At 48.4% G+C, this 113,196-nt stretch carries 117 protein-coding genes, 1 tRNA gene and 1 riboswitch (1 of these 119 cut by a window edge); of the genes, 60 read left to right on the top strand and 58 right to left on the bottom strand.

Annotation, left to right across the window (positions count from 1 at the left end; all coding sequences use genetic code 11):
* The 5 genes in view from XMD530_RS01200 to tsaD are tightly spaced (at most 43 nt apart) and all read right to left on the bottom strand, a layout consistent with a single transcriptional unit that may run on beyond the window.
* A protein-coding gene (locus tag XMD530_RS01200) for a Na+/H+ antiporter subunit C (protein WP_173482856.1) crosses the window boundary here: on the bottom strand, positions 1 to 224 show its 5' portion. Its footprint begins 121 nt before the window's first position; the window shows 224 of its 345 coding nt (coding positions 1-224); the start codon lies at positions 222 to 224; its stop codon lies beyond the left edge, outside the window.
* The gene (locus XMD530_RS01195; RefSeq protein ID WP_173506593.1) at positions 224 to 3,016 is read right to left on the bottom strand and encodes a monovalent cation/H+ antiporter subunit A; all 2,793 of its coding nucleotides are present in this window, start codon (positions 3,014 to 3,016) and stop codon (positions 224 to 226) included. The genes XMD530_RS01200 and XMD530_RS01195 overlap by 1 nt, the downstream gene beginning before the upstream one ends.
* 43 nt (positions 3,017 to 3,059) lie before the next feature.
* A complete protein-coding gene (gene folK, locus XMD530_RS01190; protein WP_173506592.1) occupies positions 3,060 to 3,539 on the bottom strand; it encodes a 2-amino-4-hydroxy-6-hydroxymethyldihydropteridine diphosphokinase in 480 nt (159 codons plus the stop codon).
* On the bottom strand, positions 3,539 to 3,895 hold the full coding sequence (gene folB, locus XMD530_RS01185) for a dihydroneopterin aldolase (RefSeq protein WP_217364138.1): 357 nt from the start codon (positions 3,893 to 3,895) through the stop codon (positions 3,539 to 3,541). The genes folK and folB overlap by 1 nt, the downstream gene beginning before the upstream one ends.
* Entirely contained in the window at positions 3,895 to 4,944 is a 1,050-nt protein-coding gene (tsaD, locus tag XMD530_RS01180; protein ID WP_173506591.1) for a tRNA (adenosine(37)-N6)-threonylcarbamoyltransferase complex transferase subunit TsaD, read from the bottom strand. Before tsaD ends, folB begins: the two co-directional genes overlap by 1 nt.
* Positions 4,945 to 5,119: 175 nt before the next feature.
* Between tsaD and rpsU the strand changes: the two genes are divergently transcribed.
* The 5 genes from rpsU (at position 5,120) to XMD530_RS01155 (ending at position 9,914) form a co-directional block, all read left to right on the top strand.
* On the top strand, positions 5,120 to 5,335 hold the full coding sequence (gene rpsU / locus XMD530_RS01175) for a 30S ribosomal protein S21 (RefSeq protein ID WP_169451420.1): 216 nt from the start codon (positions 5,120 to 5,122) through the stop codon (positions 5,333 to 5,335).
* 70 nt (positions 5,336 to 5,405) lie between these two features.
* Positions 5,406 to 5,849: a GatB/YqeY domain-containing protein gene (locus XMD530_RS01170; RefSeq protein WP_173480408.1), complete on the top strand. Its 444-nt coding sequence runs from the start codon at positions 5,406 to 5,408 to the stop codon at positions 5,847 to 5,849.
* A 35-nt stretch (positions 5,850 to 5,884) separates the two neighbouring features.
* On the top strand, positions 5,885 to 7,801 hold the full coding sequence (gene dnaG / locus XMD530_RS01165; protein ID WP_173506590.1) for a DNA primase: 1,917 nt from the start codon (positions 5,885 to 5,887) through the stop codon (positions 7,799 to 7,801).
* Positions 7,802 to 7,942: 141 nt separating this feature from the next.
* Positions 7,943 to 9,775 carry an RNA polymerase sigma factor RpoD gene (gene rpoD, locus XMD530_RS01160; RefSeq protein ID WP_173506589.1) on the top strand — a complete coding sequence of 611 codons (1,833 nt, stop codon included), beginning with the start codon at positions 7,943 to 7,945 and terminating at the stop codon, positions 9,773 to 9,775.
* Positions 9,776 to 9,837: 62 nt separating this feature from the next.
* Positions 9,838 to 9,914 (top strand) — tRNA-Ile (locus XMD530_RS01155).
* A 637-nt stretch (positions 9,915 to 10,551) separates the two neighbouring features.
* Here XMD530_RS01155 and XMD530_RS01150 read toward each other — a convergent pair.
* The gene (locus XMD530_RS01150) at positions 10,552 to 10,905 is read right to left on the bottom strand and encodes a hypothetical protein (RefSeq protein WP_173506588.1); all 354 of its coding nucleotides are present in this window, start codon (positions 10,903 to 10,905) and stop codon (positions 10,552 to 10,554) included.
* A gap of 109 nt (positions 10,906 to 11,014) precedes the next feature.
* On the bottom strand, positions 11,015 to 11,380 hold the full coding sequence (locus XMD530_RS11475) for a type IV pilin protein (protein WP_371731651.1): 366 nt from the start codon (positions 11,378 to 11,380) through the stop codon (positions 11,015 to 11,017).
* A 270-nt stretch (positions 11,381 to 11,650) separates the two neighbouring features.
* Here XMD530_RS11475 and pilB point away from each other — a divergent pair, with 270 nt between their 5' ends.
* From pilB to yacG, 6 genes are all read left to right on the top strand, one after another.
* The gene (gene pilB / locus XMD530_RS01140; protein ID WP_173506587.1) at positions 11,651 to 13,366 is read left to right on the top strand and encodes a type IV-A pilus assembly ATPase PilB; all 1,716 of its coding nucleotides are present in this window, start codon (positions 11,651 to 11,653) and stop codon (positions 13,364 to 13,366) included.
* A 36-nt stretch (positions 13,367 to 13,402) separates the two neighbouring features.
* Positions 13,403 to 14,650, top strand: coding sequence for a type II secretion system F family protein (locus tag XMD530_RS01135; protein WP_173488528.1), 1,248 nt, complete (start codon positions 13,403 to 13,405; stop codon positions 14,648 to 14,650).
* A gap of 631 nt (positions 14,651 to 15,281) precedes the next feature.
* On the top strand, positions 15,282 to 16,496 hold the full coding sequence (gene argJ / locus XMD530_RS01130; protein WP_173506586.1) for a bifunctional glutamate N-acetyltransferase/amino-acid acetyltransferase ArgJ: 1,215 nt from the start codon (positions 15,282 to 15,284) through the stop codon (positions 16,494 to 16,496).
* A gap of 21 nt (positions 16,497 to 16,517) precedes the next feature.
* The gene (mutT, locus tag XMD530_RS01125; protein WP_173506585.1) at positions 16,518 to 16,916 is read left to right on the top strand and encodes an 8-oxo-dGTP diphosphatase MutT; all 399 of its coding nucleotides are present in this window, start codon (positions 16,518 to 16,520) and stop codon (positions 16,914 to 16,916) included.
* Entirely contained in the window at positions 16,916 to 17,518 is a 603-nt protein-coding gene (gene coaE, locus XMD530_RS01120; RefSeq protein ID WP_173506584.1) for a dephospho-CoA kinase, read from the top strand. The genes mutT and coaE overlap by 1 nt, the downstream gene beginning before the upstream one ends.
* A 16-nt stretch (positions 17,519 to 17,534) precedes the next feature.
* Positions 17,535 to 17,741: a DNA gyrase inhibitor YacG gene (gene yacG, locus XMD530_RS01115; RefSeq protein ID WP_173480423.1), complete on the top strand. Its 207-nt coding sequence runs from the start codon at positions 17,535 to 17,537 to the stop codon at positions 17,739 to 17,741.
* 241 nt (positions 17,742 to 17,982) lie between these two features.
* On the opposite strand, the gene nadC is transcribed toward yacG, so the two are convergent.
* Entirely contained in the window at positions 17,983 to 18,822 is an 840-nt protein-coding gene (gene nadC, locus XMD530_RS01110; RefSeq protein ID WP_173506583.1) for a carboxylating nicotinate-nucleotide diphosphorylase, read from the bottom strand.
* Between the two features lie 101 nt (positions 18,823 to 18,923).
* Between nadC and ampD the strand changes: the two genes are divergently transcribed.
* The gene (gene ampD, locus XMD530_RS01105; protein WP_173483373.1) at positions 18,924 to 19,460 is read left to right on the top strand and encodes a 1,6-anhydro-N-acetylmuramyl-L-alanine amidase AmpD; all 537 of its coding nucleotides are present in this window, start codon (positions 18,924 to 18,926) and stop codon (positions 19,458 to 19,460) included.
* Between the two features lie 10 nt (positions 19,461 to 19,470).
* Here the strand turns inward: ampD and XMD530_RS01100 are convergent, their stop codons facing one another.
* On the bottom strand, positions 19,471 to 20,187 hold the full coding sequence (locus XMD530_RS01100; RefSeq protein WP_173480426.1) for a 16S rRNA (uracil(1498)-N(3))-methyltransferase: 717 nt from the start codon (positions 20,185 to 20,187) through the stop codon (positions 19,471 to 19,473).
* Between the two features lie 75 nt (positions 20,188 to 20,262).
* Here XMD530_RS01100 and XMD530_RS01095 point away from each other — a divergent pair, with 75 nt between their 5' ends.
* The gene (locus XMD530_RS01095) at positions 20,263 to 21,597 is read left to right on the top strand and encodes an MATE family efflux transporter (protein WP_254443091.1); all 1,335 of its coding nucleotides are present in this window, start codon (positions 20,263 to 20,265) and stop codon (positions 21,595 to 21,597) included.
* A 255-nt stretch (positions 21,598 to 21,852) separates the two neighbouring features.
* Positions 21,853 to 22,602 carry an acetoacetyl-CoA reductase gene (gene phbB / locus XMD530_RS01090; protein ID WP_173480427.1) on the top strand — a complete coding sequence of 250 codons (750 nt, stop codon included), beginning with the start codon at positions 21,853 to 21,855 and terminating at the stop codon, positions 22,600 to 22,602.
* 98 nt (positions 22,603 to 22,700) lie between these two features.
* Here the strand turns inward: phbB and XMD530_RS01085 are convergent, their stop codons facing one another.
* A complete protein-coding gene (locus XMD530_RS01085) occupies positions 22,701 to 23,120 on the bottom strand; it encodes a YchJ family protein (RefSeq protein WP_173483879.1) in 420 nt (139 codons plus the stop codon).
* A gap of 81 nt (positions 23,121 to 23,201) precedes the next feature.
* Here XMD530_RS01085 and sbcB point away from each other — a divergent pair, with 81 nt between their 5' ends.
* A complete protein-coding gene (gene sbcB, locus XMD530_RS01080) occupies positions 23,202 to 24,647 on the top strand; it encodes an exodeoxyribonuclease I (protein WP_173506582.1) in 1,446 nt (481 codons plus the stop codon).
* 9 nt (positions 24,648 to 24,656) lie between these two features.
* Here the strand turns inward: sbcB and XMD530_RS01075 are convergent, their stop codons facing one another.
* Positions 24,657 to 27,398: an insulinase family protein gene (locus tag XMD530_RS01075; RefSeq protein ID WP_173506581.1), complete on the bottom strand. Its 2,742-nt coding sequence runs from the start codon at positions 27,396 to 27,398 to the stop codon at positions 24,657 to 24,659.
* Positions 27,399 to 27,539: 141 nt separating this feature from the next.
* Between XMD530_RS01075 and XMD530_RS01070 the strand changes: the two genes are divergently transcribed.
* The 8 genes from XMD530_RS01070 to nadA all read left to right on the top strand — a co-directional run bounded on the left by XMD530_RS01070 (position 27,540) and on the right by nadA (position 34,654).
* Positions 27,540 to 27,923, top strand: coding sequence for a DUF6394 family protein (locus XMD530_RS01070; protein WP_173480431.1), 384 nt, complete (start codon positions 27,540 to 27,542; stop codon positions 27,921 to 27,923).
* Complete coding sequence (locus XMD530_RS01065) at positions 27,920 to 29,614, top strand: TrkA family potassium uptake protein (protein ID WP_173506580.1); 1,695 nt, start codon at positions 27,920 to 27,922, stop codon at positions 29,612 to 29,614. The genes XMD530_RS01070 and XMD530_RS01065 overlap by 4 nt, the downstream gene beginning before the upstream one ends.
* Entirely contained in the window at positions 29,611 to 30,525 is a 915-nt protein-coding gene (locus tag XMD530_RS01060; protein ID WP_217364137.1) for a DMT family transporter, read from the top strand. The genes XMD530_RS01065 and XMD530_RS01060 overlap by 4 nt, the downstream gene beginning before the upstream one ends.
* Before the next feature lie 18 nt (positions 30,526 to 30,543).
* Positions 30,544 to 31,407 carry a Tim44 domain-containing protein gene (locus XMD530_RS01055; RefSeq protein ID WP_173483883.1) on the top strand — a complete coding sequence of 288 codons (864 nt, stop codon included), beginning with the start codon at positions 30,544 to 30,546 and terminating at the stop codon, positions 31,405 to 31,407.
* 96 nt (positions 31,408 to 31,503) lie between these two features.
* Positions 31,504 to 32,022, top strand: a complete 519-nt coding sequence (gene pal / locus XMD530_RS01050; RefSeq protein ID WP_173506579.1) for a peptidoglycan-associated lipoprotein Pal — start codon at positions 31,504 to 31,506, stop codon at positions 32,020 to 32,022.
* A complete protein-coding gene (gene ybgF, locus XMD530_RS01045) occupies positions 32,022 to 32,864 on the top strand; it encodes a tol-pal system protein YbgF (protein WP_173506578.1) in 843 nt (280 codons plus the stop codon). Before pal ends, ybgF begins: the two co-directional genes overlap by 1 nt.
* 2 nt (positions 32,865 to 32,866) lie before the next feature.
* Positions 32,867 to 33,553, top strand: a complete 687-nt coding sequence (gene queC / locus XMD530_RS01040) for a 7-cyano-7-deazaguanine synthase QueC (RefSeq protein ID WP_173488535.1) — start codon at positions 32,867 to 32,869, stop codon at positions 33,551 to 33,553.
* A 57-nt stretch (positions 33,554 to 33,610) separates the two neighbouring features.
* Complete coding sequence (gene nadA / locus XMD530_RS01035) at positions 33,611 to 34,654, top strand: quinolinate synthase NadA (protein ID WP_173506577.1); 1,044 nt, start codon at positions 33,611 to 33,613, stop codon at positions 34,652 to 34,654.
* A 44-nt stretch (positions 34,655 to 34,698) separates the two neighbouring features.
* Here the strand turns inward: nadA and XMD530_RS01030 are convergent, their stop codons facing one another.
* Entirely contained in the window at positions 34,699 to 36,108 is a 1,410-nt protein-coding gene (locus XMD530_RS01030; RefSeq protein ID WP_173506576.1) for a M48 family metalloprotease, read from the bottom strand.
* Between the two features lie 75 nt (positions 36,109 to 36,183).
* On the opposite strand from XMD530_RS01030, the gene XMD530_RS01025 reads away from it, so the two are divergent.
* Both XMD530_RS01025 and XMD530_RS01020 read left to right on the top strand, forming a co-directional pair.
* The gene (locus XMD530_RS01025) at positions 36,184 to 36,420 is read left to right on the top strand and encodes a sulfurtransferase TusA family protein (RefSeq protein ID WP_173506575.1); all 237 of its coding nucleotides are present in this window, start codon (positions 36,184 to 36,186) and stop codon (positions 36,418 to 36,420) included.
* A gap of 7 nt (positions 36,421 to 36,427) precedes the next feature.
* Positions 36,428 to 37,501 carry an AI-2E family transporter gene (locus XMD530_RS01020; protein WP_173480440.1) on the top strand — a complete coding sequence of 358 codons (1,074 nt, stop codon included), beginning with the start codon at positions 36,428 to 36,430 and terminating at the stop codon, positions 37,499 to 37,501.
* A gap of 55 nt (positions 37,502 to 37,556) precedes the next feature.
* Here the strand turns inward: XMD530_RS01020 and bcp are convergent, their stop codons facing one another.
* On the bottom strand, positions 37,557 to 38,006 hold the full coding sequence (bcp, locus tag XMD530_RS01015; RefSeq protein WP_173480441.1) for a thioredoxin-dependent thiol peroxidase: 450 nt from the start codon (positions 38,004 to 38,006) through the stop codon (positions 37,557 to 37,559).
* Positions 38,007 to 38,159: 153 nt separating this feature from the next.
* On the opposite strand from bcp, the gene dapA reads away from it, so the two are divergent.
* The 3 genes from dapA to purC are packed head-to-tail and all read left to right on the top strand — an operon-like array spanning position 38,160 to position 41,153.
* Positions 38,160 to 39,035, top strand: coding sequence for a 4-hydroxy-tetrahydrodipicolinate synthase (gene dapA, locus XMD530_RS01010; RefSeq protein WP_173483887.1), 876 nt, complete (start codon positions 38,160 to 38,162; stop codon positions 39,033 to 39,035).
* Positions 39,036 to 39,045: 10 nt separating this feature from the next.
* A complete protein-coding gene (bamC, locus tag XMD530_RS01005) occupies positions 39,046 to 40,401 on the top strand; it encodes an outer membrane protein assembly factor BamC (protein WP_173494711.1) in 1,356 nt (451 codons plus the stop codon).
* 41 nt (positions 40,402 to 40,442) lie between these two features.
* Positions 40,443 to 41,153, top strand: a complete 711-nt coding sequence (purC, locus tag XMD530_RS01000; protein ID WP_173480444.1) for a phosphoribosylaminoimidazolesuccinocarboxamide synthase — start codon at positions 40,443 to 40,445, stop codon at positions 41,151 to 41,153.
* A 52-nt stretch (positions 41,154 to 41,205) separates the two neighbouring features.
* Here purC and XMD530_RS00995 read toward each other — a convergent pair whose 3' ends face one another.
* Genes XMD530_RS00995 through XMD530_RS00985 form a run of 3 tightly spaced genes read right to left on the bottom strand, consistent with a single transcriptional unit; the run spans position 41,206 to position 44,389 of the window.
* On the bottom strand, positions 41,206 to 41,808 hold the full coding sequence (locus XMD530_RS00995) for an RluA family pseudouridine synthase (protein ID WP_254446080.1): 603 nt from the start codon (positions 41,806 to 41,808) through the stop codon (positions 41,206 to 41,208).
* Between the two features lie 26 nt (positions 41,809 to 41,834).
* Positions 41,835 to 43,184 carry a 23S rRNA (uracil(1939)-C(5))-methyltransferase RlmD gene (rlmD, locus tag XMD530_RS00990; protein ID WP_173506574.1) on the bottom strand — a complete coding sequence of 450 codons (1,350 nt, stop codon included), beginning with the start codon at positions 43,182 to 43,184 and terminating at the stop codon, positions 41,835 to 41,837.
* A 38-nt stretch (positions 43,185 to 43,222) separates the two neighbouring features.
* On the bottom strand, positions 43,223 to 44,389 hold the full coding sequence (locus XMD530_RS00985; RefSeq protein ID WP_173488540.1) for a cation:proton antiporter: 1,167 nt from the start codon (positions 44,387 to 44,389) through the stop codon (positions 43,223 to 43,225).
* A 137-nt stretch (positions 44,390 to 44,526) separates the two neighbouring features.
* On the opposite strand from XMD530_RS00985, the gene nfuA reads away from it, so the two are divergent.
* From nfuA to rlmB, 5 genes are all read left to right on the top strand, one after another.
* Entirely contained in the window at positions 44,527 to 45,123 is a 597-nt protein-coding gene (gene nfuA, locus XMD530_RS00980; RefSeq protein WP_173480448.1) for a Fe-S biogenesis protein NfuA, read from the top strand.
* A gap of 419 nt (positions 45,124 to 45,542) precedes the next feature.
* On the top strand, positions 45,543 to 47,963 hold the full coding sequence (gene lon / locus XMD530_RS00975) for an endopeptidase La (RefSeq protein WP_173506573.1): 2,421 nt from the start codon (positions 45,543 to 45,545) through the stop codon (positions 47,961 to 47,963).
* A 151-nt stretch (positions 47,964 to 48,114) separates the two neighbouring features.
* A complete protein-coding gene (locus tag XMD530_RS00970; RefSeq protein ID WP_173480450.1) occupies positions 48,115 to 48,390 on the top strand; it encodes an HU family DNA-binding protein in 276 nt (91 codons plus the stop codon).
* A 137-nt stretch (positions 48,391 to 48,527) separates the two neighbouring features.
* Positions 48,528 to 50,384 (top strand): SurA N-terminal domain-containing protein, encoded by a 1,857-nt coding sequence (locus tag XMD530_RS00965; RefSeq protein WP_173498886.1) that lies wholly within the window; start codon positions 48,528 to 48,530, stop codon positions 50,382 to 50,384.
* Positions 50,385 to 50,469: 85 nt separating this feature from the next.
* Complete coding sequence (gene rlmB / locus XMD530_RS00960; protein WP_173483341.1) at positions 50,470 to 51,207, top strand: 23S rRNA (guanosine(2251)-2'-O)-methyltransferase RlmB; 738 nt, start codon at positions 50,470 to 50,472, stop codon at positions 51,205 to 51,207.
* On the opposite strand, the gene XMD530_RS00955 is transcribed toward rlmB, so the two are convergent.
* The 13 genes from XMD530_RS00955 to accB form a co-directional block, all read right to left on the bottom strand.
* The gene (locus XMD530_RS00955; RefSeq protein WP_173506572.1) at positions 51,199 to 52,347 is read right to left on the bottom strand and encodes an acetate/propionate family kinase; all 1,149 of its coding nucleotides are present in this window, start codon (positions 52,345 to 52,347) and stop codon (positions 51,199 to 51,201) included. The genes rlmB and XMD530_RS00955 overlap by 9 nt on opposite strands.
* 2 nt (positions 52,348 to 52,349) lie before the next feature.
* Positions 52,350 to 53,288: a bifunctional enoyl-CoA hydratase/phosphate acetyltransferase gene (locus XMD530_RS00950; RefSeq protein ID WP_173483339.1), complete on the bottom strand. Its 939-nt coding sequence runs from the start codon at positions 53,286 to 53,288 to the stop codon at positions 52,350 to 52,352.
* A gap of 8 nt (positions 53,289 to 53,296) precedes the next feature.
* Positions 53,297 to 53,662 (bottom strand): histidine triad nucleotide-binding protein, encoded by a 366-nt coding sequence (locus XMD530_RS00945; RefSeq protein ID WP_173483338.1) that lies wholly within the window; start codon positions 53,660 to 53,662, stop codon positions 53,297 to 53,299.
* Positions 53,663 to 53,675: 13 nt separating this feature from the next.
* A complete protein-coding gene (locus tag XMD530_RS00940) occupies positions 53,676 to 54,290 on the bottom strand; it encodes a LysE family transporter (protein WP_173498203.1) in 615 nt (204 codons plus the stop codon).
* Between the two features lie 30 nt (positions 54,291 to 54,320).
* Positions 54,321 to 55,364 (bottom strand): YeeE/YedE family protein, encoded by a 1,044-nt coding sequence (locus tag XMD530_RS00935; RefSeq protein ID WP_173506571.1) that lies wholly within the window; start codon positions 55,362 to 55,364, stop codon positions 54,321 to 54,323.
* 149 nt (positions 55,365 to 55,513) lie between these two features.
* Positions 55,514 to 56,797, bottom strand: a complete 1,284-nt coding sequence (gene purD, locus XMD530_RS00930) for a phosphoribosylamine--glycine ligase (protein ID WP_173506570.1) — start codon at positions 56,795 to 56,797, stop codon at positions 55,514 to 55,516.
* A gap of 21 nt (positions 56,798 to 56,818) precedes the next feature.
* Positions 56,819 to 58,396: a bifunctional phosphoribosylaminoimidazolecarboxamide formyltransferase/IMP cyclohydrolase gene (purH, locus tag XMD530_RS00925; protein WP_173506569.1), complete on the bottom strand. Its 1,578-nt coding sequence runs from the start codon at positions 58,394 to 58,396 to the stop codon at positions 56,819 to 56,821.
* A gap of 23 nt (positions 58,397 to 58,419) precedes the next feature.
* Positions 58,420 to 58,689, bottom strand: a complete 270-nt coding sequence (gene fis, locus XMD530_RS00920; protein ID WP_173480755.1) for a DNA-binding transcriptional regulator Fis — start codon at positions 58,687 to 58,689, stop codon at positions 58,420 to 58,422.
* A gap of 37 nt (positions 58,690 to 58,726) precedes the next feature.
* Complete coding sequence (gene dusB, locus XMD530_RS00915; RefSeq protein WP_173506568.1) at positions 58,727 to 59,701, bottom strand: tRNA dihydrouridine synthase DusB; 975 nt, start codon at positions 59,699 to 59,701, stop codon at positions 58,727 to 58,729.
* Positions 59,702 to 60,114: 413 nt separating this feature from the next.
* On the bottom strand, positions 60,115 to 60,849 hold the full coding sequence (locus XMD530_RS00910; protein WP_173480756.1) for a DUF3426 domain-containing protein: 735 nt from the start codon (positions 60,847 to 60,849) through the stop codon (positions 60,115 to 60,117).
* A gap of 16 nt (positions 60,850 to 60,865) precedes the next feature.
* Entirely contained in the window at positions 60,866 to 61,756 is an 891-nt protein-coding gene (prmA, locus tag XMD530_RS00905; protein WP_173498198.1) for a 50S ribosomal protein L11 methyltransferase, read from the bottom strand.
* Between the two features lie 71 nt (positions 61,757 to 61,827).
* Positions 61,828 to 63,171 (bottom strand): acetyl-CoA carboxylase biotin carboxylase subunit, encoded by a 1,344-nt coding sequence (gene accC / locus XMD530_RS00900; RefSeq protein WP_173506567.1) that lies wholly within the window; start codon positions 63,169 to 63,171, stop codon positions 61,828 to 61,830.
* A 28-nt stretch (positions 63,172 to 63,199) separates the two neighbouring features.
* On the bottom strand, positions 63,200 to 63,658 hold the full coding sequence (gene accB / locus XMD530_RS00895; protein ID WP_173494696.1) for an acetyl-CoA carboxylase biotin carboxyl carrier protein: 459 nt from the start codon (positions 63,656 to 63,658) through the stop codon (positions 63,200 to 63,202).
* 336 nt (positions 63,659 to 63,994) lie between these two features.
* Between accB and XMD530_RS00890 the strand changes: the two genes are divergently transcribed.
* Together XMD530_RS00890 and XMD530_RS00885 are read left to right on the top strand one after the other, a co-directional pair.
* On the top strand, positions 63,995 to 65,038 hold the full coding sequence (locus XMD530_RS00890; protein ID WP_173480486.1) for a DUF2333 family protein: 1,044 nt from the start codon (positions 63,995 to 63,997) through the stop codon (positions 65,036 to 65,038).
* Between the two features lie 3 nt (positions 65,039 to 65,041).
* Positions 65,042 to 65,809, top strand: a complete 768-nt coding sequence (locus tag XMD530_RS00885; RefSeq protein WP_173480487.1) for a ParA family protein — start codon at positions 65,042 to 65,044, stop codon at positions 65,807 to 65,809.
* A 4-nt stretch (positions 65,810 to 65,813) separates the two neighbouring features.
* On the opposite strand, the gene XMD530_RS00880 is transcribed toward XMD530_RS00885, so the two are convergent.
* The 3 genes from XMD530_RS00880 to XMD530_RS00870 all read right to left on the bottom strand — a co-directional run bounded on the left by XMD530_RS00880 (position 65,814) and on the right by XMD530_RS00870 (position 68,071).
* Positions 65,814 to 66,374 (bottom strand): hypoxanthine-guanine phosphoribosyltransferase, encoded by a 561-nt coding sequence (locus XMD530_RS00880; protein ID WP_173480488.1) that lies wholly within the window; start codon positions 66,372 to 66,374, stop codon positions 65,814 to 65,816.
* A 102-nt stretch (positions 66,375 to 66,476) separates the two neighbouring features.
* Positions 66,477 to 67,010: an inorganic diphosphatase gene (gene ppa, locus XMD530_RS00875; RefSeq protein WP_173480489.1), complete on the bottom strand. Its 534-nt coding sequence runs from the start codon at positions 67,008 to 67,010 to the stop codon at positions 66,477 to 66,479.
* Between the two features lie 80 nt (positions 67,011 to 67,090).
* Entirely contained in the window at positions 67,091 to 68,071 is a 981-nt protein-coding gene (locus tag XMD530_RS00870; protein ID WP_173480490.1) for a class 1 fructose-bisphosphatase, read from the bottom strand.
* 129 nt (positions 68,072 to 68,200) lie between these two features.
* On the opposite strand from XMD530_RS00870, the gene mpl reads away from it, so the two are divergent.
* The 5 genes from mpl to XMD530_RS00845 are packed head-to-tail and all read left to right on the top strand — an operon-like array spanning position 68,201 to position 72,482.
* Positions 68,201 to 69,568, top strand: a complete 1,368-nt coding sequence (gene mpl, locus XMD530_RS00865) for a UDP-N-acetylmuramate:L-alanyl-gamma-D-glutamyl-meso-diaminopimelate ligase (protein WP_173494694.1) — start codon at positions 68,201 to 68,203, stop codon at positions 69,566 to 69,568.
* Between the two features lie 8 nt (positions 69,569 to 69,576).
* Positions 69,577 to 70,197, top strand: coding sequence for a flavin prenyltransferase UbiX (locus XMD530_RS00860; protein ID WP_173480492.1), 621 nt, complete (start codon positions 69,577 to 69,579; stop codon positions 70,195 to 70,197).
* Positions 70,198 to 70,207: 10 nt separating this feature from the next.
* Complete coding sequence (gene tsaB, locus XMD530_RS00855) at positions 70,208 to 70,897, top strand: tRNA (adenosine(37)-N6)-threonylcarbamoyltransferase complex dimerization subunit type 1 TsaB (protein ID WP_173506566.1); 690 nt, start codon at positions 70,208 to 70,210, stop codon at positions 70,895 to 70,897.
* Positions 70,894 to 71,706, top strand: coding sequence for an undecaprenyl-diphosphate phosphatase (locus XMD530_RS00850; RefSeq protein WP_173480494.1), 813 nt, complete (start codon positions 70,894 to 70,896; stop codon positions 71,704 to 71,706). The genes tsaB and XMD530_RS00850 overlap by 4 nt, the downstream gene beginning before the upstream one ends.
* Positions 71,706 to 72,482, top strand: a complete 777-nt coding sequence (locus XMD530_RS00845; protein WP_173480495.1) for a class I SAM-dependent methyltransferase — start codon at positions 71,706 to 71,708, stop codon at positions 72,480 to 72,482. The genes XMD530_RS00850 and XMD530_RS00845 overlap by 1 nt, the downstream gene beginning before the upstream one ends.
* 24 nt (positions 72,483 to 72,506) lie before the next feature.
* Here the strand turns inward: XMD530_RS00845 and XMD530_RS00840 are convergent, their stop codons facing one another.
* Positions 72,507 to 72,716 (bottom strand): SlyX family protein, encoded by a 210-nt coding sequence (locus tag XMD530_RS00840; protein WP_173480496.1) that lies wholly within the window; start codon positions 72,714 to 72,716, stop codon positions 72,507 to 72,509.
* Between the two features lie 176 nt (positions 72,717 to 72,892).
* Here XMD530_RS00840 and XMD530_RS11465 point away from each other — a divergent pair, with 176 nt between their 5' ends.
* Together XMD530_RS11465 and XMD530_RS00830 are read left to right on the top strand one after the other, a co-directional pair.
* A complete protein-coding gene (locus tag XMD530_RS11465) occupies positions 72,893 to 73,315 on the top strand; it encodes a cold-shock protein (protein WP_371731415.1) in 423 nt (140 codons plus the stop codon).
* 149 nt (positions 73,316 to 73,464) lie between these two features.
* Positions 73,465 to 74,208 (top strand): DUF3108 domain-containing protein, encoded by a 744-nt coding sequence (locus XMD530_RS00830; protein ID WP_371731648.1) that lies wholly within the window; start codon positions 73,465 to 73,467, stop codon positions 74,206 to 74,208.
* On the opposite strand, the gene XMD530_RS00825 is transcribed toward XMD530_RS00830, so the two are convergent.
* The 5 genes from XMD530_RS00825 to gatC are packed head-to-tail and all read right to left on the bottom strand — an operon-like array spanning position 74,177 to position 78,959.
* Positions 74,177 to 74,356, bottom strand: coding sequence for an oxidoreductase-like domain-containing protein (locus tag XMD530_RS00825; protein ID WP_173506564.1), 180 nt, complete (start codon positions 74,354 to 74,356; stop codon positions 74,177 to 74,179). The genes XMD530_RS00830 and XMD530_RS00825 overlap by 32 nt on opposite strands.
* On the bottom strand, positions 74,356 to 75,726 hold the full coding sequence (locus XMD530_RS00820; protein ID WP_173506563.1) for an FAD-binding oxidoreductase: 1,371 nt from the start codon (positions 75,724 to 75,726) through the stop codon (positions 74,356 to 74,358). Before XMD530_RS00820 ends, XMD530_RS00825 begins: the two co-directional genes overlap by 1 nt.
* Positions 75,727 to 75,738: 12 nt before the next feature.
* The gene (gene gatB / locus XMD530_RS00815; RefSeq protein ID WP_173483327.1) at positions 75,739 to 77,190 is read right to left on the bottom strand and encodes an Asp-tRNA(Asn)/Glu-tRNA(Gln) amidotransferase subunit GatB; all 1,452 of its coding nucleotides are present in this window, start codon (positions 77,188 to 77,190) and stop codon (positions 75,739 to 75,741) included.
* 10 nt (positions 77,191 to 77,200) lie between these two features.
* The gene (gene gatA / locus XMD530_RS00810) at positions 77,201 to 78,652 is read right to left on the bottom strand and encodes an Asp-tRNA(Asn)/Glu-tRNA(Gln) amidotransferase subunit GatA (RefSeq protein WP_173506562.1); all 1,452 of its coding nucleotides are present in this window, start codon (positions 78,650 to 78,652) and stop codon (positions 77,201 to 77,203) included.
* Positions 78,653 to 78,671: 19 nt separating this feature from the next.
* Positions 78,672 to 78,959 (bottom strand): Asp-tRNA(Asn)/Glu-tRNA(Gln) amidotransferase subunit GatC, encoded by a 288-nt coding sequence (gene gatC / locus XMD530_RS00805; RefSeq protein WP_173488563.1) that lies wholly within the window; start codon positions 78,957 to 78,959, stop codon positions 78,672 to 78,674.
* Between the two features lie 195 nt (positions 78,960 to 79,154).
* Between gatC and XMD530_RS00800 the strand changes: the two genes are divergently transcribed.
* The 6 genes from XMD530_RS00800 to XMD530_RS00775 are packed head-to-tail and all read left to right on the top strand — an operon-like array spanning position 79,155 to position 87,390.
* Positions 79,155 to 80,192: a rod shape-determining protein gene (locus XMD530_RS00800; protein WP_173506561.1), complete on the top strand. Its 1,038-nt coding sequence runs from the start codon at positions 79,155 to 79,157 to the stop codon at positions 80,190 to 80,192.
* Between the two features lie 34 nt (positions 80,193 to 80,226).
* Positions 80,227 to 81,063, top strand: a complete 837-nt coding sequence (mreC, locus tag XMD530_RS00795; RefSeq protein WP_173506560.1) for a rod shape-determining protein MreC — start codon at positions 80,227 to 80,229, stop codon at positions 81,061 to 81,063.
* Positions 81,056 to 81,547 carry a rod shape-determining protein MreD gene (gene mreD, locus XMD530_RS00790; RefSeq protein ID WP_173483326.1) on the top strand — a complete coding sequence of 164 codons (492 nt, stop codon included), beginning with the start codon at positions 81,056 to 81,058 and terminating at the stop codon, positions 81,545 to 81,547. Before mreC ends, mreD begins: the two co-directional genes overlap by 8 nt.
* A complete protein-coding gene (locus XMD530_RS00785) occupies positions 81,547 to 82,131 on the top strand; it encodes a nucleoside triphosphate pyrophosphatase (protein ID WP_173488566.1) in 585 nt (194 codons plus the stop codon). Before mreD ends, XMD530_RS00785 begins: the two co-directional genes overlap by 1 nt.
* 11 nt (positions 82,132 to 82,142) lie before the next feature.
* Positions 82,143 to 83,621, top strand: a complete 1,479-nt coding sequence (gene rng / locus XMD530_RS00780; protein ID WP_173483910.1) for a ribonuclease G — start codon at positions 82,143 to 82,145, stop codon at positions 83,619 to 83,621.
* Positions 83,622 to 83,670: 49 nt separating this feature from the next.
* On the top strand, positions 83,671 to 87,390 hold the full coding sequence (locus XMD530_RS00775; RefSeq protein WP_173506559.1) for a YhdP family protein: 3,720 nt from the start codon (positions 83,671 to 83,673) through the stop codon (positions 87,388 to 87,390).
* Between the two features lie 9 nt (positions 87,391 to 87,399).
* Here XMD530_RS00775 and yjgA read toward each other — a convergent pair whose 3' ends face one another.
* The 12 genes from yjgA to XMD530_RS00715 are packed head-to-tail and all read right to left on the bottom strand — an operon-like array spanning position 87,400 to position 96,115.
* The gene (yjgA, locus tag XMD530_RS00770) at positions 87,400 to 87,921 is read right to left on the bottom strand and encodes a ribosome biogenesis factor YjgA (RefSeq protein ID WP_173498192.1); all 522 of its coding nucleotides are present in this window, start codon (positions 87,919 to 87,921) and stop codon (positions 87,400 to 87,402) included.
* Positions 87,922 to 87,923: 2 nt separating this feature from the next.
* The gene (mgtE, locus tag XMD530_RS00765) at positions 87,924 to 89,279 is read right to left on the bottom strand and encodes a magnesium transporter (RefSeq protein ID WP_173480510.1); all 1,356 of its coding nucleotides are present in this window, start codon (positions 89,277 to 89,279) and stop codon (positions 87,924 to 87,926) included.
* A gap of 29 nt (positions 89,280 to 89,308) precedes the next feature.
* Entirely contained in the window at positions 89,309 to 89,578 is a 270-nt protein-coding gene (locus XMD530_RS00760; RefSeq protein ID WP_173483320.1) for an HPr family phosphocarrier protein, read from the bottom strand.
* Positions 89,579 to 89,586: 8 nt separating this feature from the next.
* The gene (gene rapZ / locus XMD530_RS00755; RefSeq protein WP_173483915.1) at positions 89,587 to 90,447 is read right to left on the bottom strand and encodes an RNase adapter RapZ; all 861 of its coding nucleotides are present in this window, start codon (positions 90,445 to 90,447) and stop codon (positions 89,587 to 89,589) included.
* Positions 90,448 to 90,449: 2 nt separating this feature from the next.
* Complete coding sequence (locus XMD530_RS00750) at positions 90,450 to 90,908, bottom strand: PTS sugar transporter subunit IIA (RefSeq protein ID WP_173483916.1); 459 nt, start codon at positions 90,906 to 90,908, stop codon at positions 90,450 to 90,452.
* 12 nt (positions 90,909 to 90,920) lie between these two features.
* Positions 90,921 to 91,211, bottom strand: a complete 291-nt coding sequence (gene hpf, locus XMD530_RS00745) for a ribosome hibernation-promoting factor, HPF/YfiA family (RefSeq protein WP_173483917.1) — start codon at positions 91,209 to 91,211, stop codon at positions 90,921 to 90,923.
* A gap of 52 nt (positions 91,212 to 91,263) precedes the next feature.
* Entirely contained in the window at positions 91,264 to 92,763 is a 1,500-nt protein-coding gene (locus XMD530_RS00740; RefSeq protein ID WP_173506558.1) for an RNA polymerase factor sigma-54, read from the bottom strand.
* A gap of 30 nt (positions 92,764 to 92,793) precedes the next feature.
* A complete protein-coding gene (lptB, locus tag XMD530_RS00735; RefSeq protein WP_173480516.1) occupies positions 92,794 to 93,519 on the bottom strand; it encodes an LPS export ABC transporter ATP-binding protein in 726 nt (241 codons plus the stop codon).
* A 2-nt stretch (positions 93,520 to 93,521) separates the two neighbouring features.
* Positions 93,522 to 94,031, bottom strand: a complete 510-nt coding sequence (gene lptA, locus XMD530_RS00730; protein WP_173483318.1) for a lipopolysaccharide transport periplasmic protein LptA — start codon at positions 94,029 to 94,031, stop codon at positions 93,522 to 93,524.
* Positions 94,006 to 94,596 carry an LPS export ABC transporter periplasmic protein LptC gene (gene lptC / locus XMD530_RS00725; RefSeq protein WP_173480518.1) on the bottom strand — a complete coding sequence of 197 codons (591 nt, stop codon included), beginning with the start codon at positions 94,594 to 94,596 and terminating at the stop codon, positions 94,006 to 94,008. Before lptC ends, lptA begins: the two co-directional genes overlap by 26 nt.
* Entirely contained in the window at positions 94,593 to 95,129 is a 537-nt protein-coding gene (locus tag XMD530_RS00720; protein WP_173480519.1) for an HAD family hydrolase, read from the bottom strand. Before XMD530_RS00720 ends, lptC begins: the two co-directional genes overlap by 4 nt.
* Positions 95,129 to 96,115 (bottom strand): KpsF/GutQ family sugar-phosphate isomerase, encoded by a 987-nt coding sequence (locus XMD530_RS00715; protein ID WP_173480520.1) that lies wholly within the window; start codon positions 96,113 to 96,115, stop codon positions 95,129 to 95,131. Before XMD530_RS00715 ends, XMD530_RS00720 begins: the two co-directional genes overlap by 1 nt.
* 181 nt (positions 96,116 to 96,296) lie before the next feature.
* Between XMD530_RS00715 and XMD530_RS00710 the strand changes: the two genes are divergently transcribed.
* The 9 genes from XMD530_RS00710 to hisD all read left to right on the top strand — a co-directional run bounded on the left by XMD530_RS00710 (position 96,297) and on the right by hisD (position 102,814).
* The gene (locus XMD530_RS00710) at positions 96,297 to 97,109 is read left to right on the top strand and encodes an ATP-binding cassette domain-containing protein (RefSeq protein ID WP_173506557.1); all 813 of its coding nucleotides are present in this window, start codon (positions 96,297 to 96,299) and stop codon (positions 97,107 to 97,109) included.
* The gene (gene mlaE, locus XMD530_RS00705; RefSeq protein ID WP_173506556.1) at positions 97,106 to 97,888 is read left to right on the top strand and encodes a lipid asymmetry maintenance ABC transporter permease subunit MlaE; all 783 of its coding nucleotides are present in this window, start codon (positions 97,106 to 97,108) and stop codon (positions 97,886 to 97,888) included. Before XMD530_RS00710 ends, mlaE begins: the two co-directional genes overlap by 4 nt.
* The gene (gene mlaD / locus XMD530_RS00700; RefSeq protein ID WP_173506555.1) at positions 97,888 to 98,346 is read left to right on the top strand and encodes an outer membrane lipid asymmetry maintenance protein MlaD; all 459 of its coding nucleotides are present in this window, start codon (positions 97,888 to 97,890) and stop codon (positions 98,344 to 98,346) included. Before mlaE ends, mlaD begins: the two co-directional genes overlap by 1 nt.
* A 1-nt stretch (position 98,347) precedes the next feature.
* Positions 98,348 to 98,968 (top strand): phospholipid-binding protein MlaC, encoded by a 621-nt coding sequence (locus XMD530_RS00695; RefSeq protein ID WP_173506554.1) that lies wholly within the window; start codon positions 98,348 to 98,350, stop codon positions 98,966 to 98,968.
* Positions 98,968 to 99,213 (top strand): lipid asymmetry maintenance protein MlaB, encoded by a 246-nt coding sequence (locus tag XMD530_RS00690; protein WP_173506553.1) that lies wholly within the window; start codon positions 98,968 to 98,970, stop codon positions 99,211 to 99,213. The genes XMD530_RS00695 and XMD530_RS00690 overlap by 1 nt, the downstream gene beginning before the upstream one ends.
* 106 nt (positions 99,214 to 99,319) lie before the next feature.
* Positions 99,320 to 99,559 (top strand): BolA family protein, encoded by a 240-nt coding sequence (locus XMD530_RS00685; RefSeq protein WP_173480526.1) that lies wholly within the window; start codon positions 99,320 to 99,322, stop codon positions 99,557 to 99,559.
* A gap of 21 nt (positions 99,560 to 99,580) precedes the next feature.
* Positions 99,581 to 100,843 carry a UDP-N-acetylglucosamine 1-carboxyvinyltransferase gene (murA, locus tag XMD530_RS00680; RefSeq protein WP_173506552.1) on the top strand — a complete coding sequence of 421 codons (1,263 nt, stop codon included), beginning with the start codon at positions 99,581 to 99,583 and terminating at the stop codon, positions 100,841 to 100,843.
* Positions 100,844 to 100,857: 14 nt separating this feature from the next.
* Positions 100,858 to 101,502 (top strand): ATP phosphoribosyltransferase, encoded by a 645-nt coding sequence (gene hisG, locus XMD530_RS00675; RefSeq protein WP_173480528.1) that lies wholly within the window; start codon positions 100,858 to 100,860, stop codon positions 101,500 to 101,502.
* 1 nt (position 101,503) lies between these two features.
* Complete coding sequence (gene hisD / locus XMD530_RS00670) at positions 101,504 to 102,814, top strand: histidinol dehydrogenase (RefSeq protein ID WP_173506551.1); 1,311 nt, start codon at positions 101,504 to 101,506, stop codon at positions 102,812 to 102,814.
* Positions 102,815 to 102,835: 21 nt separating this feature from the next.
* Here hisD and XMD530_RS00665 read toward each other — a convergent pair whose 3' ends face one another.
* Positions 102,836 to 103,924 (bottom strand): S1C family serine protease, encoded by a 1,089-nt coding sequence (locus tag XMD530_RS00665; protein ID WP_173506550.1) that lies wholly within the window; start codon positions 103,922 to 103,924, stop codon positions 102,836 to 102,838.
* 95 nt (positions 103,925 to 104,019) lie between these two features.
* Between XMD530_RS00665 and XMD530_RS00660 the strand changes: the two genes are divergently transcribed.
* A complete protein-coding gene (locus tag XMD530_RS00660; RefSeq protein WP_173498188.1) occupies positions 104,020 to 104,781 on the top strand; it encodes a Nif3-like dinuclear metal center hexameric protein in 762 nt (253 codons plus the stop codon).
* Positions 104,782 to 104,816: 35 nt separating this feature from the next.
* Here the strand turns inward: XMD530_RS00660 and XMD530_RS00655 are convergent, their stop codons facing one another.
* Complete coding sequence (locus tag XMD530_RS00655) at positions 104,817 to 105,317, bottom strand: ZapG family protein (protein WP_173498187.1); 501 nt, start codon at positions 105,315 to 105,317, stop codon at positions 104,817 to 104,819.
* 124 nt (positions 105,318 to 105,441) lie between these two features.
* Between XMD530_RS00655 and XMD530_RS00650 the strand changes: the two genes are divergently transcribed.
* The gene (locus tag XMD530_RS00650) at positions 105,442 to 106,239 is read left to right on the top strand and encodes a helical backbone metal receptor (protein ID WP_173506549.1); all 798 of its coding nucleotides are present in this window, start codon (positions 105,442 to 105,444) and stop codon (positions 106,237 to 106,239) included.
* A gap of 3 nt (positions 106,240 to 106,242) precedes the next feature.
* Here the strand turns inward: XMD530_RS00650 and XMD530_RS00645 are convergent, their stop codons facing one another.
* The 4 genes from XMD530_RS00645 to XMD530_RS00630 all read right to left on the bottom strand — a co-directional run bounded on the left by XMD530_RS00645 (position 106,243) and on the right by XMD530_RS00630 (position 110,240).
* Complete coding sequence (locus XMD530_RS00645; protein ID WP_173506548.1) at positions 106,243 to 106,593, bottom strand: hypothetical protein; 351 nt, start codon at positions 106,591 to 106,593, stop codon at positions 106,243 to 106,245.
* 18 nt (positions 106,594 to 106,611) lie between these two features.
* A complete protein-coding gene (locus XMD530_RS00640) occupies positions 106,612 to 107,175 on the bottom strand; it encodes a cob(I)yrinic acid a,c-diamide adenosyltransferase (RefSeq protein ID WP_173506547.1) in 564 nt (187 codons plus the stop codon).
* 34 nt (positions 107,176 to 107,209) lie between these two features.
* Positions 107,210 to 109,057, bottom strand: coding sequence for a TonB-dependent siderophore receptor (locus XMD530_RS00635; protein WP_173506546.1), 1,848 nt, complete (start codon positions 109,055 to 109,057; stop codon positions 107,210 to 107,212).
* 31 nt (positions 109,058 to 109,088) lie between these two features.
* A riboswitch (cobalamin riboswitch) is annotated at positions 109,089 to 109,269 on the bottom strand.
* Between the two features lie 62 nt (positions 109,270 to 109,331).
* Complete coding sequence (locus tag XMD530_RS00630) at positions 109,332 to 110,240, bottom strand: ketopantoate reductase family protein (RefSeq protein WP_173506545.1); 909 nt, start codon at positions 110,238 to 110,240, stop codon at positions 109,332 to 109,334.
* A 67-nt stretch (positions 110,241 to 110,307) separates the two neighbouring features.
* Here XMD530_RS00630 and XMD530_RS00625 point away from each other — a divergent pair, with 67 nt between their 5' ends.
* Positions 110,308 to 110,790, top strand: coding sequence for a YajQ family cyclic di-GMP-binding protein (locus tag XMD530_RS00625; protein WP_173506544.1), 483 nt, complete (start codon positions 110,308 to 110,310; stop codon positions 110,788 to 110,790).
* A 66-nt stretch (positions 110,791 to 110,856) separates the two neighbouring features.
* On the opposite strand, the gene XMD530_RS00620 is transcribed toward XMD530_RS00625, so the two are convergent.
* Together XMD530_RS00620 and XMD530_RS00615 are read right to left on the bottom strand one after the other, a co-directional pair.
* Positions 110,857 to 112,263, bottom strand: a complete 1,407-nt coding sequence (locus tag XMD530_RS00620) for an MFS transporter (protein ID WP_217364136.1) — start codon at positions 112,261 to 112,263, stop codon at positions 110,857 to 110,859.
* 111 nt (positions 112,264 to 112,374) lie between these two features.
* Positions 112,375 to 113,136: an SDR family oxidoreductase gene (locus XMD530_RS00615; RefSeq protein ID WP_173506542.1), complete on the bottom strand. Its 762-nt coding sequence runs from the start codon at positions 113,134 to 113,136 to the stop codon at positions 112,375 to 112,377.
* Between the last annotated feature and the right edge of the window lie 60 nt (positions 113,137 to 113,196).

The raw sequence follows: 113,196 nt of genomic DNA, 5'->3' as shown, positions 1-113,196 counted from the left end.
GCAGTCAGTACCAGCGCCTGCGGAACAGGGTCCGGTGTTGCTAGGCCAGATTTCAATACCGCGGCACCATCAATGACGAGTCGACCGGCGGAAAAGATAAACAGGTTCACAGCGTAAGAGAGCACTGTTAAGCCAAGTACCACTGGGAAAGTACGACCACGAAGTACCAGAAACACCCCCACAGCGGTGAGTAGGCCAATAATTAAACTGATCAGTAACTCCATTATTTAGACTCCTCTGGACGTGCATGAGTCGTCAGTGCACCAAGGTTCCCGAGTATAAGTAGGGTGGATCCAATGACGGTTAGGTAGACCCCTAGATCAAACAACATGGCACTGGCCAACTCGAACTTACCGATACCTGGCAGGTAGAAGTAATCAAACCAAGAACTCAAGAAGGGGTAGCCAAATAGCCAGCTGCCCATTCCCGTCGCGCCTGCGATGATCAAACCGACAGAGATCAGCCACTGGTAGTTCAGTTTCGAGCGTTCGCGCATGAAATCGACACCGTTAGCGATGTACTGCAGGATCAGAGCCACGGCAGTCACTAGACCGGCAATAAAGCCACCGCCGGGTAGGTTGTGACCACGTAAGAAGATGTAAGCCGACACCAAGAGAGCTAGTGGAAGCAGTGCTCTTGAGACGGTCGCAAGCATCATCGGGTGGTGATCGTTGCTCCATGGTATGCCGTTAAGATCAGCTGATGGCATGAAGAGTTTCATACGTGCGATCAGTTTGTAGATACCTAAACCGGCAATACCCAGTACGGTGATCTCGCCAAAGGTATCAAAGCCCCTGAAGTCGACCAGAATCACGTTGACCACATTGGTACCACCGCCACCTGTTTTTGAGTTGGCGATAAAGAAGTCGGCGATCGAGGTTTGCGGATGGGTCATCATGGCGTAACTAATGGTTGCCATCACGCCACCAATCAGAGTTGCCAAACCAAGGTCACGTACCACCGATGAGGGGCTAGCCGCTTTTGCAGTGACCTGTGGTAAGAAGAAGAGTGCGAGCATCAGCAGTATGACCGTGACCACCTCAACTGAGAGTTGAGTCAGTGCTAAGTCAGGTGCTGAGAAACGGGCAAAGATTAGAGAGACGATTAAGCCGACGACCGAGACGGCAATCAGTGCGATCATTCGTTTGCGGTGCCAGATCAGCGTCACCAGTGTGGAGACGACCAAAATAATGGTAGCGACGATGCTAATGCCATCGACCGGCAGCAGTGGGCGAGCACCCTCTAAATTGATCAGCTTCGTCATTGGAACCGTCGTAAAGAGCGCAACACTCAAGATGAACAGCATGGTATAGCGCTGCAGCGATCCGTTCTCAAGTGTGCCGTAAATTCGTGTGGCAGCATCCACAATGCGCTTGATGTTTTGATCAAAGATCGCTTTAGCGTCTCGTTCAGGGAATTGCGCCTGAAACTCAAACAACTGCTTACGGGTCGCGTAGACGACAATGCCACCCAACAGTGCAATGAAACTCATCAGCAGTGGGAAGTTAAATCCGTGCCATATGGCCAAGCTGTAGTAGGGCGTCTCGCCTTGTAGCAGAGAGGTTGCAGCGCTGTGCAGAATCTCTGCAACTACCAGACCAGGGGCAATACCCACGACAAAACAGAGTGCGACCAGTATCTCGACAGGAATCTTCATGTAGCGTGGAGGCTCATGCGGTGTCTTAGGAAGATTGATCGGTTCACCGTTAAAGAAGACGTCATGAATGAAGCGCAACGAGTAGGCAACCGAAAAGATACCGGCAACAGTCGCTAGAACAGGCAGAATCCATGAGAGCGCACCGAGTGACCCCTGCTGAAGGGTCTCTGCAAAGAACATCTCTTTCGATAGGAAACCGTTCAGTAGCGGAACCCCTGCCATGGCCAGTGCCGCGACCATCGCTAGCATTGCTGTGTGAGGCATGTATCGCCACAAGCCGTTCAGCTTGCGCATATCCCGTGAACCCGTCTCATGATCGATGATGCCTGCGGCCATGAACAGTGAAGCCTTAAAGGTCGCGTGGTTAATGATGTGGAAGGTGGCAGCGACCGCCGCAAGCTTCGAGTTTAAACCGAGCAGTAGCGTGATTAGACCTAAGTGACTGATAGTGGAGTAAGCCAGAAGCCCTTTAAGGTCGTGCTTAAACAGCGCCATGTATGCGCCGACCAGCAAGGTGGCAAGACCGGTCAAGGTGACGATCAAGAACCACATGTCGGTACCCGCAAGCGCCGGGTAGAGTCGAGCCATCAAAAAGATGCCCGCTTTCACCATGGTTGCTGAGTGAAGATAAGCAGAGACCGGCGTTGGCGCCGCCATGGCGTGGGGAAGCCAGAAGTGGAATGGGAACTGTGCCGACTTAGTAAAAGCACCCAGAAGCACTAGGACTAGAATATAGGGGTAGAGCTCAGAGCCGCGGATTAGATCCCCTTGAGCCAATACATCCGTCAGGTTGAAGCTGCCGACCACCTGGCCGATCAGCAAAATGCCTGCAAACAACGCCAAACCACCCATTCCAGTAATGGTCAGTGCCATGCGAGCACCTTTGCGCGCTTCGCTCTTGTGATTCCAGAAGCTGATCAACAAGAAGGAGCTGATGCTGGTCAGTTCCCAAAATAGCCAGAGTTGAATCAGGTTCTCTGACAGCACAATACCCAACATGGCGGTCATGAATAGGATTAACATCGCATAGAAGCGCGGCATGTTGTCCTGCTCAGATAAGTAGTAGCGGGCATAGAGTATAACGAGAAGACCGATGCCTAAGATCAACAGGGCAAACAGCAGTGCAAACCCATCGAGTCGGAACGCGAGTTCTAATCCGACTGCTGGAATCCATTCGAATTGCTCAACAAAATGCTCACCATCGAGTACCGAGGGTGCGTATGAGATAACGATAGCCAAAGCCGCCGCGGGCAGTGCGGCCGTCGCATACGCGCAAGCCGTTCTCGACACTCTGTTAGCAGAAAGAGAAACGAACACCCCAATGAGTGTCAGTAGGGGGATCCAGAACAGGTTTAGCACCGAAGTAGACCTCTGAAATGTAAGGTTTTATCTTGTTTCTGTTCTATAAAGAGTGCGGGTAAAGGGATTGATTTTCAAGCAACTGATCCCTTTTTTTATTCCATAATTCAATAAAGGTATAACCAAGCGTTGGGTGTTGCTGGTTTGGGCATAGATCGGCGGCTGGCAGTAACACGTGTGCGTAGTTTTCCAGGTCCTTATGTGGCAGATTGAACTGTTCAGATTCGACGATCTCTTGATCAAAGCAGAGCAGGTCAATGTCGAGAGCGCAGTAGCGACCACTCATTCGTCCCTGTTGAATCTCGATCGACTTCAGTGCATCAATCAACGACGCCTGGTCTAGCTCGGTTTCGGCTTTAGTGACTAGGTTGAGGTAGTCGGGTTGGGATGGGTCGATGGCAGAGCTGCGATAGCAGGGTGAGTGTTCGATGCTGCTGCAGAAGTGAGTGAGCTGCTCTAGGCCGGCACGAATGTTGGATTCGGCATGATGGTTGCTGCCGACGCCGAGCAGAATGTGGTGCACTAGAAACTTACTCCACGAGCAATTCGAACGCCGACCAGTTCCGCTTCAGCTACGGCGATCGGTTTGCCAATCTCAAGACGCAGTCCAGGAATATTGAATTGAGTCATTAAGAACTCTGATAGGTTTTCAGCGAGCGTCTCTAGCAGCTCCGCTTTGGCCTCTTGGCAGAACTGAATAACCGCTTCACTGACGGCGGCGTAATTGATAGAGGCTTCTAGATCGTTGTTCTTGGCCGCGTCACGAATGTCGTTGGCCATCTCTAAATTGATCACCATAGGCTGAAGTTCTGTCCGCTCATGCGGATAGATGCCAATGATTGCTTCGAATCTAAGATTTTTTATAAAAATAGTGTCCATTATTGCACCTCTCCAGCTTTGCCGAGGGCAGGTAGTGTCTCCATTGGCCAGCGTGGCTGGGCTGTAATGGCGAGTGGTGAGCGCTCCCCGGCCATCAAACGCTGAGTGCCTGCATAGGCAATCATCGCGCCGTTATCGGTACAGAACTTGGGGCGGGCGTAGAAAAGTTTAGCACCCTCTTTTTTGGCCATATCACCCAATTTTTTACGCAGTTTTTTGTTGGCGCTAACACCACCTGCGATCACGAGCTCTTTAAACCCGGTCTGCTGAATTGCACGTCGACACTTAATCGCCAATGTATCGACCACGGCATCTTCAAAACAGGCAGCAATATCAGCCGAGGTTTGTTGATCCAGCTCGCCCATTTCGCGCTTTGCAGCTTCAACCGTGTTCAAGGTGAAGGTCTTCAAACCTGAGAAACTGAAATCTAGCCCAGGACGATCGGTCATCGGTCTTGGGAAAGTATAGCGATCGCTGTTGCCACTTTCGGCCAGTTTGGCGATCAACGGGCCACCAGGGTAGTCCAGCCCCATCATTTTCGCCGCTTTATCAAAGGCTTCGCCGGCAGCATCATCCAATGATTCGCCAAGTAGAGAGTATTCGCCGATCCCTTTTACGCTGACAAGCTGGGTGTGGCCACCTGAAACTAATAGAGCGACAAAAGGAAAACTTGGTGGTGTCTCCTCTAGCATCGGTGCTAGTAGGTGCCCCTCCATGTGGTGGACGCCCACCGCAGGGATGCCCAGAGCTAGAGCCAATGCTCGACCAGTAGAGGCGCCGACCATCAGGGCGCCAATCAGTCCAGGTCCAGCTGTGTAAGCAATGGCATCAATAGAGTGCAGCGTACACTCGGCCTCTTTGCATACTTCTCTAATCAATGGAATCAGCTTGCGGACGTGATCTCGCGAGGCTAATTCGGGTACGACGCCACCATATTCAGCATGCATCTCTACTTGCGAGTAGAGCGCGTCACCTAAAAGGCCGCGTTCGCTGTCATAGAGCGCTACGCCGGTTTCATCACAGGAGGTTTCAATACCGAGTACAAGCATTCAGAGCTGGCCTTAATCATAGCTATTAATGGTGCCACATATTATTCAGAAATCTGGCTAGTTAGTGAAGCGTTAAATTGCTTTACATAAGGTGTGGTGCTCTGTATTATTTGGCGCCCTCGGAAAATTACGTCCGAGGTTAATTTAAACCAAACTTGAAAGGTAATTGGAAAACATGCCAGCCGTTAAAGTTAAAGATAACGAGCCATTTGACGTTGCACTACGTCGTTTCAAACGTTCTTGCGAAAAAGCAGGTATCCTAGCTGAAGTTCGTAAACGTGAAGCGTACGAAAAGCCAACAACTGCTCGTAAGCGTGCAGCTGCAGCAGCAGTTAAGCGTCACGCTAAAAAGCTTCAGCGTGAAAACGCTCGTCGCGTTCGCCTTTACTAATTAAGTAAAGACGCAGACTAGATTCCTTGTGGTCGAGTCTTTGTAGTAAACGATAGATTAGGTTATTAAGATGTCTTCATTGAAGAGTCAGATTACTGATGAAATGAAGGTTGCAATGCGCGCTAAAGATAAAGTGCGTCTTGGAACGATCCGATTGATGCTGGCTGAGATAAAGCGCATCGAAGTGGATGAGCGCATCGAACTTGATGATGATCGCGTGCTCGCGGTGCTAGACAAAATGGTCAAGCAGCGCAAAGACTCGATTGCCCAGTATCAGGCGGCTGAGCGTCCTGAACTGGCGGAAAAGGAGCAGCAAGAGACGGAGGTGATTAAAACTTTCTTGCCGCAGCCTCTCAGTGATGTAGAGATCGATGCAATTATCGATGCAGCAATTGCTGCAACCGATGCTTCCGGCATGCAGGCGATGGGCCAAGTAATGGCCATCATCAAGCCGCAACTTCAAGGTCGTGCCGACATGGGAGCCGTTTCAGGTAAGGTCAAAGCGAAACTCTGATAGAGTGTTCGCTGGAACAGACAGCGAGCAGTTGAATGTCAGGAAGAATTCCGCAGCACTTCATAGATGACCTTTTAGCGCGAGTGAACATCGTCGATGTGATCGATTCGCGTATCAAGCTTAAGCGCGCCGGTAAAAACTACTCCGCACTCTGCCCATTTCATAAAGAGAAATCCCCGTCGTTTTCAGTCAGTCCTGATAAGCAGTTCTACTACTGTTTTGGTTGTGGTGCTGGCGGCAATGCGCTCGGTTTTGTTATGGAGTATGAGAAGCTCAACTTTCCTGAAGCGATCGAAGAGTTGGCGCGTACCGTCGGTGTGGATGTGCCGCGTGAGCATGATCGTCAGCGCGATGTGGCTTATGAGAAACAGGTCAAGAAACAGTTTGATCTCCTCGAGAGCGCTAACGCCTTTTACCAACAGCAGTTGCGCAATCATAGCGACAAAGCTAAAGCAGTAGCCTATCTGAAAGAGCGTGGTCTGAGCGGTCAGATCGCCGCGCGTTTTCAATTGGGTTATGCCCCGCCGGGTTGGGATAACCTGCAGAAACACATAGCCAAAGAGACTGAGGATGCTGATCCGCTGCTACTCAAGTCCGGCATGATGGTCGAAAACGAAGAGCGCGGCCGTCGTTACGACCGTTTTCGCGATCGTATTATGTTCCCTATCCGTGATATGCGTGGTCGTACCATCGGTTTTGGTGGACGTGTATTAACGGACGAAAAACCGAAATACCTTAACTCCCCAGAGACCGATACCTTCCATAAGGGTAAAGAGCTTTATGGCCTCTATGAGGCGCGTCAGCATACCGGCTCATTAGAGCGTCTGCTGATCGTGGAAGGCTACATGGATGTGGTGAGTTTGGCGCAGCACGGTTTAACCTGGTCGGTGGCTACCTTGGGTACAGCAACCACTGAAGCGCACCTCGAGCGTATCTTTAAGATAGTGACTGAAGTGATCTTCTGTTTTGATGGGGATGCTGCAGGGCGTCAAGCGGCCAAGCGTGCGTTGGATACCTGTGTGCCGGTCATGAAAGATGGCCTAACAGCCCGTTTTCTATTCCTACCAGATGGTGAAGACCCTGACACACTGGTGCGCAGTGAAGGTCTGGATGCCTTTACGGCACGAGTGGATGAGTCTTTGCCGTTCAGTGAGTATTTCTTTAAAGCGTTGAGTGACAATATCGATCTCACCTCGATGGATGGTCGAGCTCGCTTTTCGACCCAAGCGCTTCCTAAAATTCGTAGCATGCAGACCTCAGTGCTGCAGCAGATGATGTTGGATCGGGTTGCCGAGATGACCGGTTTGACGATAGAACAGTTGGATACCATCACTAACCTGCACTCCAAAGTGGAGACGATCGCGCCTGAGTCTGCAGCTCGACCCAAATCGTCGTATCAGCCAGAGTCGATGCCGGATTATGACTCGGGTGAGTATCAGCATCCGCGCTATTTCGAATCGGAGTCGAGCTACTCAGATTCTTACTCCTCTCAGACTCCACAAGCTTCAGGGCCAGTGCGATCGGGTATCAGTACTAAGATCAACCTGGTTAACTCTGCAATCTCGATACTGCTGCACCGTCCTGACTTAGCGCATCAGGTGGTTCAGGCGACTGAATTGGAAGGGCTCTACGTTGAGAATATATCGCTGCTTAGGCAGTTGCTCAGCTACCTGCAGACCACTCCCGATGCGAGTCTGGGTACGCTGCTGTTGGATTGGCAGCGTGACCCAGAAATGGTGCCCAACCTGCTGATGCTTAATGAGATCTCACAGGTCGATCCGGTGCTCGATAATGTCGATGCCAAGGTGTTGCTGGATGATGCTATGGGGCGCTTATTATCACGTAAATACGAGCACGAATTGGCTGAACTGACGCGTCTCTCGCGTGAGCGACCACTGACTAACGAAGAGAAACAGCAGCTGGCGCAACTCTTGGCGCGTAAGGCCTTGTAAACCCTTCCTTCTGTCCCCACTTATAAACTATTAATAACCCTGTCGTTAATCCGTCTTTAACTGGCAGAGGTTGAACTTTTTAGCTATACTTCGGCGCTTGCAATTTTTGCGCGCCCAACGTGGCTAGACACAGGATTTTAAATGTCTGACAACACTGAACAGCAGCAATCACGCCTTAAGGAACTTATCGCTAAAGGTAAGGAACAGGGCTATTTGACCTACGCTGAGGTGAACGATCACCTCCCTGAAGATATCGCCGATCCCGATCAGGTAGAAGATATCATTCGCATGATCAATGACATGGGCATCTCTGTGTCTGAAGTTGCGCCGGATGCTGAAACGCTTCTTATGACCGACGGTGATGCAGGTGACGATACTGACGAAGAGGCGGTTGCCGCTCTTGCTGCAGTGGAGTCGGATGCCGGTCGTACTACCGATCCCGTGCGCATGTACATGCGTGAGATGGGTACCGTTGAGCTGCTGACTCGTGAAGGCGAGATCGAAATTGCGAAACGTATTGAAGAGGGTATCCGTGGTGTCATGGGTGCGCTTGCTCAGTTCCCAGGCAGTGTTGCCTTGGTGCTTGATGCCTACAAAACGACCGTTGAAGAGGAGGGTCGTTTAAGCGATTTGTTCAGCGGTTACATCGATCCTGATGCTGAAATCGCCAATAACAATCCTATTCCTGAAGAGGAGGAGGTTGAAGACGCAGACGATGATTCGGATGACGACGACAGCAACGATGATGATTCAGAAAAGGATCGTGGTCCAGACCCAGAAGAGGCGGCTGAACGTTTCGGTGCCATCGAAGAGGCTCTGGCTAAACTGATTAAAGCAGAGAGCAAAGGTCGTGATTCATCAGCATTTGGTGCAGCCCTTGAAGAGCTAGCACTGGTGTTTGCTCCCGTTAAACTGTCTCCACGCTACTACGATATGTTGGTTAGCCGTGTTCGTGGCTACATCGATCGTATCCGTACACAAGAGCGCAACATCATGCGTATGTGTACTCAGAAGTGCCGTATGCCGCGTGATCAGTTCATTAAAACCTTCCCAGGTAATGAAACTAATCCTGATTACTTCGATGATCTCGTTAAAGCGGGTAAGCCATACTCTGATGCGATCTCAGCAAGCCTAGATGATCTTAAACGTGCACAGCGTCGTCTGGTTGCCGTTGAAGAGGAGCTAAACATTGATCTAACCGAGATCAAAGAGGTTAACCGTCAGTTATCGATCGGCGAAGCGCGTTCACGTCGCGCGAAGAAAGAGATGGTTGAAGCCAACTTACGTCTGGTTATCTCGATCGCTAAGAAGTACACCAACCGTGGTCTGCAGTTCTTGGATCTGATCCAAGAGGGTAATATCGGCTTGATGAAGGCGGTTGATAAGTTTGAATACCGTCGTGGTTACAAGTTCTCGACCTACGCGACCTGGTGGATCCGTCAGGCGATCACTCGTTCGATTGCCGACCAAGCACGTACTATCCGTATTCCAGTTCACATGATCGAGACGATCAACAAACTGAACCGTATCTCGCGTCAAATGCTGCAAGAGATGGGTCGCGAAGCGACACCGGAAGAGCTGGCAGAGCGTATGGAGATGCCGGAAGATAAGATCCGTAAAGTATTGAAGATCGCGAAAGAGCCGATCTCGATGGAGACTCCAATCGGTGACGACGAAGATTCGAGCCTAGGTGACTTTATCGAAGATACAACGATGGACTCACCGATCGATTCAGCAACGGGTGAAGGCCTACGTGAATCGACTCGTGCTGTCTTGGCGGGTCTCACTGCTCGTGAAGCAAAAGTACTTCGTATGCGCTTTGGTATCGATATGAACACTGACCACACTCTAGAAGAGGTGGGTAAGCAGTTCGACGTAACGCGTGAGCGTATTCGTCAGATCGAAGCGAAAGCACTGCGCAAGCTTCGTCACCCAAGTCGTTCTGATCACCTACGTGGTTTCATCGACGAATAAATCTTTGATTTATAAGTTATTGCGCCCATATTACCAGCTAGGTATTATGGGCGCGCTTCTTAGGGCCCATAGCTCAGTTGGTTAGAGCGCTCGACTCATAATCGATCGGTCGCAGGTTCAAGTCCTGCTGGGCCCACCACTTCCTCTAGCTCCAACGGCGATCCTCCAATCTCGATAGTGCCGGTGACTGGCTTCAGCCTGTCATCCGCAGGCAGAATTTAATGCCTATCTGGAAAACACCGGTATAGCAGATGTCAGGCTAAAGCCAGACACCGGTGCTAATAGCTAGATTCATACAAAAAATAATCGCGGCCTTTTCAAGACCGCTCCAACAGTGCCTGTTTCTAATCTCGTGCCAATTTGTCCACGTCCGATCGAGAGTGAGTACGATGGTTTTTCACGGTTAAGAGTTCAATCGGCTGAGGCCCGGATGGCCGAAGTCTGCAACGGAGGCAGGAGCCGACTTATTGCCATGGAAGGCATGTATTCCGTTAATGCAGGAGCAATTAACGGTTTGCAGTGTCCTATTGGACTTCAGTGAAAAATCATTGAACGGAGCGTGCCGCAGGCCGAGTGAGCGTGGTCAGTTTTTGCTTACTTTTTTCTGACAAAAAAGTAAGGCTGGTCGCCTTTAGGCGAGTAGAAAGCTTTTGATCTAGCTTTTAGCTCTGGTGACTGGCTTTAGCCTGTCATCTGCGATATCGGTGTTTTCCAGATTGGTAGTAAAGTCTACCAGCGGATGACAGGCTGAAGGCCTGTCACCGATGATGCTTTATCTACCGGCTACAAATCGCCCCACCAATCTGTACCCACTCATCATCATTCTGAATCTGCAGTACATCAAATACCTGCACTTCGGCGGGTTTAATGTCGAAGCGGGTCAGTAGTTGGCAGGCGCGTTCGGCGTCGCTGTTGCGGTTTTGGCCGTTGGGTAGTACGCCTACCCCTAAAATATGCCCCTTATCCCACCAGACAGGGCGAGCAGGGAAAGTGGGGTCTTTGGCGAGTTCCGTCTCAACTTGTGCACGAGTCTGCAGCGACACTTCCGGCTTGCCACTCTCAATGTAGTAGGTAACTGCAGCAGCTAAGATAATCAGAATCAGCAGGGTAAGACGCTTGTAGCTTTTCAAGGGGAGACCTCATTAATCAATTGAGGCGCAGTGTAGTATGAGGGGAGAGTAAGAACAACTCGACTAAAGAAAAAGGCCGCAGATGCGGCCTCTGAAAATTTATAAACTATTATTGAATAGAACAATTTCCAGATGATATGCCACCTACAAAACACGAAGCTGAGCTAGATGTTCCATTTACCTCAACTTTCAGTTCAGTAGTTGTATTAACTGCAGAGCTAGCCCACGTGCTTGTAGTCGAACCTGACCAGTCACACGCAAGTGCGCCTGTTGGTGCAGTATATTCATCACCTCTAGCTGTATCAATCAATAGTTTATTAGCTTGACCTTTAGCTTCAGCAAGACATGCATTGTTTCGAGAATCGGTTACATATTCATTATAAGCCGGCAATGCGATCGCAGCTAAAATACCGATGATTGCGACTACGATCATCAATTCGATTAGGGTGAAGCCCTTTTGTGTTTTCTTCATCATAAGAAACTCTCCAGTGAGTTAACTATTAAATACATTAAGCGGTACATCCTTTGTGCCACTTGAACCCTCCCTGAGGGCTTCTCAATCCGTTACCTTTAAAGTAGACCAGATTTGGGAAGTTCCAAGTAAAAAAGTAAAAAAAATGCCAAAAAATTTTAAAAATACTGATTTAACTCACTTTTTTATCTTTAAACGTGCAGGTTTTCGATATCTTTGCCATAGTTAAGATAGTTAATAGAGAATTTTTGACCCATTATTTAGGAATCTTCTGTGCAGGCATCGAGTAACTTAAGCGGTTTAGCGAAGCGGTTGGTTAGTGACGGTGTGTTTACAGCCGAGACTGCGCAACAGGCTCTGCTTAAAGCGCGTGCCGAGCAACGCTCGTTTATCTCTTACCTGATTGCCAATCGTGTTATCAGTGCCCGTCGTGCCGCCAGTGCTGCATCTGAAGAGTTTGGTCTGCCGGTATTGGATCTAGATGCGATCCCATTAGATGTAATCCCTAAAGATGTGGTCGATTCTAAGGTGATTGTTCGCCACCACGCACTGCCGCTGATGAAGCGTAATTCTCGTCTCTATGTGGCGATCTCGGATCCGACCAATATCAAAGCTCTTGATGAGATGCGCTTTACTAGCGGTTTTCCGACCGAAGCGATATTGGTGGAAGAGGATAAGCTGACTCGTAAGATCGAGATGGTACTCGATTCCGAGGACAGTTCTGCCTCCCTTGGCGATCTGGGTGATAGTGACTTAGATAACCTCGAAGTGAGCGATACGGAGCTGCCGAAAGAGGAGAGCAGTGCCGAGGATGCCGCATCCGATGCGCCAATTGTTCGCTTTATCAATAAGATTCTGTTGGATGCCATTAATGGTGGTGCGTCCGATATTCACTTTGAGCCCTACGAGAAGAGCTACCGTGTCCGTTCGCGCATCGATGGTATTTTACAAGAGGTCAGCTCGCCGCCTAGAAACCTGGCAGCGCGCCTCTCTGCCCGTCTTAAGGTGATGTCTAATATGGATATTGCTGAGCGCCGTGTGCCGCAAGATGGTCGTATCAAGTTAAAGATCTCGGCTAAACGCTCGATCGATTTTCGTGTGAATAGCCTTCCGACTTTATGGGGCGAGAAGATCGTACTGCGTATCCTGGATCCCTCCAGTGCCAAGATGGGCGTTGACGCACTGGGTTTTGAGCCAGGTCAGCGTGAGCTCTACCTAGATACTCTGGCTCGTCCTCAAGGTATGGTGCTGGTGACCGGTCCAACTGGCTCGGGTAAAACAGTGACGCTCTATACCGGTTTGAACATCCTCAATGAAGAGGAGCGAAATATCTCCACCGCGGAGGATCCGGTCGAGATCAACATGGATGGGATCAATCAGGTCCATGTGAACCCGAAAGTGGGTTTAACCTTTGCCGAAGCGCTGCGCGCCTTCCTGCGTCAGGACCCTGATGTCGTCATGGTCGGTGAGATTCGTGATTTGGAGACGGCCGAGATCGCGATTAAAGCGGCTCAGACCGGCCACATGGTGTTATCAACCCTGCACACCAACTCGGCACCAGAGACACTGACGCGTCTACGTAACATGGGGGTCGCATCGTTCAATATCGCCACCTCAGCTACTTTGATTATTGCGCAGCGTCTGGCACGTCGACTCTGCACCGGCTGTAAAAAGCAGACCGATATCCCACATGAGACTCTATTAGAGCAGGGCTTTGAGGAGTCGCAACTGGCTGATTTGCATCTGTTTGAGCATAACCCAGAGGGTTGTTCGCGCTGTAACCGTGGTTACCGGGGGCGTGTCGGTATCTATGAGATGCTCGAAGTGACGCCGGCGGTGGCTGAGTGCATTATGGAGAATGGCTCGTCGCTCGACATCCTTGAGGTGGCGAAACGTGAAGGCTTTGCTACGCTTAGGACAGCAGGACTTAAAAAGGTTGCTGAGGGACTGACCAGTCTCGAAGAGATGAACCGCGTTATTAAGAACTGATCATTAATGCTTAATTATTTGATAGAAGTACTCTGAATGGCGAAGACCGCAACGCGAAAAAAATACAAAGAGCCAAAAATTCTGACCTTTGCTTGGACCGGTAAAGATAAAGCTGGTAACAAAAGTAAAGGGACCGTTGATGCGTTGACGCTCTCTGAAGCGAAGATCCAGTTGCGTAAGCAGGGGATCAACTACGACAAGGTCAAAAAACAGAGCGTTTCGATCTTCTCCAACAAAGATAAACCGATTAAACCGATCGATATTGCCTTTTTCACACGTCAAATGGCCACTATGATGCGCTCGGGCGTTCCGCTGTTACAGGGTTTGGATATCGTCGGTCAGGGTGCTGAGAAGGCGAAACTGAAGAAACTGATTTACGATATTCGTGCGGATGTGAATGGTGGCTCGGACCTGTCCACTGCCTTGTCTCGTTTCCCGCAATATTTTGATGATCTCTACGTCTCCTTGGTCGCTGCTGGTGAGCAGTCGGGTTCCCTAGAGGCGATGCTGGATCGCTTGGCACTCTACAAAGAGAAGAGTGAAGCGCTTAAAGCCAAGATCAAAAAAGCACTGACCTACCCAACCGCGGTTATTGTGGTCGGTCTTCTAGTAACCGCGATTCTGTTGGTTAAAGTGGTGCCGGTGTTTGAGGATGTCTTCGGCAGCTTCGGTGCCGACTTGCCCGCCTTTACTAAGTTCGTTGTTAATCTCTCTGAGATCGCGCAAAGTTATTGGCTCTATGTGCTGGGCCTGCTGTTTGTCGGTGGCTACTTCTTCCGGCGCGGCATGATCCATTCGAAGAAGTTCAGAGACTCCGTCGAACGAGCCAGTCTTAAAATCCCAGTGATTGGTGGCATACTCTATAACGCAGCGGTTGCTCGATTTGCCCGGACACTGGCGACGACGTTCTCGGCGGGTGTGCCGTTGGTGCAGGCTCTTGAGTCCTGTGCGGGTGCCGCCGGTAACGTGGTGTTCCACGATGCCATCATGCAGATCCGCAATGGTATTGCTGCCGGACAATCCTTGAAAAATGCGATCAATATGACCGGTGTATTCCCCGTGATGACCGTTCAGATGGTCGCCATCGGTGAAGAGGCCGGTTCACTTGACTCCATGCTCGATAAAGTCGCCGAGTTCTTCGAAGCGTCCGTCGATAACGCCGTCGATAACCTATCCAGCCTGTTAGAACCGCTGATCATGGTGGTGCTAGGTACCTTGGTTGGTGGTTTGGTTGTTGCTATGTACCTACCGATCTTCCAGCTTGGGCAGGTTGTAGGAGGATAGTTTTCTATCCTCCAGTGACAGGCTTCAGTCTGTCATCTGCTGGTAGATTTTAACCGGCGATCTGGAAAACGTTGAAAGAGTGGATGTCAGGCTAAAGCCAGACACCGCTGCTGTTGGCTAGATCCCCATTAATACCCATCGCGGCCTTTTCAAGACCGCTCCAACAGTGCCTGATTCGAATCTTGTGCCGATTTATCCCCGTCCGACTGAGAACGAGCACGGTGTTCTTTTTCGTTAAGACGTTGAAAGGATCGAGCCCCGGATGGGCGAGAGTTTCAGCGCCTGCACGGAGCAGGCTTAGAAACACGACGTTTTGTATGCAGATGATGCAGGTGCAAATCATCTGTCTGAAATGTGCCTTTCGATGTTAGAAAAAGAGTATCGCGCGCAGTGTGCCGAAGGCCGAAGGAGCGGGGTGTGTTTGATCCACAGGATGTGGTGAATGCCGAAAGTGCAGGAGCACACTTTCGGCCCTGCTTCTTCTTTGCTCACACAAAGAAGAAGGCTAGCCGACGCTAGTCGGATAGATTGCCCTTGATCTTCCCAAAACAACAACACAAAAATAGTTAGCTGGCACAGATCAAACCCATTAAAATAATGGCCTATTATTTTTAACTCCGAGGAACTCTCCATGGCTGTTGGTCCTGACACTCTTCCTACGCTTCACCCTGTTGCAGGTTTCAAAATTGGTATTGCCAGTGCGGGCATTAAGAAGCCTGGACGTCGCGATTTTGTTGTGATGGAGTTTCCGGAGAGTGCGTCAGTAGCGGGTGTTTTTACTAAGAACGCTTTCTGTGCGGCCCCTGTTCATTTAGCGAAAGCCAATATGGCGACGGGTCAGGTGCGTTACTTGGTCACTAACACGGGTAATGCGAATGCCGGTACTGGTGAGCAGGGGATGATGGATGCTAAAGCGGTCTGTGCAGAGCTTGCACAGCGCGCGGGTGTTGCTGACTCTCAGGTAATGCCTTACTCAACCGGCGTCATTGGTGAGCCTCTGCCAGTCGATAAGATCGTTGGTGCGTTAGATGCTGCATTGGCTGATCTTAAAGAGGACAACTGGTTGGATGCCGCTTGGGGCATTATGACGACTGATACTCGTGCTAAAGCGGCGTCTGAGCAGATCGAAGTGGATGGTAAAACCATTACGATTACCGGCATCTCCAAAGGTGCAGGGATGATCATGCCAAACATGGCGACAATGCTGGGATATGTGGCGACTGATGCCGAGATTGATCAGGTCTTGTTGCAGTCGTGGATGAGTGCTGCGACGGAACGATCCTTTAACCGCATCACTGTCGATGGCGACACCTCGACCAATGATAGCTGTACTCTGGTTGCGACGGGTGCTTCTGGGGTTCGAATAGAGGCGGACAGTGCTGCTGCAACGGCCTTTGTTGAAGCCTTTAACCGTATTATGTTGCAACTCGCTCAGTTGATTGTGCGTGATGGCGAGGGCGCAACGAAGTTTGTTGAGATCCGTGTCGACTCGGCTGAAACGTCAAAAGAGGCGTTGGATGTTGCTTACACCATTGCTCATTCGCCACTGGTGAAAACCGCTCTATTCGCCAGTGACCCTAACTGGGGTCGTATCTTGGCCTGTGTGGGTCGTGCCGGCATTGAAAACCTTGATCTGGATGCGCTACAAATCTATTTAGGCGATGTCTGTATTGTCGAGAAGGGTGGCCGAGCGGCCAGCTACACCGAAGAGCAGGGACAGGCGGTGATGAATGAGGAGGATATCCTGATTCACGTGGTACTTAATCGTGGTACTGCCAGCGAGACGGTCTGGACGACTGACCTATCGAAAGAGTACGTGTCGATCAATGCCGACTACCGTTCATAAGAGACTATTCAAATAATCGCTATGAAACAGATACTGGTTGCCGCCGCCGCAATACTGAATCCACTAGGTCAACTGCTGATTGCGAAGCGCCCCGATGATAAACATCAAGGCGGGCTTTGGGAGTTTCCGGGCGGTAAGGTAGAGGCTGATGAGTCGGTTGAGACAGCGCTAAAGCGTGAACTGCTTGAAGAGATCGGTATTGAGGTTCAGCAGTGCGAACCTCTGGTCCGCATTGAACACGACTACAGCGATAAATCGGTGGTCTTAGATGTCTGGGTGGTCAGCTCATTCAGTGGCGAAGCGTCCGGTTTAGAAGGCCAGCCCATTGAGTGGATCAACCCTGTTGAGATGGATTCCTACCAATTTCCAGAAGCGAATCTGCCGATTATCGCCGCACTGAAAACGAGATTGGGCCTCTAATGCCTCCGTTTATTTTGGGGCTAACTGGCGGCATAGCCAGCGGTAAAACGGCCGCCGCTGATCGTTTAGAGTCCCTCGGTGCAACACTGGTGGATACCGATCTCATTTCGCGCGAAGTGGTAGAGCCTGGTCAGCCGGCGCTGACTCAGATTGAACAGCATTTTGGGCCTGAAGTGATTCAAGATGATGGCCAGTTGAATCGTGCGGCACTGCGTGAGAGGGTCTTTAAAGATCCTAATGAGCGTCAGTGGTTAGAGGCTTTGTTGCACCCGCTGATTCGTCAAAGGACCCTCGAACGCGCTTTAAACGCCGAGACCCCAATCGCGGTGGTGGTTGTGCCCTTGCTGTTTGAGAGCGGGCAATACCAAGAGATCGATGCGTCGCTAGTGATCGATGTGCCGGTCGAGGTACAACGACAGCGAACCTTGAGTCGTGACGGTGTAAGTGAAGCGCAGGTCGATTCGATTCTTGCCGCCCAGATGGATCGTCAGTCACGAATTGATCGGGCCGATTATGTGATCAGCAATACCGGCACCCTGGATGAGCTTTATTCTCAGGTGGATGCGCTCTATCATCAGCTGACCACTCAACAAACGACATAATCCGACAGGAGCCCTTGTGAAAGTTAAATGCCCCACCTGCGAAAAAAAGGTCGAGTACTCCACCGAAAACAAGTACCGCCCATTCTGTTCAGAGCGCTGTAAGTTGATTGACCTAGGCGAGTGGGCAAGCGAGGGATACAAGGTCGCGACTCAGCCGGATATTGAGGATTTCAGTTCGGGTATGAGTCCTGAAGAGTTTGAACATACACCGACTCGGCATTGAGTTTGTTGGCAAACTTTACCCGACGATCTGGAAGATGCTGATAAAGTTGGGTCAGACCAGAGGTCAGCCCCGCGACTGCGTATCGAGTTTAATTCACTAGTGACTGGCTTCAGCCTGTCATCTGCTTTATCGGTGTTTTCCAGATAGGTAATAAATTCTACCTGCGGATGACAGGCTGAAGCCAGTCACCGGCACTATCGCGACCTCTGCGAGATCGCTCCTACGATATTACTTATCTGAACTAGACCAACCGCATTGATAGATCAATCGCGCGGCAGTGCTTGGTGAGCGCGCCAATCGAAATGTAGTCGACTCCGGTTTCGGCGTAACTCACCAGGGTGTCGTCGGTGATGTTGCCGGACGCTTCCAGTTTGGCTCTGCCATCAACCAAGGCAACCGCTTCGCGCATCTGATCGGGAGTGAAGTTATCGAGCATGATGATGTCTGCACCCGCTTCTAGGGCTTGGTTTAACTCGTCAAAGCTTTCGACTTCGACTTCCACCGGTTTGCCTGGGTGGTTGGACTTGGCTTGTGAGATGGCGGATTCAATGCCGCCGGCCGCTAGAATGTGATTCTCTTTGATTAGAAACGCATCAAACAGACCGATGCGGTGGTTGTAGCAACCGCCGCAGGTGACGGCGTACTTCTGTGCCAAACGCAGCCCCGGAAGTGTCTTGCGCGTATCTAAGAGTTTAACTGGGGTGTTGGCGACCTTGTCTGAGTACTGTTTGGCGAGGGTGGCAGTGCCTGATAGTGTTTGAAGGAAGTTGAGTGCTGCGCGTTCACCGGTCAATAGGCTTCTCGCAGAGCCTTTTAGAGTGAAGAGCAGGGTGTTCGGCGCGACGGTGTCCCCATCTGCTACTTTCCAATCTACCTCGACGGTCGGGTCGACCTGTTTAAAAACCTCATTGACCCAAGCGCTGCCGGCAATCACCGCTTGATCGCGTGAGATGATCTCGGCTTTTGCCTGCTGGCTCTCTGGAATCAGCTCCGCCGTGATGTCACCTGTACTGACGTCCTCTTCAATCGCAAGACGGACATTCGCTTCAATGGTGGGCTGCAGGGTTTCTAGCGTTAGCATCGACAGGGACTCTTCGGGTAATATGATCTGAACAGGTATTGTACGTGATCTTACCTGCATCGCCACTGTTAGCGGGGTTCAATTTGTCAGTTAGTTTCAGTATCGATCAGCCTTCAGGCCGGCTCATAGGCGCCGACTGGATCGCCTCGCCCAATTGTAATGAGCGACCTAGTGATGAGATCTCACTGTTGGTGATTCACAACATCAGCTTGCCGCCAGGACAGTTTAATACTCAGGCGGTAGAGCGCTTCTTTTGTAATGAGTTGGACTGCAGCGAGCACCCCTACTACCAACAGATAGAGGGGTTAGAGGTCTCTGCCCATCTGCTTATAGAGCGGACGGGGCGTGTGGTTCAGTTTGTACCATTTAACAAGCGTGCATGGCATGCCGGGCAGTCCAGTTTTGATGGACGCGAACAGTGTAATGATTTCTCGATTGGCATTGAATTGGAAGGGAGCGATGATCAACCCTTTACCGATCAGCAGTACGACCAATTGGTTCAGATCACTGAGCAACTGCTGACCCACTACCCGCTGATTACCCCACACCGAATCACCGGTCATAGTGATATTGCACCGGGACGTAAAACCGATCCGGGACCCTGTTTCGATTGGGGTCGTTATTTAAACGCCCTTTGATCACTGTCAGCTAACTAATGGGAAAAAGTCGCGACAGTAACACGGGTACAGCGGTCTCGACCCGTAAAATCCGCTCCCCAAGGTGAATGGCCTCTAGCCCCTGTTGCTGCATCAGATCGACTTCGTAAGGGATAAATCCGCCTTCAGGACCGACTGCTATCAATGTCTCTTCATCTGATGGTTCAGGGCAGAGTGAAGCGTTGTAGGGATGGGCGATCAGTGCGCGTTTCCCATTAACCAGCGCTGGCAGTTCATCCTCAACAAAGGGTTTAAATCGTTTACGGATATGCACTTTGGGCAGTTGTGTGTCGCCAGCTTGCTCTAGACCCAGAATCAGATGTTCGCGGATCGAGTCTTCTGACAGGACAGGCGTTGACCAGTAGCTCTTATCGACGCGATAGGCGTTGATCAGGTAGATCTCTTTTACCCCCATGGCGGCTAGGGTTTGAAAGGTCCGTTTCAACATTTTTGGACGGGGTAGGGCCAGTAGTAGAGTCGCTGGCAGTGGTTTGGGGGGCTCTTTTTGAAGGTCAACCTTAAGGGATACCGACTCAGAATCGATCTGATCCACTCTGGCTGAGCCAATCAGTCCATTCAGTTCGCCCGCTCTTAGGGTGTCGCCGACCTCTAGTTTTTGTACTTCAAGCATGTGGCGGTGACGACGGTCACTGATGCGCACCTCAGTTGAGGAGGTGAAATCCTCTTTTTCTAGAATCAGTAAATTCACATTAAGCCCTGACAAATTTTGTAATAGTGTACTGCAAAGCTGGGTGTGCGTGGGAACCTAGGTTATAGTGCCCGCATGTCTAAAGCTGCAGATCTGACTAATGACCCGATAAGACCGACACTGGTGCGCATGACCGTGCCGATGATGTTCGGCATGATCAGTCTGATGCTGTTTAACTTGGCAGACGCTTGGTTTGTCGGTCGCTTAGGCACTTGGCCGCTGGCGGCACTGTCCTTTACCTTTCCGATTAGCTTCTCGCTGACCAGTCTGGCCATCGGTCTTGGTGTGGGGACTTCTGCAACTCTAGCTCGCCTGATCGGTCGCGGTGAGAAACAGCGAGTGGCACGTTTAGCGACTGATAACCTACTGATGGCAGTTTTGATTACTGCTGTGGTGGGCTTTATCGGGCAGTTTCTTTTGATTCCTATCGTAGAGTTGATGGGGGCTGCTGAGTATCTGATCCCTTATATAGACGCATACATGTCGGTCTGGTTCTTTGCGGCCATCTTTATGGTTCTGAACATGGTCTGTAACAGCACCTTCCGCTCGATGGGTGATACTCGCACCTCAGCCGCGCTGATGTTGGGCTCTTCAATTCTCAACTTTATCCTGGATCCCATCCTGATTTTTGGTTGGGGCGCTATTCCTGCGATGGGCATACAGGGTGCTGCCATTGCTAGCTTAATCGCTTGGGCGATCACCTCTGTGTTAGCGATTTGGGTGCTGTTCGTTCGTAAAAAGATGATCCTGCTGGGAGTACTAGACCCCAGTGTGTTGTTTAAAAATTGGCGTTCAGTCCTAAAGATCAGTCTGCCCGCGGCTCTGTCAAATATGATGACGCCGCTGGCTAACGGGATTTTGACAGCGATTGTTGCGCAGCATGGTGCAGCTGCGGTTGCAGCGTTTGGGGTAGGCAGTCGTATCGAATCTCTGGCCCTACTGGTCTGTTTGGCCTTGTCGATGACGCTGCCACCTTTCATAAGTCAGAACTTAGGTGCGAAACAGATCGCGCGTGTTAAGTCTGCCTACAGTGATGCGGTGTTCTTTGCATTGAGTTGGCAGTTGTTGATCTACCTGCTGTTAGCCCTTGGTGCAGGGCTTTTAGTGCCACTGTTTACTAACGACTCTGAGGTTGGTCGCTGGTTGGTTCTCTGGATGTTGATTGTACCGCTGGGCTTTGGATTTCAGGCGACTACTTTCCTCAGCTCGTCCAGCTTTAATGCTCTGCATCTCCCCTATCATGCGATGCGTGTCAGCATCGTTCGACTCTTTCTCTTCTACATTCCACTCGGCTGGCTAGGTAGCACCCTGTTCGACCTTAAAGGGCTCTTTATCGGCCTAGTGGTAGCGAATGCGCTGACGGCGCTGTTCGCTTGGTTCTGGATGATCCGGACCCTAAAAAGGGTCTAATCAGACGTCATACCACTGTCATCTCTCTGGTTTAAATTGATCCACTACTTTGGTTCATTGTCTGACATTAAAACTTGTCAGGTTCTAAAAAGTAGAGTAATTACTTATTTAACGTAGGGTTTTTAAAGCCTCCATGGCCTATGTTTTTCCATTTCTTGCTTGCTGAGAGTGGAGCGCAGAAAGCAATAAGAGTGGCCAATTCCCTGCATATCAATCGCCTCATTGAGAGTCGATCACAACACAAGGGTGAATAATATGAGTCAAAAAGTCGCACTCGTTACTGGTGGTACCGGTGGCTTGGGTGTCAGCATCTGTCGCAAATTGGCTGATGCTGGTTTTAAAGTCGTTGCTGGCTACAACTCAGGTGGTAATCACGAGAAAGCCAAAGCTTGGCAAGAGGAGCAACGCAAAGATGGCTACGAGATCGAAGTCGCTTACGGTGATGTCACTAATGCTGAGTCTTGTGCTGAGTGTATTGCGACGGTTGAAAGGCTAACTGGTGGTTCAGTTGATGTCCTAGTCAACAATGCGGGTATTACTCGCGATGGTCAGTTCAAGAAGATGAGCTGGGAACAGTGGGACGAAGTACTTAGCGCCAACCTCGACAGTATGTTCCACATGACACGCCTAGTGATTAACCCAATGCTTGAGAAAGGCTTTGGTCGTATCATCAATATCTCCTCTGTGAATGCGCAGAAAGGTCAGTTCGGTCAGGCAAACTACTCTGCAGCTAAAGCGGGTATCCACGGCTTTACCAAGGCGCTGGCGCAAGAGGTGGCTGCTAAAGGGATTACCGTCAATACGGTGTCACCAGGTTATATCCTAACCCCAATGGTGGCTAAGATTGATCAGGCAATTCAGGATAAGATTACTTCAACGATTCCGGTTAAACGTTTCGGTACACCGGATGAGATCGGTCGCACGGTAGCCTTTATTGCTGACGAAGAGTCGGGTTACATGACCGGTGCGGACTTCTCAGTGAACGGTGGTCTACACATGTTCTAATCCCTCTCTAATAGAGTTAGGGATTAATCGATGTCAGACGCAATTTTTTCAAAAGGCGTATTTAAAGGCCTAGTCAGTGCGTCTGACATCACTTTCCTTCAATTGACTTCAACGTCGCCATCCACATAGATCCATTTGTCAGCGTCACGGCGAAAATTGGATCGTTCGTGCAGTACCCCAGCTCTTCCATCGGCCGCTTTAAAGTGAGCATTGAACTCGACCTGTCCTTTTTGGTGCAGAGGTCCACCCTCATGCGTATCCAGTATCTCCAGTTTCACCCACTCGGTTGAGCGAAGCTCTTGTGCCAGCATGTTCGCTTCACCTGGTGAGCGTCGCTCTGGCGCTAAAGTATCGATCAGATAGTCCACAGCACCGACAGAGAAAGCTGTGTAGCGTGAGCGCATCAGCTTTTCAGCAGTGGGTGCGACTGCGATGCCGGCTAGATAGGGTTGGCAGCACTCTGAAAAGGGGGCGCCACTGCCGCAGGGGCAGTTTGATTCAGTAGGATTGTTTAGCATTTTTAGAACTCTCTTAGCCAGAATGGAAAGGGCCTGTTACTCTTAACGCTATTATCAGCAATTTTCATCAAGGATGCGAAGATGAGTGCGCAAAGCGAGACGTTTTTTTGGCACGACTACGAGACCAGCGGAACCGATCCACAACGAGATCGTCCCATGCAATTTGCTGGTATTCGGACCGATGCCGACCTCAATATCATTGAGGATCCTGTGATGATCTACGCTCGTCCTGCCGATGATATGTTGCCGCACCCGATGGCTTGTTTGATTACCGGGATTACGCCACAAATTGCCTTAGAGAAAGGGGTCAGTGAAGCCGAGTTTATCGCTAGGATTCATGCAGAGTTGGCTCGACCAGGTACCTGCGGTGTCGGTTACAACTCAATCCGCTTTGATGATGAGGTGACGCGAAATACCCTCTATCGCAATTTCTACGATCCCTATGCGCGTGAGTGGCAAAATGGCTGCTCTCGTTGGGATATCATCGACATGTTACGTCTCACTCGCGCACTTCGTCCCGATGGAATCGTTTGGCCTAGCTACGAAGATGGCACGCCGAGTTTGCGTCTGGAAGATCTGACCAAGGCTAACGGCATTGAGCATGGTAGTGCCCACGATGCGTTATCTGATGTCTATGCCACCATTGCGATGGCCAAGCTGGTTAAAGAGAGACAACCCAAGCTGTTTGATTATGTGATTCGTCATCGCTCCAAATTGGCGATTCAAAAACTGATCGATCCGCAAAGCATGAAGCCGGTGTTACACGTCTCATCACGTTACCCGGTAGAGCAAGGCAATATGGCGGTTGTTGCCCCGATTGCGGTGCACCCAACCAACAAGAATGCCAGCATTGTTTGGGATCTACGACACAACCCAGCCCCGCTTTTTGAACTGACTGCCGAGCAGATTAAACAGAATCTCTATCTCCCGCGCGATCAGCGTGATGAGAATACCCCTAAATTAGCTCTGAAGTTGCTGCATGCCAATCGTTGCCCGATTGTGGCACCGGCCAACATGCTGCGTGGTGATGAACCGGCAAAGTTTGCCATTGATGGCGATCAATGTCGGGCGCATTTGGCGCTATTGCGCAATGAACCCAATCTCCGAGAGAAACTGATGGCGGTTTACCAAGAGGATCGCGATGCGATTGCTGACCCTGATCTGCAGATCTACTCTGGTGGCTTCTTCTCCAATGATGACAAAAAACTGATCGATCGCGTGCGTGAGGCGGATGAAGAGAGCTTGTACGAATTACAGCTGCCGTTTCAGGATCCCCGTCTAGAGGAGATGTTGCTGCGTTATAAAGCTCGAAATTTCCCAGAAACCCTAACCGATGAGGAACAGTTGAGTTGGGAGGAGTTTCGAGCGCAAAAGCTACTGAAAGGCACCGGTGGTTACCTCACCTTTGAAGCACTCTATGCAGAGCTGAATCGCATTGCTGAACTACCGGAGACTACGGCTGAGCAAAGGGCGATATTGGAAGATATCGCCCTCTATGCGGAGTCGATCTACCCCTTTGAACCTTAGAGAGTATGACTAAGATTGCTCAGGGTTAGCCTCTATCCAAAGTTTACGTTCAAGCAGCTGATCTGCGCGTTTGAGTATCTGCTCAGACGTCAGATTGTCTAACGCGGTTAGAAGCTGCTCTCTGGTATCAAAGTTTAGGTTGTCACGATCAATCTCTCGCCAGAGTCTTTCAGTCTCATCCGCCAACCGCTTGGAGGGTGACGCAATCCGCGAGCGCAGACTTGCTCGATACTGTTCGATGTTTTGCTCTAGCTCTGCTGCTAACCCTGCACGCCAACCCGATAAGAAATCACTATAAGCCTGTTTCAGCGCTTGCGAATCAGCCGTCGGAGATTGCACGGTCAAACCGACTCCGGGTGTTTCACCTATAGGTAGAAGGTTTGAAAAGACCACATAGCCCAGTTGCTGCTCTGTTCTCAGCTGAGTGTAAAACGGTGTCGAGAGAAGCTCGTTGATCAGAGCGGTTTCAACGCGTGCTTGAGCGGTGTCACTGTCCGCCTGAAGGTAGAGCAGTAGTGCGGAGTCGGTATGCGCCACCGAGATCGATTTGGTTGTCTCTCCCTCAGCTAGGCTCTTCGCTTTGATTGGGCTGACTTTAACGGATTTCATTTCAGAGAGTGCTGAGTGAACGGTTGAGCTGATCAACTTAGCTTGTTCACGACTGATATTGCCGTGGATAAACAGTTTTAACTGACCCTCTGCGAGCAGACTCTCCCTCTGCTTGGAAAGATCAGCCAGTGTCATCGAATCAATGACAGCCAGTTTCTCTTCACTGCTCCAACTGTTCAACAACTCTTGGTAGAGCAGGGCAAAGGTTCGGTTGTAGGGCTTCTCTTTAAGGCTGTTGGCAAGATCCTCTTTAAGGCTCTGCTTTAGTCGAGCAAATAACGCCTCATCCTGTAATGGCATTCTCAGTGGCCTGAGCAGTGTTTCTAACAACCGATCCAGACGCTGGTTGTAGCCACTCACTTTAATGGATAGGCCTCGCAGGTGAGGGTAGAGCTCTGCATTCAGTCCAGCCAGTGCAGCATCGTAGAGCGCTTCGTTGAGCTGCTCATTGATCATGTCGGTCAACAGTGAATTGGCGACGGATGCGGCAGCATCAGGCTGAGCCTTATTTGACAGAATTGCCAGATTGATTGCCCCTCTGGGCTGCTTGTAGCTGACATCAACCTTGTGCAGGGCTGTGAGATTGCCCTTTTGAAAAATAGTCTCAGGTAACTCTGCTTGCGACTCTTCGAGAAGATCGAACTGATCGGCAATGTAGGGGTTCAAGGGTTTTATGCTAAGAGCAGGAATGGATTTAGGGCTCCTCCAACGCTCTAGAAGGGCGGAGTCGATTGTTTTAATGCTGTAGTCGATCTCATATCGAGGTTCTTGCTGATCCGTCTCAACCTCTTGTGAATAGAGGCCTAGCACTAGGTTGTCCGGCGTCATGTACGAGAGGTAGTCGTTAATCAACGCGGCATCAAACTGATCAAAGGCGTAGGAGGCCCTGATCAATTCAGCCTCAGGGTAGTCCACCATCATCTGAGAAAGACGCATCACGTTGTGGATCGGTTCTGAACTCTGCTGGAATCGGAACTCATTCATCGCAAGAAGAGCTTGTTCATCAAAGAGTGACTGTTGAACACCGGCCTGTTTAATAAGCTCAAATTTGCTAAACACTGCCTCAATCACACGCTCTTTCTGCTCCAGACCTTTTAGGGTTAGATCGATATGGATATCAAAGGTCGATTGTTCGGGTTGATCGATGCCAGTCCAAGCCCCGACGCTGTCGGCTAGACCTTCATCCTTAAGGTAAGAGAGGAGTGACCCTTTGCCCTCATAGCCGATTTGGTTTGCAATAAAGTAGAGCGGTTTTTTCTTCCAGTAACCTTCTCTGGGGGGAACAGGAAAAGTGAGCGTTAGTTGGCGGCTCTCTTTGAGGGTTTTGATGCGAATCTCACGACCTATCTCGTTCTCTGTGAACAGCGGCACCGCATCGCTGTAGGGCGTGGCGTTGCTGTTTTTAACCTTAGAGAAACGCTGAGTTACTAGCGTCTCTAGTTCGTCTAAAGAGAGCGGTGCGCTGACCACTAGTGTCATCAAATTGGCCGAGTAGTAACGGTTGTAAAAGTCGATCAAATCGGGGCGAATGGGGTTCTCTGGCGTGTTTTCCAGAGTATCGAGGTTGCCGACCGAAAACTGGGTCCAGTTGTGCTCTGGGTTCATCGCCTCTTTTTTAGCCACGTAGATGCGACGTCCATCATCCAGCCGTTTTGACTCGTACTCAGAGTGGACGGCATTTCGTTCACGATCCACGTAAGCCTCAGTGAAGAGTGGTGCTATGAAAAATTGAGCGAAACGATCGAGCGCTTCTGGGAACGCCTCTGCTCGGACATCAAAAAAGTAGTTCGTATCATCGTAGGCGGTGAAGGCGTTGTGGCTGCCGCCATTAGAGTTAATGAACGCTTGATAGGCGTCCGCCTCTGGGTATTTTTCGGTGCCTAAAAAGAGCATGTGCTCTAGGAAATGGGCCAGTCCTGCACGCTCCGGTGGGTTGGCGCTACTACCTACTTGTACATTCAAGGAGGCGGCTCCTTTGTCGCTCTGCATATCCGAGATCAGCAATGCTCTTAACTGATTGTCCAGTTCAAGAATTCGATACTCACGAGTGTCGTTGAGGCTTTTGATTATGTCGGCACCAACGATCGACGACAGTGATAAAAAAACGAGAAATAGAAGAGAAACGATCGATTTCTTGATCACGATGTGAAATACCCCCTAGATAAACAGTCACGATAAGTGTTAGCTTCAGTCATTAATATTAAGCCTAACTTAAACGTCGTTAAGATGTTGAACAGAAATACGTTTTAAGCTGACTAACTGGATTATTGGGAGCGCTTGTTGATGAACCGTGAAAAGGTTGTATTTGGATTCTTTATCATCTTAGCCCTGACGCTGAATGTCGGCTTTGTTCTTGGGGATATCGATAACCCTGCACATCATGAAGTGTTTGAGCTCTTTTTGGCCCTGGTGGTTAGTTTAATTTGTACGGTGTTGAAGTTTGGTGACCGCAGCCACCTTGGAGCACTGCTGCTGGCGACTAGCTTGGTTGCCGATTTGCAATTGATTGCCGCTGCTGTGGTCTGGGCCTATGCCGAGCAGATCTCGTCACTGGGAATGACGGATGGGACGATGGCCAGTATTGTGTCGCTTGCAGCTGGCGCACTGGTGGCGAATGTTGTGTCGGTGGTTCTGCTAGTGGTTGAGAGTGCGTCGATTCGTCGATGAATACACTGCTCTATATTCTACTTAGGCGGCTAAGACTGCCCCTGAGCGTTCTAATCGGCGTTTACGCCGTCTCTGTGCTTGGGTTTGTTTTAATACCTGGGCTTGATGATCAGGGTCAGCCTTGGCGTATGGATTTCTTCCACGCCTTCTACTTTGTCTCGTTTATGGGTTCCACCATCGGTTTTGGTGAGATTCCTTACCCATTCACCAGTGCTCAGCGGATGTGGACCCTGGTCTGCATCTACGCAACCGTCATTGCTTGGCTCTATGCCATCGGTGCCATGTTGAGTGTGCTGCAAGATCAAGGATTCTCGCGTCTGTTGCGCACTCGCCGTTTTGCTCATCAAGTTCGATCGATTCGAGAGCCCTTCTATCTAATTTGTGGCTTTGGCACAACGGGCCGAGATGTGGTGGCTGGACTAGAGCAACAGGGTATCAAGTCAGTGGTCATCGATATCGATCAGAGCCGAATTGATGCTTTAGAACTTGAACAGTATTCACTGCCGGTGGTGGGTCTATGTGCCGATGCTTCACTGCCAGAAAATCTCGATCTGGCCGGTTTGCAGAACTCAAGTTGTCTGGGTGTGTTGGCCCTGACCAATGATGATAACGTCAATCTGTCGGTCTCGATTGCCAGCAAGCTGCTCTATCCGAAACGCATTGTGGTGAGCCGCAGCGAAAATGATACGACCACTGCCAACCTCTACTCCTTTGGCACCGATCTGGTAGTCGACCCCTTTAAGCAGTTTGCCGAGTATCTTGGCCTAGCGGCCCACAGTCCGCAAAAGCATCTGATCGTTGATTGGCTGATTTACTCTGAGCACCGCTCAATCGCATCAACCTATAAGCATCAATCGGGTCGCTGGATTTTATGTGGCTATGGTCGCTTTGGTCGCGCGTTAGCCGGCTCCATGCGTGCTGAGGGGACAGAGATCACTTTAGTGGATCCTCATATGGATAGCTTCAGAGGTGATGAGCCCACATCGATTGTCGGTATAGGTACCGAGGCATCTACCCTGATTCAAGCGGGTGTTGAAGAAGCGGTGGGTATTATTGCTGGTACAGGTAATGATGCGGATAATCTGTCGATCATCATGACGGCTCGCGAATTAAATCCTAGGTTGCAGACGGTTGTTCGCCAAAACTTGGACTCTAATGAGTTAATTTTTGAGCGACTTAAAGCCGATTTTGTCATGAACCCCGGTCGCACCATTGCCAGTCGCATTCTGGCTCATCTGCGTACACCTTTGCTGGCTGAGTTTTTAGACCAATCGATGGCGCTTGATGAAGTGGATGCCAGAGAGCTCATTCAGCGCCTAAATCGCCTTGTAGGTGATGGCCAGGTTCGCATTCAGGCTTTTACACTGGGAGAAGAGACGCCTGCAGTAAAAGAGTGGATAGAATCTGGTCAGACATTGACGTTACGATCACTACTCAAATCCCCAGCAGATCGAGCAAAGGAGCTGAAATGTTTGGCTCTGCTGGTGAAGCGTGGTGATCAATTTATGATCGAGCCGGGTGAGCTGACTGAGCTGCAGTTGGGAGATCAGATCCTGTTTGCCGGAAGAGGAGCGGACCTGTCTCAACAGCGCTGGTTGTTTGAGAACTCTCGTACTCTCAATTACGCCGTAACAGGCGAAGAGCCTCATTACGGTTTATTAAGTTATTTTGCTAAAGGAAATGCACGTTGATCGCCTATCTATTGTTGATCTTAACGCCACTATTTTGGGCGGGTAATCATGTCGCGGCTAAAGGAGTGGCTGATATTGCCGACCCACTATTGATGGCATTTTTACGCTGGGGACTCGCCTTTTTGATCCTATTGCCTTTCTGGCTGCCCAAAGCGATTCGACAGTGGCCGATTATAAAAGCGCATTTTCCACTGCTCTTTTGGTTATCACTCACCAGTGTCGGGTGTTTCAACACGTTCATCTATTTGGGGGTTGAGACGACCACCGCGACAAACACTACTTTGATGCATGCGATTATTCCCGTTCTAATTTTGTTGTTGAACCGGCTATTCTTCAAAGAGTCTGTGGGTGGGCTGCAGTGGTTAGGGATTGCGGCATCACTGATGGGAGTTCTGGTATTAATTACCCAAGGTGAGTTGCAGCGAATTGCCTCACTGCATCTTAACCCAGGGGATGTCTGGATATTGGCTGCGATTGTGACTTGGGCTCTCTACTCGATCACCTTAAAGTTCAAACCTAAAGAGCTCGAGCCGTTCACCTTTTTCGGGCTGTCGGTTTTGATTGGTTTGCTGGTGATCTTCCCATTTGCACTGTTTGAGCAGGGTGGCTTTGTCATGCCGACCCTCGAGACGCCAGTCTGGGCGGTTGTGGTCTATATTGCGATCTTTCCGTCTATACTCTCTTACTCTTTCTGGAATCGTGGTGTGGCGCAGTTGGGCGCGTCGACGGCGGGGCTGTTTATCTATCTGATTCCGGTATTCGGCACACTCTTGTCTATCTTGGTGTTGAATGAGACTATGCACAGCTTCCATCTAGTCGGAATTGCCCTCATTGTGCTCGGCATCTGGTTGGCCGTCGTAAGACGAGTGATAGCTGGTATTCGACAGAACCGAATTAAAACCGTTAATTGATCTGAGGTTTATACAATAATGAAACAACTCTTTACGCTCCTGTTTGCATTTTGTTTGGTGGCAGCTATCCCCCATCAAGCGGAGGCTAAACGTTTTGGTGGCGGTTTTAGCTTGGGCAAAAGCTACTCCATGCCTAAGAAGGCCGCTCCGGCTCCGACCAAACAGGTTGCCCCTTCTCAAACCGGATCAAAAACGGCGCCGACCTCAACGGCAGGCGGTAAAGCGGGTATGGGTGGTTTAATGGGTGGACTATTGGCCGGCGGTATTCTGGGAGCTCTCTTTTTCGGTGGCGCCTTTGAGGGTATCCAACTGATGGATATGCTGTTGATTGGTTTGGTCATCTTTATGCTGTTTAAACTGTTCGGGTCGCAAAGAAGGGCTGCTTATGCAGGCGCTTCTCAGGGAGGATACGCCCCGAATGAAGTACCCATCGCTAGAAATGCTGAACAGGGATTGGGTGGTGCTTCAAACGCTTCAGGTATGAGCGCGACGTTCGCCAAGATTGATACGCCTGAGTGGTTTGATGAAAACGCTTTCCTGGCCGGCGCTAAGGATCATTTCAAAAATTTGCAGAGTGCATGGGATCGTCAAGATTGGCAGGAGATCGCCTCTTACACCTCTCCCGAGCTATTGCAGTCGCTTAAAACGAATCGAATGGTTTTACCAGAAAACCAATTAACTGAGGTTTTGTCAGTTGATGTTGAGTTGGCTAACTTCCAAACCCTTTTGGGTGAGCACATTGTTAGTCTCTATTTTGAAGGTGAGATTCGCGAAAATGGTTCAGCCGTCAGCACTCCATTTGCTGAAGCTTGGCATCTCAGTCGAGACGCAGATTTAGACTCTGGAAACTGGACTCTGGTCGGTATTGAGCAGGTTTCTTAAGTTTTTTTAGATAGTCGCTTGAAATCCTTTAGCTCAGCCTATAGTTTAAGCATTATCCAATAGGACCAATAAAAATTTTATTTTAGGAGATTGACGATGCGCGCAATCGCAATGACTCGTGTAGCAGCACTTGCAGCAGCCGTAGCGCTGGTTGCAGGTTGTAGTTCAACTAGCACAACAACGGATGGCGGTGCAGATGGTGCAGCTACCAACAACGCAGCAACTGCTCAGGGCGCTGACGGCAGCAATGTGACTGCTGGCTCTTTTGCTGAAGTTGCTAAACTGCGCACCGTTTTCTATTTCGACTTCGATCAGGCTGTTGTTAAACAGGAAGGTTTCTCTGATCTTGAAGCGCATGCTAAGTACCTATCGAACAACCCAGGCGCGACTGTACGTTTAGAAGGTCACGCTGATGAGCGTGGTACTCGTGAGTACAACATCGCGCTGGGTGAACAGCGCGCTAACGCTGTTGCTCGCCTTTTGATGGTTAACGGTGCTGGTAGCAACCAGATCGAAACTATCTCTTACGGTGAAGAGAAGCCAGCTATGCTTGGTCACACTGAAGCTGAGTGGGCGCTAAACCGTCGTGTAGAACTGAGCTACACTAGCCGCTAATGAAATTGCGTCTATTTATTGCTCTACTGACTGCTGGCACTATTGCCAGCAGTTCTGTTTCTGCAGCACAACATTCTCAATCAGCTAACAGCGAATTGGTTCTTCTTCTGCAGCAGCTGCAGGCTGAGGTTCGCCAGTTGCGTGGTGAGATTGAGACACAGCAGTATCGTTTACAAAAGCTCGAAAAAGAGCAGTTGGATCGTTACCGTGATATGGATCGCCGCCTAAGCTCTTTAGTGCTTCAACAAGCTGACCCGCTTGCTGCGCCGGCTCCTGTTGCTGCTGACCCAGTTACTACTAACCCTGTTGTTGAGACAGCGTCTCCAAGTGTGGCTCTTGGTGAGAATCGGGCTGCTTCCGAAACAAATGCACCCGTTTCAAGTAGTGCTGCTGCGACACAGCCAGTCGAGAAGACCGTTGCTGGTTCTCCTGTTGAGGCGGAAGCACCTGTAGCCCCTGCTGAACCTACAGTCAGTGATCGAGTGGCTTACCAGCAAGCGTTCACACTGGTTCGTGAACGTAAGTTTGATGAGTCAGTTCAAGCCTTTGAACAGTTTATTCAGACCTATCCTAGCAGTGATAACCTAGCGAATGCCTACTACTGGATTGGCGAAGTGAAGCTTGCTCAGCAGCAACTAGACTCAGCGAAAGTCGCATTTGAAACGGTGGTTTCTCAGTTTGTTGGCCATCGTAAGCGCCCAGATGCACTCTATAAACTGGGTGTTGTGCAGGATCGTTTAGGTGATTCTGCTGCGCAACAGAGCAGTTTTAAACAACTGCTTGATGAGTATCCGAAAAGCTCAGCTGCAGGTCTAGCTCGTAACTACAAGCCTCGCTCATAACTATGAATCAAAAGACGAAACGTGCGGTCGTTCTGCTATCAGGCGGCCTTGACTCTGCTACGGTATTGGCGATTGCTGCTGATCAAGGGTATGAGTGTTACGCGCTAAGCTTTGACTATGGGCAGCGCGCTTTGACTGAGTTGAATGCCGCCAAAGCGGTTTGTGCCTCTGTTGGTGCAAAAGAGCATCGCGTATTTTCACTTGATCTTGCTCAGTTCGGTGGCTCTGCCCTGACCGATAGTTCGATTGAGGTGCCTGAGGGTGAAACCGAGGGCGTTCCTATCACCTATGTGCCTGCTCGTAATACGATCTTCCTCTCTATGGCGCTGGCCTGGGCGGAAGTTTTGCATGCGGATGCGATCTTTATAGGTGTTAATGCTGTGGACTATTCGGGCTACCCTGATTGCCGTCCAGAGTTTATTAAGGCCTACGAAGAGATGGCAAACCTAGCGACTAGAAACGGCGTCACGGGTGAGCCATTCAAAATTGAGACACCTTTGATTGATCTTACTAAAGCAGAGATCATTCAAGCCGGTCATCGTTTGGGTCTGGACTACGCTTTGACTGTCTCCTGCTATCAATCAGACGATGATGGCCGGGCTTGTGGTCGCTGTGACAGTTGCCGCCTACGAGCTAAAGGCTTTGATGATGCGGGTGTTTCGGATCCGACACGTTATATCCCAGTCTAACTCTTAACTAATTGACTCGTTACGACGTTGCTTTATACGTCACTTTTTGAGGTTGGTATGCAAACAAAAGCAGATCTTGATCAACGTATTATGGTGCAAGAGCATTTTGCTCAAGAGCATCTGCCCAGTGATCTTACGCCTGCTCAAGTCGCTGATCTTGAAGAGCAGATAGCGGTTGAACTGAAAGAGCGCGATGCATGCTTGGTCGCTCACTATTACACTGATCCTCTGGTTCAAGCACTGGCAGAGAAGACCGGTGGTTGTGTTGCTGATTCGCTTGAGATGGCGCGTTTTGGTGCTAATCACTCGGCATCTACTCTTGTGGTCGCTGGTGTAAAATTTATGGGTGAGACGTCTAAGATTCTTAGCCCGGATAAGCGCATCTTGATGCCTACTTTGGAGGCAACCTGTTCACTTGATATCGGTTGTCCTATCGATGACTTTAGTGCGTTTTGTGATGCACATCCTGATCATGAAGTAGTCGTTTATGCGAACACCTCTGCCGAAGTGAAGGCGAGAGCGGACTGGGTGGTGACATCGAGTATCGCACTGCAAGTCGTTGAACATCTGGTTGATCAGGATAAAAAGATCATCTGGGGTCCTGATAAGCACCTAGGCAGTTACATCGAGAATCAAACGGGCGCTGAGATGCTGTTGTGGGATGGCTCGTGTATTGTTCACGAAGAGTTTAAAGCGAAAGGGTTGTTGGATCTTAAAGCGGTCTACCCGGACGCTGCGGTGCTTGTTCACCCAGAATCGCCCGCCTCTGTTGTTGAGCTTGCCGATGCAGTAGGCTCCACCAGTCAGCTAATTAAAGCGGCTCATGATCTACCAAACGATAGGTTCATTGTAGCAACCGATCGAGGCATCTTCTTTAAGATGCAGCAGGCTGCTCCAGGCAAAACCTTTATTGAAGCACCCACCGGAGGTTCTGGTGCAACCTGTCGAAGTTGCGCACACTGTCCCTGGATGGCAATGAACGGCCTTGAAAATATTTTGGATGGACTGCGTCATGGCCGTGAAGAGGTCTTTGTCGATCCAGAACTTCGTCAACGTGCGCTTCGCCCACTTGAGAGAATGTTGAGCTTTCAAGCCCGCTAATCTCTAATTGAGTGAGTGACTTTCTCAGTTGCTCACTTCAATCTTTATTTAAACAGTTCATCAAACCTCAGTTGGTCTGATCGAATCTCTCTCTCCCTCTGTTCGAGCCAACCCAGTTGAATCCTATTGTTCCTAGCATCCCTGCGGGCAAACTCTACCTGCCTGAGCGCTAGATCAATTTCAGCTCGCTGAAAAAAGAACTCAATTCGGGTACGGTGAAGCTGCTCTATATCATTGATCAAGCCATAGAGCTCGGCGAGATGGTATAAAAACAGTGTATTGTTGGGGTGATCTCTAAGCAGTTTTCTGTAGAGGCTGATCGCTTGTGAGACGTTTCCCTGCTCTCTATAGGTCTTGGCCAGTGCCGCTTGCACGGCAAGGTCATTAGGGTAGAGGTCCGTTAGCTCATCCATTAACTGTCCAGTCGCTTGCCCGCTGAGAGAGAGTTGAGTTAAACGACTGAGTTGCACCCAAGGGTGTTGTTGCCAGCTTTTGGAGAGTGCCTCCCAGTGGTTTTGCGCTTCCTCGTTGTTATTCACAGAGAGCGCTTTTAAGTAGTGAGTAAAATGCTTGGCTGACTCATCTAATTCTGAGTTGTTAAGTAGCTGATTTTCAGCGCCATACTTAACAGCCACTCTCGATTTGGCAATCATAAAGTTTTGGTGGTCACGATTCTCTGTGCTTGCGCTCGGTAAATTCATGGCACGGTTAGTGGAATCAGCGATTCTCGATTCAGTCACTGGGTGGGTTCGTAAAAACTCGGGTACAGCGCTGCCCGAAAAACGATTGGCTTGCGCTAGCTGTGCAAACATCTGTGGCATCGCTTGAGGGTCATACCCTGCGGCAACCAGCGTGCGCATACCTGCTTGGTCTGCATCGAGCTCATTTTGTCTACTGAAGCTAAGTCTTGCATTTTCTGAAGCTCCAATAGTGCCTTGAAGTGCGGTTGCTCCTGCGTTGGGGTTGATGCTAGAGAGTAAAATACTGCCGACGATGCCAGCTAATACTAGTGGTTGTCGCTTCTCGCTGGCCGCCTGTTGTTGTGCAAAGTGACGCTGACTTAAGTGGGCAAGCTCGTGAGCGATCACCGACATTAATTGATCTTCTGTCTCTGTTGCTAGCAGCAGACCCGCATTGATGCCAATGATGCCGCCCGGTGCGGCAAAGGCATTAACCTCCTGTTGGTCGATGACCAATAGATCTAACCGCTTATCTTGTAGCTCAGAAAAGGGAGATAGGTACCAGAGTCGATCTTTGAGGTAGTTTTCGACGATGGGATCGTCCAAAAGCTGGGCTTGGGCTTTCATCATGCGCATCCAGGCCTGGCCAAGTGCTCTCTCCTGCTCAAGCTGATAGCTCGAGTTGGTGCTGCCTGCTAGGGAGGGCAGCTTCTCTGAGCCTTGCACGCTCAAGCCGATAAGGCCGGATAGTAGAATGATTAAAGGGGTTCGCATCAGAGGTAGCATAGCCTTTGTTCTGCATATCAGTTACATTGCGCCGATAGATTCGCTTTTTACACTGACTTTAGTATGACAGAGATTTACATTGATAAAAGAGTCGACGCGTCGGGTTTAGCTTGTCCGCTGCCGTTATTGAAAGCAAAACAGGCGCTGAACACCCTTGAAGTAGGGCAGGTGCTTGAGGTGATTGCGACGGATGCGGGTTCTGTACGTGACTTTAAAGCTTATGCTGATCTGTCGAATCATGAGTTGATCTCCACGACAGAGAACAACCAAACCTATATTCACCTTCTTCGCAGAGGTTAATTGAGCGATGCAAAAGATTTTTAGTAAATGGGTACAACGTTACTTCTCAAATGAGGAGGCGCTGTTGCTGTTTTTATTGCTGTTTGTCTCTGGTTTGGTGATTTGGCACTTAGGTGGTGCGCTGATTCCGGTCTTTGCCGGGCTCATTCTTGCTTTCATGATGCAGGGCGGTGTCAATCGATTGAAAAGCATTGGCTTGGGTCACAAAAGTGCTGTTGCAACGATGTTTATCGCCTTCACCGGTTTTGTTGTAGCAATGTTCCTGTTCATTCTCCCTGCAGTTTGGACGCAGTTGGTTAACCTGTTCAATGAGCTGCCCGGCATGGTGACGAAGTTGCAGCAGGTATTGATGCTGCTCCCTCAGAACTACCCTGAATTGGTCTCTGCTGAACAGATTCGCAACCTTATCGGCACCGCTGCCGCTGAGCTGAGTCAGTTAGGGCAGTGGCTACTTAGCTTCTCGTTAAGCTCTCTAACGGGTGTGTTAACCGCGCTGATCTACTTCGTTTTGGTGCCTATTCTGGTGCTCTTCTTCCTGTTGGACGGTGATCGTTTGATCGCTGGTTGGACTGCATTTCTGCCTAAGAAGCGGGAGATGATGGATCAGGTCTGGAACGAGATGGACTCTCAGTTGGCTAACTATATCCGCGGTAAGGCGATTGAAATTTTAATCGTTGGTGTCGCTACCTTTATCTCTTTTGCACTGCTGGGTATCAACTATGCTGCGCTACTTGGTTTGTTGGTTGGTCTGTCGGTGTTGATTCCTTATATCGGTGCTGCGGTGGTGACTGTCCCAGTGGCGCTGATTGCCTTCTTTCAATGGGGCTGGAGCGATCAGTTTCTCTACCTAATGCTTGCCTATACGATCATTCAGGCGATCGATGGTAACGTGATTGTACCCTTGCTCTTTTCCGAAGCGGTTAATTTGCACCCAGTCTCTATCATTGTGGCTGTACTGGTATTTGGAACGCTATGGGGGTTCTGGGGTGTTTTCTTTGCTATCCCACTGGCGACTCTGGTTAAGTCGATTGTCTCAGCCTGGCCTACAGCGGATGAACTGCCACCATCTGATGCAGGGTAAGTTGGATCGTCAATTTTAAAAAGAAGGGGTGCTGAGGCACCCCTTATCGTATCGATCAGTCGCCCAATATCTGAGCGGTGTGCTCTTTGGTTTTGACTTTGGCAATTACATCAGAAACCTTGCCCTGCTCATCGATGATGAAGGTGGTTCTGACCGTACCCATGTACTCTTTGCCGTAATTCTTTTTCAGCTGCCAGGTTCCGTAGAGTTCATGAACAGCATTGTCAGTATCGGCAATAAGTGGAAAGGGAAGATCATACTTTTCGATGAAGTTACGATGCTTGGCCTCTGAATCTGTGCTCACACCGATCACTTGATAGCCATTGTCCGCCAATCGCTCAATATTATCTCGCAGGTCGCAAGCTTGAGCGGTACAGCCAGGCGTGTTGTCACGAGGGTAGAAGTAGAGAACAACCTTTTTACCCTTGTACTGACTTAGCGTGATTGTCTCTCCATTCTGGTCCTTTGCTTCAAAGTCCGGAGCTGTTTGACCGACTTCAACCATCTTTATCTCCTAGTAATGCAATAAAAAGTTACTGTGCCTCTACGAATGTTACCCGGAAATCGTTTAAAATGGTCGGCTAAATAGTATTCTTGCTGATCATTAAAAGGATAACGCCTTAGAGATCAGCAACCGAGCCATAATAAGGTGAAATATATGATTCTTGGCAGCCTCGTTGCGCTGGTAACGCCGATGCACGATAACGGTGATATTGATTGGCAGGCTTTAGATCGCATTGTCGATATGCACATCGAACAGGGTACAGCCTCAATTGTTGCTGTGGGTACCTCTGGAGAGTCTGCGACACTGGATTATGATGAGCACCTAGAGGTGGTGGCTCGCGTTGTTGAGCGTTGTAAAGGCAAAATGCCGGTCATTGCCGGTACAGGCGCTAACTCTACTCGTGAAGCGATTGAGATGACTCGCGGTGCCAAAGATGCGGGTGCTGATGCCTGTCTTTTGGTGACCCCTTACTACAACAAACCGACTCAAGAAGGTCTCTACCAACACTACAAAGCGGTTGCTGAAGCCGTTGATATCCCTCAGATTCTCTACAATGTTCCCGGTCGTACGGCCTGTGATATGTTGCCAGAGACAACGCTTCGTCTGGCTGAGGTGAAAAATATCGTCGGAATCAAAGAGGCGACCGGTGATATCGAGCGTGCTCAATACCTGATCGATAACGCACCAGCCGACTTCGCAATCTACTCAGGCGATGATGCCACCGCGATCGAGCTCATTCTTGCTGGCGGTCACGGGAATATCTCTGTTACCGCTAACGCAGCGCCTAAGGCGATGGCCGAGTTATGCCAGCTCGGCTTGGATAAAAAGTTCGACGAAGCTCGAGCACTACAGCAGAAGCTGATGCCGCTGCATAAAGATCTATTTGTTGAATCCAACCCTATTCCAGTGAAATGGGCCATGTATGAGATGGGTTTGATTGGTCAGGGGATTCGTCTGCCTTTGACGCCGCTATCTGAAGAGAATCGCCCAACGGTTGTTGCTGCGCTGAAACAGACAGGTTTGATTTAAGGTCCCTACTATGAACGCTCGCTTTTGGATGCTGTGTGGAACGTTGGTTGTATCGGGTTGTACGATGCAGGATGCAATCAAGTCGAACCCGATATACGGCGAGAAGGGTGTTATCCGTGATCGCGGTCAAGAGTACGCTCTTGCACAGCCGGGTAAACGTCTTGTCATCCCTGAGGGTATCAATGCCAAGAGCACTGAAGATCTACTTCAGGTTCCTGAGATAAATGAATCAGAAGTCGTATCAAACGAACTGGTTCCAGAAGCGCCTCGCCCAGAGTTCTTTTTTGCCGTTGATGGCAATGATCGTGCATCGATTCGACCACTTGAAGGTGAGCGTGTCATTCTGGTCGATGAGCCGATTGACCAGGTGTGGGTTGAACTAAAGCCATTCTGGCAGGATGCCAACATCAACCTGGCCATTGCAGACCCAAAAACGGGCGTGATGGAATCTGAGTGGATAGAGGTTGCAGGCGAGGATCTTAACTACTTTCAGCGTCTATTGAATACCGTTAAGTTTAACTCTGAAGCAAATGAGCCCTCACTCAACAAACTGCGAGTGCGTTTGCGTCCTGACCCTGATAACACCGAGAGAACAGCCATCAGCATGGAGCATGCTCAGATTGCATTGAGTGCTGATAAGAGTGAGCTCGATTGGAGCAGTGATGCGACTGAGTTGGCGTACTCCAACGAGATTATGTTTGCCATGTTGAACTATTTGGGTAAGGGGGATGTAGCTTCTACCGCGCCTACGCTTTCTCGCTTCCAAGTTGGTTCTGGGCCTACTGCTCAGATGGGCAAGGATTCAAGAAATCAGCCACTTCTCAATATTAGGGCCTCTGCTGACGAAGCCTGGGTTATGGTAAATGATGCTCTTGATAGAGCGGGTGTGGATGTCGGGACCCGAGATAAAGAGTCTGGAGCAATTTATCTTACCTTTAAGAGTACATTAAAAGAGCAAGAGTACAGTGGCTTCTTAGATTGGCTGAAAAACCGAGAATCTGGGCCTATTACACTTGATCTAGTGAATCCTAACTCTGTTGAAGATCCTATTGATAAAGACGTTGTTTACTCAAGTGATCCAGATGCCATCGTCAAAGGGGCCAAGGCTACTCAAGAAGAGCTGCAGGCAATGGATGGTTTTAAAGTGTGGGTAGGTAAGCGCGTTGTATACGTTTTTGGTCAAGATAATCAGAAGCGAGTTAACTCTGAATCTGGTGATTTAGAGCTGTATAAGCGTTTTCAGGTTCGCTTTAATCGCGCCAGAACTGGGGTGATCCTCTCTGTTCATAATGACAAGGGTGAGCCAGTTAGCTCTGAAAGTGCTGAAGAATTTTTGTGGACAGTTAAGGATAACCTGTCTTTGTAAGTTTCAAACCATCAGCATCGATGGTTACCTTGGAGTTTTGAATGGAAAAGCGTGAAGAGCTATATGCCGGTAAAGCGAAATCGGTATTTACGACTGATAACCCAGATCTAATGATCATGGAGTTCAGAGACGATACCTCGGCGTTTGATGGCAAAAAGATGGAACAGCTTGATCGTAAAGGTATGGTCAATAATAAGTTCAACGCTTTTATTATGACGGCTCTTGCGAATGCGGGTATACCTACTCATTTCGTTGAGCTGCAGTCTGATAACGAATCTGTGGTAAAACGACTCGACATGATGCCTGTTGAGTGTGTTGTTCGTAATATCTCAGCGGGTTCGCTTTGTCGCCGTATCGGCGTCGAAGAGGGGCTGGAGCTGAATCCGCCGACCTTTGAACTATTTCTTAAGAACGACGCGTTGGGTGACCCGATGGTCAATGAGTCTCTTGTTGAGACCTTTGGTTGGGCTGAGCCTGCTCATCTAGCCACAGCAAAAGAACTGACCTTCAAAGTTAACGATGTGTTGAAGAAGATGTTTGATGATGCTGGTATGTTACTGGTGGATTACAAACTTGAGTTTGGCGTCTTCAATGGTGAAGTGTTATTAGGTGATGAGTTCTCTCCAGATGGCTGTCGTCTGTGGGATAAAGAGACCCGTGAAAAGATGGATAAAGACCGCTTCCGTCAGGGGCTGGGTGGTGTCATCGAAGCCTATGAAGAGGTGGGTCGCCGTCTTGGAATTACTTTTTAATTCCAATCAAAACGCATCAAGAAGCCGGCTTAATATGCCGGCTTTTTTGTCTTTAGAAGGGAGCGGGGGATGAAAAGCTCAGGCGTTCTCCAGAAATAGGGTGGTGAAGCTCAAGTAGGTCAGCGTGGAGCATCAGTCTATCTGAACAGGTCAACGCTTCCCCTTCAGCATATAGGTTGTCGCCTAATATTGGCTGACCCAGGTATTGGCAGTGGACTCTAAGCTGATGGGAACGCCCAGTAATCGGGTAGAGTGATAATCGAGTGGCTGTGTGCCCATTGATTAGCTCCAGGCCTCGGTTACGGTAGAAGGTGAGCGCATGCTTTCCCTGTTCGTGATCAATGATCTGAAGGGGACGGCGATCCCAGTCACAACGAAGGGGTTGTTCAACCCAGCCATCAGCTTGACTCATTTCGCCGCTGACTAGGGCGGCGTATCGTTTGAATGGAATACGATTTTGAAACTGTATGCTGAGCTCGCGATGAGTCATTTTTGAGCGAGCAAGCACCATCAGCCCTGACGTTGAACAGTCGAGACGATGCACGATCAACGCATCAGGCCACTGTTCAACGGCACGACTCCATAAGCAGTCTTGCTTATCCTCTCCTCGTCCGGGGACAGAGAGCATTTCAGCCGGTTTTTCTAAGATCAGCATATCCTGATCTTCATAGTGACACTGGATCATGGTGTCGGCTCAAACAGTGCAATTGATTCGACGTGATGAGTCTGCGGGAACATATCAGCGACTGTGAATCGCGTCATTGAAAAGCCAATATCAGACAGTGTTTTACTGTCGCGCACCAGCGACATTGGGTCACATGCGATGTAGAGGATGGCTCTTGCTCCAAGATTTTGCAGGTGAGGAATCAGGTCAGCCGCACCACTTCTTGGCGGATCAAGAAGAATAAGATCGTACGGGCTATTCAACCAAGCTGTCTCTGTATTGACGTTGCTAAGATCTGATTTGATGGATGTTAAGTTGTCGATCACATTGAGTGCTGCATTGGCTTGTGAGCGTTCGACCATAGCTGAAACGCCCTCAACTGCCACCACCTCTTTGGTCAGTTTTGCTAAAGGTAGGCTAAAGTTACCGAGCCCTGAGAAAAGATCGAGAAGACGATCCTCTTGCTTAGGCTTTAGCCACTCAATTGCGCACTCAATGAGAGCTTCGTTGACAGAAGCATTCACCTGTATAAAGTCATTGGTATCAAACTGATAACGGATATCACGCTGTCTATTGATGAACTCCGGCTCTTCAATGCTATTCAGAGTCAGGGTTTGATCATTAAAACTCACTCGTAAGTTGATGCCCTCAGTGACGGCTAGTGAGGTTAGGGCACCCATAATCTCGTCTGATGGGCGCTTTTTAGCACGTATCTCAACCGCCAGTAAGTTGTCGCCATCGCTCAAAGAGAGATGCGTTAATGTCTTAAGTTTATCCAGTCCATCCAGGCTTTCGCGCAGTGCGGCTAAAAAACGGTTACACCGATCGGTCAGGACGGGACAGCTAGGTATATCAATAAGCTTATTAGATTCAGAACGTCTAAAACCGATGATTAAATCACCACTTTCACGTTGATTAATACCGACACGAGCGGAGCGGCGGTAGTTGAGTTTTTGTTCCGAGACGATAGGGGGCTCAGTGATCTGTGGCTCAAGATTGGATTGACGCTTAAGTGTGCTGAGTATCTGGTCACGCTTCAATTCTACTGCACGCTCAGGGTCTAAATGCTGAAGATCACAGCCACCGCACTCACCAGCATAATCACAGCTAGGTTGGATACGGGCATCTGAACCCGTTTGAATCTCATTAACAACCGCCTCATCAAAGCGCTTACCTGCTTTAGTCAAAGTAGCACTGACCGTTTCACCTGGTAGTGCTCCCTGGATAAACAGTGCCTTGCCGTCGACTCTTGCGACTCCCCGACCTTCCAAAGAGAGAGATTCAATCTGAATACTCTCTGGCAGGGAGTGAGTGGCTTTTGCAGGGGCCTTTTTAGGGCCGCCATATCTAACGGTGCGTCTGCGCATGGGAACTTAATACTCTTAAATGTCGGCTTTTAGGCCAGTTAATCTTTTCTAAGCGAATCTTTAACCGCGATTGGTGAAGGGTAGTTAAAGATGACGATGTAGGTCGATAACAGAAAGCTTAAAATAGCGGTGGCCTGAATAACGTGGGATGCTTCAGTGCCAATTAAACCACCTGCAAAAGCGAGATAGGCAATCAGTAACGAAAACTCAGAGATTTGTCCCAAACGAAAGCCTATCTCCCAGCCTATTGAAGGTGATTCACTGATTCGACCTAAAAGCAGTCGGAAAATAACCGGTTTTAATAGCAGAACGGCGATGGTTAAGATCAGCGCAGGTACTATGATTAATCCAATTAAATTTAAATTGAAGCTGGCGCCGACTGAGAAGAAAAATAGAATTAGGAAAAAATCGCGCAACGGTTTTAGATTGGTTGCGATGTATTGCGAAATTGGGCTGGTTGCCAGAGCAATGCCCGCGATAAAGGCACCCATTTCGGCCGAAAGGCCACCCAGTTTTGCCGCCTCAGCCATGCCAAGACACCAGCCAATCGCCACTAAGAAAATGTATTCATGAAAACGGTCAAACTTCATCAGTAAGGGCAAAATGACATAGCGAACGCCTGCCCATGCAAAAATACCCAATGCCGGTAGTGCGATGGCCGATTTGACGAAACTGCTCATCGGATCGCTGTCACCTCCCGAGTTGAGTATCAACAGGACAATAATGGCGATCACGTCCTGCAACAGTAGAAGACCGACGACCAGTTCTCCGGTGTGTTTGTGGTGTAGGACGGTCGTGGGTAGCAGCTTAATCCCTATGATCGTGCTGGAGAACATCACTGCAGCACCGATGATAACTGACTCAGCCTGACTGAATCCAAACAGGCTACCCACGCTAAAACCTAAGCCTAAGAACAGTGCCGAACTGGCAATCGCCACCAGTGTTGCCTTCTTGAGCATATGGATCAGATGGGCAGGCTGCATATCCAAACCCAGTAAGAACAGCAGAAAGATAATGCCGATATGAGCGATATCGCTGAGTAGATTAGTATCGGAGACCAGTTCAAGACCGTAAGGTCCGAGCAGTGCCCCAAGCACAATATAAGCAACAAGCAAGGGCTGGCGTGTAAACAGTGCAACAGATGCTAGCACCGCTGCGCCGGTAAAAATAAGAAAGAAAGATGTAAACAGACTGTGCTCTAGCATGAGTGCTCTCCGGTGGATGAGCAAATTGTAACAAGTGAGAGAGAAAATCGTTACGTTTAAATAATTGAGTGTTTTACTCGGAATTAATAACTCGCTATCCTATAGCGCATTATCGGTACGACTACTGGAGAGTTTTGATGTTAAATATTGAAGTGACAGAAGGTGCACAAGGTTACCTTGCCGAGCTTCTAGAGAAGCAGAACGTTGAAGGCATTGCGGTCCGTCTGTTTGTGACACAACCGGGCACAACCTATGCGGAAACTTGTCTAGCTTACTGCCGTCCTGATGAGGTCAATGATGAGGACGAGGTGATGCAGCTTGAACAGGTTCGCTTCTACATTGAGAAGAACAGCATTCCCTACCTTGATGAAGCGTTTATTGACTATGCTACTGATCGTATGGGCGGTCAGTTAACGATTAAAGCGCCGAATGCCAAAGTGCCTAAGGTGTCTGCCGACAGCCCAATCGAAGAGCAGATTAACTACATTCTCTACTCAGAGGTTAATCCCGGTCTAGCTTCACACGGTGGCGAAGTTAAGCTCGAAGAGGTCTCTGAAGAGGAGGCTGGACTTGTCGCTATCCTTCGTTTCGGTGGTGGTTGTCAGGGTTGTAGTGCCGTTGATATGACCCTAAAAGACGGTGTTGAGGCGACTTTAATTGAAAAAGTACCTGGTCTGGTCGGAGTTCGAGATGTCACAGATCACAGCCAGCGTGAACAGGCTTACTATAAATAACGTGAGATTGTTAACTAGACACCCAAAGCGCCTCATTAGAGGCGTTTTTCAATTTGTGGGCTGTTCTAGGGAGCTTACGAATAAGTCCATGACATCTCAGGCTTACAATCAAATTCAGCATCAAGGCGTGTTTTCGAAGGCCTAGCGGGCTAAGTCGAGAAAGCACAACGAAGAGGATGGGTTTGATTGTAAGCCCCGTAGGGCGCGACGTGAAACATCCATCTACAGCGTTGGATCGCTTATTAAGGACGACGGCCATTAATTGCTCAATCCGCCTCGTATCTGAATGTTTCAGATCGCGCTGAGAAATTATGGACTTGTTCGTAGGCTCCCTTGCTTGCATTTTCGTAACGGATCCCCATAAATGACTTATAGTCAGTTTATAGATCGGTAAAAGATTCACTATAGAGGTATGCATCATGGAAAATAATCAGAGCAGTGTTCAAATTGAACTACCGGTTCTCCCGCTTCGAGACGTAGTTGTATACCCTCACATGGTCATCCCTCTGTTTGTTGGGCGCGAAAAGTCGATCCAAGCTTTGGAAGAGGCGATGCAGCGTGACAAACAGATTCTGTTAGTTGCACAACGCAGTGCCTCTGAAGATGAGCCTAAGATGGATCATCTTTTTCATACAGGCACGGTCGCGACCATACTGCAAATGCTTAAGCTTCCCGACGGCACTGTAAAAGTGTTAGTTGAAGGTGAGTATCGAGCTTCTATTAGTGACTTCTTTGAAGAGGCGGAGCACTATGCGGCTCACCTTCAAGTGCTTGAAGAGGAGGAGGTTGCCCAGTCTGAGGCTGAGCTCTACAAGCGTTCGACGCTGGAACAGTTCGAGAAGTACATCCAAGTTAACAAAAAGATCCCCAATGAGGTCATGACCTCGTTGAATAACATCGATGAGCCAAGTCGTTTGGCCGATACGATCGCGGCTCATATGTCGCTTAAGCTTGATCAAAAACAGTCCATTCTCGAAATGCTGGATGCGAAAGCTCGCTTAGAGCATTTGATGTCACTGATGGAGTCTGAAATTGATCTAGTCGAGGTTGAAAAGCGCATTCGCGGTCGTGTGAAGAAACAGATGGAGAAGAGTCAGCGCGAGTACTATCTGAATGAGCAGATGAAAGCGATTCAGAAGGAGCTGGGTGATCTGGATGAGAATGGCGGTGGAGAGCTCGACGAGCTAGAAAAACGCATTGATGAAGCGGGTATGCCGCAAGAAGCGTTGGATAAAACTAAAGCTGAGTTCAATAAGCTAAAAATGATGTCACCAATGAGCGCTGAGGCGACCGTTGTTCGTGGCTACATCGATTGGATGCTACAGATTCCTTGGAGCAAACGCTCTAAAGTTCGTCTGGATATGAAGCGTGCTTCAGCAGTATTGGATAAAGATCACTTTGGCTTGGATGAGGTCAAAGAGCGTATTCTTGAGTACCTAGCGGTACACAAGCGTGTACGTCAGCTGCGTGGTCCAATTCTCTGTTTAGTCGGACCTCCTGGCGTCGGTAAAACCTCTTTAGGGCGTTCTATCGCCCGAGCGACCAATCGTGAATACATCCGTATGGCGCTGGGTGGTGTGCGAGATGAAGCCGAGATTCGTGGTCACCGTCGAACCTACATTGGCTCTATGCCAGGTAAGCTAGTTCAGAAGATGGCCAAAGTCGGTGTTAAAAACCCGCTATTCCTTCTTGATGAGATCGATAAGATGGGTATGGATCAGCGTGGCGACCCTGCATCTGCTCTACTAGAAGTGCTGGACCCTGAGCAGAACAGCACCTTCAATGATCACTACCTAGAGGTGGATTATGATCTCTCTGAAGTGTTGTTTGTCTGTACCTCTAACTCGATGAACATTCCGGGTCCATTGTTGGATCGTATGGAGATTATTCGCATCCCGGGTTACACAGAGGATGAAAAGCTGAACATCGCACGTCGCTATTTGATCCCTAAACAGATCAAACAGAATGGCCTTAAGGTGAAAGAGTTGGAGATTGATGATTCAGCGATCATCGATATGATTCGATACTACACCCGTGAAGCGGGTGTGCGTGGCCTTGAACGAGAAGTGGCTAAAGTCGCTCGTAAAGTCGTTAAAGAGATTGCGCTCGGTGAATCAACCGCTAAATCCGTTCTTGTGAACAGTGATAACCTTGAGCACTACCTTGGGGTTCAGAAGTTTAACTTTGGCCGTGCAGAAGATGAGCATCAGGTGGGTCAAGTAACAGGGTTGGCTTGGACGCAAGTCGGTGGTGATATTCTGACCATTGAGAGTGCAGTAGTTCCAGGTAAAGGCCGTCAGGTTTTGACAGGCTCATTAGGCGATGTCATGAAAGAGTCGATCCAAGCCGCTTTGACGGTCGTTCGGAATCGCGCTCAGTCTCTAGGCATCGCACCCAACTTCCATGAAAAACAGGATATTCATATCCACGTTCCTGAAGGCGCAACACCAAAAGATGGTCCCAGTGCCGGTATCGGTATGTGTACGACTCTTGTTTCAGCGTTGACAGGGATTCCTGTTCGCTCAGATGTGGCCATGACGGGTGAGATTACTCTACGAGGTCAGGTTCTTCCTATCGGTGGTCTCAAAGAGAAGCTACTTGCTGCGCACCGCGGTGGTATTAAAACAGTGCTGATTCCAGAAGAGAATCGCCGAGATCTGAAAGAGATTCCAGATAATATTAAGGCAGATTTAGAGATTAAGCCGGTTAAATGGATTGATCAGGTGTTGGAAGTTGCATTAGTAGAGCAGCCTGTTCCATTGGATGATGCCGAAATTGAAGAGCTAACCAATGAGACTAAAGGTAAAAAATTAACTACGGGGTCAAGAACGGCACACTAGACTTAAGTGTCAATTTTATGAAACTCGCTGAAAACACCGTATTTTCTGGGTTTTTAATGTTGACACTGGTTTTAAACAGTTGGTATAAAGTGTTTACGGTTATTTCATAACATAAAACAAACAAAACATACTCTCTATTAAGGGGCACAACGTGAACAAATCAGAACTTATCGATTCTATTGCTGCATCTGCAGATCTTCCAAAAGCAGCTGCTGGCCGCGCTCTAGACGCCGCTCTAGAAGCAATCACTGGCGCACTAGCTAAAGGCGACTCAGTTGCACTAGTTGGTTTTGGTACTTTCGGTGTCAAAGAGCGTGCTGCTCGTACGGGTCGTAACCCACAGACTGGTCAGCCAATCCAGATCTCTGCAGCAACTCTTCCATCTTTCAAGCCAGGTAAGGCTCTGAAAGACGCTGTAAACAAGTAAGGCTCTGAAAGACGCTGTAAACAAGTAATATCGGTTATTCCAGGGGTGCGCTTTAGCGCGCAAGAGTTTCAGACTCTCCCCACTAAAAAAGCGCATACCTCAGGTTGCGCTTTTTTTAATTCATAGGACACTCAGTCATGTTGCAATCAATGCGTGATAATTCACAAGGGATTATTGCTAAAGTTCTGGTTGGTTTGATCATTGTTGTTTTCGCTCTGTGGGGCGTTGACTCACTTGTCGGTCTAGCTACAGCCGAACCACCTCCCGCTGAAGTCAATGGTAAAGCCATTACTAAGAATGAGCTCTATCGTGGTATCGATCTGCAACGTCGACAAGTTCTAACTCAAATGGGCGACAATGCTGATCCAGCCATGTTAGACGATGTTGTTCTACGCAAAGTGGTTTTGGACAATCTCATAGATCGCAACGTACAGATCAGTGCAGCAGAAGAGCTAGGGCTTTTTGTGTCTGATCAAATGCTGGACCAGATGATCGTTGCAACGCGGGAGTTTCAGGTTGACGGTCGATTCGATCGCAACCAGTTTGAATCCGCTCTACGAGGAGCTGGTTTTACTCCTTTGACGTACCGTGAGCTTCTTAAGAGTGAAGCGCTGATGAATCAGGTGCGCGGTGCTTACGAGCAGTCAGCTTTTTTAACCGCTTCGGAACTTGATCATCTTCTTGCTTTGAATACACAGACGCGTGATATCCGAGTGGCGCGTTTCTCTGTTGACGCTGATTCACAGACAGTGAATGATGCGGATGTGCAAGCTGCTTATGACAGTATGGGCGATCAGCTAATGACCCAAGAGCAGGTCGTTGTTGACTATGTTGTACTGGACCAAGCGGATTTTGTTGACCCAGACAGTGTGACCGAAGCCGAAATTAACTCTGCCTATGATCAGTTAAAAGCCGGTTTTGAAGGTGGTGAAGAGCGTTCTGCTAGTCACATACTCCTTGAGATAAGCGATGCCCAGCCTCTGGATGCAGCGCTGGCAAAGGCTGAAGAGATTCGTACGAAGTTGGCGGCCGGCGAAAGCTTCGCCTCACTAGCTGCTGAGTACTCACAAGATATTGGTTCAGCTAATTCAGGCGGTGATCTAGGTTACCTGACGCCAGGCCTTTTTGAAGGTCCCTTTGATGATGCTCTGTTCTCATTAAATGCCGGCGAGTACTCTGAACCTGTCGAGACCGAGTTTGGTGTGCACATCATCAAGTTAAACGATGTACGTGCTAAAGAGGTGCCAGCACTGAGCGAAGTGCGCGAGGATCTCATCTATGATGTTGCTGAAGCGAATGCAGAAGAGGTTTATGTCAGCGCACTAGAACGTTTAACGGATTTGGCCTTCTCTTCAGGCGACCTTGCCGTGCTTGCTGAGGAGCTGTCACTCGAGATACAAACCTCAGAGCCTTTGACTCGTAATGGTGGGACTGGCGATTTTTCTGACCAGAAACTGGTTCGTGCAGCCTTCTCTGATGTTGTGACCAAAGAGCGTCTAAACTCTGACCCTATTGAGGTGAGCAGTGGTCGTACCTTTGTTCTTAATATGAATGAATTACGACCCGCACGTCAGCTTGAACTTGCTGAAGTGCGTGATGATTTAGTCAGCAGGCTTAAGTCTTCCCAAGCGGCTAAACAGGCCTTTGAACAGGCTCAAAATGCTCTGACTGCTGCACAAGAGGGAAAAGTTGACCTGGAGTGGACTGCAGTGAAATCGATTGCACGCGGTGCAGCCGTTGATCTTGAACCTCAGATTGTAGAAGCAGCTTTTGCTATGGCACGTCCAGAGGGTAGTGCAGACTATAAGGTTGTCCAGCTCTCTGATGGTACAGCGGCATTGATCACTGTCGATGCTGTTGGAACCTCGCAAGAGCAGATTGCTGAAGAGCTTCAGACACAAATTTCAACCATGTTGGCTGCCGGTGAGGGTAGTCAGGCATTTAGAACGCAATTTGAAACACTAAAATCAAACGCTGAAATCGTCATTAATTAAGTCGACTTCAGTGAGATAGCCGCTCTTTAGCGGCTATTTTTTTCAGTTGCACGTCGGTGCGCCTTTAACGTTAAGGTAAAAGAGAATGAAATTGGATCAGGTATTTGGCATTCATGCTGTCACAACGCTGTTAAACCGTGACCCTGAGAGGGTAAAGCGCCTCTTTATTGTTCAGGGACGCGTTGATCCGAAAGTAGAGAAGATTCTAGCCCTAGCTGCCCAGGCCGGTGTTCATGTTGAGACTATCAGCAAACATCGTTTGGATGAGCGTGTCGATGGTGTTCATCAAGGGGTGTTGGCCGAAGCTAAACCTCTACCCATTCTGGGTGATAAAGAGTTGTTTAAGCTGATGGATGAGGTTGACCAAACACCTCTTTTGCTAGTGCTTGATGGTGTTACTGACCCTCACAACCTAGGTGCATGTCTGCGTACCGCTGATGCGGCCGGTGTCGCAGCTGTCATCGCCCCTCGTGATAAATCAGCGCCATTAAATGCGACAGTGATTAAAGTTGCCTGTGGCGCAGCGGATGCGGTTCCCTATTTTCAGGTAACCAATCTAGCGAGAACGCTTAATCAGCTTCAGGAGCGTGGAGTGTGGATTGTCGGAACGGCGGGTGAAGCGAAAGGTTCCATTTACCAAACAGATCTAACCGGTCCATTAGCGCTTGTGATGGGGGCTGAAGGCAAGGGGATGCGCCGCTTGACACGAGAGCAGTGTGATCTGTTGATTAAAATCCCAATGGCGGGGGAAGTCTCCAGTTTGAATGTTTCGGTAGCAACCGGCGTTACCCTGTTTGAGATCGTCAGACAGCGCTCAAACTAACTGCGTCGCGTATTTGGCTAGCATCCACTCCTCATCCGTAGGGACGACCTGCACTCGGACTTTGGATGAATCAGTGGCAATCTCAATTTGGTTGCTCTGATTTAGCTTGTTATCGATCTCTAGGCCTAGCCAAGCCAGTTGACTGCACACCTTTTCTCGAATGAGTGGGGCATGTTGGCCAACGCCAGCAGTGAAAATCACTCGATCTAAACCACCTAATATCGCCGCTAACCGACCAATCTCCTGGGTAATGTGATAGCAGTAGTAATCGACGGTGAACTTCGCTTCCTGCTTAGTCGACTCGATCAGGGTGCGCATATCGCTGCACAGTCCCGAAAGACCCAGCCAGCCACTCTGTTTGTAGAGCATCATTTCCAATTGGTCAGCACTCATTCCTTCACGCATCAAATGAATCATCACGCCAGGATCTAAATTGCCAGTTCGTGACCCCATCGGTAAACCGTCGACTGCTGAGAAGCCCATGCTAGACGCTCTAGAGACGCCGCCCAACATGCCGCAAGCCGATGAGCCTGCTCCCAGGTGGAGAACGACAGTTCGCTCTTCTGGGTTTTCACAGAGTTGTTGGGAGTCTGCTATATAGGCATACGACAGCCCATGAAAACCGTAGCGACGAACACCCATATCGCGAATCGATTTAGGTAGGGCATAGCTGGTTTCAAGCGCTGTTTGGCCTGCGTGAAACATCGTATCGAATGAGACAATATTGAGTGACTCGGGGTGAGCCTCAAGAACCTGTTCAATCAAACGAATATTGAATGGTTGATGCAGCGGAGCGAGGGAGTTGAAACTCTTTAATTGCTCAAGAATTGCATCATCAACCACTTCGGATTTAGAGAATATACCGCCACCATGCACTACGCGGTGTGAAACGACTAATGAGTCATCCTGCAGTTTAAATCGGTTAAAAAGTAGTTCTACAACCTGCGCATGAATCTTTGCGGAGTCTGTGAGATCAACCTTCGAAATATCGATGCTCTCTCCATCTACCTGAAGTGATAGATGTGGAGAGCCAACTCCCGTCAATGATGCACTGGCAAGTTTGCTTAACACGCCATCCTGCGAGTTATAGAGCGCAGCTTTCAAGCTGGATGAGCCTGCGTTGAGGGTGAGGATATTCATGATTAGATCTTACGGCGGTGATGCACCATGTATGATGCCAATGCACAGCTTGCTAAGCGAGCTACTACACCATCGGCACGGCTCGTTAGAATAATGGGAACACGAGCACCTACTGCAATTCCTGCAGACTTAGCACCAGCAAGATAGATGAGCTGTTTAGCGATCATGTTGCCGGCTTCAAGATCAGGTGCTACGAGAATATCTGCCTCCCCGGATACCGGAGAGTTGATATGTTTATCAATGGCCGCTTGGCGAGAAATGGCGTTGTCGAAAGCAAGCGGGCCATCGATAATTCCGCCGGTGATCTGTCCGCGATCTGCCATTTTACAAAGTGCAGCAGCATCCAGCGTGCTCTGCATGTTGGCTTTAACTTTCTCTACTGCAGCAAGCACGGCAACTTTAGGGTTCTCATTACCTAGAGCATGCGCAAAGTCGATTGCGTTTTGTACTATGTCTCGCTTCGTCATTAGATCGGGAGCGATATTAATTGCAGCGTCGGTGATGATCAGTGGCTTGTGATAGCTAGGGACATCAAAAACAAAAATGTGACTTAAACGGCGCTCTGTTCTAAGACCGCTGCGTTTATCGAGGACTGCTGAAAGTAGTTCAGAGCTCCCAAGAGAGCCTTTCATCAAACTATCGCCTTCACACTGCTGTATCAACTGACATGCGACTTCAGCCGCTTCATGACTGTGTTCTGTATCGATAAGGCGAAAAGCCTTGATATCAGCATTGAGCTCCTCAGCGGCAGCTTCAATTTTTGCTTTAGGGCCAACCAGCGTTGGCTCTATCAGACCTTGCTCTGCGGCCTCTAAAGCACCGCCGAGACCATTGCCATCAACCGGATGCACAACCACCGTTCTAATAGGCTTTGCGTGGCGCGCCTGTTCGATAAAGAACTCTAGCTGATTGTTTTGTGGCAGGTCTTTAATCACAGTCATTTTAGATCCTATAGTGGCGTCTTAAGAGTGTCAGTGTATGGTGGCCATCCCATCGCTTTACCACCTAGAAGGTGGAGGTGAATGTGGTACACCGTCTGACCACCATGATCGCGACAATTGATGACAGTTCGATAACCATCTGCAGAAAATCCTTCCTGACGTGCGATTTTTGCAGCCGCAATATTCAGATGGCCAAGAACTTCTGCGTCTTCATCGGTTGCATCATCGAGAGTCGAGATATGTTTGCGTGGAATAACTAGACCATGAAATGGGGCCTGTGGGTTGATATCCATAAACGCGATGACGTGTTCATCTTCGTAAACGCGCTTGGCTGGAATTTCACCAGCGACAATCTTACAAAACAGACAATCCATGCCTAACTCCTTATTAAAGTGTTGCAGTAGACAATACCAGACCGGCCAGTATCAGTGCACTCCCAGATGCCCGATTTAACCAGGCTCTACCTTTTGGATCTTGAACAAACCTGCGCAGACGGGCTGCGATACCCGAGTAACCAGTCATCACTATCCAATCAACTAATACTAGTGTCAGGCCAATAATCCAAAGCTGAGGTGCCTGGGGTTCTGCTGGATTCAGAAATTGTGGCACTAGTGCTAGTAGAAACACCATGCCCTTAGGGTTGGTGATATTAACTAAATAGGCGCGAATAAAGCGCTCTCGCTTCTTAAGAGGCTCAGCGTTATGAAGCTCGAGCTCAGCCTGCGAACGGATAATCTGAAAGCCCAGCCAGATAAGGTAGGCGGCGCCTATGTATTTAATGACTGTGAATAGAATAGGTGAGGTTGCAATGAGTGCCCCTAAGCCAAGTGATACCACCAGCATCTGGGTGCCATAGCCACAAATAAGGCCAAACACAGCTGGTGCTGCACCTCGTAAACCATTTGAGAGCCCAAAACTCACAGCGGTAGCAAAGCCTGCGCCAGGGGATAGCGAGATCATGATGGCTGCGCCTAACAGGGCAAGCCAGAGTTCAAAGGACATAGAATTTGCTCAGTAGTTAGAGCTGTTAATTTAGGCTGTCTCGCGACGGTAGTCGAGTACCCTGTCAGTGATGCCAGCACTTAGCCACATGAAGAAGAGTGCAACCCAAGCGGTGAGGGCCATTACTGCACCACCAGTAACACCAGCACCAACTGCACACCCGCCCGCAAGCATGCCGCCAAAGCCCATAAGACCGGCTCCAACCAAATAGCGTGAAAGGCCAGTCTCTTCGGTAAAGGTTTGAATTTTGAACTCTTTTGTTATCCAGGAAGCCAAGAATGAGCCCGCAAATACGCCGACAACAATGCCGATATCGAACGACAGAGGCACCTCTGGCTCGTTGATCAGTGCCATTAAGGTATCGGCTGATGGTCCAGTAAAACTAACGCTTTTCACCGCGATAATGTCAAAAGAGTTACTGGCATGCCAAGAGGTTAGTGCCCAGCCCAAAGCAACACTTAACCCGACCATGACGGCACCAAACTGCCAGTAGATTCTGGGTGAGGTTCTTTTTGCCAAATAGAAAGCGGCGACAAATAGAATAATACCGAATCCTAATGCCCCAAATTCTGGGAGCCAAAGTGACAGATCACGTGATGATCCATCGATTAGCCACCAAGATGAGATCTCATTTCTGGCGGGAGATAGAATACCTCTTAGTGCGGCTTGCGAGACAACGGTGACCACCAGTCCTGCAATGAGTGCTCGTAGATTACCGGTCGCAGATAGGACTAGAAGGCGGCTTGCGCAGCCTCTAGCCATGACCATGCCAATACCAAACATGGATCCACCAATGATGGCCCCAGACATAGAGCCTGTCGTTACCAGCTGCCGAATACTGCTTTTCTCGAGATCACCGTTAAGCATTAGAAGTTGAGTCAGGATAAGCGCTGTCGAGAAGGTAAAGAGCCAAATGGCGAATTTAGGACCAGGCTTGTTGCGCCAGAACTCAATACAGGCCGCGCGAAGACAGAACCGACTTTGCTGCGCAAAGACACCAAACACCAATCCGGTGATAAAACCTAAAAGAACGGCAACCTCTCCGCTGGAGTAGGCCTCTAAAAACTCAGGCATAGTCGTCTCTTATAAAAGGGTAATATCATTATTTTGCCTTGATCAATACTGAAGTGCGAGTAGTTTGGTTGGATCTGTTGACTGACATCAATGATGATTTTAGGCAATAAAAAAGACCCCGAAGGGTCTTTGATAGGTTAAGTTGAATATCAACCGTTTTCGCGGGCGATCGCTCGGTAAGCGATGTCGGTGCGGAAGTAGGCGTCTTTCCAGCTAACTTGCTTTAGAAGTTCGTAAGCGCGTGCTTGTGCGTCAGTCACTGTGTCGCCAAGTGCAGTGACACAAAGAACACGACCTCCGGCTGTAACAACATCATTACCATTTAGGGCTGTGCCTGCGTGGAAGATTTTGCTGTCAGCTGGAAGTGACTCAGGAAGTGAAATTACATCGCCTTTGTTGTAGTCGCCAGGGTAGCCGCCTGCAGCCATAACAACACCAATTGATGGGCGCGGATCCCATTTAGCGGTTGTTTTGTCTAGCTCGCCACGAAGGGCTGCTTCGCAAAGTTCAACAATGCTCGACTGAAGACGCATCATGATCGGTTGCGTCTCTGGGTCACCAAAGCGGCAGTTGTACTCAATCACTTTAGGTGTGCCATCGGCAGCAATCATGAGGCCTGCATATAGGAAGCCAGTGTATCGGTTACCTTCTGCAGCCATACCGCGAACGGTTGGGTAGATCACTTCGTCCATGATGCGCTGGTCGATCTCTGGAGTGACCACTGGAGCAGGGGAGTAAGCACCCATACCGCCGGTGTTAAGGCCAGTATCGCCATCACCCACCCGTTTGTGGTCTTGGCTAGTGGCCATTGGCAGAACGTTTTCGCCATCGACCATGACAATAAAAGATGCTTCCTCGCCATCTAGGAACTCTTCGATAACAACACGGCTACCGGCATCGCCAAAGGCATTTCCGGCAAGCATATCTTTGACAGCGTCTTCAGCCTCTTCATGTGTCATCGCAACGATAACACCTTTGCCAGCTGCCAAACCGTCGGCTTTAACAACGATTGGTGCGCCTTTCTCACGAAGGTATGCCAGTGCTGGCTCGATCTCTGTGAAGTTTTGGTACTCTGCCGTTGGAATCTGCTGGCGTGCTAGGAAGTCTTTAGTAAACGCTTTCGAGCCCTCAAGCTGTGCAGCGCCTGCTGATGGGCCGAAAATTGCTAGACCTTCTGACTGGAAGTAATCCACTACACCATCGACTAGCGGTGCTTCTGGACCTACGATGGTCAAAGCAACGCCGTTATCTTTAGCGAAGTTGGCAAGTGCAACTTTGTCCATGACATCGATCGCAACATTTTCAATACCAGCTTCTATCGCTGTACCTGCATTACCTGGAGCAACAAAGACAGTATTTACACGTGCATCTTTAGCAGCGCTCCAAGCTAGAGCGTGTTCACGGCCACCTGAGCCAATTACTAGAACATTCATATCAATCAATCCTTCTAACGCTTAGTGGCGGAAGTGGCGCATGCCTGTGAATACCATCGCCATGCCGTGCTCATCGGCTGCATCGATCACTTCCTGATCGCGCATCGATCCACCTGGCTGGATAACCGCTTTGATACCCGCTTCTGCTGCAGAGTCAATGCCATCACGGAATGGGAAGAAAGCATCAGATGCCATCACCGAACCAGCAACTTGTAGGCCTTCATCCGCCGCTTTGATACCCGCAATTTTAGCTGAGTAGACACGACTCATCTGGCCTGCACCGATACCGATAGTCTGGCCATCACGAGCGTAGACAATGGCATTCGATTTAACGAATTTAGCCACTTCCCAGCAGAACAGTAGATCGCGGATCTCCTGTTCAGATGGTTGACGCTTAGTGACAATTTGAAGCTCAGATGCGTTCACCATGCCTAGATCACAATCTTGCACCAGTAGGCCACCGTTGACACGTTTGTAATCGAAAGCTGCACCAGGCTGTGCCGCAAATTCACCACACTCAAGTAGACGAACATTGGGTTTAGCGGCAACGATTTCGGATGCCTGAGCGCTCACTTTTGGAGCAATGATCACCTCGACAAATTGACGATCAACGATCGCTTTTGCTGTTTCTGCATCAAGTTCGCGGTTGAATGCGATGATGCCACCAAATGCTGAGGTAGGATCTGTCTGGAAAGCGCGGTTGTATGCTTCCAGAATGTTGCCGCCAATGGCGACACCACAAGGGTTAGCATGTTTAACGATGACACAGGCAGGCTCTTTGAAAGGCTTAACGCACTCAAGTGCCGCATCAGTATCGGCTACGTTGTTAAACGAGAGCTCTTTACCCTGAAGTTGACGAGCGGTTGAAACGCTGGCTTCAGTTGCGTTCTCTTCAACGTAGAAGGCTGCACGTTGGTGTGGGTTTTCACCGTAACGCATGTCTTGAACTTTGACGAACTGAGTATTGAAAGTGCGTGGGAAGGTCTCTGGCTCTTCCACACCCACTCGAGCACCAAGATAGTTTGCAATCATGCCGTCGTAAGCAGCAGTGTGTTCAAACGCTTTAACAGCAAGGTCAAAACGGGTGTTGTAGTTAAGACCCTTGTTGGCTTTAAGGTCAGCGATGATTGAATCGTAGTCAGAAGCGTTAACGACAATTGCGACATCTTTATGGTTTTTGGCAGCAGATCGAACCATGGTTGGGCCACCGATATCGATGTTTTCAATGGCCATCGGAAGATCACAATCTGGACGTGCGACGGTCTCTGCAAAGGGGTATAGGTTGACAACCACCATGTCGATTGGATTGATGCCATGCTCAGTCATCACCGCATCATCAGTACCGCGACGACCCAAGATCCCGCCGTGCACTTTAGGGTGAAGGGTTTTAACGCGGCCTGCCATCATCTCTGGAAAACCCGTGTAGTCTGAGACTTCAACGGCTGCGATGCCTTCATCACAAAGCAGTTTGTAAGTGCCGCCAGTTGATAGGATTTCAACGCCTTGAGAAGTCAGTTCACGGGCAAAATCTACGATGCCAGTTTTGTCTGACACGCTGATCAGAGCGCGACGAATAGGAGTGTATGAGTCGTTAGACATGAGGCTTTCCATTTTTCAGAGATTTAAAGAAGATCATACTGCTTCAACTTTTTGCGAAGCGTGCCGCGGTTCAGGCCAAGAAGCTCTGAAGCACGGGTTTGGTTATCTTTGGTGTAGCGCATAACAGCTTCAAACAGCGGTGCTTCTACTTCAGTCAACACCATTTGATAAACATCACTTGCGGGCTGTCCATCTAACGTCTTGAAGTAGGTCTCAAGTGAAGATTGAACACTCTCACGCAGTGTTGGTGTCTGGGTTTCTGTTGTTATTTCAGAGATATCGAGATGTTGCATTGTATCGTTACTACTCACTACTACGGTTACCTAAATATTAAGCAGCTTGGGCACGATCAAAATATTGATCGAGGGCGTTAAGCTGCTCTTCAGCTGTTTCCAACTGATTAAATTCTCTTCTAAAGCCAGTCACATCGCTAACTGATTGCAGATACCAATTAAGGTGTTTTCGGGCGATACGAACGCCCATTAACTCTCCATAAAACTCGTGCAGAGCTTTCAGGTGGCGATTAAAAATAGAGTGTATTTCTGAAAGAGTGGGTGGCGCTATTTTTTCACCATGACGCAGATAATGATCAATCTCTCGCAAAATCCACGGGGTGCCTTGCGCTGCACGACCGATCATGACTGCATCAGCACCGGTGTAATCCAAAACAAAACGCGCTTTTTCTGGGGTGGTGATATCGCCATTAGCAATGACAGGGATGCTGATGTTCTCTTTAACGGATTTAATGGTCTCGTACTCAGCGTCACCAAGGTACTTATCTGACCGGGTTCTTCCATGAACGGTCAGCGCGGCTATACCAGCTTGTTCAGCCATTTTGGCGATGGTGAGTGCGTTGCGATTGTCTGGAGACCAACCAGTCCGAATTTTTAGGGTCACTGGTATATCGACTGCATTGACCACGGCTTCCAATATAGATTCGACCAGAGGTTCATCTTTCAGCAGTGCTGAGCCAGCTGCTTTATTACAGACTTTTTTAGCCGGGCAGCCCATATTGATGTCGATGATTTGTGCGCCACGCTCTGCATTTAACTGAGCAGCTAATGCCATCATCTCTGGATCGCCACCCGCAATCTGTACGGAGCGAGGCTCCGCTTCGCCTTGATGGTTTAGGCGAAATGAGGACTTGCGTGTGTGCCAAAGATTTGGATCTGACGTCACCATCTCTGACACAACAAGGCCTGCACCCAGTTCGCGACAGAGTTGTCGAAACGGGCGATCAGTCACACCAGCCATTGGGGCTAGAGCAACTTGAGTGTCAAGGCTGTATGGACCAATCTGTAACATCAAAAACCTGCCACAACGAGGGTGTAACTCCAATGAATTGGAATGTCCGTCGTTGGTTATGAAGGGCGCATATAATACTCTTCACGGACCGAGGGTCCAAGACGTTTTTGAATAAAAAATGATCAATTTTGGGGTTGACAGGCTAACTAGGGAACCTGCGAACAAGTCCATAATTTCTCAGCGTGATCTGAAACATTCAGATACAAGGCGGATTGTGCAACTAATGGCCATCGCCTTTAGTCAGCGATCCAACGCTGTAGATGGATGTTTCAGGTCGCGCCCTACGGGGCTTACAGTCAAATCCATCCTCTGCGTTCTGTTTTCTCGACTTAGCCCGCTAGGCCTTCAAAAACACGCCTGGATGACAAATTTGACTGTAAGCCTGAGATGTCATGGACTTATTCGTAGGTTCCCTAGCGTTGGTTGAAACGGGCTTCAGAAAGGTTCGCTTCAAAAGAGGCGATCGCTTCATCCGGTTTGGTTATGGTCAGTTGAATTTGAATGGGGAGTTTTGGGCTTAAGCGCTCAGCGTTGATGCCAAGTTCTAAATACTCATTTGGATCAAATGTGCGGCGGCTGATCAATTTGCCTTGTAGATCTTTTAGAGAGAGTTCAACCGCCGGATAGGGCTGGTAGAGGGTAGATTGGTTGTTGATTCTCAGTGTCACTTCAAGTGCATTGGAGTAACGAGGGTGTTCCCTCACTAGGGTCTGTTCAATCGCCAGTAGAGCCAGCCCCTCTTTAGCACTTAAATCACAATTTATCTGACTGCACGCAATAATGTAGAAGGGTCGTAAGCTGGGGTGTGCATTTAGCCTAGCTCGTTCAAACCAGAGGTACTGTAAGGCGCCGAGTACTGTGCATAAAAGAAGAATTAGAATCATTGATGCCGTTTTGAAAGGCGACTCTGGTTGAGAATTAAATCGCTCAAGTACGATTGGCTCAGCATCTAGCTGAGCGAATTGTGCTCCGGTGGATGTCTGTTGAGGCTGTTCAGTTGCTGTAGCGGGTGTTCGATCAGCACGCCCATTTTCGGCATCAAAAATAGAGAGGCAGTTGCCGCAGCGAACGCGACCATTAGCCAGGCGCAGTTGACCATCAGTCACTCTGAACTTGGCTTGGCACTCTGGACACTCTGTTACAAACATCTATCCCTTCTCAACCTTAACGTTTGCGACCCGTTAAACGAACCCACTCATCTTTGGTTGATGGGGGTTCCATATCAAACCACTCGGAGTAGGTGCCAATCAATTCATCCGCTTGTTCTATCAGAAGCCCCGATAGAATTAACTGACCACCTGATTTAACCAATTCGGCCAGGGTGGGAGCAAGCTCTTTCAGTGGTCCGGCGAGTATGTTGGCAATGACTAAATCGACCGGTTCTGATTCAAAGCTCTCTGGGAAGAATACCGGTAAACGTTCTTTATCTAGACCGTTTCTGACAAGATTGTCTTGAGTGGCGGTTAACGCTTGCGGATCAATATCGACGCCTGACACTGCGCTTGCACCCAAAAGAATGGCGGCAATGCCCAAAATACCACTACCGCAGCCATAATCGATAACCGATCTGTTCTGTAGTGGCTCACTGGCGAGCCACTCTAGACAGAGTGCAGTGGTTGGGTGGGTACCTGTGCCAAAGGCTAGTCCAGGATCGAGCATCAGATTGACTGCATTCGCATCAGGTACTTCAATCCAGCTTGGGCAGACCCAAAAATGGCTACCGAACTGCATCGGGTGATAGTGAGTCATCCACTCTCGTTCCCAATCTTTGTCCTCAAGAATTTCTGCCTTGAACTGTATTGTATCGCCACCCTTAACGGAGAGTTTTTGCTCGTTTAGAAAGGTAAGTGTCGACTCTAAATCATGCTCTGCTGCAAACAGACCGGTTATTACGGTTGTGCCCCAGAGCGGAGTAGTCCCTAATTCAGGTTCGAAAATAGGTTGATCTTTTGCGTCCTCAAAGGTCACGGCAGCACAGCCCGCTTCAAGAAGTAGATCTTCGTAAAACTCTGCAATATCAGGATTTGTAACAACTTTTATCTGTAGCCAAGGCATTCTTTTGAGCTCGTAATTTAAAGACAACAAAGCCCGCAACAGTGCGGGCTTTGATTAGGACGTAAGTTAACTTACAGGCCTAATTTCTTTTCTAAGTAGTGAATGTTAACACCACCCACTTCGAAATGGGTATCACGCATGATTTCGTGGTGAAGTGGAATGTTGGTACGAATACCATCAATGACCATCTCATCCAGAGCATTGCGCATGCGCTGCATTGCCACTTCGCGATCTTCACCATAAGTGATCAACTTAGCGATCAATGAGTCGTAGTGAGGTGGTACTGTGTAGCCCGCATAGAGGTGCGAATCAACACGGATGCCGTTGCCGCCTGGCGCATGGAAACCATTAACTTTACCCGGTGATGGCATAAAGGTTTTTGGATCCTCTGCGTTGATACGGCATTCGAAAGAGTGGCCACGTAACACGACATCTTCCTGTTTGATCGATAGTTTTTCACCAGAAGCGATACGCAGCTGCTCTTTTACAATGTCGACACCGGTAACCATCTCTGTCACAGGGTGTTCAACCTGAACACGAGTGTTCATTTCGATGAAGTAGAAGCCACCATCTTCGTACAGAAATTCAAAGGTGCCTGCACCGCGATAGCCGATCTCAATACAAGCATCGACACATGACTGCAGTACTTTTGCGCGTGATTCTGGGTCTAGGTGAGGTGCTGGTGCCTCCTCAACAACCTTCTGATGGCGGCGCTGTAATGAACAGTCGCGATCGTAAAGGTGAATCGCATTCCCTTGTCCGTCGGCTAATACTTGGATCTCTACGTGGCGTGGGTTCTCAAGGAACTTCTCCATGTAGACAGTATCATCACCAAAGGCAGCCTTTGCTTCAGACTTAGTCACTTGCACAGCGTTGACTAGGTGAGCTTCTGTATGAACAACACGCATACCACGACCACCACCACCGGCAGCGGCTTTGATGATCACAGGGTAGCCAATACGTTTAGCAATTTTATGAAGCGTATCGTTGTCGTTATCTGGCAGTGGTCCGTCTGAACCAGGTACTGTTGGAACACCCGCTTTCTTCATCGCTTCAATGGCTGACACCTTGTCACCCATTAATCGAATGGTTTCAGCTTTAGGGCCGATGAATGTAAAACCTGACTGCTCGACCTGCTCAGCAAAGCCTGCGTTTTCAGCGAGGAATCCATAGCCAGGGTGAATAGCTACTGAGTCAGTGACTTCTGCCGCTGCAATCAGAGAAGGAATGTTTAGGTAACTTTGAGCAGATTGAGCCGGGCCGATACAGACCGCTTCATCAGCTAGACGGACGTGCATCAAATCACGATCAGCCTGTGAATGAACAGCGACGGTTTTAATGCCTAACTCTTTACAAGCTCGCATGATACGTAGCGCAATTTCGCCACGGTTTGCGATCAGAACTTTATCCAACATGATGGAATATTCCTCTGTTGATTAGAGTTTAGGCAATGACAACGAGTGGTTGATCAAATTCAACCGGCTGACCATCTTCAACAAGGATGGCTTCAATCACGCCGCTCTTGTCTGCTTCGATCTGGTTCATCATCTTCATCGCTTCAACGATACAGATGACGTCACCCGCTTTAACCGTTTTGCCCACTTCGATGAATGCTGGAGCACTAGGCGCTGGTGAACGGTAGAAAGTACCCACCATTGGTGAGTTAACTGTATGACCCGCTGGCGCAGCTGGTGCAGCCTCTGCTGCAGCAGGTGCAGCTACTGGAGCAGCAGCGGAAGCAGGTGCTGCAGCAACGACAGGTGCAGGTGCTGCTACTGGAGCCGCAACGATAGAACCACCACGGCTAATACGAACAGACTCTTCGCCCTCTTTGATCTCGATTTCGTTGATGTTTGACTCTTCGAGAAGTTCGATCAGTTTTTTAACTTTACGAATATCCATGATGTGCTCCTGTAGCGCAGTTAAGTAATAAATTGTTGGGATATGGCTGTTAATTGCATCGAATAGGCAGATATCTATTAACAGAGCCCTATAAGGTTAAGTTTGCATGAGACTAAAGGGGGTTGTCCAGCTGAAAGTTGCGAAAATGGTGTGAATTTCGGCAAATTTAACGCTATCTACACGTTAATTGTCTATTATTTGTGCAAAATGGCTTTTGATATTAAAACGAGGTTGTTTTAAGCAACTTATCGATGGATTGACCCAAGGGGCTGTACAGGTCATAGTGCAGTGCAGCATTTGTATTTTTGTGATGCTTATTTACGCAAAAGGTAGTGTATGAAAGGTCTATTTAGAACTCTGTTGGATCTCCTTGATCGTCTTCGGGAAGGGCTCGGAGTGAAGCGCTTTTATCTGTTGCTGGCGCCTCTGGCAGCCTACTCACTGGTGGTGGTTGTATTGGGCTTTCTCTGGAGCTGGACTCCAGCTGAATTTGATGTGAAGCAGTTGACTGAAGCTAGCGCTGCCGAGCGAAATGAAACGGTGGTGGTCGGCAGTTACACAACCGCTACACTGATCGAACTGACAGAGTCGCTTCTTAACAAGCCAGGTGGCTACCTCTCCAATGATCGTTTTCCGCCGGGTGTTCTTATGGATAACCTGCCTAATTGGGAATTTGGTGTGCTTGTGCAGATTCGTGACCTGAGTCGAGCAATGCGCAAAACCTTCAGTCGTTCTCAGTCGCAGTCGACTGAACAGAAGGATCTAGCCTCTGCGGAACCCAAATTACACTTTGATAATAACTCTTGGTTGATACCGTCAAGTGAAAGTGAGTATCGAGATGCGTTGGTTTCATTAAGAGCCTATCAAGGCAAACTCTCTAGTCAGGATGAATCACAGGCGCAGTTCTATGCTCGTGCCGATAACCTTCAAGATTGGTTGGGCGACGTTTCAACTCGCCTGGGTAGTATTTCACAGCGCTTAAGTGCCAGCGTTGGGCAGCGCCGTATTAATACCGATCTCGCCGGCAGTCAGGGGGGCGCCCAAGCAACGGCTCAGCCCTCAGAGTTAGAGATACAAACGCCTTGGAGTGAGATTGATGACGTCTTCTATGAAGCGCGTGGAACTGCCTGGGCTCTGATTCATATTTTACGTGCTATCGAGTTGGATTTTGCACAGAGTCTTGAGAAGAAGAGTGCGGTCACCTCGTTGAAGCAGATTGTTCGTGAACTAGAGGCCACACAGGGCACCATCTGGAGTCCCATTATTCTTAACGGCACCGAATTTGGATTTTTAGCCAACCACTCTTTGGTGATGGCTTCGTACATTTCCCGTGCTAATGCAGCCATTATTGATTTGAGAGATCTTCTCTCCCAGGGGTAATTTATGCGTCGAGTTATTTTCAACCAGAAAGGTGGCGTTGGTAAGTCGAGTATCGCGGTCAATTTGGCGGCTATCAGTGCAGCTCGCGGACTTAAAACGCTAGTGATCGATTTGGATCCGCAATGTAACTCAACACACTACCTGTTGGGTGATGACTCCGATGCGCCAGAGCTCGATGTACAGAGTTTCTTTGAGTCGGTATTGAGCTTTCAGCTGAACAAAGTGGCCGAACAAGATTACTGTTTTGCGACCCCATTCGATCATCTCGATATTATTCCCTGTAACCCGAATTTAGGTGATTTGCAGTCGAAGTTAGAGTCGAAACATAAGATCTATAAGCTTAGAGATCTGTGTGACGCTCTGGATGACCATTACGATGCGATCTACATTGATACGCCGCCAGCGTTTAACTTCTTTTCGCTCTCCGCACTTTGCGCCGCTGAGCGTTGTTTGATCCCCTTTGATTGTGATGAGTTTGCACGCCAAGCTCTTTACAGCCTACTGCATAACATCAACGAAACGCGTGAAGATCATAATGAGCAGTTGGTGTTGGAAGGGATTGTGGTGAATCAGTTTCAGCCACGAGCGTCGCTGCCTAGGCAGATCATTGAATCGCTCGTGGAGCAAGATCTGCCGGTGCTAAACGCCAAGCTACCTGCGTCAGTGAAAATGAAAGAGAGTCATATGCTGGCTAAACCACTGGTTCACATGGCAGCCAAACATAAATTGACTGAGGCATTTAACCTACTGTTTGATGAGATCAATCAGTAGGTTACTAAAGACCTTTGACTGCAAAGATACCGGGTGCGTTGCGCCAGTAGCCTTTGTAATCAAGTCCAAAGCCAAAAATGTAGCGATCCGGTATGGTTAGACCGGTGAAGTCTGCTTTCATCCCAGGCACGGCTTTGCGATCGTGTATTTTGTCGATCAGTACGACCGATGCCACGCTTTTAGCTCCACCCTCTTTGAGGTGATTCATCACTTCGTGAAGTGTGTGTCCCTCATCTAGGATGTCGTCGACCACTAACACATCGCGTCCCTGATAATCGATCATCGGTGGAACCTTCCACTCTAGTTCGTGGCCAGAGGTCGTGTTGCGGTAGCGAGTCGCATGTAGGTAGCCCGCTTCGAGAGGGAACTCTAAGCGAGTCAGTAGCTGACCGCAGATAACAAGACCGCCGTTCATTATCGTGAAGATGACAGGATCGCGATCAGCATATTCGCCGGTGATCTCATCAGCAATCTTGTCGATCGCTTGGTTGACTTCAGAGTTTGAAAAGAGCAAGTCTGATTCAATGTAAACTTGCTTGATTTCGTTAATATCGGGGCGGCTCATGTTAGCTCCAGAGCGGTTAAACTTGACTGAATCGACAAGTTTAACCTGTTACATACAAAAAAGCCCGACCCGCAGAGCGGATCGGGCTTTTTAATTATCTAATTACTTAGCTGCTTCGTAAGCTTCAGCTGATTTGATGATCGCGTCGCGAGCTGCAGCAGCGTCAGACCAACCTTCAACTTTAACCCACTTGCCTTTTTCAAGCTTCTTGTAGTTCTCGAAGAAGTGAGAGATTTGATCTTTCAAAAGTGGCGACAGGTCATCAACGTCATGGATGTCGTTGTAAGCCTGGCTTAGTTTCTCGTGAGGAACAGCAACCAGTTTCGCATCTTCACCCGCTTCGTCGGTCATGTTTAGAATGCCGACTGGACGACAGCGAATAACAGAACCTGTCATGACTGGATGTGGAGTCAGTACAAGTACATCTAGAGGGTCACCATCGTCAGCTAGTGTGTTGTTTACGTAGCCGTAGTTCGCTGGGTAGAACATTGGCGCAGCCATGAAGCGGTCAACAAAGATAGAGTCAGAGTCTTTATCGATCTCGTATTTTACAGGCGAGCTCTCAGCTGGGATCTCGATGATAACGTAGATGTCGTTTGGCAGGTCTTTACCCGCTGGTACTTTTTCAAAGCTCATGTTGTTTCCCTATGAACGTTTCATTAATTTCTGCGGCGCATTATAGGCACCTTGGTAATATAACTAAATGCTACTAAGCGCTATTTTTCACTTTTCTTACGGTGGTAGGCTTTCAACATCTCTACCTCCTGTTTTGAACCTAGCGCGACGGATACACGTTGGTGAATGTGCTCTGGGCTAAGATCCATAATCTCTTCGTAACAGGTCGAAGCGACGCCACCAGCCTGCTCGATAAGGAAACTCATTGGGTTGCCTTCGTACATCAGGCGTAGTTTGCCCGGTTTGCCCGGATCGCGTGAGTCCCATGGGTAGGTGAAGATGCCCCCACGGGTCAGTAGGCGATGCACTTCGGCCACCATAGAGGCCACCCAGCGCATGTTGTAGTTCTTCTCGCGAGGACCCTCTTCGCCAAGCAGTAGATCGTCGATGTACTCTTGCATCTGAGGTTCCCAGTGACGCTTATTCGACATGTTGATCGAAAATTCGCTGGTCTCTTCAGGAATTTTGACCGACTCCTCTGTCAGGATAAAGTCACCGGTATGAGCCAGCGTGAACATGTTAACGCCGCTACCAGTGGTTAGGGCTAATACTGCAGAAGGCCCATAAAGCACGTATCCTGCCGCCACTTGCTTACGTCCTGGCTGGAGGAACTCATTGGTGTCCTGTTTAGCCCAAGGTTTTGGGGCTTCGATGATTGAGAAGATCGTGCCAACCGAGACGTTGATGTCGATGTTTGATGAGCCATCCAGCGGGTCAAAAGTCACAAGGTAGCGACCATCACGAGATCCCCAAACTGGCTCCTCTTCCTCTTCTGAGGCAACGCCACGAACAAGTCGATTATCCAGAAGGACTTTTTTAATGATGTCGTTAGAAACGATATCGAGTTTCTTTTGGGTCTCGCCCTGTACGTTAGTCAGAGTGCTGGTGCCCAAAACGCCGGCCAGAGCGCCTTCGCGAAGCTGCAATGCAACCTCTTTACAGGCGATCATTAAGACTTCGATCACCTCTACAAGGTCTGCATCGGTTTTGTTGTGCTTTAGGAAGGAGCTCAGTAACTGCATTAGAGAATCTCTTAGTCGTGTGAAATATGATGAAAATTATAGGCAAGTTGGTACGCTATTGCATGTGCGAAATGGGTTTTTCGGTTAATTAAAGCCCATCTTTATAATTTTTTGTGGGATACCACCGGTTTGCATCTTCATTTTCTTGGTATTTGTGGCACCTTTATGGGCTCTTTAGCGATTTTGGCCAAAGAGCTAGGTTATCGTGTCAGCGGTTCGGATCAGAACGTCTATCCGCCAATGAGTACGCAACTTGAAACCTTAGGCATTGAGATTATTCAAGGCTACGATCCCACTCAATTGGACTCCAATCCCGATCTAGTGATAGTCGGTAACGCGATGTCGCGCGGCAATCCTTGTGTTGAGGCGGTGCTTGAGAGAGGGATTCACCACACATCGGGACCACAGTGGTTACATGATCACTTGCTCAAGGATCGTTGGGTATTGGCTGTTTCAGGTACTCACGGTAAAACCACCACAGCGACCATGTTGGCATGGATTCTGGAGTACGCTGGGTTGAAGCCTGGTTTTTTGATTGGTGGCGTTCCGCTCGATTTTGACTGCTCAGCTCGTTTGGGAGAGACCGACTTTTTTGTTATCGAGGCAGATGAGTACGATACCGCTTTTTTTGATAAGCGATCTAAATTTGTCCACTACAACCCAAGAACACTGGTGATTAATAACTTAGAGTTTGATCATGCAGATATCTTTGATGATCTTGCAGCGATTCAGAGGCAGTTTCATCACCTCATGCGTTTGGTGCCTGCTACTGGGCGAGTGATCTACCCCTCGGATATTCCGGCAGTCGAGCAGGTGATAGAGCAGGGGTGTTGGAGTGAGTTAGAGTCAACTTCAATGAATCCTGGTCACTCTGGTGCTGCAATCGGTGAGCAAGAGTCTGGTGGTCAGCGTTTTCAAATTTGCGTCAAAGAGACGGCCCCTGTCTGGGTTGATTGGGAATTGACCGGTGAGCACAATCAACGCAATGCACTGCATGCTCTGTTGGCAGCAAGACACGTTGGCATTACCCCCGAAGTGAGTGCGGAGGCATTAAGCCAATTCAAAAGCGTGAAGCGCCGCATGGAGCTGTTAGGTCAGTTCTCAGGGGTCTCTCTGTATGATGATTTTGCTCACCATCCGACGGCTATTGCGACGACCTTGCAAGGTATGAGAGCGAAAGTGCACGATGAGAAGTTGATTGCCATCATCGAGCCAAGGTCTAATACCATGAAACAAGGCGTATTTAAGAGCCAGTTAGTTGAATCCGCCGCGCAAGCTGATACTGTTTTTTGGTATCAACCGGATTCTCAGGGGTGGTCTTTAGAGAATCAGATTGCTGGCTTTGACGGGCAGGCTGTATTTAATAGCATTGATCTTCTGCTTGAGTCTCTCGAATCAGAGCTACAACACAACAGTCATATCGTAGTGATGTCGAACGGTGGATTCGAAGGCATTCACGAGCGAATTAAACAACTCCTTATTTCGACGACACATTGAGGTGAACCGTGGCAGATTTTGACTCAAGAGTAACCCTAGCCATTACCGGAGCTTCGGGGGTTCAGTACGCACTGCGTTTGATGCACTGCTTGGTTCAGCAGAACGTTCAACTCTTTGTGATGGTCTCCAAAGCGGCTCAAGTTGTTGTCGCGGCTGAAACAGAGCACAGCTTGCCAGGGACTCCTGATGCTCAGCAGCAGTTTTTTACTGATTTCACGGGTGCTAAAGCGGAGCAGATTAAAGTCTTTGGTAAAGAGCAGTGGTTTGCTCCTGTCGCTTCAGGCTCAGGCGCTCCCAGTCAGATGGTGGTCTGTCCCTGTTCAACAGGAACACTGTCAGCCATTGCGACTGGGGCCAGTAATAATCTGATTGAGCGTGCTGCGGATGTTGCCCTAAAAGAGCGTCGATCACTTATTTTGGTGCCGCGAGAGGCTCCCTATTCTGAGATACATCTTGAGAATATGTTGAAGTTGACCCGCATGGGAGCGGTCATACTGCCGGCGTCACCAGGTTTCTATCATAAACCCACCACGGTCGAAGATATGATCGATTTTGTGGTCGCAAGGGTGTTGAGTCAGCTCGGTTATGATCAATCGATCATGCCATCCTGGGGCTCAGATTTAATTTAAGAGTAATATTATGACGAAGGTTCTAGCACTAGATACTTCAACTGATGCCTGTTCAGTCGCCTTACTAAACGGCGAACAGCGCACTTGTCGGTTTGAAGTGGTACCCAGAGGGCATACCCAACTGCTGTTGCCGATGGTTGAAAGTGTTCTTGAAGAGGCCAAGCTATCGGTAAAAGAGCTTGATGCGATCGCTTTTGGGCGCGGGCCAGGGTCATTTGCCGGCATTCGTATAGCAACAGGAGCAACACAGGGGCTAGCAGTCGCCTTTGATACTCCTGTGATCCCCCTATCGACCCTTGAGACCTTGGCTTATCAGGCGCTTGCATTATGCCCAGAGGCTGGCTTTATTCTATCGACTTTGGATGCCCGAATGGATGAGGTCTATTGGGCAGTCTATAAGGTGGAAAATGGCACAATCCTTGCTTTGACTGAGGAGCAGGTGACGGCACCCTCAGCCGTTGTTCTGCCTGAAAAGGTTTCTCAATGCGTAGCAATTGGCCCAGGCCTTAACTACTTGGATCAGTTGAATTCATTAGTTCAAAACGGTTTGGGTAGGGTGTTGTCTGATCAGTACCCTCAGGCTGAGAGTATGCTCAATATGGCAGTGTCAGCTCTAGAAAGGGGTGATCAAGTGCCGCCTGAAGAGGCTTTACCCGTTTATGTTCGAGAGGGCACTTGGAAAAAAAGGAGTGAGCAGTGACGCTCAGTGATTGGATACATACTCTGATATTGGCCCTGATACAGGGGTTAACTGAATTTCTACCGATCTCAAGTTCTGCACATTTGATTCTACCCTCCCAGCTGTTTGGTTGGAGTGATCAGGGATTAGCATTTGATGTTGGTGTTCATGTTGGCACGCTGACGGCTGTCATCATCTATTTTCGGCGCGAAGTGGTGTCGATTGTGGCAGCGTCAACATTAACTCTGGCTGGTAGAACCTCGGATGATGGGAAACTTGGTTGGTTTGTAGCATTTGCGACGATCCCAGCTGTCATAGCAGGCCTGCTGTTGGGCGACTGGATTGATACCTATGGTCGATCCATTTTGGTTATTGCTGGCACCACCATTCTATTTGGCCTTGCACTCGGTTGGGCAGACGCTACCAATAAGGCGACGCGTATTATGAAAGAGCTCGGCTTTAAGGATGCTATTGTGATTGGTGTAGCTCAGGCCATCGCTCTCATTCCTGGAACCTCTCGATCGGGTATCACCATTACAGCAGCGCTTATGTTGGGATTTGACCGTCAAAGTGCCGCTCGTTTCTCATTCTTGCTCTCAATCCCAGTTATTCTGGGGGCAGGGTTATTGAAGGGTAAAGAGCTTATCGATATCGGCGCAGACGCGCATTGGCAGATGATTGGTGTTGGTGCACTCGTAGCGGCCCTCAGCGCTTGGGCGTGTATTCATCTGTTTCTGAAGCTGCTTGATCAAATCGGCATGCGTCCTTTTGTAATCTATCGTTTGATTCTAGGTGTTACTTTGATCGCAGTTTGGGCTTTGACTCGCTGATGATTGGTCTTTCCGTTGAGTCTCATGAACTGCTTCCGGAAGCCGAAAAGCTTAGCAATGGCTTAAATCTTCCCTTGGTAAAAAGTGGTCAATCAGGTTCTGAGTTCGACTATCTACTTCAGGTGGGATTTGATGGTCTGTCGCTGGTCCAGCTTGGCCCTAAAGCGCCCGGTCCTATTCGAGTAGACTTTGAATCGGGTGCGGTGGCTCATCGTCGTCGTTTTGGTGGCGGTAAAGGGCAACAGATTGCTAAGGCTTGTGGCGTATCCTCTGCATTTACCCCTTACATAGCCGATCTGACCGCTGGGCTGGGTCGTGATAGTTTTGTGCTGGCGACCTTAGGTTGTCGTGTGGATATGGTGGAGCGGGTGCCAGTAGTTCATGCGTTGTTGAGAGATGGGTTGCACAGAGCTCAGTTCTCATCCGATCCAGAGTTGCAGGAGATTCTGGCCAGACTCTCATTAAGTCACCTCCAAGCGGTTGAGTTCCTTCAAACGACCTCTAATCAGTACGACGTGATCTATCTCGATCCGATGTTCCCTCACACGGATAAGTCGGCTCAGGTGAAAAAAGAGATGCTAGCCTTTCGCTCGCTTGTGGGTGCCGATCAGGACAGTGCAGAGTTGCTAGACGCCGCTTTGCAACATGACCCAGCAAGGGTTGTTGTGAAGCGACCAAGAAAGGCGCCTATTATTGAAGGACCGAAGCCTAGCTATGCATTAGAGGGTAAGTCTGGGCGTTTTGATATCTATGCGAGACGCAAGTTAGGCAGTTAGTTTGTTAACCGCTAAATGAGTCGATTAATAGTGTGGTGGTGGCACATCCGCCGCTGGTGAAAAGCCACTATTATCAGCGTTCTTAACACGGTCGTTCAGAATCATAATCATGCGTCGCAGTTCATCCAGCTCTTTCGCTTGGCGAATGGTGATTTCACTCAGTTGATCGATCGCTTCCTCTTGAAACGCTATTCGACTCTCCAGATCATCTAAACGACTGTTCGATTCACTCATAATTTCGTGTTCTTCTTACTCTTTGGGTTAATTTATCCGCCGTAAACCCCTAAGTTGTTGAAAAAATATAACTAATACGTTATATCTCACTTTCTGTGCGGGTTTTTTAATGTCGTACAGAGTAATTTGTTTGTTCCAAAAAATACAAAGAAATATTTCCAATGGGTGGTTAATCAGTGATTAAAAATATCATTATCAGCGTAATTGCAGCCTGTGTTATCGCAGCTGCTGGTCACTTCTTTAAAGCGGAATCGCACTACTTACCAGTGCTTGCCGTTTCGTTTGTGGCTGTTTTCATCAGTACTCTTGTGGCTAGCTCTGGCTCCGCATCAGCATCTCAATCTTCACGTCGTGTAAACGGTGCGGATGAAGAGGATGACATCGATGATGGTCGTGAAGTCGGTACTGTTAAGTGGTTCAATGTTTCTAAAGGTTTCGGTTTTATTACTCGTGCCAATGGAGATGATGTTTTCGTTCATTTCCGTAACATTCGTGGCCGTGGACACCGTTCATTAAACGAAGGCCAACGTGTTCGTTTTAATGTGCACGACAGCGATAAAGGTCTTCAGGCTGAGGATGTCTCTATCATCCGTGAGTAATGAATAAGATGTCTCACACAAGGGTAGCTCAAGCTACCCTTTTTTATGTCCAGGACGGACGGTATACAGCGATTCCATGGATGGAAATGAGCTGTGAATGTCCAGGACGGACGGTATGCAGCGATTCCACGGATGGAAAGGAGTTGTGAATGCCCAGAATGGTATGCGTATTCATTTTCTACTCAGTTAAGTGGGTTAGAATAACTTCTATGAAAATCTATCCTCTACTTTTTTTGTTCCTCAGCTCTTTGGCGTCGGCAGACACTCAATGTATGCAGAATTATTTTGCATCCAGAGTCGGCGAGACTCTTGAGTATCGTGTTGAAATTGATGGTATTCGGGCGAAAGGGGCTCGAGCGATCTCTCAATCAGATTCAGGTCAGTTCACATTGCTTCAGTCTGTCTCTGTTCTACTGGCTTCGCTAGAGGAGGAGAGCCATTTTATTGTTGATGAGCAAGGCATCGTTCCGATTAATTACCTCTTTGAACAGCAAGGGCTTGGGGCGCGTAAAACGACCATTCAGTTCAATGGCGCAACGGCTGAAGTGAATAGAAAAGGTAAGACGTCTCAGTTGGAGCTTCCGCAGGGTTTTCAGGATCCTTTGACCTTCATCCTTCAGCTTCAAGCAGCGACTAGTTGCGGTGAATCTATTGAAACGCTGAAGATACCTCTTGTGAAGTCGAAAGGGGTTTCGGAGGTTGTTTTTGTTAAAGGTGAGGACTCTTTAATTAAGAGCCGTGATAAGGATTTGGTTCTGGAAACTTGGCAAAGGGTCGATGGTGATAAAATTGAAAAGGTCGGCTTAATTCCTGAATTAAATAACCTTCTGTACTCATTTGAGCAACGAGAAGGAGAGAAGATCAATCGCCTTCAGTTGATTGATCTTCGTTAGTCTCTGCTGATTTTTGTGCAGCCTGCTGCTTTTGCCATGCGGCTCTATCTGCATAGTAGATATCCCAAACGCAGGGTTCACAACCACTTTCGCAGCAGTCGTAATCCCCTGGTGGAATCGGCTCCTGAAGAGAATCTATTGAGCTCATCAGCCAATAATCTTCCCAGGGTTAAGAATCCCTTTTGGATCCAGAGCGGCTTTAATACTGCGCATGACGGCCAGCTCAGCATCGCTCCGGCTTAGGTGAATATAGGGCTTTTTACTCAGTCCAATACCGTGTTCTGCCGAAACAGAGCCTTTGTATTTCTCTAAAATCTTATAGACCACGGTGTCGATCGCCTTTTTATCGCTGACTGGACCTACACAGAAGTGAATGTTGCCATCGCCAAGGTGTCCAAAGGTTAGGCAGGTCGATTCAGGGAACTGCTCTGACAGTGCCTCTTTGACTTCGTTTGTGTAAGCTTCCATGTGACGCAGCGGTAGGCTGATATCGTAAGGAATCAGTGGGCTGAAGGCTTGAACCATCGCCTCAATGTCATCTCGAACTGCCCAGAGTGCCGCTGACTGCTGCTGACTTTCGGCAATCACAGCATCGACAATGACCTCTTGTTCTAGAAGTTCGCCAAGAACCTCAATGAACTGCTCTTTTCCGCGAGTGTCATCGACACACTCTGACTCTACTAGGATGTAGTAGGGTAGGGAGTCATCAATAAACTTTTGATGATTACCGGTTTCGTTAACCATAAAGCTATAGAAACTGTTCCACATCGCTTCAAATGCCGAGAGCTTACCTTCAAGTTTCTGTTTCAGCGTGTTAAGCAGTAAGAGTGCGTTATCAAAACTCTCGACGCCAACCAGTGCGGTTTGACGTGCTGGCGCTGAAGGCCAAAGTCTCAAAACGGCGCGTGTGATAATACCTAGAGTTCCTTCTGAGCCGACAAACAGCTGTTTTAGGTCGTATCCGGTATTATCTTTCAGTGTCTCTTTAAGATTGGTTAGGACGGTGCCATCGGCTAGCACCACCTCTAGACCGAGAACTTGATCACGTGCCATACCGTAGCGAATAACCTTATTGCCACCGGCGTTGGCTGCAAGCATTCCTGCAACCTGTGCTGAACCCCGAGCACCCCAATCTACTGCAAAAAGGAGGTCGTGCTCGGCTGCTGCATTTTGAAGATCCTCAACAACCACACCGGCTTGAACGAGCACAGTGGCACCTTGGGTATCTAACTGCTCAATGGAACGCATGCGCTCAAGGCTTAGAACAAAATCCCCTTCAGTCGCTTTGGTCGCGTCCGCTAAGCCGGTCATGCCGGCTTGTGGAATGATGGTCTGATTTGCCTCGTGACACAGGGCGAGCACTTTTGAGACCTCTTCCGTCGACGCGGGTCGAATCACCGCTTTCGCCGGACAGCTGCCTTTACTCCAACTCTCATTAGGTCGTTGAGCAACACGCTCGTCGGTGATGAGACCTTTATCACCTACAATGGCGTGGATTGCATTCAGTAGTTCAGACATAGTGTTTACCTGTTAGTCGCAAAGAGCATCCAGTTTAGATTTAAGTATGCCGGTGACCGCACCTGGGTTGGCTTTGCCGCCGGATGCTTTCATGACCTGGCCCATAAAGAAACCAAGCATTTTGCCCCGTTTCTCTGGTTCAGCAGCTTTATACTGTTCAACCTGTGCTGTTGCATTGGCAATGACCTCGTCGATCATGGTCTCTATTGCACCGGTGTCGGTGACTTGCTTCAACCCTTTGGCTTCAATCACTTCGTCAGCTGTACCGCCTTCGTTCCATTGGATTTCAAAGACTTTCTTAGCAATGTTGCCAGAGATGGTGTTGTCCTTGATGCGAACTAGAAGACCGCCTAACTGCTCTGCGCTAACGGGGCTGTTATCAATGCTCAGATCGGCTGCGTTTAAGTTTTTGGCCAACTCTCCCATCACCCAGTTGGCAGCCAGTTTGGCATCACCACAACACTCAACCACTGACTCAAAGTAGTCCGCTTGGTTGCGATAAGCTGACAGAACACCAGCGTCGTATTCAGATAGAGCCAGTTCACTGATGAAACGCTCTTTTCGTGCGTCCGGCAGTTCTGGAAGCGTTAGACGAATGGCTTCTACATAGGCATCATCGACCACGACAGGAAGTAGATCTGGGCAAGGGAAGTAACGGTAGTCGTTAGCATCCTCTTTCGAGCGCATGCTTCGAGTCTCGTTTTTGTCTGGATCGTAAAGACGAGTCTCTTGTACTACTGTGCCGCCATCTTCTATTAGGTCGATTTGACGCTCTACCTCGGTGTCGATTGCACGCTCAATGAAGCGGAACGAGTTGATGTTCTTCAGCTCGGTGCGAGTACCTAGGGTGTCACTGCCTTTAGGGCGAATGGAGACGTTACAGTCACAACGCATTGAGCCCTCGGCCATGTTACCGTCACAGATGCCCAGATTAGTTACTATCGCATGGATCTTTCGAGCGTAAGCAGCGGCCTCTTTAGAGGTGCGCATATCGGGTTCAGAGACAATTTCGACTAGAGGTGTACCGGCTCGGTTAAGGTCGATACCGGATTGGCCGTGAAAATCTTCGTGTAAGGATTTTCCGGCATCTTCCTCTAGGTGAGCGTGATGAATACGAACACGACGTTCGCCATCTTCCGTTTCAATATCGACGTAACCTTCGCCAACAATAGGTGCTTCTAGTTGGGTTGTCTGGTAACCCTTGGGAAGATCTGGATAGAAGTAATTTTTGCGCTCAAAAACGGCACGTTTACCGATTTCGGCATTAATCGCTAAGCCAAACATGATGGCCATTTTCTGTGCGCCATCGTTGAATACCGGCAGTGTGCCCGGCAATGCCAGATCAACGGCGCACGCTTGTGTATTGGGTTCGGCACCGAAGGCAGTGCTAGCACCTGAAAATATTTTCGTATTGGTCGCGAGCTGAACGTGGATCTCTAGACCGATAACTGTTTCCCATTCCATATCGATCTCCTTATGCCGTAACCGGTGACAGGGTGTGCCACTCTGTATTTTGTTGGTATTGGTGAGCTACGTTCAATAGGCGAGCTTCGTCAAAGTAGTTCCCTATCAACTGAAGGCCAACAGGCAAGCCGTTTACCTGTCCACAAGGTACGGACATACCGGGAAGACCAGCCAGGTTTAACGACAGTGTGAAGATGTCCTCCATGTACATTGCGACAGGGTCATTCACTTTTTCACCAATGGTAAACGCAGGGCTTGGTGTTGTCGGCCCAACAATGACATCGACCTCTTCAAAGATGCGCATGAAATCTTGTTGGATCAAGCGGCGAATCTGTTGAGCTTTGTTGTAGTAGGCATCGTAGTAGCCGGCACAGAGTGCGTAGGTTCCAACCATGATGCGGCGTTTAACTTCAGAGCCAAAGCCTTCGCCACGAGTCCGTTTGTAGAGGTCTTCCAAATCTTGTGGGTTCTCGCAACGGTAGCCGTAACGTACGCCATCAAACCGTGATAAGTTTGACGATGCCTCCGCCGGAGCAATGATGTAGTAGGCCGGAATCGACATGCGTGTATTCGGAAGGCTAACCTCTTTGATTGTGGCGCCCAGCGATTCAAGCTGTTTGATCGCTGTCTCAATTTGAGCCGCCATTGCGCTGTCTAAATCGGCACTCATAAACTCTTTTGGAACTCCGATTTTTAGGCCTTGAAGCGAGTTGTTGAGTGACGCGGTGTAGTCCTCGGTCGGTTGTGCCGATGAGGTTGAGTCCATTGAGTCCTGTCCCGCCATGACATTCAGCATCAGAGCGCAATCCTCAGCGCTGCGAGCCATTGGACCGCCCTGATCAAGCGAAGAGGCGTAGGCAACCATGCCGTAACGAGAGACGCGTCCATAGGTTGGCTTGATGCCGGTAATGCCACAGAATGCTGCCGGTTGGCGAATTGAACCACCTGTGTCAGAGCCTGTTGCGGCGGGTGTTAGTCGTGCTGCGACTGCAGCAGCAGAGCCACCTGAAGAGCCACCCGGTACACGGCTAATGTCCCAAGGGTTTTTACAAGCGCCGTAGAAAGAGCTCTCGTTGGTTGATCCCATCGCAAACTCATCCATGTTGGTTTTACCCAGCATTACAGCGCCTGCTGATTTGAACTTGGCAACTACGGTAGCGTCATAGGGTGACTCAAAGTTGTCCAACATTTTGGAGCCACAACTGGTTTTGACACCCTCTGTACAAAACAGATCTTTGTGTGCGATCGGAAGTCCTGTGAAAGGGCCTGCAGTACCCGCTGCAAGACTCTCATCAGCTGCTTTTGCTTGCTGCAGAGCCAGTTCAGGGGTGGTGGTGATGAACGAGTTGTACTCGCTGTCACAACGGTTGATGCGATCGATAAACGCTTGGGTAAGCTCAACACTGCTCACAGTGCCATTGCGAAGGTCTTGAGCCAGTTCGCTCAGTGTTTTTTCAAACATATCTCTAATCCGAATCCTGTTACTCAATGACTTTAGGGACAAGGAAAAGCCCCTCTTCAACAGCTGGTGCAACCGCTTGAAGTTTATCTCGTTGATTCAACTCGGTAACTTCGTCAGCACGCAAGCGTTGGACTGCATCCAGTGGGTGTGCCAGTGGTTCCACACCGTCTGTATCAATCTGCTGCATCTCATCAATAAGATTTAAAATGCTGCTTAGGTTTTCGGTGTAGGCCGGAATATCCTGCTCGTTCAGCTCTAAACGGGCAAGATGGGCAATACGTTCAACATCGGAGCGATCGATGGACATGCTTAACCTTCTTTCTTTAAATGGTGTGATTGAAACTATTTTGCGGCTGTAAGAAGTGGAAAATAGTTTCGTAAAAACATTGTGATGGCGCGTAATCTATCACATTTGCGCCTTGCCCAAAATCCCCGTCGTTGCTAACATTCTTTGATTAATGAATTGGCTTCTAAAGTCATCGCTTATAAGGTTTTAAATCCAATGTTTAAAAAGATTCGTGGTCTCTTTTCTAGCGACCTTTCCATCGACCTGGGAACTGCCAATACGCTGATCTATCTTCGAGATAGTGAGATCGTGCTAGATGAGCCATCTGTAGTGGCTATCCGCCAGCAAGGCAACCAGAAGACCGTAGCGGCTGTCGGTACCGATGCAAAAAGAATGTTGGGTAGAACGCCAGGCAATATTACCGCTATTCGTCCATTGAAAGATGGTGTTATTGCTGATTTCCACGTGACTGAAAAGATGCTTCAGTACTTCATCAGTAAAGTTCACAACAACAGTTTTCTTCGTCCATCGCCTCGTGTTCTGATTTGTGTACCTTGTAAGTCAACTCAGGTTGAGCGTCGAGCAATCAAAGAGTCTGCACTAGGTGCAGGTGCTCGAGAGGTCTACCTAATCGAAGAGCCAATGGCGGCTGCGATCGGTGCTGGTCTCCCAGTTGATGAGGCAACTGGTTCGATGGTTGTCGATATCGGTGGCGGTACCACTGAGATTGCGGTGATCTCGTTGAGCGGTATCGTCTACTCTGAATCTGTTCGTGTCGGCGGTGACCGATTTGACGAGGCGATTGTTACTTACGTTCGTCGGAATTATGGAAGCTTGATTGGTGAAGCGACAGCCGAGCGAATCAAACAAGAGATAGGTACAGCCTACCCAGCACCTGAAGTGCTAGAGATTGATGTGCGTGGTCGTAACCTTGCTGAAGGTATCCCACGTATGTTCACGCTTAACTCGAACGAGATTCTTGAAGCCCTTCAAGAGCCTCTCCAGTCGATTGTTCAAGCCGTTAAAGGTGCACTAGAACAGTGTCCACCTGAATTGGCAGCGGACGTTGCTGAGCACGGTATTGTTTTGACAGGCGGTGGTGCACTGCTAAGAAATCTTGATCGCCTTCTGACGGAAGAGACCGGCCTTCCAGTGATTGTGGCAGAAGATCCATTGACCTGTGTGGCTCGTGGTGGCGGTAAAGCACTTGAGATACTGGATAAACAGGGTTTTGAGTTACTGTCACGTGACTGATCTTTAATAACGGCAACGCGAAGGGTTTAAAGTCATGATCTTTAAAAGTGGTCCGTCGCGTTTGCTGTTTACTCTTCTCATAATCGTAGCGCTCTCTATCGTTGCGCTCGATCTTACCTTCAATAAATTTCGTGAAGGCAAAGCCTATCTAAACCTTGTTGCTACCCCCTTGCAGTGGTTGGTGGATTTGCCAGTCAAAATGGCAGGTGGCGTTTCAGATGTGGTGGTCAGTCGAGCCACACTGATTGCAGAGAATGATGAGTTGCGAACAGAAGCCATTCTGCTAGAACAAAAAGTGCTACAAAACGCGACTCTTGCCAGTGAAAATCGCCGTTTAAGAACTTTGCTGAATGCTCGCCAAAAGGTGGAGGAAGAGGTTCAGATGGCAGAGTTGATAGGCGTTAGCTCTGACCCTTTTCAGCATGAAATATTGATTAACCGCGGTGAACAGGATGGAGTTGTTATTGGGCAACCTGCACTGGACTCCGGCGGTATCATGGGTCTTGTCGTTGATCTTGCGCCCGTCACCAGTCGAGTCATGTTGGTGACTGACTCTAGATCCTCTGTTCCTGTTCAACTGTTACGTACGGGTTTCCGTACCCTTGCGCTCGGTAGTGGATCCACTACTGAGCTCAAACTGGACCACATCCCCAATACTGAAGATATTCGTATTGGTGACCTACTTGTTACCTCTGGGTTGGGCGGCGTCTTTCCAATGGGTTACCCCGTCGCTGAGATAACCGAATTTAGACAGGAGCCTGGTCGCTCCTTTGCAGTGGTCAGAGCAAGGCCAACGGCAACGCTTGATAAGAGCCGCTATCTGCTTTTGGTTCAGCAGGTGAATGGATTAAAGAGGTTGGAGAGTGAGTGATCAAGCCTCTGGTGGTGGCTTTTTTGTCACACTGGCTACTTTTCTGCTAGCAATAACGCTGAGTCAATTTCCTTTGGATAGCTCTTTGCAGTGGTTCCGGCCAGACTTCGTTCTGTTGGTTCTTTTCTTTTGGCTTATTTGGGCCCCCAATCGTGTTGGCTTAGTCTATGCGTTTTTTATTGGGCTATTACTGGATTTAATGCGAGGCTCAGTGCTCGGTTTAGGTGCTCTATCTCTGACTCTGATTGCCTTCATTACACAGTTACTGCACAGTCGGTTAAGAGTGTTTCCAATGCTTCAGCAGTCCTTTGTGTTGCTGCTGTTGGTGGGGCTGAATCAATTGATCTACTATTGGATGCAAGGTCTGGTTGGAAATTCTGCTGATACACTGCTGTTTCTTTTGCCGGCTTTGACCAGTGCGCTTCTCTGGCCATTCGTGTTTATGACTTTGCGTCGCTTGGCACGATCCTTGGATTTGAACTAATGAACGTGGTTTTGGCCTCTCAGTCACCTAGGCGACTAGAGTTATTAAAACAGATAGGGATCTCTCCAGAAGTTCATCCGGCTCATATCGATGAGACACCACTTAGCGAGGAAACACCTGAGGATTATGTAAACCGCCTGGCACGCAATAAAGCCAAAGCAGTTGCAAAACACTACCCAGGGGCTCTGGTAATAGGTTCCGATACCAGTGTAGTGATCGATAATCAGATATTAGGGAAGCCTGAAAGTCCTGACCACTTCTTTACTATGTTTAAACGCCTGTCGGGTAATCAACATCAGGTTATGACGGCGGTCGCTATTACTGATGGTCAACAGACTCGCAGCGAAGTGGTGATTACTCAGGTTAGCTTCTATCCTGTCAATGAGAGAGATATGGAGCGCTATTGGTTCAGCGGAGAACCTCAGGATAAAGCGGGTGGATATGGCATTCAGGGCATGGGTGCACTGTTTGTCAAAGAGATTAAGGGAAGTTACAGCGCAGTCGTGGGTTTGCCGATCGCTGAAACTGGAAAGATTTTAGAAAAATTTGGATTCTCAGCGTGGACCCAAGGGTCTGTTGAGTAAGGAGTAAGGTTTTGGGTGAAGAGATACTAATTAACTTCACACCGATGGAGACTCGAGTCGCAGTCATTGAAAATGGCATGCCGCAAGAGATCTATGTTGAGCGTGCAAAGCGTCGCGGGATTTTAGGTAATATCTATTTAGGGCGAGTGGTTCGAGTGCTTCCGGGCATGCAGGCTGCATTTGTCGATGTGGGGCTTGAGCGAGCTGCTTTTATACACGTTGATGAAGTGGTTGATCAGTCTCTGACACCGGATGAACGTGCTGCTCTTTCCATTGCTCAGGTGTTGCGTGAAGGCGAATCACTGCTAGTACAAGTGACTAAAGATCCTATTGGCAGTAAAGGAGCCCGCCTGACGACCCATATATCTCTTCCATCACGCTATCTGGTCTTAATGCCAGATGCCTCTCATATTGGGGTCTCTCAACGAATTGAAGATGAAGAAGAACGAGATCGCTTGAAGCAGATTCTCAGATCTGAGTTGATCAATTCTGACGATGAGACAGCTGAGCCTGAGTATGGCTACATTCTGCGCACCGTCGCTGAGGGTGTGACAGAGTTGGAATTAAAAGCCGATATCAGTTTCTTGCATCGCTTGTGGGAGAGTATTCAGAACCGAGTTAAGGGGGCGAAAGCGCCGGCAACCGTCTATGAGGACCTGCCGCTCAATATGCGAGCACTCAGAGACATGACTCATTCTGAAATTGAACGTATCAGAATTGACTCTAAAGAGACCTTTCAGCGTGCACAAAGCTTCGCTCGCACACTAGTTCCTGAAATTGAATCGAAGCTGGAATACTACCCAGGTGAACGTCCTATTTTTGACCTCTTTAACGTTGAAGAGGAGATGGAGAAGGCTCTGGGTCGCAAGGTTGAGCTTAAGTCGGGTGGCTACCTGATCTTTGACCAAACCGAAGCGATGACCACGATTGATATCAATACCGGCGCTTTTGTCGGTCATCGCAATTTGGAAGAGACGATATTTAAAACCAATTTGGAGGCTGCGACGGCGATTGGTCGACAACTGAGGCTTCGTAATTTGGGTGGCATTATTATTATCGATTTTATCGATATGGAAGACCCAGAACACCAGCGTCAAGTTTTGCGAACTCTTCAGCGACAGCTAGATAAAGACCACGCTAAATGCAAAGTGACTGGCGTATCCGAATTGGGGCTGGTTGAAATGACGCGTAAACGTACTCGTGAGAGTTTAGAGCAGGTTCTGTGTGAAACCTGTGAGACCTGTTCAGGTAGAGGCATGATTCGCACGCCTGAGACGGTGTGCTATCAAATCTTTCGAGAGATCTTGCGTCAACATAGGGCCTACGATACCGACTCCTATTTGGTCATTGCGGCTAAAGCCGTGGTTGATTACTTGCTGGATGATGCATCAGACCATGTCGCTGAACTGGAGTCGTTTATTGGGAAAACGATTCGCTTCCAGAGCGACACTCACTACAACCCAGAACACTTTGATGTGGTTCTGAGGTAGCGGGGAATTCATGGTTCGGCATACGCTTTGGGTCAGTTGGTGGGTTTTGATGGTAGCAGCACTGTTAGCCATCTTGCTAACGGCTGTGCGCTTAGCCTTCCCTTTGCTGGGCGATTACCGAACCGATATTGCGGCTCAGCTTAGTCAATATCTTGGCGTTGAAGTCTCGATAGGTGAGCTTGAGACTGGCTGGCGCGGCCCCTATCCAACTTTTGAGTTTAAAGAGATCCATTCGGATATCGACTACCTCAAACCAAAGCAGATCGAGTTTCACCTCCAAAACATCTCGTTTGAATTGGATCCATGGCGTTCATTGATTGATGCTGCACCTATTTTTCAACGGGTCACGGCAAAGGGGTTGAACGTAAAATGGCGTCAGTCTGAAGGGCGGTGGTTAGCTGACTCGAATCAATCAAAGACGGATAATCGCGCAATCGATACGTTGATTGCTATTCTATTTGAACAGCCTTCCATCGAATTTTCTGAATCACAACTTCATCTGATTCCAGAATCAGGTCGCTCTCGTTTCATCAATCTGGACAATATGTCTCTTGAAAGCAGTGAAACAGAGCATCAATTGAGCGGTAGTTTTTGGATGCCAGTGTTGGGTCAAGATAGTCGCATGCGTTTTGCGATTCAGCACCAAGGTCAATCCACAAACGGTCAGCTACTATTACCTTTCTATGTTGAACTCGATAACATTGGCTCAGAGTTGGCCGATCTTGCAGGTGTCGAACAGCGCTTCTCTATTAGTGCGAATGTGCGGCTATGGGGGCAGTTGCGTGGCGCCAGTCTGGATTATCTTGTCGGTAATTTATCAGCCAATAGCTTGCAACTTGTACTGCCCGATGAGCTTGGTGAGCTGGCACTAGAGCAGCTTTCAACAAATTTCTCTGTTCAGTCGGTTGATCGTGATTATCAGCTGCAACTTCAAGACTTTTCAACCCTCTATCAAGGCAGTGAATTCTCACTGCCACCGACTGCGATCGATTTAAGTACTGGCGTCAATGGTTGGATGGCTAATCGAATTCAACTGGCTGAGCTTAATCTATCAGACCTGTCGGCTCTTGCGCTTAACCAGCCTTTGGGTGATCAAAGCAGAGAGGTGATTAAATCGCTCTCTCCCGGTGGTTTAGTCAAAGGGTTAACCGTTGATCTTAGCCAGGGATTTGAAAACCTCTCTGTGGTCGGTGAGTTGTCAGATGTGTCGGTCAAATCCTGGAAAGGTTCACCTGCTGCATCACAGTTGAATGGTTCGTTTTATGTTTCAAGTGACCGCGGCTGGGTAGATATTGACAGTCAGCAGCTTGTCATGGAATTCCCAACGGTCTACGACTGGGCATTGCCGTTTAATTTTGCGCAAGGACGTGTTAACTGGCAGCTCCACAGTGATTATGTGGCCGTTGGATCTGATCTATTAGAGCTGGGGTTGAATAACATCCGAACACGAGGCCAGTTCTCGATTGATCTACCCTATGATAAAGAGCAACAAGCGCTACTTAATCTATCGATGGGGCTTAAGGGCGCAATAGCCCGAGAGGCTCTACTGCTAACTCCGCCTAAGGTTGTCGGTGAAGGGCTTTATAGCTGGTTAAACAGAGCGCTGATTCAAGGTGATGTCAAAGAGGCCGGTTTAGTTCTGGTGACTCCGACTAGGCTTATGGCTGATAGACCTAAGCCATTGAGCGAGCTCTACGTAGCGGTAGAGAATACAACACTAGATTATCAATCACCCTGGCCCGTGTTGAACCGGGCCCAAGCCATCATTCATGCTCGAGATGGGGCAGCTCGTGTTCAGTTAGAGCAGGGCAGTGCTGCAGGTACTGAGATCGGTTTTGCAGATCTTTGGATGGAGAGTGGGTCGGGTGAACTCGAGACCTTGTTAGCGATTGAGGGTTCAGCTTTTGATTTGAACAGCCTATTTCACAGTGAGGCGTTGGCCAACAGCGTTGGCAATAAGCTAGTGGATTGGCAGCTATCGGGTAGTCATAAATCTTTAGTGGATCTATACGTTCCTCTCAAAGGAGGGGCCCCTAAACTGCAGATTCAATCCGAGCTGAATCGTGGTGTCTTTATATCTGAAACTCAACGGGTTGCCGTAACGGATATAGATGGCACAGTTAATTTTAATTTGGCAAGTGGACTGTCGGCTGAGGGTTTGAAAGCAAGCTTCTTAGGTCGAACATTTGATGTTGATATCTCAAATGACTCAACCGCAACTGATATTCAGATTGCCGGTCGAATCGATTCTCATAGGTTAATGCAATGGGCCGGTATCCCACTGTCAGGTGTCATCTCGGGTGAAATTCCACTCAACTCGACATTAAAACTCTGTTCTAAACAGTGTCAATCGACTCTAAAAGTGGAGTCTCAATTAACCGGTACCCGAGTAGATGCTCCAGACTATTTAGCACATCAATCTTCCGATATTAGCCGCTTGAGCCTACTGATGACCCTGCACTCATCACCAACAATACAGCTTAATTATGCGGATCGTTTAAAGGCTCACCTAAATTTAGATTCACCCTTAACCGGTAATATTCGTCTAGGCGGAAATCAGGCGAGCTATAAAATATCTGATCGCCTTCACATTGATGGATCCCTTCCTTCAATTGAAGTTGAGGAGCTACTTGGGTTTATTGATGCTCTATCAGAGCCTAAAAATGGAACTAAAGAAAGGCTTTCCGTTACAACAGCCATCGAGATCGGACAGCTGAATGTTGGAGCTCTTAAATTTGAGTCAATCCTTGCTGAGGCGAGCAATCCTAACGATCGGTGGTCTATTGCACTGGATGGCCGTGATATTCAGGGTGTTATAGATTACAAGCTTGCTGATTCCAGCTTGAACTTAAATCTTCGCCACCTTCACCTGCGCACACCAGAGAGCGATCCATCGATATTAGAACCAGAAGTTCCATTGCCTGATCCGACACCCATCGAGGTGATTAGCAAAATACCTTCAACCAACCTTCTGATTGAAAATCTTGTGTGGAATGATGATCATTGGGGTCGTTGGACAACCCATCTACTTCCATCCGGCAATAGCCTCTTGATCGATCAATTGGAGGCCGATGTCGCAGGTATCAGCATAACCGGACAGGGTATCTGGTCAGTCGGTCAGGGTGAACAGAGTCGCATTGCTCTTAGCGCAAAAGGCAGCAACCTTGCTGACTATCTTGAATCAATGGGTGACCCAAGAGCGATAGAGACCAAAAGTCTCTCCGCTGAGTTTGCACTGAGCTGGCCTGGAGCGCCTTGGTCATTCAGTCGTTATCGCCTAGGAGGTGATCTGCAATTTGACCTTCGAGACGGGCAGATTACTGAAGCAAAAGGTAACTCAGCGCTTCTTCGATTGTTTGGAATACTCGATTTTAACAATCTATTTAAACGTCTGCGCCTCGATTTTAGTGACCTTTATAAATCCGGTATCACCTTTGATAAGTTGGTTGGTAAGTACCATTTAGAGGATGGGGTTGCTAAGACTCAAGAGCCACTCATTATGAGAGGCGCTTCGGCCGATTTGACTGCAGAAGGCTCTTTAAATCTTATCAATAGAACGGTGGATAAACGGGTTGATGTGATTTTGCCACTGACAGGCAATACACCCTTGGCAGCGGTTCTACTTGGGGCCCCTCAGGTGGCAGGAGCCCTGTTTCTTATCGATAAGTTGATTGGGGATAAGATCAACGAAGCGACTAAACTTAGCTATTCAATGACAGGCCCATGGAGAGAACCTGTGCTTGAAATCATTAATAAGAGAGATCGTTAAATGTTACTCTCAAGACTCGTCATCTAAGTCACGAAGGTACTGAAATACCTTTCTGAAATTGGCCGGTGGCTTGTTCTCTTTGCGCTCTTTTTGAGCATTTCGAATCAAAGCTCGTAGATGCTGCATATCGCAGTTTTCAAACTTCTCCATCACCTCAGAGAGCGCTGACTTGTCTCCGGCTATCAATCGTTCACGCAACTGCTCAAGTGCATGAAATTTCTGGTTATGAGCAGCGCTAGCTGAGTCGAATTGGTCAATGGCGACACGAATGGCATCGGCATCCTCTGTGCGCATCAATTTGCCGATGTACTGAAGTTGACGTTTTTTCGCACCATTTGAGGTGATTCTTGTCATCTCTGCACAGGCCTCTGCGAGGCGTTCAGACATGGGGACTTTCGCTTGTTGATCAAGTCGTAACTCAGTGATGCGACCACCCAGTTTTTGAAGCTCTTCAGCTTCCCGTTTAACTTGGCTGCGGCTGACGAGTTCGATCTCTTGATCACTCTCTTTTGAAAAATCTTTACTGCTCATAATTAACCGTAGAAAAAGGTAGCTAGTCCAAGGAAGGCAAAAAAGCCTACCACGTCTGTAATGGTGGTGAGTAGAACACCCCCAGCTAGTGCTGGGTCGATTCCCGCCTGCTTAAGGGTCAGTGGCAAAAGGCTGCCTGCCATCGCGCCCGCGACGAGATTGATCACGATGGCCATTGCGATCACTATACCGATCGTCATGTCTTGGAACCAGAGGACAGCAATGGCGGCCACTACAACAGCCCAGAGTGACCCGTTGATGATGCTAACGATTAACTCGCGGTTAAACAGCCAGCCAATATTGTGTCTTTCAATGTGTCCAAGTGCTTGGCCGCGAATGACAAGAGTGAGGGTTTGACTGCCGGCGATGCCACCCATTGAGGCGACGATTGGCATCAGTACTGCCAAGGCTACAACCTGATCGATGGTGGCTTCAAACAGGCCAATGACGGCCGAGGCCAAAAAAGCGGTAATCAGGTTAATTCCTAGCCAGACTGCACGACGGCGACTGGTTTTTAGTACCGGAGCAAAGGTGTCTTCATCCTCGTCCAGACCGGCCATGCTCATCAGTGAGTGATCGGCGTCTTCTCGAATGACGTCGACTACGTCATCGATGGTGATACGACCTAGAAGCTGTCGATCCTCATTGATAACAGGGGCCGAGATCAAGTCGCGCTGTTCGAAGATGCGAGCTACCTCTCGTTCAGGAAGATCGGCAGGGATTGCATGGTCATTCTCGGTCTTCATGATTTCACGAACCAGCATCTGTGGGTCTGAAATAAGAAGTCGAGTAATAGGAAGTACACCGATTAGTGCGTTGCGTTTGCGACTCACTACGAAAATACTGTCGGTACTGTCAGGAATCTCACTGTGTCGACGTAGATAACGAAGCGCCGTCTCAACCGTAATATCAGGTCGAATGGTTACCGTATCGGTATTCATCAGACCGCCGGCCGTATCATCAGGATAGGAGAGTACCGCTTCAACACGTTGGCGATTCTGCAAATCCATGTTTTGCAGCATCTCTTGCATGACCGTGTCAGGAAGTTGCTGAAGAATATCGGCTAAGTCATCGACATCGAGTGACTCTGTCATCGCCAAAATTTCTGCCGCGTCTAAATCGCTGACAATTTCAGCCTGAATATCTTCACCGAGGTGTTGTAGAACCTCACCCTCTATCTCTGGGTTGAGCAGGTTCCATACAATGCGACGTTCGCGAGGAGGGGTTTTCTCTAGAAGGTGAGCAACTTCCACAGGCCGCATGCCCTTGTTGAGCATGTAGCGAATCTGTTTGAGATTATCTGATTGAAGGGCTTCGCTTAACGTATCTAGAGCGATCGGTGCTTCGTCCGTACTCATGCAGCCCTCCTTTACGAGTAGGTTAGTCTCTACTCATCTTCGTCAAAACGGTTATTTATGATCTCAATCACGGCATCCATCGCGGCGGATTCATCAGCGCCATCCGTTTGTATGATTAGATCTGTTCCTTGGGATGCAGCCAACATCATAATGGCCATAATGCTTTTAGCATCGACTGTTTTGCCATCTTTTGTGATTTTGATGTCACAACCAAACTTACCTGTTACGCCAATAAGTTTAGCCGCTGCACGCGCGTGTAGTCCCAATTTGTTGATTATAGTAACGTTTTTTTCAATCATTGCGAAACTTATTCTGATAATTCTCGATGGCGTACTTGGATGTTATCCATTCTGTCAGCAAAGCGAGATGCAAGGCTCTCCGCAATGTATACAGAGCGATGTTGGCCGCCCGTGCAACCAATGCCAACAGTAACATAGCTTCGATTATTTGTTTTGAAATGGGGAATCCACTTCACAATGAACTGCTCTATGTCATTAATCATTTCATTCACTTCATCGGAAGCGTTGAGAAATTTTTTAACCGGTTCATCTTTCCCAGAGAGAGGGCGCAACTCTACAAACCAGTAGGGGTTAGGAAGCACCCTGACGTCAAAGCTGAAATCAACATCTAATGGAACGCCGTGCTTGAAGCCAAAGGATTCAAACTGCAAAGAGAGCGCTTGCTCTTTACGCTGTGCTACCCTCAATTTAATGGTGTCACGCAGTTCATAGAGTGAAAGCCGAGTGGTATCAACTCTCATGTCTGCAGAACTTGCAATGGGCTCAAGCAGATCTCGTTCTAAGGCTATTGCCTCTTCCAGTCCAATATCTTGGTTGCTCAGCGGGTGTTTTCTTCGAGTGGCGCTGTATCGTTTCAATAGGGTCGCTTCTGATGCGTCAAGATAAGTGATCTCGATGCCTATGTCTTCTCTAGCCCTCAAGGATTCCATGATCTCTGGGAAGGCTTTTAGGTCTGTATGCTGGTTGCGGGCATCAATGCTCACAGCAATCAGGGGTGCGTTATTCTGGTCGTTAAGCATCTGCTCGACCAACGCTGGCAATAGCGTCGCCGGTAGGTTGTCTATGCAGTAGAACCCAACATCTTCAAGTGCTTGCAAGGCGGTACTCTTCCCTGAACCACTGCGACCCGAGATAACAACGACTCTCATGATTAGACCTTTGATAGCTCAGTTGCTTTATTGAGTAGGGCCTCAGAATTCGTGCAGTCTCTAAGTGAATTAAGGGCTTCGGGCTTGCTGAACAGCTCGGCTAAACCAGCCAGTGTCTTAAGGTGCTCATCATTTCCATCATCGGGCACGATCAGTGCGCAGACAAGATCGACCGGCGCTGAATCGATTGAATCAAAATCGACACCGCCATCGAGTGTGATTAAGCAGGCGGATGCTGTTGAACAGCCCGGAATTCGACAGTGGGGTATACCCACGCCAGAGCCAATTCCTGTACTGCCTAATCGTTCACGATTAAGAAGGCCTGTAAAAATTTCATCTTCTGTTACGCCATCAACTGAAGAGGCCAGCTTTTCGCTGGCCACTTGAAGAAGGCGTTTTTTACTGGCGACTGACTCCCGGCAGGCGGTTGTTTCAGTCGTCAGTAGGTCACCTAGTTGCATGTTGTCGTTCGTTTATTTGTGAGATTTCATTTTTTCTTTATGCTTGATGATTTGGCGATCAAGCTTATCCACTAAGCCATCAATCGCTGCATACATGTCATCATGCTCATCAGAAGCGACCACTTGGCCACCGGCTAAGTGAATATCAGCCTCGGCTTTTTTACCCTGCTTTTCGACACTGAGAGTAACTTGTACATTCTGAATGTTGTCGAAGTGACGTTCTAGCTTATCGAACTTGTTACGTACGTATTCACTTAGAGCTTCAGTCAGGTCTACGTGATGACCAGTAATATTTATCTGCATATGACTTCTCCTCGTCTTAGGCGGAGTGAAAAAATGAGGCCGCCTACCTCAATTAAACCAAACGCTTTCTCTCATTTGAAGGTGGAATGTTGAGAACTTCGCGATATTTAGCAATGGTTCGTCTTGCAACATTCACCCCCTCTTCATCTAGTAGTGTAGCAAGCTTACTGTCACTTAGTGGCTTGCGAGGGTCTTCTTTTGAAATTAGTTTTTTAATGATTGCTCGGATCGCAGTTGACGATGCACCACTGCCGTCACTGGTAGCCACCTGACTCGAAAAGAAATACTTCAATTCAAAGACACCGCGCGGGGTGTGCATGTATTTTCGAGTTGTAACACGGGAGATGGTGGATTCATGTAGATCAACGGCTTCAGCAATATCGTGAAGAATAAGAGGCTTCATCGCCTGTTCACCCTGCTCGAGAAAACCGATCTGTCTGGAAACGATCTCCGTTGAAACCTTTAAGAGGGTCTCGTTGCGGCTTTGTAAGCTTTTTATGAACCAGCGTGCATCCTGGAGATGGTCTTTTAAAAATTGGTTCTCCGCGGAGTTGTTTGCACGTTTAATCATGCCTGAGTAGACATCATTGATACGTAACTCAGGAACTACGTCGTTATTTAAAGTGAGTGTCCACTCCCCAGCGCGTTTACGCACGATCACGTCCGGTACGATGTAATCAGTATCACCCAGATCTAAAGAGTCTCCTGGTGTTGGGTTAAGTGATTGAATCAACCTAACCACCTCTGACAGTTGCTCCTCTTTGAGCCTCATACGGCGCATCAAAGATTTAAAATCTCGACTGCCCAACAGGTTTAAATAGTCGGTCGCTAGGCGCAGTGACTCTGCGCGCCAAGGTGTCTCTATGGGTAGCTGTCTTAACTGGATTTTCAAACACTCTGCAAGATCACGGGCACCGACACCGGGTGGGTCAAACTGTTGAATGCGGTGAAGTACTGTCTCCACCTCATCCATTTCCACTTCAAAAAAGAGTTCAGGTAGTTCCTCTTGGCAGTTAAGAAGAATGTCCTGCAGATCGGTGATCAGATAGCCACGATCATCGATAGAGTCGATAATCATCTCAGCAATGTATCGATCAACATCGTTGAAATTAACCAGATTCAGTTGCCAGTTAAGGTGGTCTTGGATGGTTTCAACCGCAGCGTCATTATCACCTGGCATCCAATCATCATCACGATTGGAATTTGAAGAGCTTTGGTAAGTATCGTCCCATTGACTGTCGGTTGAAAGCTGTTCAGGTATGTCATCAGTAGACCAGCTATCTTCCGGCTGAGACGATTCGAACGTCTCTTCGATCTCTGAATTAGATTGGGTCTCATCTAAGGTTGATGACTCTTTTTGCTCAATGCTTTGAGAGTTCTCTTCACTCTGATCTTCTTCATCGGCTACCTCCAGTAGTGGGTTACTATCGAGTGCCTCTTGAATCTCTGTCTGTAGCTCTAAGGAGGAGAGTTGCAGCAATTTGATCGCTTGCTGCAATTGTGGGGTCATGGACAGGTTCTGTCCGACTTTGAGCTGTAAAGAGTGCTTCATTAAAATGATAATTACTTAAAAGTGTGAGAGTTACAAGCGAAAATCATTGCCCAGATAAGCCTCTTTAACGGCTTGATTCATCATGATCTGCTCAGGCTCACCCTCTGCAAGAATGTTACCCTCACTAACGATGTAAGCCCGTTCGCAAATGTCGAGAGTCTCTCTGACATTGTGATCGGTTATCAGGACGCCAATACCTCGATCTTTAAGGTGCCTGATGGTCTGTTTGATGTCGCTGACAGAGATGGGGTCTACACCAGCAAAAGGCTCGTCCAGTAGGATGAAGTCAGGGTCGTTTGCTAGGGCTCTTGCAATCTCAACTCGGCGTCTCTCACCCCCAGATAGGACCATCCCTTTGGACTCTTTGATGTGAGTGATATGGAACTCTTCTAGTAGAGATTGAGCTTTCTCGTGTTGTTGATCTTTGGTCAGGTCTTTTCTCTGCTCCAGTATGGCCATCAGGTTATCGTAGACACTCAGCTTTCTGAATACAGAGGCCTCTTGCGGAAGATAGCCTAAGCCGCGTTTTGCGCGCTCATGAATAGGCATTCTAGTGACGTCGTCGCCATTGAGACGAATGTTGCCTCGATCCGCTCTGACCAGACCTACAATCATATAGAAGCAGGTTGTCTTACCCGCACCGTTGGGCCCAAGCAATCCGATAATCTCACCAGGCTCAACAGTGACGGACACATCTTGAATAACAGAGCGTCCTTTGTAGCTTTTGGCTAGGTGAAGGGCTTCGAGTGAACTCATGGTTAATTATCTTTTTTAGGCTGAAGAACCATTTTGACACGCTGGCTTCCGCTCTCACTGCTAAAGGCTTTTACTTTAGAGTTCGCCATGTCGTAATTAATTTTGGCGCCAGTGAACTCGTCACCACCCTGAGTCACTCTGGCGTTCCCCGTAATTAACAGCAGTTGAGAGCTTACTGTGTAATCTAGAGTTGAGCCCGTTGCATAGGTAATCTCTTGGTCCAGTTGAGGGCGTTGTTCGAAGTAGGCTGGAGCACCTTTTGAGATAATCTGATTGATGGTGTCATCATTACCACGTAACAGATCGACGGTTTCACCTTTAAGCACCATTGATCCCTGGGTGATGATGACGTTGCCTGTGTATCGAGTGACTCCTTTGGCCTCATCAATATTAGCTGAGTCTGCCTCTACGTAGATGGGTTCGTCTCGATCGGTTGGCAGCGCTAAAGCTGATCCACTAAGAACAACTGTAAAGGCTAGAAATAGGTTACTGGTCAGTGCTCGAAGCGACATAGGCCCCCCTCACGGTTGAATGAAGATCTAAGGTGTTTAATTCCGTATTCAGTGTCATGCCAACCCCTTTGGTTGAACCCTGGTTGTTCAGAAATTCGACGGCTACATCACTGGTCGCCAGATTCTGTTCTGGAAAGTAGCTCAACTGCTCTGTGAAGAGTGCAGTGTCTTTCTCAGAATCTGGATTATGGTGAAGCTCTACACTGCCTTCAAGGTCTAGTTGACTGTTGTCGTCAGCAAAAAAGCCCAGATCAGCATTGATGGTGTGTTCAGTCGTGCCATCTTGGCGATAGCCTACTGAGAAAGGTGTTGTTAACTTCATCTGTTCTGAGTTAACTAAATGCTCTGCTCGCGGAGTGTGGGTGACAGAGCTTAGATTGCCCGCTTCAGACCAACGAGTAAGAGTGGCGTCTATTACAAAAAAATCAATTCTGTTCGGGTTCTCTTTTAGGAGTACGCCCTCTTCAATATCGCCTTGATTCAATAACAGTGTGAAGATCAAAAAAAGAGCAATCAACGTCGACGCAATGGCTAATCGAATTTTCGCTCTGAGATTAGTGATCACTTAAATCGCTCCAACGCGTTGTCTAGCGTACCTTGGCAAGCCATGATCAATTCACACAGCTCACGTGCAGCTCCGCGACCGCCTGATTGAGTCGTAATATGATCAGCGTTCTCTTTTACGAGCCAGTGACCGTTCGGAACGGTGACCCCAAAGCGTGCGGCTATAATGGCAGATAGGTCAGGTAAGTCATCGCCGATATAGGCCGTGTTTGAAGCGTTAAAACCGGTGTTTTTCCAAAGCTCTTGAAGCGCGGTCAATTTATCTTCTCGGCCTTGCTGTATGTAATTGATGCCCAGTGACTCAGCGCGTTGGATGACTTGATTAGATTGTCTACCGGTAATGATGGCGGTTTTTACGCCGGATTCCGTTAACAGCTTAATGCCAAGGCCGTCCAGTATATTGAAGCTCTTAATCTCACTGCCATCGGCTAGGAAGCTAAGATTGCCCTCGGTCAGTATGCCATCAACATCCATCACCAGTAGTTGAATGGGTTTGATTAGTGCTATCTGTTCTTCTGTTGGATTGGGACGCATTAGATGACCCCTGCTTTTAACATATCATGCATGTTCAATGCCCCAGCAACTCTCCCTGTCTCATCTAAAGCAATGAGTGCATTAATTTTTTTATCTTGCATGATCTGTAAAGCTTCGGCGGCTAACATCTCAGGCGTCACCGTTGTGAAACTCTTTGTCATGACAGAGTCGATTGAGGCTTGATTCAGATTAACGCCTTGGTCAATGGCACGGCGGAGGTCCCCGTCGGTAAAAATGCCAAGAGGTTGGAGTTCTTCATCCACAACGGTTGTCATTCCCAGGCGTTTTTGGGTGATCTCCAAAAGCGCTTCTTGAATGGGAGTGCCTGGTGCAACTGAGGGAACTTCGTCTCCAGAGTGCATTAAATCACTCACTTTCAACAGCAGTCGACGACCCAGCGCACCGCCGGGGTGTGAAAAGGCAAAATCTTCTGCACTAAATCCTCTCGCCTCTAAAAGAGCCGTTGCGATCGCATCGCCAAGCACCAGTTGTGCGGTTGTACTGGAGGTGGGGGCAAGATTAAGTGGGCAAGCTTCGCGTTCGATAGGGGTCACAAGGCTGATATCAGCACTGGTTGCCAACGCTGAATGGGGTTTAGAGGTGATTGAAATGAGCGTAATCCCTTTGCGTTTAAGCAGAGGTAAAATAGTAACGACTTCGTTGGATTCACCTGAGTTGGATAGGGCAATGACAACATCTTCTTTCGTGAACATGCCCAGATCGCCATGACTCGCCTCGCCTGGGTGCACAAAAAACGCGGGTGTTCCGGTGCTTGCTAGAGTTGCTGCTATTTTGGTGCCAATGTGCCCTGATTTGCCCATGCCAGTCACGATGACACGTCCTTTGCAGTTCAAAAGAGAGTGACAAGCTTGGTTGAACGCCTCTCCAAGAGAGTCATTTAGGGCTTGTATAGCCTCTTGCTCAATCGAGATGGTCTGTTTGCCTGCGCTCACGTAATCGAATCGAGTGGTATTGGAGTCGGACAAGGGTCGAGATCCTTAAGTTCGCGTTAATACTGTTTAATTTACAGTATATTACTGTTTTTATAAGTGACTGTCCGGTAAAGAGTCTCGATATTTTTCTCTTAATCTAAAGGTCTGCTTGATAAGCTATGTTTTTAGACTAGAATTCTACCAATATTTTCTATTTATTCATCGATAGGCACTGATGGCTCAATTAAATGATACACATATCGAAGTGAGTAATCTCAGCTTTTGGCGTGGTGAACGAAAGATTTTTGATGATCTATCGTTAACCATTCCTCGCGGCAAGATCACAGCGATCATGGGGCCCTCAGGAACGGGAAAAACGACCCTTCTTAAATTGATTGGGGGGCAGCTTACGCCTGATCAAGGCTCAATTAGAGTCGACGGTGATAATGTTCACGCTCTTTCTCGTCGCCGTCTCTTTGAGTTAAGGGCAAAAATGGGGATGCTGTTTCAGAGCGGTGCTCTATTTACGGATATGACAGTAGCTGAAAATGTCGCCTTTCCTTTGAGAGTTCATACAGATCTGCCCGAAAGCGTTGTTCGAGATCTGGTTTTGATGAAGTTGAATGCTGTCGGCTTGCGAGGTGCCAGTGAACTTAAGCCAGCTGAGTTATCAGGGGGTATGGCAAGGCGGGCTGCATTAGCTAGGGCAATAGCCCTTGATCCGGATTTCTTGATGTATGACGAGCCCTTTGCAGGACAGGATCCTATTGCCATGGGCGTTCTAATTAATTTGATTTCTCGTTTGAACAGGGCGCTTGGTCATACATCGGTCATTGTTTCGCACGATATCCAAGAGACCTTGAGCATTGCAGACTACGTCTATCTTATCTCTGATGGAAAGGTGCTGGCTCAAGGTGCACCTGATCAACTCAATGGTTCTGAAGATCCGCGCGTTGAACAGTTTATGAAAGGTCGACCTGATGGCCCCGTTCCTTTCCACTTTCCAGCTCCCTCTTTTAAAGATCAGTTGTTTGGTGACTCACAATGATTCAGTTCCTACAAAAATTGGGTGCTAAAACTCTTAATCGCGTGGCTGCAGTGGGTCGTGCAGGGCAGTTATTGAGTCAATCTTTGATTGCCAAGCCGGCACCCATGATGATGTTGCCGCTGTTGATTCGGCAGCTCTATTTTATTGGTGTCCTATCGCTGGTCATTATCATCGTCTCGGGTCTATTTATCGGAATGGTACTCGGTTTGCAGGGTTACACTATTCTGGTGGATTACGGTTCAGAACAGGCTGTAGGTCAGATGGTGGCACTGTCGCTGGTTCGTGAGTTGGCCCCTGTGGTTACTGCACTGCTGTTTGCTGGACGAGCGGGTTCCGCGGTCACAGCTGAAATTGGTTTGATGAAGGCTACCGAGCAGTTGGCCTGTTACGAGATGATCGGTGTCGATCCAATGCGTCGCATTATTGCACCGCGTCTCTGGGCGGGATTTATCAGTATGCCGTTACTGTCGATGATCTTTGCGATCGTAGGGATCTGGGGCGGATCTCTAGTCGCTGTTGACTGGCTAGGTATTTTTTCTGGAAGTTTCTGGGCCAACATGCAGGCTTCAGTCAGCTTCTCCGAAGATGTTTTAAATGGTGTGATCAAATCGTTGGTATTTGGTTTTGTAGTGATCTGGATAGCTGTTTTTCAAGGTAATGACTGTGTGCCAACGTCAGAAGGCATCTCGCAGGCAACCACTCGCACAGTTGTCTACTCGTCGCTGGCTATACTAGGGTTGGACTTTCTTCTAACCGCAATGATGTTTGGAGATTTTTAATGCGTATTCGTGCCCTCGAAATTAGTGTTGGCGCACTTATCCTTGCCGGTATGTTGGCTCTTGTCGCTCTGGCAATTAATGTTAGCGGTTTAAACCTCTCTCAGAAGGGGGGTGGCTACACCGTCTATGCTCGCTTTGATAATATTGGTGGCCTAACTGAACGTGCAAAAGTCTCCATGAGCGGTGTTCAAATTGGTCAGGTTTCAGCTATTCGCATTGATCGTAAGCGTCTGATGGCTGAAGTGGAGATGCAGATCTTTGATGATGTTGACTACCTTAGCATTGATAGCTCAGCGCAAATCTTAACGGCAGGTCTTTTGGGGGAGAAGTACATTGGTATTACCCCAGGGTTTGAAGATGATCTGTTGGAAAATGGTATGACCATTGAAGATACGCAGTCAGCATTAGTGCTTGAAGAGATTGTTGGTAAGTTCTTGTTCAATAAGGTGAGTGAGTAACATGTTAGGTCGTTTATTTCTTCTGGCTGCACTCTGGTTGGGGGTGTTAACCCCTGCGCAGGCAAATTGGGACTCCGCCAGTCAACTGATGGAGACAGCGACTGCGGATATGCTCGCCTTGGTCAATGATGAGCGCCTTCGACAACCAGAGAATATTGATGAGTTGATGGGTGAGATCGATAAGTTGGTCGGTGAGTCGGTTGATTTTGAGTACATTGCGAAATCGATCATGGGTAAATATTACCGCCGTGCCAGTGACAGAGAGGTTGCTGATTTCTCGGTCGTTGTGAAAAGTACTCTGCTTAGGACCTATGCTAAAGCGGTGGTGGGATTCAACTTCAAAGAGTTTGAAATCATTCCACCGGTTGAGCCGAGCCCAGATCCCGACAAACAGATCGTCAATGTGAATGTCTCTGCGGAAGATGGAACGGTTTATTCTCTTCTTTATTACATGGTTTACAAAGATGATCGTTGGTTATTGGTCAATGTGGTTGTCGATGGTATTAATCTGAGAATTACGTTCCGTAACCAATTTGCTGGCTTGATGGAGCAGCATGGAAAAATTGCTAAAGTGATCGAGCAGTGGTCTGAAGCGATGTCTGATAAAGTGTCAGGTGCCTAATGGATCCGGTGTTTAAGATTCAAGGTGAGTTGACTCGTAACACCTACAACCAAGTTGTTGATCAGGTTTTCTCAGCTATTGCTGCTGGAGCCAGCACAATCGACCTATCTGATGTAACGAAAGTCGATAGTTGTGCGGTTGCGTTGTGGGTAGATATCAGTCGAAAAAACTCCAATATTGAGTGGGCTAATCTTCCAACTCAGATGGAGACCATTGCGGACCTAGTGGGCGTTGATATTCAATAATCTGTAGAGTTTGTTTCGAATGCATTTATAGGGCCTTGATAGATGATATCAGGGCCCTTTTTCGTTATTATACGCGGCTAAATTTAAGGATTATCTGGAGATTACTATGCACGCCGATGAAGTGAAGCAACTGGTTGAGAGTCAGCTTGAGGGTTGTACGGTCCATACGGCGGGCGAAGGCTGTGATTTCCAGGTAACGGTTGTTGGTGAAATGTTCTCCGGAATGAGTCCGGTTAAGAAGCAGCAAGCGGTATACGCTTGTTTGACTGATCAAATTGCATCAGGTGCTATCCATGCTGTTTCCATTAAAACGTTTACTCCAGATCAGTGGGAGTCACAGCAGTAATTAATCTGCTTAGGTAATCAGATGGATAAATTAATCATTGAAGGTGGCGCTCGTTTAGACGGCGAAGTGTGGATCTCTGGTGCAAAGAACTCTGCACTACCGATTCTTGCTGCAACCCTAGTCGCTAGTGAACCGGTCACTATATGCAATCTGCCGCACTTGCATGACATCACCACCATGCTTGAACTGCTGCGTCGCATGGGCGTTGAACTTACTGTGGGCGATAAGATGAGTGTGGAGCTTGATCCCACTACGATCACCGAATTCACAGCGCCTTATGAGCTGGTGAAAACCATGCGCGCTTCAATTCTCGTGCTTGGACCTCTATTAGCGCGACATGGACGTGCGCAGGTTTCATTGCCTGGTGGTTGTGCTATTGGTAGTCGTCCGGTCGATCTTCACCTGCGTGGCTTGGAAGCGATGGGGGCTCAGATTGAAGTCATGGATGGCTACATTGATGCTCGTGTTGATGGCCGCTTGAAAGGGGCTACGGTCTTTTTCGATACTGTGACGGTTACCGGTACCGAAAATATCCTATCAGCTGCAGTTTTGGCCGAAGGTGAAACGATCATTGAAAACGCAGCACGTGAACCCGAAGTGGTCGATCTAGCCAACTGCCTTATCGCTATGGGCGCTAAAATTTCGGGCGCTGGCACAGATACAATTCATGTACAGGGCGTAGAGACCCTAAAAGGGTGTACTCACTCTGTTATGCCGGATCGAATTGAAACAGGAACTTTTCTTGTTGCTGGCGCAATCACTTCAGGTCGAGTGCGTACCCGCAATACTCGCGGTGATATTCTTGAAGCGGTTCTGAAAAAGCTTGAAGAGGCTGGCGCCAAAATTACACAAGGTGATGACTGGATCGAGCTGGATATGGAGGGCCGCCGTCCAAAAGCGGTCAGTGTTACTACAGCTCCTTACCCGGCGTTTCCGACCGATATGCAAGCTCAGTTTGCAGCGCTCAACAGCATTGCTGAAGGTGTGGGTCGCATTAAAGAGACTGTCTTTGAGAACCGCTTTATGCATATCCAAGAGATGATTCGTTTGGGTATGAAAGTCATTGTTGATGGCAACACGGCAACCATTGAAGGTGTAGAAAAACTTAAAGCGGCACCGGTTATGGCGACAGATCTTCGAGCATCAGCAAGTCTTGTACTCACTGGTTTGGTTGCAGAGGGCGAGACTCCAGTGGAACGTATCTACCATATCGACCGTGGCTATGAGTGTATCGAAGAGAAGATGCAGTCCTTAGGCGCTAAAATTCGCCGTGTTCCTGCTTAATAATTGGATTAGTGATGAAAGAGCAATTAACCATAGCGCTGTCTAAAGGTCGAATTCTTGAAGAGACCCTACCGCTTTTTGCAGCAGCGGGCATAGAGCCGACTGAAGATATTTTTAAAAGCCGAAAGCTCATCTTTGATACTAATCACGAGAATATCAAGCTAGTAGTGATTCGTGCGACTGATGTTCCAACCTACGTTGAGTATGGTGGTGCTGACATGGGTGTTGCCGGGAAAGATGTATTAATGGAGCACGGCGGGGCCGGACTCTACGAACCCTTGGATTTAGAGATCTCTACCTGCCAACTGCGCGTAGCAGGAATGAAAGATGCTGAAGCGGTTGAAGGTCGCATGCGTGTCGCTACCAAGTTTGTCAACGTGACTCGTGAATACTTTGCCCGTCAAGGACGTCAGGTCGACATTATTAAGTTATACGGTGCGATGGAGTTGGCTCCTATCATGGGTTTGGCCGATCGCATCGTAGATATCGTCGATACCGGTAACACATTACGTGCCAATGGCTTAGAAGCGATGGATCACATAGCGGACATCAGCTCTCGTCTGGTAGTAGGGCAGCCCTCTATGAAGATGAAATACGATCTGATTCAGCCAATTCTTGATCAACTAACACAAGCGGTTATTGATAAACGTGGAAAGTAATATGACTTCTCAAGTTAAACGTCTTAAAAGTTCACAAGCCGGTTTCGATCAGCAACTTGATGCGATGTTGGCTTGGGAGAGTGTCTCAGATAAAGCCGTCAATGAGCGTGTTGATGACATCATTGCTCAGGTTCGAGCTAGGGGGGATGAAGCGGTTGTTGAGTTAACCAATCGTTTTGATCGTACCTCAGTGTCTGACATTTCTCAGTTAGAGATGTCTAAAGCTCGTTTGCAGCAGGCACTTGAGGCTATTTCGCCAGAACAGCGTAATGCACTTGAAGTGGCTGCTGATCGTGTGCGTTCATACCACGAACGACAGCTCTCTAACTCTTGGCAGTACGAAGAGGCTGACGGTACTTTGTTAGGCCAGAAAGTAACCCCTATGGATCGCGTAGGTATCTACGTTCCTGGTGGTAAGGCGGCATACCCCTCTTCAGTATTGATGAACGCAATGCCTGCGAAAGTAGCCGGTGTTGAAGAGATTATCATGGTTGTGCCGACGCCGGATGGTGTTATCAATGAGATGGTTTTAGCCGCCGCAGCGATTGCGGGCGTCGATCGTGTCTTTACAATCGGTGGCGCACAAGCAGTTGCAGCTCTCGCTTATGGAACACAGACAGTGCCTCGAGTCGATAAAATCGTCGGTCCAGGTAATATCTATGTTGCTACAGCCAAGCGTGCGGTATTTGGTGCTGTTGGTATCGATATGATTGCAGGACCTTCTGAGATTCTTGTGATTTGCGATGGCAAAACGGACCCAGATTGGGTTGCGATGGATCTATTCTCTCAAGCAGAGCATGATGAAGATGCTCAGCCTATTTTGATCGCAACGGATGCCGATTATATTGATCGTGTTGAACAGAGTATTGCCAAATTGCTACCTACGCTTGAGCGTGAGCAGATTATTTCAGCATCTTTAGCAGATCGTGCTCTATTGATTGAAGTTGCTGATTTGGATGAAGCGGCTGCACTCTCCAATAGAATTGCGCCAGAGCACCTTGAACTCTCTGTTGAAGACCCTGTCGCCTTAACTGAAAAGATCAAGCACGCTGGTGCCATCTTTATGGGTCGCTATACGGCAGAGGCTCTAGGTGATTATTGTGCGGGGCCTAACCACGTTTTGCCTACTTCAGGTACTGCGCGATTCAGTTCACCATTGGGAGTCTACGACTTCCAGAAGCGCTCATCACTGATCATGTTCTCTGCTGAGGGTGCATCAGAGATGGGCAAAGTCGCTTCTGTATTAGCGCGAGGGGAGGGTCTAACGGCTCACGCTCGTTCTGCTGAGTATCGAATCAAGGACAACACTTAACTTATTGCTCCAAGCTGATGGTTATCGGCTTGGAGGTCTCTCACTGGTTGTCACCTCAAGTACCAACTCTTTGTTGTCCCTGAAGATCTTCATCGCTGTCACATCACCCGGTTTCACGCGAGCAATCTGATTCATTGATGCAACTCCTGAACCTTTAACGGGTTCACCGTTGATCGCTAATAAAACGTCACCTGGTTGTAGGCCTGCCAGCTCCGCAGGGCTATTGCGATAGATGCCGGTTAATAACAAACCTTTGATGTCTCGTTTCAGACCAGCGGCCTCCGCCTCATTTGGAAGCATCGGACGAGCTTCCACACCGACCCAGCCGCGAATGACTCGGCCATAACGGACTAGATTGGATAGCACATCTATGACTTGCTCCGTTGGAATGGCAAAGCCAATACCCTGTGAGCCACCTGATTTAGAAAAAATGGCAGTATTGATACCAACCAGATCGCCGGTGGCCGTGATCAGTGCACCGCCGGAATTACCTGGATTAATAGCAGCATCGGTCTGAATAAAGTCCTCATAGGTATTCAGCCCTAAGCTGTGTCTGTCCATGCCAGAGATAATTCCCTGGGTAACGGTTTGCCCAACGCCGAAAGGGTTTCCGATGGCCAGCACAACATCACCGATCGCTACACTGCTGGTTGGAACCAGTGTTATGCCGGGTAGATTCTCTAGGTTTACTTTTAGCAGTGCCAAATCTGATTCTGGATCGGTGCCGACAATGGAGGCCACTGCCTCACGTCCATCAATTAACGAAACGATGATCTGTTCAGCAGCAGCTACAACGTGGTTATTGGTCATGACGAAACCATCTTTGCTGATAATAACGCCAGAACCTAGACTTTGAGGAAGTGAAATCTGGTTGTTCTCATTAGTCTCTAAAGAGCGCCCATAAATACTGACAACCGATGGCGCTGCCTTCTTAACGGCTTCAGAGTAGCTTGTAATCAATTGCGGCCCAGCTTGATCTGCGGGTGTGTTGATCAGCTTAATTTCGGTACTGTTAGAGCCGCTGAGCTGTGGGAAGAATTGAACGATCAATACTGCCGCTAGAATGCCAGCCAGTGTTGGCCAAACCAAGGTGTTCAGATACTTGCCCATGTTAAATTGCTCTTACCAGGTTGTATTGATTACTGATTATAAGGCGATAGCGGGGTAAGATGTAACTTGAACACTATTTTTCTAAGAGGTATCCAGTGTCTGTCGCGTTGAAAGATCTTGTCAGTTACTGCAACGACTATTTATCCGTTGATCGGTTTAAAGACTACTGCCCCAATGGATTGCAAGTTGAGGGTAAGAGAAATGTCTCGAAAATTGTCAGTGGTGTTACAGCAAGCAAAGCGTTGATTGATGCGGCAGTTGAGGCCGGTGCTGATCTTCTGTTGGTTCACCATGGTTACTTTTGGAAAGGGGAGTCCGAGCCATTGACCGGCATTAAAGGCAATCGTATTCGTACCCTGATGAAAAACGATATCAGCCTATTGGCTTATCATCTGCCTCTCGATGCGCATCCTGTTGTGGGAAACAATGCTCAGTTGGCTGAGATTATCGGCATTCAGATAGAAGATGGCATGGATCAGGGTAACCCGTTCAGTGTGGGGAATGTTGGGTCAATATTTCAACCAATGAGTGCTCAATCTTTCTCGGATCTAGTCTCCACGAAGCTTAGTCGTCAGGCTGAATTGATTCTGGGTGACGATCGTTCAGTGCAACGCATTGCCTGGTGCACCGGATCGGCAGAACGCATGATAGAACGTGCTGATCAGCTTGGGGCTGACCTCTTCATTAGTGGCGAGATCTCTGAGCCAGTGGTTCATTATGCGAGAGAAGCGGGTATTCACTACCTGTCAGCCGGACATCACGCAACGGAGCGATACGGTGCAAAGGCGTTGGGAGAGCATTTGTCGAAAACCTTTGGCATCGAACATCAATTTATCGATATCGATAACCCCGCCTGATTTTGACTGGCTGTTTAGGCAATAAAAAAGAGCGCTTAGGCGCTCTTTTCGTCTCGGTTGTAAACCTTGGCGGGGTCCGCTGGGTTCTCAACAATTTCAGAGTGAAGTCCAAAGCTATCTGACAGCGTGCCAGGTTCATCTTCTCTCTTCGGAGCGTAGTCTAGTGGCATAGAGAGAGTCGGTGGCTCTGCTTGAGTTTTAGAGGCTGTAGACTTGTCTTCCAGTTGACTGCCTGCACTGCTCTTTAGACTAGCAACCAATTTTTCATCACGAACCAGTGTTTCAGCACTTTCAGCTAAATGCTGATGCACTTTTTGGTATTGGTTGGTTAAGCCGTTCACAAGTTCAGCTGTCTTGCTGAAATGTTGGTTAACTTCATCACGGTAGCGCTCTAAATCAAGCTGAGCTTTCTCAAGATCGTTCGCAAGTTGTACTTCACGTGAACCGTTAGTGCCACTACGGCCAAACAAGAAACCCAATAAAGTACCGATAATAAGCGCAGCGATTGCAATAACCCAAACAGTATTCTGATCCACGTTAACTCCTTTGTGTGACTCAAGCTCTATCCGATAAGAATAAATGAAAGTCGCGCTAAAGCCCATGCTAAACTGGAGGCTTAATTCAATTATTGCTCAGTAATAAGTATTAATGAGGCTAGTTTTGCTGCTGCGCTTTCTGATTATTCTACTCATTCCTGCTTCGGCTCTAGCAGACCTTCGGTTGGTGGTGTTGTCGCCGGACCTGACTGAAAATATTTATGCACTGGGAAAAGGGGATTGGGTTGTTGGTAGGGTTTCTGCCGCTGATTACCCTAAAGAGCTTCTAGATATTCAAGTGATAGGGGACTACCAATCGCTCGATGCCGAAGCGATTGTGAAGTTAGATCCCGATTATGTATTGGCTTGGAAGGGGGGGAATCCCGAACGGCAGTTAACTTACCTTGAATCTCTGGGTCTGAAGTTGGTTCGGATTAAGGGGGATACTCTCGCTGAGATTCCTTCTCAGCTAACTGAGTTGGGTATTTTGCTGAATGCAGAGGCAGAGGCGAGTAATTTGATTGCCGAGTTTAATCGCCGCTTGGCCAGCAGCGCCGTCAAGGTAAAAGAGCCTAAGAGAGTCTTTTACCAACTATGGTCAGATCCGATGCTCACGCTTAACGCCCAATCGGTGGTTTCAGAAGCTGTGGACCATTGCGGTGGCGTTAATATTTTCAAAGATCGGCCTGAAATGGCACCGCAAGTCAGTATTGAATCAGTCATCAGTATGAATCCAGAGCTAATTTTAGCATCCGATGGTCTTCCTGATACTTGGCAAGAGGCTTGGCAGCAGTGGCCATTTCTTGAGGCGGTTAGGCACCAGAATCTCTATAAAATCAATTCCGATTATCTTCATCGTTTGACGATGAGAACCCTAGATGGAGTGGATGAGGTTTGTGAAATTTTGAGTCGCTCAGATTAATGACTAATCGGTCGACTCATTTTTGGGTTTATCGATCATCCCACCGATAAACAATTTGGTGTTTTCCCAAGCCTTTTTACCCAGATCTTTTGCTTGATCAGCCGTAAAGCCTTCAATAAAGGATTTCGACTCTTCTAGTGCTTCTTCACCAAACTCTTTCGCTTTACCCGCCCCGATTTTAGCCGAACAGAGAGTTCTTTCAGCAACGCAACGTGAGATACAGCCTGCTTTCTCTGCATCATTGGTAATGAAGCGAAGTTTACAGGATGCTTCGCACACATCTTGATCAAAGGCACAGTCTGCATAACTGGTTGTGGTGAATGTAAGAAACGTAAGAAGGGCCAGAAGGCGCATGGTTGGGTTCTCGATAGATTAATTTTTAGGTGAACGTTGTTGCCAGAGTATCTCTTCTTGTCCATCGCGTCGAGCTAGGACTCTGCCTAGTACAAACAGCAGATCCGACAGGCGGTTTATATAGGCTATGGCTTGCGGATTGACGCTACTCTCCTGTGCTAGCTCCACCAAGCCGCGTTCAGCTCGTCGGCAGACCGCTCTGGCGAGATGAGTGTGAGCCGCGTCGGGTGTTCCGCCTGGAAGAATGAAATTCTCTAGTGATGGAAGGGTGTCGTTGTAGTGATCCAACACCTCTTCAAGCCAATTAACCATCTCGGGTGAAATAACCACATAGCTGTCATCAGCAATGGCAATCTCACCACCAAGATCGAACAGATCGTTTTGAATTCTGCGAAAGATTGGCGATAGATCATCAGCTTCTGAAAGGTGTGAATCGACCACACCAATCAGACTATTTAACTCATCAACAGTACCCATCGCTTCAACACGCGGATGTGTCTTATGCACTTCTGCCCCAGTGGCGAGGCGGGTAGTCCCTCTATCGCCAGTGCGTGTATAGATTTTGGTAAGTCGGTTAGCCATTATTTATCTCGTTTAAACAGTCCTTGCTTTTAGCTTACTGCGGTTGGTACTGGATAGAAAGAAATGCTCCAAACGGAACAGCATCGTATCCGTATGCTAGCTGATAATTATCGTTAAAGAGGTTTTCGAATTTGAGTGCTACTTTCCAGTCAGTACTAACTTTTTTGTTCAGTGATAAATTGAAGGCTGTATATGGTTTCAGAGTTTTTTGAGTATACGGGTAGGTATTGTAGTCGAAGTCAGAGCGGTCGCCTGAGTGGATAGCCTCGGCTTTCCAGTCGTACCCCCAATCAAAGCCATTTAGGCTAAAAGTGCTGTAGTTTTGTGCTCTTCTGGTGAGCCTAGAGTTATCTGATTTATTTCTAGGGTTTTGATTCACATGGCTGAAACTTAACTCTATATCACCAATGAAACTTGAAATTTCTAGCTCATAACCTGAATTTTTTGTTTTTTCGATATTCTCGTAGCAATTTGAGGAACATGGCCAACTGCCGGTATATAAAATTGCATTGTTAGTGTCAGTGTTGAATTTGACTAATCTGGCAGTCAATATATCGAATGTCTGTTGTAATCCTATTTCGTAGCCTTTGTGTTCTTCAGCTTTCAATCCTGCTGTATTTGATAGCTCAGCAGTATTTGGTGCTCTAAATGAGGTCGAATAAAGCCCAGTTACTTTAGTGCTTTGAGTGAAGCTGTAACCAGCTCCGACAAGCCAGGTGTTTGCTTCATTTGAAATGTTTGATCTGCCTAAGTCTGAGTCGATCTCGTCATGACGAATGTTTACTTGATAATCGAAGCTCTTTCCTAATAGACCGTGGTAGCCAGAGAAGTAGCTCAAAGAGTTTCTATCAAGCTTTGAGCTGCCATTATTGTATTCAGCCTGGACTGAGGAGGCTCCAAAACTGAAGGAATCTGAGCCTAAGGATAGTGTATTTATCAAATTTATACTGATTTGATCGCCGTTGTTTTTACTACTTTGGACCGCATTCTTAAAGCTAGCGTATTCATACTTTGAGCTTGTTAAAGACAATTTTGAATTTACATTTTTGATAGCTTTTGTGTTTAGGTAAACAGTGATGTCTTGACTTGTTTGATCGCTGTTATGTAAATCTGTTGAGCTCTCATAGTCAGTATCATAATTAACACTGTTTACTATTCTGTTTGTTTGAACGCCAACTGCGGATTTTGAGTCGATACTTTTTTCTATTGACGCGAAGATAGATGTTCGGTCGTAGGGGTCTTTGTCTGGGTTAGCGGAAGGTTGTTGTGCAGTATTTATTGATGAATCGTTTGTAGTTTCAAAGTGCTCTAATGAAAAGTTGTAAGCCAAGTCTTTTGAGTTACCGCTGTATCCTAGGTTAATTGCAGATGTGCCTCGTGAGCCTATTGTAGTTGAAACAAAAGGGGCTGATTTTTTAGAGCCTTTTATGGTGAAGATGTTTATTGCACCGCCTATGGCTGCTTCACCATAAATTGCGCTCATGTTGCCGCGCAATATTTCAATTCGTTCAATCTGGCTAGTCGGTATATCTACTAGCTTTAGGCTTCCATATTGATCAGTCTGCATTCGGATTCCGTCTACAAAAACTGCAACATTCTTGCTGGCCTGCCCACGCATGAAAATTGAAGAAACAGTACCAGGTCCGCCATTTCGGCCAATTTCTATCCCAGGTTCAGATTGAATCAAATCAATCACCGTTGCTGCAGGCGACTGTTCGATTTCCCAGCGGGTTATTACGCTTGCTGACGGAAGTACTTCGGCTAAATCTTGCTCTACATTAGCTGCGCTGGTGATGGTTTTGGTGACGAGAATAGTCTCTTCAGCAACTGCAAAAGAGGAAGCAGTCGACGCTGCCAGTAAAAGGGTCGTAAATAATTTCATGATCTCTCTCGATGCGCCCACCGCGCATGGTTGGATGGAATTGAGAGTGGGCCGGTATCCGGGCTTGGAGGTCTCTATTTCAACGCCTTCCCAGCTGTCGCCAGTGGCATGATGTTGAAATAACCGTCCTTACCGTTGCGGGGGCAGCGCCAGTTTTTCACTGAACTTCCCGTTTAACCCTATTAAAGGGCACCTACTCCGATGAGTGACGCGCATTTTATCAGCACGACTAGGTAAGGCAACTTGAATTGATTCAAGCGATGTTGAATGCCATTCACTCCTGTAAACGATCGGCAAGCGTTAGGCTTTGGATGGTCTTAAGCATTTCTTGGTTATAGGGAACATCGACGGCGTACTTTTTAGCGAGGTCCACAATGGCCCCGTTAATATGCTCAATTTCTGTGCGTCGACCCTTTGCGACATCCTGCAACATGGATGACCGGTTTTTATAGGTTAATTCGGCAACGCTTCTAACTTCTTCAATCAGTGGAGTGTGACGATCAATTCCCGTCTTGAGCTCAAGCTGCTCAATTTCCTCTGCCAGGTTGGTAGTCAGTTTTGCCCGCTTCTCAGTCGAAAATATTTCGCCGTTAGTGCATTGATGGATAGCAGTGACAGGATTTATACAGCAGTTGATAGCGACTTTTCGCCATAGGATGCTATCGATATCATCGATCCAGTCGGCCCCACAAAGCGGTGATACTTTACTATCTACTTTTTTATTAAGGTTTCCGATTAGCGTATTGCCATTTGCCGCATGAACCGTATGGAAAGGTGCTAGATTAAAAGCACCATCGGTCGTACTGGCAAATAAAATGTTGTGATCTGGAAAGGTCTCTTGAATCGTCTGTTGTACACCGTAGCCATTGATCATAACGACGATGGTGGCATCGCTCGCTAACTGATTCTTAACCCTGTTAATGGCATCAAGTGCATCAAACGCTTTAGTCGTGATTAGTAAATGTGTAATGGTGACTGAGAGATCTTCTGCCCAGGTCGCTTTGCATTGAACCACACTTAACTCTTTATTAGGGCTCTCAACACGAAGTGATTGTCCATTGCGATTGAATGCGTCGACCTGCTCAGAGGAGCGGAGTACCAATGTGATCGCTTCGCCTTGTCGATGTAATCGATCAGCCCAAAGGCTGCCAATCGCACCTGCACCAATAATATGCCAAGTCACACGTACCACTCCTAATGAAAAAAGGTATTATATCGACCATTCATTCGTTTTAAGAGAGGAGAGGGCGATGCCATCGTTCGATATTGTTTCTGAAGTAGATTCTCATGAAGTGGCTAATGCGGTCGATCAAGCGAATCGTGAGATCTCAACACGTTTTGACTTTAAGGGCGTGGATGCCAGTTTTGAGCTAGATGGTGAATCGGTTAAAGCGGTAGCTGAAGCGGACTTCCAGTTAAAGCAGATGATCGATGTACTGCGAGCAAAGTTGGTTAATCGTAAGATCGATCCAAACTGCATGGACATTCAAAAAGCTGAGCAGAATGGTAAACAGGCTCGCCAGAATATTGTTCTTAAGCAAGGTCTAGATCAGGCGGCGAATAAGAAGCTAGGTAAGTTGATCAAAGACTCAAAGCTGAAAGTTCAGACGCAAGTGCAAGGCGAACAGCTGCGTGTCACCGGTAAGAAGCGTGATGACCTTCAAGCGGTGATGGCGCTGTTGCGTGAGTCAGATTTTGAACTGCCTCTACAGTACAAAAACTTCCGCGACTAGAGTTCGCGCTCAATAAAAAAGCGACGTCTGAAAAGAGGTCGCTTTTTTGTTTCAGAAGGGCAGAGATCAGCTTTGCTCACGTTGATTCTGTTCTAGAGTCTTAGCTTGAGCTACCTCTAGTTTGTCGCGCAGCATCCAAAGCATGACCAGTGATGGAATGACCATCAAGAAGGTGATGACAAAGAACAGTGACCAGTTACCATCAAGTCCATCTACCATGGTGCCACTGAAGCTTGCCAGTGTTGTGCGACCGAGGTTACCCAACGACGCGAGTAGGGCGTATTGAGTGGCACTGAACGCTCGTCCTGTCAGTGCTGTTAGGAAGGCTACAAAGGCAACTGTTGAGAAGGCGGTAGTAAAGTTATCGACGATAATGGTTGCTGCAAATAGCCACTCTACTGGCCCAACTTCTGCTATCAGTGCGAACATTAAGTTAGATGCACCCATTGCGATACCACCAATCATAAGCCCTTTAAGCACACCAAAGCGAACGTTGATGGCACTGCCGATGAGTGTGAATACTACCGTCGCTATCCAGCCTAGCATCTTGGTGTATTCACCAATCTGCTCGTTGGTAAAGCCAACCTCTTTATAGAAGACCACTGACATTCGGCCCAAGAAAGCCTCGCCAATCTTAAACATAAAAATAAAGGCGATTAGGGTGATGGCTACCGATAGACCGTTTCGGCGAATAAAATCGGCAAAGGGTTCAATGACCGTAACTGCAAACCAACTGGCGAAGCGACCTAAACCAAAACGGTTTTGGTAGTTCTCTTCCAGTTTGCTCTGAAGGTTGGAGCGGCGATCGACCGGCTCACCCACTAACAGAGTAAATACCATTAGTAGCCCCATGATCACTGCCATAACACCGTAGACACCGTTCCATCCCATTGAGTCTGCATTCACGAAGGCTAGGTAGCCTGGAAGCGAGTAGCCAGTCCACCAGCCGACAACGGCCATGGCTGAAGCGGGCGGCATCTTCGTGGTTTCATTGATATCAAACTGGTCGATACGAAAGGCATCGACTGCAATATCTTGGGTGGCAGATGCGATGGCAATCATCAATGCGATCAGTGAGATGTAGAGCATGCCCGGCACTTTGCCAGACTCTGTGGTTGGTTCTCCCATCGCCGAATAGGCACTGCTTGGGTCTGCCTGAGTGATCAGAAGAATCATAAACAGCATGATGCCCTGACATAAAAATATCCAAGAGCGGCGTTGTCCTAAACGACTTAAAACCGGCAGACGAACACGATCGACCAAAGGGGCCCATAAAAAGTTAAATGCATAAACGGCAAAGATAGAACCGAAGAAGCCGATGGCGGTTCGAGATAGGCCTTCATCTTTGAGCCAACCGCTCATGTTGGAGCCGATTAGAACCCAGGGGAAGCCGGAGCTACACCCCATCAAGAAGACCCAAAGTAGGCGCTTATCTTTATAAACTCGAAGGGTGTCGATCCAATTTGTTAGCATTTTTTCTAGCATCCTTAAAATGTAAATTTGATGCTATCAATTTGTGTATGAACGGTAAATGAAGCAATAAAAAAGCCGGCAGAAGCCAGCTTTTTTAGAGAGCGATTCGAATTAGATTCGAAGACCGCCATCAACCTCGAAACAACGACCTGATACATAGTCGTTTTCAAGGATGAAAGAGACTGTGTGAGCGATCTCTTCAGGTTTGCCAAGACGTTTAGCCGGAATGCCTGCAGCGATTTTCTCACGTGCTTCCTCTTTCATTGCCATAACCATCTCAGTACCGATGTAGCCGGGTGCAATCGATGCTGCACGGATACCGTAGCGAGCAAGCTCTTTCGCCCAAGTAACGGCCATCGCTTCAACACCTGCCTTAGTCGCGGTGTAGTTGGTCTGGCCCATGTTACCACTGCGCGAGATAGAAGAGATGTTGATAATGCAGCCTTCTTGCTTGTTTTTGATCATTTGTGCAGCAGCTTCACGTGCACAAAGGAAAGTACCAGTAAGGTTTACATCCATTACTAGGTTCCACTGATCCATGCTCATTTTCGAGACGATTTCGCCATCTTTTACTTTGATGAATAGACCGTCACGTGTGATGCCAGCATTATTAACAAGGCCGTTTAAGCCACCCATATCAGCAACAATCGATTCGAATAGAGCTTCGACTTCCGCCTCTTTAGAGACATTGCATACGTAAGTGCGGCCATCGCTGCCAGCAGCTTTTACCTGATTGAGAGTCTCATCAAGGTCATCTTGGTTAAGGTCTACCAGTGCAAGACGTGCACCTTTATTTGCTAGCTCAAGTGCCATTGCACGGCCAAGACCACGACCACCACCAGTGATCACTACTACTTTATCTTTTAGATCCATTTCCGGACTCCTACCAACAATCTAATATTTTCAGCGCTTAAAGCTGATTGCTGCCTGTTT

The organism is Marinobacterium sp. xm-d-530, from assembly GCF_013283365.1.
Taxonomy (GTDB): domain Bacteria; phylum Pseudomonadota; class Gammaproteobacteria; order Pseudomonadales; family Balneatricaceae; genus Marinobacterium_E.
This window is presented reverse-complemented; position numbering and strand designations above follow the sequence as displayed.

Bases quoted from the DNA above. Each gene is read 5' to 3' on its own strand.
- XMD530_RS00950 (WP_173483339.1), bottom strand. From the start codon at position 53,288: ATGACTGTGATTAAAGACCTGCCACAAAACAATCAGCTAGAGTTCTTT.
- XMD530_RS00640 (WP_173506547.1), bottom strand. From the start codon at position 107,175: ATGGCTAACCGACTTACCAAAATCTATACACGCACTGGCGATAGAGGG.
- hpf (WP_173483917.1), bottom strand. From the start codon at position 91,211: ATGCAGATAAATATTACTGGTCATCACGTAGACCTGACTGAAGCTCTA.
- XMD530_RS00845 (WP_173480495.1), top strand. From the start codon at position 71,706: ATGATTGGTCTTTCCGTTGAGTCTCATGAACTGCTTCCGGAAGCCGAA.
- pal (WP_173506579.1), top strand. From the start codon at position 31,504: ATGCGCGCAATCGCAATGACTCGTGTAGCAGCACTTGCAGCAGCCGTA.
- lon (WP_173506573.1), top strand. From the start codon at position 45,543: ATGGAAAATAATCAGAGCAGTGTTCAAATTGAACTACCGGTTCTCCCG.
- rpsU (WP_169451420.1), top strand. From the start codon at position 5,120: ATGCCAGCCGTTAAAGTTAAAGATAACGAGCCATTTGACGTTGCACTA.
- tsaD (WP_173506591.1), bottom strand. From the start codon at position 4,944: ATGCTTGTACTCGGTATTGAAACCTCCTGTGATGAAACCGGCGTAGCG.
- rapZ (WP_173483915.1), bottom strand. From the start codon at position 90,447: ATGAGAGTCGTTGTTATCTCGGGTCGCAGTGGTTCAGGGAAGAGTACC.
- accC (WP_173506567.1), bottom strand. From the start codon at position 63,171: ATGTTGGATAAAGTTCTGATCGCAAACCGTGGCGAAATTGCGCTACGT.
- hisD (WP_173506551.1), top strand. From the start codon at position 101,504: ATGACTTCTCAAGTTAAACGTCTTAAAAGTTCACAAGCCGGTTTCGAT.
- XMD530_RS00615 (WP_173506542.1), bottom strand. From the start codon at position 113,136: ATGGATCTAAAAGATAAAGTAGTAGTGATCACTGGTGGTGGTCGTGGT.
- XMD530_RS01070 (WP_173480431.1), top strand. From the start codon at position 27,540: ATGAACCGTGAAAAGGTTGTATTTGGATTCTTTATCATCTTAGCCCTG.
- XMD530_RS01020 (WP_173480440.1), top strand. From the start codon at position 36,428: ATGCAAAAGATTTTTAGTAAATGGGTACAACGTTACTTCTCAAATGAG.
- yjgA (WP_173498192.1), bottom strand. From the start codon at position 87,921: ATGAGCAGTAAAGATTTTTCAAAAGAGAGTGATCAAGAGATCGAACTC.
- argJ (WP_173506586.1), top strand. From the start codon at position 15,282: ATGGCTGTTGGTCCTGACACTCTTCCTACGCTTCACCCTGTTGCAGGT.
- ppa (WP_173480489.1), bottom strand. From the start codon at position 67,010: ATGAGCTTTGAAAAAGTACCAGCGGGTAAAGACCTGCCAAACGACATC.
- XMD530_RS00885 (WP_173480487.1), top strand. From the start codon at position 65,042: ATGCGTCGAGTTATTTTCAACCAGAAAGGTGGCGTTGGTAAGTCGAGT.
- XMD530_RS00945 (WP_173483338.1), bottom strand. From the start codon at position 53,662: ATGGATTGTCTGTTTTGTAAGATTGTCGCTGGTGAAATTCCAGCCAAG.
- XMD530_RS00710 (WP_173506557.1), top strand. From the start codon at position 96,297: ATGGCTCAATTAAATGATACACATATCGAAGTGAGTAATCTCAGCTTT.
- XMD530_RS01135 (WP_173488528.1), top strand. From the start codon at position 13,403: ATGGCGAAGACCGCAACGCGAAAAAAATACAAAGAGCCAAAAATTCTG.
- XMD530_RS00645 (WP_173506548.1), bottom strand. From the start codon at position 106,593: ATGCGCCTTCTGGCCCTTCTTACGTTTCTTACATTCACCACAACCAGT.
- queC (WP_173488535.1), top strand. From the start codon at position 32,867: ATGAATCAAAAGACGAAACGTGCGGTCGTTCTGCTATCAGGCGGCCTT.
- coaE (WP_173506584.1), top strand. From the start codon at position 16,916: ATGCCTCCGTTTATTTTGGGGCTAACTGGCGGCATAGCCAGCGGTAAA.
- XMD530_RS00750 (WP_173483916.1), bottom strand. From the start codon at position 90,908: ATGCAACTAGGTGACCTACTGACGACTGAAACAACCGCCTGCCGGGAG.
- XMD530_RS00785 (WP_173488566.1), top strand. From the start codon at position 81,547: ATGAACGTGGTTTTGGCCTCTCAGTCACCTAGGCGACTAGAGTTATTA.
- rpoD (WP_173506589.1), top strand. From the start codon at position 7,943: ATGTCTGACAACACTGAACAGCAGCAATCACGCCTTAAGGAACTTATC.
- tsaB (WP_173506566.1), top strand. From the start codon at position 70,208: ATGACGAAGGTTCTAGCACTAGATACTTCAACTGATGCCTGTTCAGTC.
- XMD530_RS01025 (WP_173506575.1), top strand. From the start codon at position 36,184: ATGACAGAGATTTACATTGATAAAAGAGTCGACGCGTCGGGTTTAGCT.
- XMD530_RS00820 (WP_173506563.1), bottom strand. From the start codon at position 75,726: ATGTCTGAACTACTGAATGCAATCCACGCCATTGTAGGTGATAAAGGT.
- folB (WP_217364138.1), bottom strand. From the start codon at position 3,895: ATGGACACTATTTTTATAAAAAATCTTAGATTCGAAGCAATCATTGGC.
- dapA (WP_173483887.1), top strand. From the start codon at position 38,160: ATGATTCTTGGCAGCCTCGTTGCGCTGGTAACGCCGATGCACGATAAC.
- XMD530_RS00625 (WP_173506544.1), top strand. From the start codon at position 110,308: ATGCCATCGTTCGATATTGTTTCTGAAGTAGATTCTCATGAAGTGGCT.
- XMD530_RS00685 (WP_173480526.1), top strand. From the start codon at position 99,320: ATGCACGCCGATGAAGTGAAGCAACTGGTTGAGAGTCAGCTTGAGGGT.
- XMD530_RS00825 (WP_173506564.1), bottom strand. From the start codon at position 74,356: ATGAGCTCAATAGATTCTCTTCAGGAGCCGATTCCACCAGGGGATTAC.
- mgtE (WP_173480510.1), bottom strand. From the start codon at position 89,279: ATGAGTACGGACGAAGCACCGATCGCTCTAGATACGTTAAGCGAAGCC.
- phbB (WP_173480427.1), top strand. From the start codon at position 21,853: ATGAGTCAAAAAGTCGCACTCGTTACTGGTGGTACCGGTGGCTTGGGT.
- XMD530_RS00935 (WP_173506571.1), bottom strand. From the start codon at position 55,364: ATGCCTGAGTTTTTAGAGGCCTACTCCAGCGGAGAGGTTGCCGTTCTT.
- XMD530_RS01095 (WP_254443091.1), top strand. From the start codon at position 20,263: ATGTCTAAAGCTGCAGATCTGACTAATGACCCGATAAGACCGACACTG.
- mlaE (WP_173506556.1), top strand. From the start codon at position 97,106: ATGATTCAGTTCCTACAAAAATTGGGTGCTAAAACTCTTAATCGCGTG.
- bamC (WP_173494711.1), top strand. From the start codon at position 39,046: ATGAACGCTCGCTTTTGGATGCTGTGTGGAACGTTGGTTGTATCGGGT.
- XMD530_RS00910 (WP_173480756.1), bottom strand. From the start codon at position 60,849: ATGTTTGTAACAGAGTGTCCAGAGTGCCAAGCCAAGTTCAGAGTGACT.
- XMD530_RS00760 (WP_173483320.1), bottom strand. From the start codon at position 89,578: ATGATTGAAAAAAACGTTACTATAATCAACAAATTGGGACTACACGCG.
- XMD530_RS00940 (WP_173498203.1), bottom strand. From the start codon at position 54,290: ATGTCCTTTGAACTCTGGCTTGCCCTGTTAGGCGCAGCCATCATGATC.
- XMD530_RS00890 (WP_173480486.1), top strand. From the start codon at position 63,995: ATGAAAGGTCTATTTAGAACTCTGTTGGATCTCCTTGATCGTCTTCGG.
- mreC (WP_173506560.1), top strand. From the start codon at position 80,227: ATGATCTTTAAAAGTGGTCCGTCGCGTTTGCTGTTTACTCTTCTCATA.
- nfuA (WP_173480448.1), top strand. From the start codon at position 44,527: ATGTTAAATATTGAAGTGACAGAAGGTGCACAAGGTTACCTTGCCGAG.
- nadA (WP_173506577.1), top strand. From the start codon at position 33,611: ATGCAAACAAAAGCAGATCTTGATCAACGTATTATGGTGCAAGAGCAT.
- gatC (WP_173488563.1), bottom strand. From the start codon at position 78,959: ATGTCCATCGATCGCTCCGATGTTGAACGTATTGCCCATCTTGCCCGT.
- purD (WP_173506570.1), bottom strand. From the start codon at position 56,797: ATGAATGTTCTAGTAATTGGCTCAGGTGGCCGTGAACACGCTCTAGCT.
- XMD530_RS00985 (WP_173488540.1), bottom strand. From the start codon at position 44,389: ATGCTAGAGCACAGTCTGTTTACATCTTTCTTTCTTATTTTTACCGGC.
- accB (WP_173494696.1), bottom strand. From the start codon at position 63,658: ATGGATATTCGTAAAGTTAAAAAACTGATCGAACTTCTCGAAGAGTCA.
- sbcB (WP_173506582.1), top strand. From the start codon at position 23,202: ATGAGTGCGCAAAGCGAGACGTTTTTTTGGCACGACTACGAGACCAGC.
- bcp (WP_173480441.1), bottom strand. From the start codon at position 38,006: ATGGTTGAAGTCGGTCAAACAGCTCCGGACTTTGAAGCAAAGGACCAG.
- XMD530_RS00830 (WP_371731648.1), top strand. From the start codon at position 73,465: ATGCCCAGAATGGTATGCGTATTCATTTTCTACTCAGTTAAGTGGGTT.
- XMD530_RS00635 (WP_173506546.1), bottom strand. From the start codon at position 109,057: ATGAAATTATTTACGACCCTTTTACTGGCAGCGTCGACTGCTTCCTCT.
- XMD530_RS01030 (WP_173506576.1), bottom strand. From the start codon at position 36,108: ATGCGAACCCCTTTAATCATTCTACTATCCGGCCTTATCGGCTTGAGC.
- mutT (WP_173506585.1), top strand. From the start codon at position 16,518: ATGAAACAGATACTGGTTGCCGCCGCCGCAATACTGAATCCACTAGGT.
- rlmB (WP_173483341.1), top strand. From the start codon at position 50,470: ATGAAATTGGATCAGGTATTTGGCATTCATGCTGTCACAACGCTGTTA.
- XMD530_RS00965 (WP_173498886.1), top strand. From the start codon at position 48,528: ATGTTGCAATCAATGCGTGATAATTCACAAGGGATTATTGCTAAAGTT.
- XMD530_RS00665 (WP_173506550.1), bottom strand. From the start codon at position 103,924: ATGGGCAAGTATCTGAACACCTTGGTTTGGCCAACACTGGCTGGCATT.
- XMD530_RS00775 (WP_173506559.1), top strand. From the start codon at position 83,671: ATGGTAGCAGCACTGTTAGCCATCTTGCTAACGGCTGTGCGCTTAGCC.
- lptA (WP_173483318.1), bottom strand. From the start codon at position 94,031: ATGTCGCTTCGAGCACTGACCAGTAACCTATTTCTAGCCTTTACAGTT.
- gatB (WP_173483327.1), bottom strand. From the start codon at position 77,190: ATGGAATGGGAAACAGTTATCGGTCTAGAGATCCACGTTCAGCTCGCG.
- mlaD (WP_173506555.1), top strand. From the start codon at position 97,888: ATGCGTATTCGTGCCCTCGAAATTAGTGTTGGCGCACTTATCCTTGCC.
- XMD530_RS01085 (WP_173483879.1), bottom strand. From the start codon at position 23,120: ATGCTAAACAATCCTACTGAATCAAACTGCCCCTGCGGCAGTGGCGCC.
- fis (WP_173480755.1), bottom strand. From the start codon at position 58,689: ATGCAACATCTCGATATCTCTGAAATAACAACAGAAACCCAGACACCA.
- murA (WP_173506552.1), top strand. From the start codon at position 99,581: ATGGATAAATTAATCATTGAAGGTGGCGCTCGTTTAGACGGCGAAGTG.
- nadC (WP_173506583.1), bottom strand. From the start codon at position 18,822: ATGCTAACGCTAGAAACCCTGCAGCCCACCATTGAAGCGAATGTCCGT.
- gatA (WP_173506562.1), bottom strand. From the start codon at position 78,652: ATGTTTGAAAAAACACTGAGCGAACTGGCTCAAGACCTTCGCAATGGC.
- XMD530_RS00695 (WP_173506554.1), top strand. From the start codon at position 98,348: ATGTTAGGTCGTTTATTTCTTCTGGCTGCACTCTGGTTGGGGGTGTTA.
- rlmD (WP_173506574.1), bottom strand. From the start codon at position 43,184: ATGCGCAGACGCACCGTTAGATATGGCGGCCCTAAAAAGGCCCCTGCA.
- XMD530_RS00840 (WP_173480496.1), bottom strand. From the start codon at position 72,716: ATGAGTGAATCGAACAGTCGTTTAGATGATCTGGAGAGTCGAATAGCG.
- purH (WP_173506569.1), bottom strand. From the start codon at position 58,396: ATGTCTAACGACTCATACACTCCTATTCGTCGCGCTCTGATCAGCGTG.
- prmA (WP_173498198.1), bottom strand. From the start codon at position 61,756: ATGCCTTGGCTACAGATAAAAGTTGTTACAAATCCTGATATTGCAGAG.
- XMD530_RS11475 (WP_371731651.1), bottom strand. From the start codon at position 11,380: ATGATGAAGAAAACACAAAAGGGCTTCACCCTAATCGAATTGATGATC.
- dnaG (WP_173506590.1), top strand. From the start codon at position 5,885: ATGTCAGGAAGAATTCCGCAGCACTTCATAGATGACCTTTTAGCGCGA.
- hisG (WP_173480528.1), top strand. From the start codon at position 100,858: ATGAAAGAGCAATTAACCATAGCGCTGTCTAAAGGTCGAATTCTTGAA.
- XMD530_RS00620 (WP_217364136.1), bottom strand. From the start codon at position 112,263: ATGCTAACAAATTGGATCGACACCCTTCGAGTTTATAAAGATAAGCGC.
- XMD530_RS00800 (WP_173506561.1), top strand. From the start codon at position 79,155: ATGTTTAAAAAGATTCGTGGTCTCTTTTCTAGCGACCTTTCCATCGAC.
- XMD530_RS00995 (WP_254446080.1), bottom strand. From the start codon at position 41,808: ATGCTGATCTTAGAAAAACCGGCTGAAATGCTCTCTGTCCCCGGACGA.
- ybgF (WP_173506578.1), top strand. From the start codon at position 32,022: ATGAAATTGCGTCTATTTATTGCTCTACTGACTGCTGGCACTATTGCC.
- dusB (WP_173506568.1), bottom strand. From the start codon at position 59,701: ATGTTACAGATTGGTCCATACAGCCTTGACACTCAAGTTGCTCTAGCC.
- XMD530_RS01065 (WP_173506580.1), top strand. From the start codon at position 27,920: ATGAATACACTGCTCTATATTCTACTTAGGCGGCTAAGACTGCCCCTG.
- XMD530_RS00690 (WP_173506553.1), top strand. From the start codon at position 98,968: ATGGATCCGGTGTTTAAGATTCAAGGTGAGTTGACTCGTAACACCTAC.
- XMD530_RS01055 (WP_173483883.1), top strand. From the start codon at position 30,544: ATGAAACAACTCTTTACGCTCCTGTTTGCATTTTGTTTGGTGGCAGCT.
- XMD530_RS00740 (WP_173506558.1), bottom strand. From the start codon at position 92,763: ATGAAGCACTCTTTACAGCTCAAAGTCGGACAGAACCTGTCCATGACC.
- purC (WP_173480444.1), top strand. From the start codon at position 40,443: ATGGAAAAGCGTGAAGAGCTATATGCCGGTAAAGCGAAATCGGTATTT.
- lptB (WP_173480516.1), bottom strand. From the start codon at position 93,519: ATGAGTTCACTCGAAGCCCTTCACCTAGCCAAAAGCTACAAAGGACGC.
- XMD530_RS00880 (WP_173480488.1), bottom strand. From the start codon at position 66,374: ATGAGCCGCCCCGATATTAACGAAATCAAGCAAGTTTACATTGAATCA.
- XMD530_RS00955 (WP_173506572.1), bottom strand. From the start codon at position 52,347: ATGAATATCCTCACCCTCAACGCAGGCTCATCCAGCTTGAAAGCTGCG.
- XMD530_RS00870 (WP_173480490.1), bottom strand. From the start codon at position 68,071: ATGCAGTTACTGAGCTCCTTCCTAAAGCACAACAAAACCGATGCAGAC.
- XMD530_RS01170 (WP_173480408.1), top strand. From the start codon at position 5,406: ATGTCTTCATTGAAGAGTCAGATTACTGATGAAATGAAGGTTGCAATG.
- XMD530_RS00720 (WP_173480519.1), bottom strand. From the start codon at position 95,129: ATGCGTCCCAATCCAACAGAAGAACAGATAGCACTAATCAAACCCATT.